The organism is Phaeobacter sp. JH20_26 (genome assembly GCF_048056275.1).
Classification (GTDB): domain Bacteria; phylum Pseudomonadota; class Alphaproteobacteria; order Rhodobacterales; family Rhodobacteraceae; genus Phaeobacter; species Phaeobacter bryozoorum.
Genome location: NZ_JAYMWL010000013.1, coordinates 567,678 through 679,782, shown reverse-complemented (window position 1 = coordinate 679,782; position 112,105 = coordinate 567,678). Strand labels below are relative to the sequence as shown.

The following is a 112,105-nucleotide window of genomic DNA, read 5'->3' as shown; positions in this document are numbered from 1 at the left end:
AGATCAGCAGCCACTGGCGGATCTCTTCGAGCTGGAAGCCGAACTTGCGTCCCCGCATAATCAGCTTCATCCGGGCCCGCTCGCGGGCACCGTAAAACCGCGACCGGCCTTCGCGATCGGGTTGCAACAATTCGATGTACTCATAGTAGCGAAGCGTGCGCGGGGTCACGTCGAATTCGCTGCACATCTCCTTGAATGACAATTTCTGTTCGGTCATTCCGTATCTCCCTTACCCGCAAACTAAGCACAACCGGCAAAGGGTTCAACCGCCGGGGTTGCTCTTCGGCCAAGGTCTGGCCGATAAAGAGGAAAACATAGGAACGGGGAAGCCCATGGTCGACAAGACGCAGCTCGCGCGACAGTTCATTGAAGCCATCCCGCATGCGCAGGAACTGGGGATGACCCTCACGGAACTGGGGGATGGCACGGCCGAGATCGTGATGCCCTATGATGAGAAACTGATCGGCGACCCGGAAACCGGGGTGATCCACGGTGGCGCGGTGTCGGCGCTGATGGATACCTGTTGCGGCGCGGCGGTGATGTGCCACCCGTCGGCGCCGGGCGGCACCGCCACGATCGACCTGCGTATCGACTACATGCGTGCGGCCACCCCCGGGCAGCGGATCGTGACCCGCGCGACCTGTCATCACATGACCCGCAACGTCGCCTTCGTCCGTGCGACGGCGATGGACGAGGATGAGGCACACCCCGTCGCTACGGCGGTTGGCGCCTTTACCGTGGAGGCAAAATTTTGAGCCGCCCCCGTCCCGAACCCGTTCAGGTGGTGAAGCAACGGCGCGACGCTGCCCTCGCCGCGCTTGTGGAATCCGTGCCCTATGCGCGTTTTCTCAACATCACGTTTGATCGTCGCGGCGATGAGCTGACGGCGCAGCTAAATTTCGATCACAAGCTGATCGGTAACCCGTTTCTACCCGCCATCCACGGTGGTGTCACAGCGGCCTTTCTGGAGGTGACAGCCGTGATGACCCTGACCTGGGCCAACCTGTGGGAGCGCATCGAAAGCGGCACGCTCGATGTTGAGGAACTGGCCGCAGGTAAATTGCCACGCCAGCCGAAGACCATTGATTTCACGGTGGATTACCTGCGTTCCGGGCTGCCGAGAGACGCCTATGCACGCGCCACCGTGTCCCGGTCCGGTCGGCGCTATGCCTCGGTCCATGTGGCGGCCTGGCAGGATCACAAGGACAAATTGTTCGCCCAGGCCACGGGCCATTTCCTGATGCCGCAGGAGGCGGCAAAACAGGGGTCTGCCGCGCCGGATTTCGTGGCCGACGCCGCGCCTCGGGACAAGGGCTAGAACGCATGTCCACGGCCAGCGCCGAGGTGCCGGAACCGATCAGCCATGCGCGGGTGCTGAAGATTGCGCTGCCGATTGTACTCTCGAATGCGACGGTGCCTATTCTGGGGGCCGTGGATACTGGAGTTGTCGGCCAGATGGGGCAGGCGGCTCCTATTGGGGCGGTAGGCATCGGTGCGGTCATTCTGGCGACGATCTATTGGATCTTCGGTTTTCTGCGGATGGGCACCACGGGTCTCGCCGCGCAGGCCCGCGGGGCTGGAGACTGGGCAGAAACGGGCGCGCTGCTCACCCGGGGGATCCTGCTGGCCTTTGCTGCGGGCCTTGTGTTCATTGTTGGACAGGTCGCGGTGTTCTGGGGGGCCTTTGCGCTGGCCCCTGCCAGTGCCGAGGTCGAAGGGCTGGCGCGGGATTACCTTCAGATTCGCATCTGGGGTGCCCCTGCGACCATCGCGCTATATGCGGTCACAGGCTGGCTGATCGCGGTTGAACGCACACGCGGTGTTTTTGCCCTGCAAATCTGGATGAACGGTCTCAATATTCTGCTGGATCTCTGGTTCGTGCTGGGGCTGGGCTGGGGAGTCGAAGGGGTCGCGGTCGCAACCCTGATCGCGGAATGGAGCGGTCTTGCGCTGGGGCTGTGGCTGTGCCGCGACGCCTTTGCGGGCAGCCAGTGGCGCAACTGGGCCCGTGTGTTCGATCCTGTGCGGCTGAAACGCATGATGCAGGTCAATGGCGATATCATGATCCGCTCGGTGCTGCTGACCGGATCCTTCACGACCTTTCTGTTCATCGGCGCCGATCTGGGCGATGTGACGCTCGCAGCCAATCAGGTGTTGCTGCAATTCGTTGAGATAACGGCCTTTGCGCTCGACGGTTTTGCCTTTTCTGCCGAGGCGCTGGTGGGCAGCGCGGTCGGTGCAAAGGCGCGGATGCAGCTGCGACGCGCAGCGGTGGTGACCAGCCAATGGGGCGTGGGCGGCGCAATCGCACTGGGGCTGCTGTTCTGGCTGGGCGGTGGTTGGCTCATCGATGTCATGTCCACTTCGCCTGAGGTGCGGGCAGCCGGGCGGGATTACCTGATCTGGGCTGCGATATTACCGCTGCTCAGTGTGGCCAGCTATATGTTCGACGGGATCTACATCGGGGCGACCTGGACGCGGGACATGCGGATCGCGATGCTGCAATCGGTGGCGATCTACGTTGTGGCCCTGTTGGTTCTGGTGCCGCTCCTCGGCAATCACGGGCTTTGGGCGGCTTTGATGGTATTGAACCTTGCGCGAGGTGCGACGCTTGGTCTGCGCTATCCACGGCTCGAAGCGCAGGTCGGCGCATAGGTCGGGGATGGGCTGAAAGAGAGCAGCTGTGTTTCAGATGGCGACTGTTTCAGGTGGCCACTGTTTCGGACAGCTCCTGTCAGAGCAGTTTTTTCAGCGCTTCGGTAGGACGGCCTATCACGGCTGCTGTTTCCGAAATGGCGATGGGGCGCTCAATCAGGATCGGATGCGCGGCCATCGCCGCGATCAGCGTTGCGTCATCATCCGATGGGCTGAGGTTCTGCTCCCTGAAGGTGGCATCGCCGCTGCGCATCATCTCAATTGCAGTGACACCCAGTTTGGCCTGAACCTCCGCCAGCTCTGCCTCCGAGGGCGCATCTTTCAGATAAAGGCGCAGGGTGACCGCTGTTCCGGCCTCCTCAAGCAGGGCAAGGCCCGCACGGGATTTTGAGCAGCGCGGATTGTGCCAGTAGGTGATCATAGCCAGTCCCCGCGTTTGCTGCCGACGGCATCTGCGACAGTGTCAAAACCGTCGCGGGCCAGCAGCTGGTCCAGCCCGCGCGCGATCTCTCCGGCCAATGACAGTCCGGCATAGACCATGGCGGTATAAAACTGGACCGCCGATGCGCCGGCGCAGATCTTGGCATAGGCCTGTTCGGCTGTGGAGATGCCGCCCACGCCAATCAGAGGCACCCGACCGTCCAGAAGCTCAGAAAGCTGCGCCAGAACGCGGGTGGATTTCTCAAACAGCGGCGCGCCAGACAGGCCGCCCGTTTCGCCACGATGTGCACTGTTCAGCCCGTCGCGATCAAGCGTTGTATTGGTGGCAATCACCGCATCAATACCGGTTTCAAGCGCCACCTCGGCAATATCCTCGATCCCAGCGCGGTCAAGGTCGGGGGCGATTTTCAGGAACACCGGCACCCGCTGGTCCAGCCCGTCCCGCGTCTCAATCACGCCGCTGAGCAGCGCTGACAGGGCGGCCTTGCCCTGCAGATCGCGCAGTTTCTCGGTGTTGGGCGAGGAGACATTCACCGTCGCAAAATCCAGATGCGCCCCACAATGGGCTAGCACCTTGGCAAAATCGGCAGCGCGGTCGCTGCTGTCCTTGTTGGCCCCAAGATTGAGGCCGATCACAGCATCGCGCGGGCGGGCCGCAAGACGCTGGCCGATCACGCTCATGCCGTCGTTGTTGAAGCCGAACCTGTTGATAGCCGCCTGATCTTCGGTCAGACGAAACAGGCGCGGCTTGGGGTTGCCGGGTTGCGGGCGCGGCGTCGCGGCCCCCACCTCGATAAAGCCGAACCCGGCCTGAGAGAGCGGGCGCAGTGCTTCGGCGTTCTTGTCAAATCCCGCCGCCAAGCCAACCGGATTTGGCAGGGACAGACCGGCGATCTCGGTCGCAAGACGCTGGGAGGTGACCGGGCCGGGGGCGGGCGTCAGCCCCAGTTTCAGCGCCTTGATCGACAAGCCATGGGCGGTCTCCGGGTCGCAGCGATGCAGCGCACCAAGGGCAAGACGTTCAACGAGGCTCACGCCATATCCTCCGGGAATTGATGGGTGCCGTCGACCAGCGGCAGCGGTCTCGCCCAGACCACATCAGTCATGGTCATCTTGCGGTAGAGATGGGGAAACTCGGCGCCGCCCCGCGACACTTCCCAGCGCAGGTCTAGCCCCAGCCGTTCGGCATCGACCGCAATCAGCCAAAGCCCGTCAACTCCGGCAAAATGCTTGGCTGCGGTCTCCTGGGACTGGTCGGCGGTGGAGAAATGAATGTAACCATCGCTCAGATCGATGGGGGCGCCGAGGGTCTCACCCTCTGCCTGAAGGGTGGTCCATTCGTCGGTGCGGAAGATTTTATAGATGAGCATGGCGCGGTGATGCCCTGCGCGCAGAGGTGAATCAAGGCTGAATATGATCGGTCTTGACGCAAAGACAGCACGGCGATGAATTTTTCCCCTTTGACTGCGCCCGCATTTCCCCTCACCATCCGGCAATAGAAAAATAATAAGGGAGTATGTTTCCATGATGACGCGTTTTCTGACGTCTGTTGCCGCGCTTGGCCTGACGGCGGGCGTAGCCGCAGCCGACTACAAGCTGACCATCCTGCACACCAATGACTTTCATTCGCGGTTTGAGCCGATCAGCAAGTATGACAGCGGCTGCCGCGAAGGGGACAATGCCGAGGGCAAGTGCTTTGGCGGATCGGCACGTCTGGTAACTGCGCTGGCGGATGCGCGCGCGCGCAGCAACAACAGCATTCTTGTTGATGGTGGCGACCAGTTTCAGGGCTCGCTCTACTACACCTACTACAAGGGCAAAGTTGCCGCCGAGATGATGAACAAGCTTGGCTATGACGGCATGACTGTCGGCAACCACGAGTTCGATGATGGCCCCGAGGTCCTGCGCGGGTTCATGGATTCGGTTCAGTTTCCGGTTCTGATGTCCAATGCCGATGTCAGCGCTGAGCCTGCCTTGGCCGATGTGCTGAAGAAATCCACCGTGATCGAACGCGGCGGTGAAAAGATCGGCCTGATCGGCCTCACTCCCGAAGATACGCCCGATCTGGCCAGCCCGGGCAAAAACATCACCTTCACCAACCCGGTTGATGCCGTGCAGGGGGAGGTCGACCGGCTGACCGCCGAGGGCGTCAACAAGATCATCGTGCTGAGCCATTCGGGCTATGCCGTGGATCAGCGCGTTGCGGCGGGCACCACGGGTGTGGACGTCATCGTGGGTGGGCACAGCAACACCTATCTTTCCAACACTTCGGAAGATGCTTCAGGGCCATACCCGACCATGGTCAATGATGTGGCCATCGTGCAGGCCTATGCCTATGGCAAGTTCCTGGGTGAGCTGAACGTGACCTTCGATGATGCAGGCAATGTCGTCGAAGCGGTTGGCGAACCTCTGATTATGGATGGCACCGTCACCGAGGATGCGGATACCGTCGCACGCATCGCCGAGCTGGCCAAACCGCTGGACGAGATCCGCAACAAGGTTGTCGCCGAGAGCGCAGAAGCTGTTGACGGCGACCGCGACAATTGCCGTGTTCAGGAATGCCAGATGGGCAACCTGGTGGCCGATGCGATGCTGGACCGAGTGAAGGATCAGGGTGTCAGCATTGCGATTGCCAACTCGGGCGGTATCCGTGCGAGCCTGGAGCCGGGCGAGGTCACGATGGGAGAGGTCCTGACGGTCCTGCCGTTCCAGAACACGCTCTCGACCTTTGAAATCACTGGCGAGGACGTCATCGCGGCCCTGGAAAACGGGGTGAGCCAGGTTGAAGAGGTCAAGGGCCGCTTCCCGCAGGTCGCTGGTCTGAAATTCACCTGGGATCCGTCGGTTGCACCCAATGAGGGCCGCATTCAGGAGGTCATGGTGAGCGAAGGCGACAGCTTCGTGCCGATTGATCCGACCAAGACCTATGTTGTCGTGACAAACAACTACGTCCGCAATGGCGGTGATGGCTACAAGGTCTTCGCAGGCGACGACAAGAACGCCTATGACTTTGGCCCGGATCTGGCGGATGTCATGGCAGAGTATCTGGTCGAGAACTCCCCCTATAAGCCCTACACCGACGGCCGCATCAGCCAGAAGTGACCGGGCGCAGCTATTGCGCTGCCTCAACAATCCAGACTGGACCGCGCCGTATCTTCGGCGCGGTCTTTGTTTTTCCTGTCAGCTGCGGCATAACACCGTTATGGATCACCCCCTGATTGACCTTATCAACGCGCGTATCCAGAAGGCGGAGGCCGATGGCGCTTTTGACAACCTGTCAGGAGCGGGCAAACCGTTGCCACCGGTTGACGACCCGGAGAATGCGCTGGTCAACCGATTGATCAAGGAGAGCGGCGGTGTGCCGGAGTTCGTCACGCTGTCGCGCACGCTTGCGGTTCTGCGCCAACAGCTTGCCGATACCGGCGACCGTTCAAAACGCCGTGATATCATGAAAGAAATGACAATTCTGGAAGCCCGCATCGACCTCGCGCGCAAGGCCTATGGTCGATAACCAGCGTTGCACGCGATCTGGCTAGGGCATTGACGGTGCTGTTCGGGTCCTGCGTCGGCAGCTTGTTATCCGCTACTCACCATATGGCTGCCGGGCCGTCTCCGCGCGATAGAGGGGTCAGAATTCCTTCTGCGAGCCTGTTTGCGCGCGGTGCGGAGCGCGGCGCAGCCGGTCGCCGATCTGGGTTGCCTTGGTCAACAATGTGGTGATCTGAACCTGCTCCGCCGGGCTGAGGCCGGTCAGGATTTCGGACTGTAGCGCCTCGACAATCGGCATGGCTTTGTTCAGGAGCGACTGGCCAGCCTCCGTCAGGGTGACAACGCGCGCACGTCTATCAGCTGGAGAAATATCACGCCGGATCAGTCCCTTGGCCTCTAGCCGGTCGATCACTTTTCCAAGCGTTGCGCGGTCATAGGCAATGCGGGCCGCGATTGTTGCCTGATCAACACCGGGTTCGTGGGCCAGGGCGTCAATCGCGGCAAACTGTACCGGTGTCAGGTCGATGTCATTGCGCGCCATATGATCCGCAAACAGGGCAACAGAGATCTGGTGCAACCGCCGGATCAGATGACCGGGGAACTGCAAGGTATCTATCTGTGGCTCTGCCATGTCCTGCCTCCCGCTGGAAAAAGCATCCAGTTCACATCCGGGAACCGGCTGTGATCGGTTTATAGATAGAATTTCAAACGAATCTTTGATCCATAATAAAATGTTTAAGGTATAAAGGGAATGCGACTTTTCCTTGCGCGCGCGGCGCGGTAGATCATCAGACATGGCCCTTCGTTTTACATCGCTATCCGAAATTCTCGATCAAGACTACGATTGTGTCATCGACGTGCGGAGTCCCGCCGAATTTGCTGAGGATCACTGGCCCGGGGCCATAAACCTGCCGGTTCTGGATAATGAAGAACGCGCCGAAGTCGGCACGATCTATGTCCAGCAAAGTCCGTTTCTGGCCCGCAAGGTCGGTGCGGCGAAGGTGTTTCGCAACGCTGCCGACCATATTGAGCAACGGCTGAGCCATCATCCGGGATCCTGGCGCCCGCTGGTCTACTGTTGGCGCGGCGGGCAACGGTCCGGCAGTTTTACCTGGCTGTTGCAGCAGATTGGATGGCGGGCGGATGTGGTCGAGGGCGGCTACCAAGGTTACCGCAGACTGGTCCATGACTATCTCTATAAAGCCGCGTTGCCGCATCGTTTCGTGGCGCTGGATGGCTACACGGGCACTGCAAAAACCGATATCCTCCAGCGTGTTGGACTGCTTGGCGCACAGGTTCTGGACCTCGAGGGGCTGGCACATCATCGTGGCTCGCTGCTTGGCGATCACCCAACCCCGCAGCCCAGCCAGAAGGCGTTTGAATCCGCATTGGCCGGTCAACTGGCACGGATGAACCCGGAACGCCCGGTGCTGGTGGAGGCGGAGTCGAGCAAGATCGGCGCACGGATCATCCCACCGCAGCTCTGGGCGGCCATGAAACGGGCTCCGCGGATCGAGATCCACGCACCTGTGGCGGCGCGTTGTCGATACTTGCTGGCGGGTTATGATGATATTCTGTCAAACACGGAGATGCTGCGCGTGCGTCTCGATGGGTTGCGGGCACATCGCTCCAATGCGGTGGTCGATGGCTGGTTGCAGAGGATTGCCGAAGGCGACAAACCGGCGCTGACGGAGGCGCTCATCACGCAGCATTACGACCCCGCCTATGAGACTGCGCGCCGGGCCATCGGTGCCGATGTGATAACCACGTTGGGGGCAACCGACCTGCGGGAGCCCGATCTTGACCGGCTGGCCGCGGATCTGCGTCTTGAGCTGGACCGGCTATAGCCGCGACTTCAGATCAGCGTGATCGCGCCCGCAGAGCCGGTGATATGGCCGATGATCGCGGCCTCAGCTGCGTATCTGCGGAGTTCGGGTAAGAGCGCCTGGGCCTGATCGCGCGGCAGTGCGGCCAGCAGGCCACCGGCAGTCTGCGGATCGAACAGCAGGTCCTGTGGCCCGCCGGTGGTTATCTGCGGCAAAAGCGCGGCATTCTCTTCAAAGAGCGAGGACCTGACCCCGCGTGCTGTCAGTGCGGCGGCACCGGGCAGCGCAGGAATTGCCCCGAGGTCCAGTTCAGCTCCAACAGCGGAGGCTTCGCAGATCCCCAGCAGATGGCCCAGCAGGCCAAATCCGGTCACATCGGTCATCGCATGTGCGGCGTGCAGCAGCTCGGCGGTCTTGTCCTGCGACTGGCTCATCGACGTCAATGCCGCGGCGACCCAGGCACCCTCGGCCTTTCCCACCATTTCCGCCGCCATGATCACCCCGGTGCCCAGCGGTTTTGTCAGGATCAGGGCGTCACCCGGCTGTGCCCCGGCCAGGGTGATGGGCGCCGCGTCGCATAGTCCGGTCACGGTAAACCCTATGGTCAGCTCGTCTCCCACGGAGGTGTGGCCACCAACGATCTCGGCGCCGGCTTTCCTCAGGATGTCACCGGCGGCAGACATGATTTCATCAAGGGTCCGGGCCTGAAGTTCCGCCGACAGTCGGGGCAGGATCAAGTTGGCGGTCGCGGCCTGCGGCTCGGCGCCCATCGCCCAGATATCGCCAAGCGCATGGACCGCCGCGATACGGGCCATCACCACCGGGTCGGCGGTAAAGGCCCGCAGGTGATCTGTACTGATCACCTGCGGGCCTTTACCGCCCGTTATCAGCAGCGCGGCGTCATCACCGGGAAGCGGGGTGATGTCCGCGCGCTGATTATGCGGCTGCGATCGGAGCGTCGCCTTGAGCGTGCGCGCGCCAACCTTGGCACCGCAACCTCCGCACATCGGTTTATGGCCAAGCGCCTCTGGCAGATCATGGGTGTGTTCGGGGGGCAGCGCCGGCTGATCCATCTGCGGCAGATCACGGAACTGCGCCATGAAGCCCTGATCGATGTGATCTTTCCAGCGCCAGATCCAACCGCCCGAAAAGGTCTGTCCAAAGCGTTCTCCAACAGCGGTTTTGCCGCCCATCGAGATCAGTTTCAGATAGTCTTTCTGCGGGCGGTAGCGGCGCAGCGGATCCCGCGTCAGGCTGGCGCGCAGATTATGATAGAGGATCGGCGCCTGACGCACCGCATAGACCCCGGCCTTCGGACGCGGGTCGGGGCTGAAATGAGCACAGTCGCCGGTAGCAAAGACGCCTTTGCGATTGGTCTGCAAATAGGCATCAACCGAGAGAAACCCGTCGTGCAGGTCCAGCCCGGTTCCGTTGAGCCAGGGGTAGGGACGTGCACCCGCAGCCCCGGTTGTGAAATCGGACCGGATTGCGCGGCCGTCCGCCAGCAACACATGAGTGGCCTCGATCTGGGCAATCTTCGCGTGTTCTATCACGGTGACGTCAAGACCGCGCAGCGCAGCGCGCAGCCGGGCGCTGGACTTGGTGCCGGTGTCGGTCAGGATTTCGCTACGATCAATCAACGTGGCTTGCACCGCGCGGCCCCGCGCCCGCAGCGCATGGGCCATGGCGAGGATCAGCTCCACTCCGGCCACACCGCCACCGATCACCGCAACATGGGCGGCGCTGTCGCCGTGCAGATACGCGGCCCAGCTTTCCGCAAAACGGCCGAGTGGTTTTGCCGGGATCGCATGGTCATCAAATCCCGGCATATCGGGCATGGCAGAGGTGATGCCCAGGTTGATTGCGGCAATGTCATAGGCAATTGGGGGGCGGCCCGAGACATGGACCTCGCGTCTATCGGTGTCGATGTGATCAGCCGCCCCGAGCACCAATCGCGCCCCGGCAAAGCGTGCCAGCTTCACCAGATCAATATCCAACGCCTCGCGCGCGTAATGCCCGGCGACAAAGCCCGGCAACATGCCGGAGTAGGGGGCGGTCGGACCGGGGTTGATCACGGTCAGCCGCGCTCCGGCGAGGGGCCGCATACCCCATTTGCGCAGCACCAGCGCATGGGTGTGGCCGCCGCCGATCAATACCACGTCTTTGGTCAGGGGGAGGGGGGCTGCGTGCATCATCTATGTGTCACCGGGCTGGGCTGGCTCACCCGGACAGGCTCCGCCCCGGATGAAAGACCCCCGCCGGACGGGCGGGGGCGCTGGGAGATCAGACCTCTGGGCCGATCACTTCGTTTTCGGGCAGTTTATGCGTCGCCCATATCTTATCTTTACCTGCGTCTGGCAGGCTGTCTGGCGTGTCGTGCCGGTGGATGTGAACCTTGGCAATGAAATTTGCCGTGATCGGCGCCGTCAGGAACAGAAATAGCGTAATCATCAGCTCATGCACCGACAGGTTGTATTCGTAGACGGCGGCATGGGTCATCGAGGCCAGCAGCACACCGCCAACGCCCAGCGTCGTCGCCTTGGTGGGCGCGTGCAGCCGGGACATGCGGTCGTTGAGCTTCAACAGGCCAAATGATCCCACGATACCGAAGATGCCGCCGATCACGAGAAATCCGGCGATCACGATGTCAAAGAACAGGTCCATGATATCTCCTCACTCGATGATATTGCCGCGCAGGATGAAGCGCGCATAGGCCACTGTGGACACGAAGCCCAGCATGGCGATGATCATTGCCGCCTCAAAGAAGATCTCGGTTCCCAGCGCCAGCCCATAGAGCACCATCAGCGCGATGGCGTTGATGAACATCGTATCCAGCGCCAGGATCCGGTCGGCAACATCTTCGGCGGAGACAACTTTCCACAGGTTCATCAGCAGCGACAGCGCAAAGCAGACAAACGCAAAGATTGCAGCTGTTTCGATCATTCGAAAATCTCCTTCAGGCGGCGTTCGTAGCGGTCCTTGATCTCGTCGCGCACCGCTTCGGGGTCCGGCGCGTCAAGGCAGTGGACCAGCAGCGCATGACCTTCGGCTGAGAGATCGGCAGAGACGGTCCCCGGGGTCATGGTGATGGTCGCTGCCAGCACCGTGATCGCTTCGGGTGTGCGCAGGTCCAGCGGGATCGTCACCCAATTGGGGTGGCGGCTGGCATTGGATTTGAACAGGACGATCTTGGCCACCACCAGATTGGCCACCACGATATCATAGAGTACGATGAGGATGTAGCCGACGATCTTCACCGGGCCTTTCATCTTCAGCTGTTGGGGCCAGTAGGGCTGTGTCAGGAAGGGGATCAAAACCCCGAGCATGAACCCGAAGACCAGCGAGTTGAGCGACCAGCCATTCACCAGCAACAGCCAGGTTGCGGTCAGCACCAGTGTCAGGATCGGGTGTGGCAGTACGCGGCGCATCAGCTTCATTTCAAAGCCCCCCAAGGACGGTTTCGATGTAGGCGGTTGGGGTGAACAGCTGGGCCGCCGTGGCGTCGGCATAGCGGGTCATCGGCCCGGCAAAGACGGTGAGCAGCACAATCGCCCCCATCAGCCCAAAGCAGACAACAAGCGGCAGGACCGGCGCCGCCGCTGGGGCTGGGGTGGCGTTGCCGTCGAGAAGATCCTCGTCACCTGCATCGGATGCGACCGTGCCGTCGGTTGCCTGCAGACCATGGCTTTTCCAGAAGATCAGCGTGCCTGCACGAGCCAGACCAACGATGGTCACAAGCGAGCCGAGCAGAATGACCGCCCAGATCCACCAGACCAGGTCATGATCGCGCGCGGCATCCATCACCAGCAGCTTACCGATGAAGCCGGAGACTGGTGGCATACCGGCCAGCGCGATAGCGGCGATAAAGAACATCACCGACAGCAAGCCGCTCTGCGGCATCAGACGAAGGGCGGCAATAGCACCGCCCTGGCGTTCCATGACCTGATCGGCAATCAGGAACATCAGCGCCGTCGCCAGCGTCGAATGGACGATGTAGTAGAGTGCGGCTCCGGTTGCGGCAGGGGTGAACAGGGCAATGGAAATCAGCAGTGTTCCCATCGAGGTGATCGCCCCAAAGGCGACCAGTCGCCCGATCTCGCGCGAGCCGAGGACACCGATGGCGCCGACGACCAGCGTGACCATGGCGGCAGGCAGCAGCCAATCGCCGACCAGCCCTTCGGTGATCGCAACATCCGGGCCAAAGATCAGCGTGTAGACTCGCAGGATTGCATAGGCGCCGACCTTTGTCATGATCGCAAACAGCGCGGCCAACGGCAGCGGGGCATGGCTGTAGGAGGCGGGCAGCCAGAAATGCAGCGGCAGCACCGCAGCCTTGATCGCGAAGACCAGCAGCAGCATGACCGCACCAACGCGCAGCAGGGCGGTTTCCTCGCCCGACATCTCGGCCACGCGCACCGCCAGATCGGCCATGTTCAGCGTGCCGGTGACGGCGTAAATCGTGCCGAGCGCAAACAGGAACAGGGTCGAGCCCAGGAGGTTATAGACCACATATTGCACGCCGGCCTGAAACCGCTTGGCGCCGCCTGCGTGGATCATCAACCCGTAGGAGGCAATCAGCAGCACTTCGAAGAACACGAACAGGTTGAAGGCATCGCCCGTCATGAAGGCGCCGAGAATGCCCATGATCTGGAACTGGAACAGCGCGTGGAAATTGGCGCCGCGAGAATCCCAGCCGGTGCCAATCGCGTAGAGCACGACAGCCAGCGCCAGAACCGATGTCAGGACGATCATCATTGCCGACAGGCGATCCAGCACCAGCACGATGCCAAAAGGCGCAGGCCAGTCGCCCAGCTCATAGACCTGCACGGTGCCGTCGGCGGCCTGCGCTGCCAGCGCCAGGGTCAGGCAGAGCACCAGCAGGCTGCTGGCGACCGAGAAGATCCGTTGCAGGTCCAGATGGTAGCGCAGGACCATGATAATAAAGGGCGCGACGATTGCCGGCAGGACAATCGGCGCAATCACGAGGTGGTTCATGCGTCATCTCCAACTTTGGCATCATCATCGCTGAGATTGATCCGGTCATCCTGCGACGACAGATAGGCCCCCAGCGCAATCATCACCACAACGGCCGTCATGCCAAAGGAGATCACGATCGCGGTCAGCACCAGAGCCTGCGGCAGCGGGTCGGTATAGGGGACCTCTTCGTATTTATTGAGGATCGCAGGGGCGTTGGTCATCAAGCGGCCAGTGGCAAACAGGAACACGTTCACCGCATAGGAGATCAGTGACAGCCCGAGGATGACGGGAAAGCTGCGTCGGCGCAGGATCAGGTAGATGCCGGCCGCGGTCAGGACGCCCACGGCCGAAGCGACTAGAATTTCCATAGTCAGCCCTCGTTCTCGGTCATGGCCACGTCATCGCGGGCCGGGTTGATATCCATCGCGTGGGTGCTGTCGGTGCCAGGCTGCCAGGCAAAGCGTGACAGGCTCTCCAGCGCCAGCAGCACAGCGCCAACAACTGCCAGAAACACGCCAAGGTCGAACAGCGCAGCAGTTGCCCATTCAAATTCTTCCAGCGGTTCCCAGTGGATGTACCCAAAGGCGCTGGTCAGGAAGGGCTTGCCGCTGAACCATGATCCCATGCCGGTTGCGGCGGCGATCAGCACACCGGATCCGATGATGCCATGATAGGGGTAGCGCTGCCGCTCGGTCGCCCAGGCAAAGCCCGACGCCATATATTGCATGATGACCGCAATCGCCGCGATCAGCCCGGCGATAAAGCCGCCACCGGGCAGGTTGTGCCCCCGGAAGAAGATATAGGCCGCCACCATCAGCGCCAGCGGCATCATCACGCGTGTCGCCACCACCATCATCATCGGATGCGAGTCACCGGCCTGCGGCAGATCGGGCTTGCGGTTCAGCAGATAGGCCCGCACTCGGGTGCCCAGCACCGCCTCGGTCAGCGCAAAGATCACCAGCGCGGCAATGCCAAGAACGATGATCTCGCCAAAGGTGTCGAAGCCTCGGAAATCCACCAGGATCACATTGACGACATTGGTGCCGCCGCCGCCCTTGTAGGAGTTTTCAAGGTGGAAGCCGGAAATCGTCTCACCGATGAAATCACGGGTCATCAGTGCATAGATCAGCCCCGCAACCCCAAGGCCTGAGATGCCGGCAATGGAGATGTCACGCAGGCGGGCGCCGCCAGAGCTTTCGACCGGGGTTTCCTTGGGCATGAAGTTCAGCGCCAGCAGCATCAGAATGATGGTGACCACTTCGACCGAAATCTGCGTCAGAGCGAGATCCGGCGCTGACATGTAGTTAAAGCCCATCGACACCACCAGTCCAACAACGCCGATCAGAACCAGCGCCAGCAGGCGGTTGCGGTGCATGGCAACCAGAAAACCGGTTGCGATCAGCAGGCTGGCCCAGCCAAGGATCGGGATCAGCCCGACATCCTGAAGGCTGCGGGTCGGCGCCGCCAATGTGCCGGATTGATAGGCATAGAAGGACAGTACCGCGGTAAAGGTGATCATGATCCCGGCATAGCGTGGCATCGAGCCATTGTGCATACCGTCGGTAATGGCACGCGAAAGCCGTGTGAGCGCGCCGATCAGCGCCTCGAAAATCACCTTCGCCTCCGGGCGCGGTGCGGCATCCCACATACGCATCAGCGGTTTGTGCAGCATCAGCAGGACGGCACCCCCGGCAACCGCCGCCATCGACATATAAAGCGCCGGAGTAAATCCGTGCCAGAGTTTCAGCGAATAATAGGGCAGTTTCTCGCCACCAATCACGGCAGAGGCCGCAGTGGCCACCAACGGCCCGACGATCTTGGCCGAGAACAGGCCGATCAGCACGACAAGACCAACCAGAAACGCAGGGGCCAGCCACATGCCGGTGCCGGGATCATGCGGGGTCGCAGGGTAGTCGTCACGCCTTGGCCCGAGGAAGACATGGGCGATGAAGCGGAACGAATAGGCGGCGGAGAACAAGGCCCCCAGTAGCGCTAGACCCGGCACCAGATAATGTGAACCCGCCCAGACCGTGTGAACGGTTTCCTCCAGCATCATCTCCTTCGACAGGAAACCGTTGAAGGGCGGAATGCCAGCCATCGACAGGGCCGCGACTGTGGCGATGGCAAAGGTGATCGGCATCAGGTGCCGCAGGCCGCCCAGCCGTTTGATGTCGCGGGTGTGGGCCTCGTGGTCGACAATGCCCGCGCTCATAAACAGAGCCGCCTTGAAGGTGGCATGGTTGATGATGTGGAAAACGGCGGCGACGGCAGCAAATTTGGTGCCGAACCCCAGCAGCATGGTGATCAGGCCCAGGTGGCTGACGGTGGAAAACGCCAGAAGCGCCTTCAGATCATCCTTGAACAGGGCAATGATCGCCCCCAGCACCATCGTGATCAGACCCGTCGTTGCGACGATGTAGAACCATTCCGGCGTACCGGCCAACACAGGCCACATCCGCGCCATCAGGAACAGGCCTGCCTTCACCATGGTTGCGGAGTGGAGATAGGCCGACACCGGCGTCGGTGCGGCCATGGCGTGCGGCAGCCAGAAATGAAACGGGAACTGCGCCGATTTGGTGAAGGCGCCAATCAGGATCAGGATCAGGGCCGGCAGATAGAGCGGCGAAGCCTGAATGACCTCCTTTGCGCCTAGGATCACGGTCAGATCATAAGACCCGACGATATTGCCGAGGATCAGCATGCCACCGATCATGGCAAGGCCACCGGCGCCGGTAACAGTCAGCGCCATTCGCGCGCCCTGACGTCCTTCGGGCAGATGCTTCCAGTAGCCGATCAGCAGGAAGGAACTGAGCGACGTCAGCTCCCAGAAGATCAGCAGCAGCAGAATGTTGTCCGAGGTGACAATCCCCACCATCGCGCCCTGAAACAGCAGCAGATAGGTGTAGAAATTACCCATCGGATCCTCGCGCGACAGGTAGAACCGGGCATAGAGGATGATCAGCAGGCCAATTCCAAGGATCAGCCCGGCAAAGAGAAAGCCCAGGCCGTCGAGGAAGAAATTGGCATTCAGCCCAAGCGCCGGCAGCCAGTCGAATTGCGCCTGAATAACTTCGCCGCGCATCACCGCCGGGGCGTGCAGCATCAGTCCGACAAACGCGAGCAATGTTGTCAGGCCTGCCGCCGATGCCGAGGCATTGCGCCCGGCACGGATCAATAGCGCGGGGAATACCGCGCCGAGAAAGGGCAGGGCTGCAATCAGGAACAGGGACACGTGCGGTTCTCCTCCATGCACAAGGCCAGATCGTTTGGTGCCTAAGCAATTTTTCGCAACTGTGCCAGCCCCGACCGCGCCTGCAAACCCTGCAATGGCAGCGATCCGGTGAGTTTTTTGCCCGCCGCAGCAATTTGGCGCGGCCCGGTGTCAGGTTGACAACAACTTGATCACCATGCGGGATGTCTCAGGCTGAACACTTTGCAGGAACCTGCTAGGTCTTGGGTCATGTAGGACGGCGCCGGCAGCGCGGGGAGAGGCCAGATGTCGCATTCTCAATCAAAACGGTCAGATAACTCCGGCCCTCAGACTGATGGCGCGGACAGTGACCCGGCAGCTGAGGCGGAGGCGCGTGATCCGTTGATCTCGCGGCGTCGATTGCTGCGGGCCGGTGTGGCCTTCGCCGGGATCGCCATTGCGGGGGGCGGTGGATATACATGGTGGCGCAGGCAACCCCCGGCCCATGACCGTCCCCGCCTGTCGGTTGAGGACGCATTTGCCAGGGCCAAGGCGGGGGAGCTGATCCTGGTAGATATCCGCACACCGCGTGAGTGGCGGGCCAGCGGTGTGCCAGTGGGCAGCCATCAGATCGACATGCGGCGTGAGGATTTTCTGGCCGCGCTTGATCACGTCACCGGTGGTGATCGCAGCGCGCCGCTGGCCCTGATCTGCGCGCGCGGTGTGCGCTCCGCCCGGGTGACGCTGGCGCTGGACGCGGCCGGTTATACAAATGTGATCGACGTGCCGGAGGGGATGCTCGGCTCCGCCGCCGGGCCGGGATGGCTGCGCAGCAATCTGCCGGTCGCGCGCTGGACGGGGCAGGGCTGATGAAACAGGTGATAGCAGGTATGTGGCGCCTCTGGCCGGGCGTAAGCGTTGCTCTGTCGGGCCTGCTTTTCGGCTCGGCGCTACAGGCTGGATGCGGGCCCCTTGCCGATGCCTGCCAGATTGACGGGGGCGACTATCACATCGTGCTGCCGGATACCGGCGATGAGAAAGCGCTGCCGGCGGTGATGTTCCTGCACGGCTACGGCGGGTCGGGTGAGGCTGCACTGCGCAATCGCGCGATGGTCGATGGGTTGAACGATCGGGGCTACGCGGTGATCGCCCCCACGGCGCTGCCGCGCAATCCCGGTGGCCCTCGCTCTTGGGCGTTCTTGCCGGATTTCGGTGGCCGCGACGAATCCGCGTTTTTTGAGGCGGTGCTGGCAGATGCTGAACATAGGTTTAATATCGACCGGAAATCCGTTGTTTTATCAGGATTTTCCGCAGGTGCCTTCATGGTCAGCTATCTGGCCTGTGCAACCCCCGATCAATTTGCCGCTTACGCAACGATTGCGGGCAGTTTCTGGCGGCCGCAGCCTGAGAGCTGCACCGGTCCGGTGCGTTTGATGCACACTCACGGATGGCGCGATGAGGTGGTGCCGCTGGAAGGCCGATACCTTGGCAATCGTCGTTTTCAGCAGGGAGATATCTTTGCCGGGCTTGAGCTGTGGCGCGATACCAACGGCTGCACGACACATGCGCCAAGCCACAGCGGATCTGAAGGAGGCACCCTGCGGCGCCGATGGGCCTGCGGTACAGGCGCGGATATCGACGTGGTGCTTTTCGACGGCGGGCACCGGGTGCCGGAGGGCTGGGCCGCATGGCTTGCCGATTGGTTCGAGGATCGCCCGCTGTCGCAGTAGTGCAACACATGGCGTCGATGAGGCGGCTGTGAATTCTCAATAAAAAATTCCGGAGAAACCTGATGGTTCCTGCCGGAATTTTCAATTTGATGCAAATTGTGGATATTTTCGCCTGAACTGTCTTTTTTACTCAGCGGCTGTGGGATGGGCGGGGGATCGCTCCAATGCCAGACGCAACCTGTCCCGTCTGGCACGGGCGATGCGGGTGATGCGGGGCTCGTTATGGACCTCACGGGTGGCCAGAAGGGCTTTGGCAAAGCGCTGCAACGGTACGCCCGACAGGGCCGAAAGGGGCACCGCAAGGATCAGCGATACGGCGATTGGCAATAGCCAGACGGATACCACGCCGGCGAGAATCCCCGTCCACAGCGCGATGCCGCTGACGGTTTCCAGCGCGTGGCAGGTGAACAGCGTGCGCCAGGAGTAGCTGCCACCGTCGCGTGCCTGCGGCGCCCATCCCTTTTGGAGGCCAAAGGCGGTGCGCAGTACCGCGATCATCTGCTGAACCATCAGGATCGGCGCATAAAGGATCGCGAGCAGGATTTCCGTCAACAGTGACAGGGCAAAGGCGCCCGCGCCGCCATAGTCGGAGAAGCGGCTCCCGGTCATCGGCAGCGCCGCCACGGCCAGAAGCTTTGGGGCGAGCAGCATGGCATAGATGAGCAGGATCACCAGCACATGGCGCGGCTCTGACATGTCCGGCCAGGAGGGCATCAGCGGATTGGTTTCACTGAAATAGGTCAGGACCGAGGCTTCCTCGCCACGTCCGATGAGCGCCCAGATCACCAGCAGGGCGAACCAGACTGGGGCCATCAGGTAGCCGATGGCCCCATGCAGCAGATGAAAGCGCGACAAGGCGCGAAACCCCTTGGCGTTGAGCAGGTTCAGGTGCTGTAGATTGCCCTGACACCAGCGCCGATCCCGCAGCACGTGATCAATCAGCGTCTGCGGAGTTTCTTCGTAAGACCCACGAATGCGGGGCAGGAACTGCACGCTCCAACCGGCGCGACGCAGCAGCCCGGCCTCCACGAAATCATGACTCATGATCAGCTTTTCACCACCAAAGACAGAGCGCAGCGGCGGCAGCCCCGCACAGGCGGCAAAGGCACGGGTGCGGATGATCGCATTATGCCCCCAGTAATTGCCTTCATGCCCTGCCCAGCGGGCCAGACCTTCGGCCAGAGCCAGGCCGTAGACGCCATTGGCAAACTGCTGCATCCGGCCAAAGACGGAATGCGCACCTATCAGCTGCGGATAGCTCTGGATCAGACCTGCGCCGGGATCGCGGGCCAGCGCGTCGGCCAGATGGGCAATGGCGCGCCCGGTCATCAGGCTGTCGGCATCGAGCACCAGCATGGCGTCCCAGCCGGCGCCCCACCGGCGCACCCAGTCGGCGATATTGCCGACCTTGCGTCCTGCATTGTCATTGCGGCGCCGATAATAGAGCTGGGCCCCTGCGGGGAGCATACTGCGCAGGGCCTCGACACTGGCACGTTCCTCTGCGGCGATGGCGTCGTCACGGGTGTCGGACAGGATGAACATTGCATAGTCATGGACACCGCCACGGGCGTGCAGCTCTTCCAGCATGGATTGGGCACTGCCAAGTACATACCAGGGGACCTCGTTGTAGATCGGCATCAGGAGCGCGACCTTCATCCGCTGCGGGCGGCCTCGTCCCAGCGCGCGGGGGCGCTGGGACAGGCCCCAGAGACCCAGAAGAACGGTAGAGACCGAAAAGCAGATCCAGAAGAAATTGAACGCGATCAACACCAGAAGTGCGACCTCCAGCATGGAAAACCCGTCTGCCGCGAACCAGTCCTTCATACCCCAGGTCAACAGCCCCGTAGCGGCCATCGCCGGAGAGAAGGCCAGAACACGCCATAGCGCCACCTGACGCTGGCTTGACTCGCTGGGCTGTCCGCCGGTTGCCGCGCTGTCACCGGGTAAGGGGCAGGCGTGATCCTGAAAATGGGCACCGAAATTCTGCTCTGGCATAGCCAGCGGTTGTTCCGGTGGGGTCAGGGAGAAATTGGTCATTTGGTCCACCGGTAAAGCCAGACTTCGGAGGCGGGCTGATCATCCTTGCGCAGTTCAGCGCGCAATTCGACGTGGTCGCGTTCGCCCGGGTCAAAGGCAAAGGCCAACCGCACCCCGCCAGTTTCCGGGTTTTGCTGCAAGACGCCTTCGGTTGGGGTGACATGAGGTGACGTGACATGCGCCTTTAGATCATCAACGCCACCGGCAAACAGCGGATGGGCGGCGAAATCGATGGTGATGATCCGACCCGGATCACCAAAGATGCGCGCGCCCGCGGCGGTGTTGATCACCTGTGGCACCGGCAGATCCGGGCCGTTGCCCCAGGTCAGCCGATAGTCAATGGCAATCTCTGAGCCAGGGGCGTAGCTGTCGCGGGGGCGCCAATAGGCCACGATATTGTCGTAGATTTCCTTGTCCGCCGGGATTTCGACCAGCGTGACGGCGCCTTTGCCCCAATCACCCTTCGGCTCAACCCAGAGCGCCGGGCGCTGGTGATAATGCGCTTCCAGATCCTCATAATCAGACAGCAGCCGCGGGCGCTGCATCAGGCCAAAGCCACGCGGGTTTTCATCGACAAAGGACGACAGCTGCAGCGTCTTGGGGTTGGCCAGTGGGCGCCACAGGGTCTCGCCGTTGCCGTTGACCACCAGCAGACCGTCGCTGTCGTGAACCGCAGGGCGGAAATCGTCAAACCGGTTGCGATTGGTCTGATCAAACAGGAACATCGAGGTGAGTGGTCCAAGCCCGATATTGTCCAGTTCCGCACGTGCAAACAGGCGCGCCTCGACATCCATCACCGTGTCTTGCCCCGGCAGTATGTCAAACCGGTAGGCCCCGGTGACAGACGGCGAATCCATCAGCGCATGGACGATCATGTTCTTTTGGCCAGGAACTGGAGCTTCGAGCCAGAAGGTAATGAATTCAGGGAATTCTTCGCCCTTGGAGGTAGCGGTATTCACCGCCAGGCCGCGCGCCGACAACCCATAGGTATGTGCAGCCCCGATGGCCCGGAAATAACTCGCGCCCTGGAATACGCAGAATTCCGTTTTCTTGCCGGGTTCCTTCAGATCGGTACGCAGTCGGAAACCGGAGTAGCCGAGGCTGTCGTCGACGCTGAGGTCGGGGGCTTTGTCGGTTTTGTCAAACAGCGACAGGTCAAAGGCCACCGGCTGGGCGAGGCCGTTATCCACGGTGTAGATCTCGACCGGGCGCGGGAAATAAAGGCCGGGCAGAAAGAAATCGACATTGTAGCTGCGCGGGGTCTTCGACCAGAGCGCATCGCGGCTGCGGAACCAGCGGGTCTGGTATTCCTCATAGGTCTGCTCCTGCCAGTCCTGCGGCACACTGGGGCGGGGCGCATAAGGGGCGGCCGCCAACTCGCGCGCCAGCGCCACAACCGTTTCGCGCGAGAATGCAGGGCCTCCGGTCGCACGCGCAGGCGAGGTCAGCGCGCCAAGCGCAAGCGGGGCCGTGCTGGCCAGGGCGGTTGCCAGAAAGGTGCGTCGCGAGAATTCTTTCATCTCTTGGTTTTCCATGGATGTGATTTGAACCAGGCAGCGATATAGGCGCAGCCGATGATCAGGCCAAACCCGTTGAGGTTAAAAAATGCAGTGGTCATGATCGACCTGTCGGTGAGATCCATGGCAAAGCCCAGCAACCGGGCCAGCGCCATGGAAAACACAAAGACCGCAAGTGATTGCTGACCGACTTTGGTGATCAGCGACAGCAGCACGGCCCAGATCCGGGCGGGTGTGGATTGCCCGGAGGCGATCAGACGGCGACCGCCTTCGCCCGCAACCACCCAGCCGAGGTAGGCCAGCGACAGGAAATGGCCATAGCGCAAAAGGCCAAAGTCGGTTTTTTCCCGCCATTCGGCTGTCAGCTGCCAGGTCGGTCGGATCAGCTCCGCCAGACCGGTGTTCCAGGCTTCGACCCAGAGGAAGACTTTCCAGGAGCCGAAGGGCGCCAGCAGGAGCAGATAGGCCGTGGCTATGATCATCAGTCCGCGTGAGACTGGCGGGGCGGGCAGCCAGCCTTTCATGAAGGCAAAGCCGGTGAAGAACAGCAGCTGCCAGCCAAAGGGGTTGAAAAACCATTCGCGGCTCGACCAGGGTTCGGCGGAGAGCGACAGCCCATTCGGCCCGAGGCCGATCATATACGGGTTGGCCAGCAGCCAGATCGCGATCGAGGTGGCCGCCACTGCCCAGACGCCGACGCGTTCCAGCCCCATCATCAGCGGCATCAGCCCCAACACGACGAGATACATCGGCAGAATGTCAAAGTAGTTTGGCACGTAGCTGAGCGTCATCAGCCCAACCAGCTGCGGCACCGGGTTTTCAAAGAACGGCAACAGGTTCAGCGAGGCAATATAGCTCTTGTCAAAAGCCCCGTAGAGATCCAGCGCCGCCATGGTGGTGGCGAGAAAGACAAACAGGCCGATATGGGCCCAGTAGACTTGCCAGCAGCGAAACACCACGCGCGCGCTGCCAATTAGCCATCCGCGGCGGGCAAAGGTGCCGCCAAAGGCGATGGCCGAGGCCATGCCCGAACAGAAGACAAAGATCTCCGTCGCGTCGGAGAAGCCAAACCGGGCCGGAATCCAGCCGGTCCAGCGGTTCCCGGGAATATGAGCGCACAGGATGATGAACATCGCAATGCCGCGGTAGAAATCCAGCCGGGGATCGCGAAGCGCTCGGGTCTGCGCGTCCGATTGCGGGGCAACCGGGCGATTGGCCACTGGAGTGGTCTCGGTGCCCTTGGCACCGGGAAAGGGCGAGATGGTCGCCATAAGCTGTTGTGTCCTTACTTTTGTTATTCTGCCGGGACGCTTTGCGCGCAGGGCGCGCCACGTCCGGCAGCGATCAGTGCACGGCGCGCCTGTGCATAGCTGTCCTCGGCGCCGCCCCGCTGGGCGCGCCGTTCGTTGAGGATGGCCTCCACCGCGTCCAGACGCCCCGCGCGGATGCCCGCATCAATGGTCACGCGTTCGAAAACGTCCCGCTGGGCATGGCTGCCCCCTGCCAGTTGCAGGGAACTGCGTCCGCTGGCGAGATAGCCGAAGGCTTCGCTGTAGTTACCTTCGCCAAAGGCCTCGAGCCCCAGCGCAAGGCCGCAGCCTGGCGTTGCCATGCGGCCATCGCTCTCGCTGGCGCCGCGACGCGCATCAGCGTGGATCCGCTGCACCAGCTGGCCAGCCTCAACCTTGCGATCATCGCCCACCAGTGCCAGAAGATAGTGAAGATCGGCAAAGATCAGGCAGCCGTCTTCGGTCCGGTTGGCACAGAGTTCTGCGAGTTCTTCCCAGCGGTCACCGATTGCAACGCCCTCTAGCTCCAGCCGCATCAGCAGTGAGGTGGCGTTGGAAATGTCACGGTAATCATCGGTTTTGTCTTTGCGGATCTCGTGATCGTATAGCGCCAGCACCTGTTCGGTCTGCCCCTGATCCAGATGCATCAGCGCCTTGTGCCACCAGACGTGGTAGCGAAAGTTGTTGCAATGCGCCCAGGCCTCTTCGCGACCGGTCAGCCAGTCAAGCCCGGCACGGGAGTTGCCCGTCATATCATGGACATGGGCCACCGCATGCAGGCCCCAGGCATCATCCGGTGCCATCCAGAGCGCCTGACGCCCGGTTGCTTCGGCCAGGTCATAAGCGCCGGTTTCCTCAAGCGAAAAGGCGTGGCATCCAAGCAGGTAACCGCGTCCGGCGTGATCCGGCGCATAGGCGGGCAGGACCCGCTCGATCGACCGGCGCATACCGGCGCTGTCGCCCAGGATGAAGCGGATCGCGTGGCTCAGCTTCATCGCCAGCGCGTCCTCGGGGTGGCTGCGCAGCACGGTCTCCATCTCTGCAATCGCCAGCGATGGACGGCCCTCCAGCCAGGCACCGAGCGCCGCGATATAGTGGCGTTCGCGTGGCAATGCACCATCCTCGGCGGCCTTGGCCGCAGCATAGGCGTCGCGTGCGGCCTGCATCAGTTCTGCCCGACCCAGCAGCAACACAAACATGCCCTTGGCCGCCTGGGCCATGGCAAACTCCGGTGCAGCCTCCAGCAGGGCGCCCAGATGTTGCGGCGCGGCAGCGCCGTGAGACAACACCCCCATCTGAACGCAGTTCCAGTTCTCGAGCGCCGCGGCGTTTGTCAGGCTGGTGTCCTGGCCAAAAATATCTTGCATCATCGTTTGTCCGATCCGTGTCAAAAACGAAAGCAGAGGTGCTTTGTCGTCGAGCCTAAAGCACGGCCGCGCGTCTCGCGATGCCCGCTCGCGGTTTGGTGAAGCGGCGTGTGCAATCTCGCCGGATTAATGGGCCAACCATATTGATTGACAGCGATTTCCCGCATTTTTTGTAATCTGGCAAGCCCGTGCAGCGCGACTTTGGCCGAACACCGCCAGTTTCTGTAACACTCGGCCAGATCCTGCCGGTTGCAAGCCCGAGAAACAGGCGTTTTCTGCGGTGTCTTAAGGGGATAGCAGAGATATTGAGCAGGCAGCCGCCCCAGGGTGATGGGGCGTCTGCCTGTTCTCGGTCGGCGCCGCGCCGCTATCTTAGTTGTCGTCTTCCGAAAACGGGTCCGCGGTCCTGGCAAGGAGGTCGCTGTCTGCGCCGCAGATTGGAGGCGCATGGCGGTAGGTCACCGGCGTCCGGGAGAATTTGAGCGGATTGCCAAGCAACCGTACTGGCCCCGCCGCCGAGGACATTTCAATTGTCATATCCCGCGCCGCCACCTGATCAGAGGCAAAAACCTGATCGAGCGTCTGCACCGGTCCTGCTGGCACCTTGCGGGCCTCCATCGCGGCGATCACCTCATCGGTGCGGTATTGGCGCAGCGCCGGTACTAGGATATCGGCGAGCGCGTCGCGGTGCTGCAAGCGGGCCGGGTTGGTTGCAAAGCGCGGGTCCCGCGCCAGCCCGTCCAGACCGAGAAAAGATAGGAAGCGGCCAAATTGCGCGTCATTGCCGACCGCGAGGATCACATGGCCATCTGAGGTCTCATATAACCCATATGGCACGATGCTGGGATGCTCATTACCGCGCCGTTTGGGGGCGCTGCCAGTGTTGAGTGTTGCCACACCTTCGTTGATCAGCCATGCGATCTGCGCATCCACCAGCGCGATATCGACCTGCTGGCCTTCGCCGGTCTGTTCCTTGTGGCGCAGCGCCGCGAGGATGCCGACACAGGCATACATGCCGCACATTACGTCGGCGATGCCGACGCCAACCTTCATCGGTCGGCCCTCAGGCTCACCGGTGAGCGACATGATCCCGCCATAGCCCTGTGCCATCAGGTCATAGCCGGGTTTATGGGCATTGGGTCCAGTCTGGCCGTAGCCGGAGATCGAACCATAGACCAGATGCGGGAACTCTGCGTGCAGGCTCTCGTAGTCGAGGCCGTAATTGGCAAGCCCGCCGGGTTTGAAGTTTTCCAGCAGAATATCGGCTTCGGCGGCGAGACGACGTATGACCTGCTGGCCCTCGGTCGTGGCGATGTCCACCTCAACCGAGCGCTTATTGCGGTTTGCAGCCATGAAATAGGCCGACAGATCCGACTGGTGACCGTCTCCATCCACCACATAGGGCGGCCCCCACTGCCGGGTGTCATCGCCCCCGGTTCGCGGGTTTTCGACCTTGAGAACACTGGCCCCCAGATCTCCCAGCATCTGGGTGCAGGTCGGCCCTGCCAGAATGCGGGACAGGTCCAGCACCTTGACGCCAGTCAGCGGGCCATGGGGCAGCTTGGCTTCGGATGTCCGGTCAGATGAGCCCATCATAGGCCTCCCGCTCGAATTCTGCGGCAATGACGGTGAAACGCTCGGCCTGCTGTGCCTCTTGCAAGGCAGCGCGCAGGCCTGCGCGGTCGCGGACCCTGACGCCATGGCCGCCAAAGGCCCGGCCCATCGCGGCAAAGTCGTGCTGGCCGAAGTCGACGCCAGCGTTATCCAGCCGTCGCTGTCGCTGCTTCAGATCGATCAATGCGAGGCTGGCATCGACGAACACGACAAAGATCGGCGCAACGCCAAGCTCGGCGGCGGTGGACAACTCGCCCGCCACCATCAGGAAACCCGCATCACCGGAGAAGCTGACAACCGTGCGCTGCGGCTCTGCCAGTTTGCGGCCAATGGCCATCGGCACCGCGCAGCCCATGGTGCAGAGGCCCGAGGATTGGATCAGGGCGCGAGGCTCATGGCAGCTCCACATCTGCGAGAGCAAGATCCGATGGGCGCCGCTGTCTGCCGTCGCCAGCGTATCGCCGGGCAGGGTGGCCTGACATTCGGCAACGATCGCAGCGGGTCCCCAGTCCGCCTGCGGGGTGAAGGCGGAGCGAAGGGCTGCCCGGGCCACCTCAGGCTGACCTTCGGGCCAGCGCCGAGGGGACGGCTGCGTGTCATCGGCGAGCTGCGCCCCAACCGTCAGGGCGCGCAGACTGGGCGCAAGACCGGCAACCAGCGTCAGAGTGGCCGAGTGCATGTAGTGGGTGTTGTCCTCGGCGCAGATATCAATCACCCGCTGGCGGGAACAATCCCAGGCGTTGCGCCAGCCCGGGCGCATCTCGATTGGATCGTACCCCAGCGCAAGAACCAGATCGGCCTCGCGCACCAGCGGCAGCAGGTGACAATCGGCGAGCGGCGACAGCCCGGCGCCGCCAAGGCAAAGCGGGTGCTTCTCAGGCAGGATGCCCTTGGCCTTGTAGCTGGTTACAAAAGGGATCTGGTAGTGTTCGAGAAAGGCCAGAAGCGGCGCGGATGCGGCCTCGGCAACAGCGTCAAGACCGATCACCGCCAGCGGGCGCTCGGCCTCGGTAAGCCACGCGCGCGCCTGCGCCAGGTCAGCGGGCTGCGGTTGCGTTGCTCTGGCAGGCGCGAGGCAAGGACGGTGGGGGCCGCCAGGGGAATCGGCGACGGAGATCGGCACATCGATATGCACCGGCCCATTGCGCGGCGCTGTTGCGATCCGCACCGCCTTGTCGGCGATCACACCGGCAGCCTCGGCGTCGAGGCGATAGCTGGCCTTGGTGATCGGGGCAAAAACCGCCTGATGGTCCAGTACCTGATGGGTATAGGTGGCCGCTTCCGCCGCATCCACACATCCTGTCAGCACCAGCATCGGCACCCGGTCCTGATGCGCATTGGCGACAACGTTCACCCCATTGAGCGCCCCCGGGCCCAGCGTGGCCACAAGGATAACCGGTGCGCCATCGCTGTGGTGCACGCCTTCGCCCATGAAACCGGCGCTGTTCTCGTGTTTGGCAAGGTGAAAGCGGATGCCCGCCTTGGTCAGCGCATCGACAAGCGTCAGCACTTCGCCACCGGGCATGCCGAAGGCATGGCGGCATCCGGCGGCATATAGTCGCCGGGCCAGCACATCCGCCGCGCGCAATGGTTCTGTGGCCGTCGCAGCCGCGGTGTCGGTCTGTGTCATGAGATCCACCCTTCGTGAACAAGTGCCGCCAAATTGCCGGAACCGGGCAAGGTTGCAAGCCTCCTCACGCGGGTGTGAGCGTCAAGGCGCCGAGCGCGCCGCATTTTGCGCAATGGCATCAAGATGTTGGTCCAGCTCTGCCGCGATATCGGCGAGATCAGCCCCGCCTTCATCGAGATAGGGGGCAAAGACATGGGTTGCGGTTTTATAAGAAAGCGTCGCCAAGCCATCTTCGCCTTCGGTCACATAAAGGCGGATCGGGGCTTCGATCATTGCGGCGGTGGAATGGCTGAGGACCCGCACCGCATAGTCATTGTTGAAAACACCGATCACCCGGTTGCCAGGTATGGTAATGCCACGGGCCGCAGCGGCCTTGGTCGGCCCGGCCTGCGTCACCACGACAAGACCCTGCGCCTTCGTCGCCGCAATCACATCTTCGACCAGCTGCGGGTAGGGCTTGCGGGTCTGATGAACAGCCCAGCCCTGGCGCTCGGCCAGCGGTGCGGCGGCCGCGACCATCGTATGTGACCCTGTTGCGGCGAACAGCACAAAGGCCAGGGCCGCAGCGAACATATGGCTGCGGCGGGGGGCCATCGGACCCATCACGTTTTGAAACATGGCGGTGATCTCCTGTCGTTGCTTGCGAGGTTAATGCCTCGGCGGCTGCACCGCAGTCACATTGTCGTGCAGCCGGGGCGAGCCGCGCGGCAGGGCAGTCAGGTGGTGCAGTCAGGCGGTACAGTCAGGCGGCGCGGCGAAAACCGGTGATCAGCTGGCGCAGCCCAACAGCGGCCCCGGCAAAGATCGACAGAAAGGTCACCGGGGCAGAAATCGACAACAGCGAAAAGGCGCTCAGACCCTGGCCGACCGTGCAGCCCATTGCAAGGACCGCGCCGCCCCCCATGATCGCGGCCCCGATGATCTGGCGGCGCAACTCGCGCGGGTCGTCGCAGGCCTCCCAGCGGAAATGCCCCTTGATCAGCGAACCGATAAAGGCACCGAGCCAGACGCCGCTGACCGAGCCGACGGCAAAGCTGATCGGCCGCAGGCTGCCGGTCATTGTCCACATGATGGTTTCGCCAAGCGGCGCGGAGAAGGAATGCGAGACCAGAGGTATCGCGTCAAACCCCGTCCGCGCGATATGGCTGCTGCCTGCCCAGCCGCTGATGATGGCAAACGCCACCAGCGCAGCCCAGCCAATAGCGGCCGGAGACTCGCGCACCTCGCGCCCGAGGATGGATATCAGCAGGATGGCACCGCCGACGGCAAGGCCGATAGCGCTGACCGACGCCCCAAGATGGTCGGCCAGATGATGGGCGATGCCGGCGGGCAAGTCATCGGTGATGCTCTGTTGCCGGAAAAACAGGTTGCGCAGCGGGGCGAGAGGGCCTGTCAGCACGACAAAGGTCGATACGCCCATCACCAGCACGATGACAAAGCTGCGCAGATCGCCGCCGCCGAGCCGGGCTATGGCACCATAGCCGCACATCCCGCTCAGGGCCATGCCATAGCCAAATAATAGGCCGCCGCCGATAGAGGCCAGCGGCATCCAGCGAATGGCAAGATATTGCGACTGCGCCGGATCCAGCCAGCCTAGAGTCATGAGGCCAAAACTTCCCAGGATTGCCATGCCGATTGCCATGCCCCACATCCGCAGACGCAGGGACGAGCCGCCATAGAGCAGATCCTCGATGGCGCCCAGCGTGCAGAACCGCCCCAGCCGCGCCGCCAATCCCAGCAGGACCCCGCCAAACACCCCCAGCAGGGCGGTCAGTTGCGTATCGCTCAGGAGGTCGGACAGGGGGGTGGGCATCTTGTGCGGGTTCCGCCGGTGAAAGAGCTGCGGGGCTGGCGGCTGAAGGGTCCGCTGCCAGTGTGGCCGGGCCGACCGGTCGTCGGTCAGTCCTCCTTGCAGAACAGCTCGTAGACCACTTCCAGGATCCGGCGCGGACGATCATCTGCCAGCCGGTAATAGATCGCCTTGCCCTCACGGCGTGGAATGACCAGACCTTCCAGACGCAGGCGCGACAGCTGTTGGGAAACCGCCGCCTGACGTGCGGAGAGCAGCTCTTCCAGCTCGGTCACCGATTTTTCACCCGACACCAGATGGCACAGGATCATCAGGCGTCCCTCGTGGCTGATCGCCTTCAGAAAATTCGAGGCGCGGGTGGCATTGTCCACCATCGTATCGAGATCTTCGGGGGCCATATCGGCGGAAAACTGTGGCAGGGCCATATCGGTGTTCTCTCCTGGTTCAACCATTGGTGGCCATCGGGGCGGGCTGCTGGTAGGGGGCGTGTCCCGCGTCTGGTTGCTCGGCAGCGGGCGGGACAAAGCCTGCGTGCGCATGCAGCAGACCGGAAATCAGCGGCCAGAAAAAATCCTCTCCCGGATAGCCTTCCAGTCTCGCCATCTCATGGCCGCCCTCAACGATCAAGAAGGTTGGCGTGAATGTGACCCGCCGTGACAGCGTCAGATCTTTCGGCATGTCGCGCAAATCTGCCCGGCGCAGCGGGGCAAAGGTGCCTTCGGCGGTCTTTGGATAGATCGGCGCAATTTCCGCGTCCCAGCGTTCGCACCAGGCGCAGCCCGGCTGCTCGACCATCACCAGCTCTGTGGCATCGCTGGCCGATGCGATCAGCGGCAATGCCGCCATGACAGCGACCTTTGCCAGCGCCGAGGCAGCGGCGCGGCAGCTGCGATAGGGCAGGGAGGTCAGCGAAGAAAAGGCCATGATGCGATTTGTCTCGATGATCTGTGTGGGGGCCGTGAAGTACGATGTCTGAGCCACGGCCGGTGATTGACGGGTCGGCATGAAGGGTGTCTATATGTACTACGTAATTTGAATATGTGAATAGTACAAGTTTCTACCGGGGTGACCGGCGGCCCGCGCATCTTGTTGGAGCTGTGCCTGATTTGGGCAATCGCGGCTTGCACACGGAGATCGACCGCCAGCAGCCGACAGAAGATACTTCTCGGCGCGATGTGGATCGGCAACTGTGGTCTTGTCTGGTTCGAACGCAGAAGATGGCAAGGGGCCTTGATACATGCTGGAAATCTCTTTGTTCGGAGCGCTTGTTGCGGGGCTATTGTCATTCTTCACGCCCTGCGTGCTGCCCATGGTGCCGTTTTACCTCTCCTATATGGGGGGGCTTTCCATCGCGGAGCTGCGCAGCGACGGCGAGATCGCTTTGGGCGCGCGGCGGCGCCTTGTGCTGGCGTCGATCTGCTTCGCCGCAGGGGTGACCACTGTCTTCGTGCTGATGGGAATGGGAGCCACCGCACTGGGGCAGGTGTTTGGCCAATATATGGATGTGCTGGCCTATGGCGCTGCGGTATTGCTGCTGGTCTTTGGGCTGCATTTTCTGGGGGTCCTGCGGATTCCACTGCTTTATCGCGAGGCTCGGATCGAAAGCACCGCGCCGCCCGCGACCTTGGCTGGCGCCTATTTGATGGGATTGGCCTTTGGCTTTGGCTGGACACCCTGCGTGGGGCCGGCCCTGGCCTCGATCCTGATGATTGCCTCTGGCCTTGGCGATATATGGCGCGGCGGGCTGCTGTTGCTGGTCTACGGCGCGGCGATGACCGCGCCCTTTGTGGTAGCGGCGCTGTTTGCCGGGCCTTTTCTTAGGTTTGTGGCCCGCCACCGGTCTGCCTTTGCCTGGGTGGAAAAGGGGATGGGCGTCATGCTCATCATCTTTGCGGTTCTGATCGCCACGGGCAGCGTGCGTTATATTGCCGAGGCTATGATCCGGTGGCTCCCGGGTTTTGCAAGTATCGGCTGAGCGGCCCAGAATGGCGGCCGTATTGGGAGGGTAAGAGATGAAACGACTAATGATCGGACTGTTGTGGCTGCTGTGTGTAGGCTCTGCGGGGGCGGTGGAGCTCGGCGATGATGGCCTGCACAAGACCCCCTGGATGCGCGAGACCTTCAAGGATCTGCGCGAGGATCTGGACGAGGCCAATGCCGAGGGCAAGCGGCTGGTGCTGTTCTTTGAACAAAGGGGCTGTGTCTATTGTACCAAGATGCACGAGGAGGTGTTCCCGACACCCGAGGTCGGGACCTACATCGGCGACAATTTCTTTGTGGTGCAGCTCAATCTATATGGCGATGTCGAAGTGACGGATTTTGACGGTGAAACCCTGTCGGAGAAGGACATGGCCCGAAAATGGGGCGTTCTGTTTACCCCGACAATGATGTTCCTGCCGCAGGAGGTGCCCGAGATTCCGGCGCCGCAGGCCGCGGTGGCGATCATGCCCGGTGCCTTTGGGGTCGGCACTACGCTCGATATGTTCACATGGGTGAACGAAGAGCGCTATTTGCTTGATAACGGAGAAGATTTTCAACGTTACCATGCCCGCCGCATCCAGGAACGGAACAACGGCTCCACCGATTGATACCGGTGGTTTGATCGTCTTTGCAGCAAAGATGGCCTTGCCTGCGTGCCGTCGGGCAGACGAGGCCGGATAGGTTGAACGGTCGAAACGACATAATGAAATTCAAATTACTGAATTTGATGTTGCGTTAGCCGGGTGAGGTCGCCTAGGGTAAACGCCAGCGAAGCACGCCAAAGCGCGTGGGAGCCAATGGGAGGAAACATGAAGCAAATATCTCTGACACTGGCAGCCTGTCTGGCCGGGACAGTTGCGTTTGCCGCTGAGATCGCGCCGAAAGAGGTCGCCTATGACGACGACGGCGCTGTTGCCGTATCGCTCAGCGGAGCTGCCGGGGATGCCGCCAGCGGCGCATTGCTGGTTGGCGATAAATCCAAGGGCAATTGCGTGGCCTGCCATCAGGTGTCCGCGCTGTCGGATGTGCCGTTTCACGGTGAAATCGGCCCTGCGCTGGATGGTGCCGGCAGCCGCTGGAGCGAGGCGGAGCTGCGCGGTCTGGTGGCCAATGCCAAGATGACATTCGACGGCACGATGATGCCCGCCTTTTACAAGGTCGATGGCTTCATCCGGCCGGGCGATGCCTACACGGGCGAGGCGGGGACCGAGCCATTGCCGCCGATCCTGACCGCCCAGGAAATCGAAGATGTGGTCGCATTCCTTGCGACCCTGAAAGAAGACTGACGCAAAGGACCGGGATCTTTTGCGCCATCAACGTCAAAGGAGACATACGATGGAGTTCTCACGTCGCGACACACTTGGCCTTGGCCTTGGGGCCGCTGCCCTGACCATGCTGCCCCTGCGTGTCGTTGCTGCAGCCGAGGATCGGATTGCAGAGTTCACGGGTGGCGCTGATATGGCTGACACCGGCCTGACACTGACCGCGCCCGAAATCGCCGAAAACGGCAATACCGTACCGATCGAGGTCGATGCGCCCGGTGCTTCCGCCATCATGATCCTGGCGACCGGCAACCCGACCCCGGGCGTCGCGACCTTTACCTTTGGTCCGTTGGCTGCCAGCCAGTCAGCCGCCACACGGATTCGCCTCGCAGGCACGCAAGACATTGTGGCGGTTGCCAAAATGGCCGACGGCAGCTTTGCCAAGGCAAGCGCGACCGTCAAGGTGACCATCGGCGGCTGCGGCGGCTAAGCGCGACCTGTCCGTCAGGTTCGCCCCATAGATATCAGGAGTTAACGACATGGCATCCGGTGTAAAACCCCGCGTCAAAGTCCCGAAGAAAGCAGCCGCAGGCGAAGCGGTGACCATCAAGACGCTGATCAGCCACAACATGGAAAGCGGTCAGCGCAAGGACAAGGAAGGCAACGTCATTCCGCGGTCGATCATCAATCGCTTTACCTGCGAGTTCAACGGTCAGTCCGTTGTTGATGTGGCCATGGAACCTGCCATTTCCACCAACCCTTACTTCCAGTTCGACGCCACCGTTCCCGAGGCGGGTGAATTCATCTTCACTTGGTACGACGATGACGGCTCTGTCTACACGGAACAAAAACCGATCGCGATCGGCTGATCCCTTCCGGATCCATAGGCAAACGCCCTGTCCGGAACGCCGGGCGGGACGACCACCCAAGGGAGGAAACAAGATGAATAATAAGGCAATCACCGCAATTGCCATGGCGCTGGCCTTGCCCGTTACCGCCTTTGCCGAGGCGGATGATGATACGCTGGTCGTCAATGACGAGATCGAAATGGTCACCAAGACCGCCGCACCCGCGCATGTTGCTGATGTGCTGGACGAGGTGATGTCAGGCTGGCATTTCCGCTCGGATGAGACGCAGGCGCTGCAGATGGATGATTTTGACAACCCTGCAATGGTCTTTGTCGATCAGGCAATGGATACATGGTCCAAGGTTGAAGGCACCGCGGAGAAATCCTGCGCCTCCTGCCACGACGATGTCGAAGAGAGCATGGTCGGCGTCCGCGCGGTTTACCCCAAGTGGAACGAGGATGCAGGCGAGATGCGTACGCTCGTCATGCAGATCAACGACTGCCGCGAGAACCAGATGGGCGCGGAGAAGTGGAAATACACCAGCGGCAAGATGGCGGCCATGGAAGCGCTGATTTCGGTGCAATCGCGCGGGATGCCGGTCAACGTGGCCATTGACGGCCCGGCCCAGTCCACCTGGGAACAGGGCAAGGAGCTTTACTACACCCGCACCGGTCAGCTGGAACTCTCCTGTGCCAATTGCCATGAAGACAACTATGGCAACATGATCCGCGCCGACCATCTGAGCCAGGGCCAGATCAATGGCTTCCCGGTCTACCGCTTGAAGAACACCAAGCTGAACACGGCCCATGCGCGGTTCAAAGGCTGCGTGCGTGACACCCGCGCCGAGACTTACAAACCGGGTTCGGCTGAGTTTGTGGCGTTGGAGCTCTATGTCGCATCGCGTGGCAACGGCCTCTCGGTCGAGGCTCCGTCTGTCCGCAACTGATCCGCGTGGCCCCGTGTCAGAGATGATGCGGGGCGCGTTTCCCTCAATTTCATTCAAACATGCGAATATGTCGTGTGTCTCAGTAGGAAGATGAACCCATGATCTCGCGGCGTGATTTCTTGCAGGTCTCCATGGCAGCGTCAGCGCTGTTTGGTGCCTCAGGTTTTGGCAGCTGGGCCAGACTGGCAGCGCAGCAGAAGCTGACACAGGATCAGCTCCTGCAGTTTGACACCTATGGCAACATCAGCCTGATCCATGTCACGGACATTCACGCTCAGCTGAAGCCGATCTATTTTCGTGAGCCCTCGGTCAATCTTGGGGTTGGTGAGAATAAGGGCCATGTTCCGCATATCACCGGCGCGGATTTCCGCAAGGCCTATGGGATCGCCGATGGCAGCCCCTCAGCTTATGCATTGACCTACAATGATTTTGCGTCGCTTGCGCAGGGCTATGGCCGGGTCGGGGGGCTGGATCGTGTTGCAACAATCATCAATGCCATCCGCGCCGACCGCCCCGATGCGCTGTTGCTGGATGGCGGCGACACCTGGCATGGCTCCTATACCTGTCATCACACCGAAGGCCAGGACATGGTCAATGTGATGAACGCGCTGAAGCCGGATGCGATGACCTTCCACTGGGAGTTCACGCTGGGATCGGACCGGGTGAATGAGATCGTCGAGGGGCTGCCCTTTGCCGCACTTGGCCAGAATATCTTTGATGCGGAATGGGATGAACCGGCTGAGCTGTTCAAACCTTATAAGTTCTTCGACCGTGGCGGCGCGAAGGTTGCGGTGATCGGTCAGGCCTTCCCCTATATGCCGATTGCAAACCCCGGCTGGATGTTCCCGGAATACTCCTTTGGGATCCGCGATGAACATATGCAGGAGATGGTCGACGAGGTACGCGCCGCTGGTGCGGATGTTGTTGTGGTGCTGTCGCACAACGGTTTTGACGTTGATAAGAAAATGGCCGGTATGGTCAGTGGCATCGACGTGATCCTGTCCGGCCACACCCATGATGCGCTACCGGAACCGGTTCTTGTTGGTCAGACCCACATTGTTGCGTCTGGGTCCAATGGCAAATTTGTCTCCCGCGTGGATCTGGACGTGCGTGACAGCCAGCTGATGGGGCTGCGGCACAAGCTGATCCCGGTGTTTTCCGACGTCATTGCGCCGGATCCGGTGATCAGCCAGCTGATCAACGACCAGCGCGCGCCCTATGAGGCAGAGCTGGCCGAGGTGATCGGCCAGACTGATGAGTTGCTCTATCGGCGCGGCAATTTCAACGGCACTTGGGACGATCTCATCTGTGACGCGCTGCTGACCGAGCGTGAGGCCGATATCGCCCTGTCGCCCGGCGTGCGTTGGGGGCCGTCCTTGCTGCCCGGCGATGACATCACCCGCGAGGATATCTGGAATGTCACGTCGATGAGCTACGGTGCAGCCTATCGCAATGAAATGACAGGCGAATTCCTGAAGGTGGTGATGGAGGACGTGGCCGACAACATTTTCAATCCCGACCCTTATTACCAGCAGGGCGGCGACATGGTGCGCGTCGGTGGCATGGGCTACCATATCGACATCACCAAGCCGCAGGGCGAACGGATCAGCAATATGACACTGCTGAAGACCGGCGAGGCGATTGACCCGGCCAAGACCTATATCGTTGCCGGCTGGGCCAGCGTGAATGAAGGGACCGAGGGGCCGCAGATCTGGGATGTGGTCGAAAGCCACATTCGCAAGATGGGCACCGTTACCCTTTCCCCGAACAATTCCGTGCAGGTGTCGGGCGCCTAAGCCCGGCATCCGCCAAAAATTTTTGCGCTGATGAATTCACGAAAGTGAATTTTTCGATGTAAGGAGGCAATCAGAGATGACTGATAAACCGAAGCAAACCAGCCGGTCGCGCCGCCAGTTTCTGGCCGGTGCTGCGGCGGTTGGGGCAGGGGCAGTGGCGAGCCGTTCTGCTGGCGCCGCGACACCCGACCCGCTGATCACAGAGGTGCAGGACTGGGCATCCGGTCTTGGCGACGGCGTGGATACCACCCCCTACGGCCTGCCGATCAAATACGAAAGCGACGTGGTCCGGCGCAATGTGGAGTGGCTGACGGCGGACACCATCAGCTCGATCAACTTCACGCCGATCCACGCGCTGGACGGAACCATCACCCCGCAAGGCTGCGCCTTTGAACGTCATCACTCCGGCGCGATTGAGCTGCGCAAGGATGACTACCGGCTGATGATCAACGGCCTGGTCGACACGCCTTTGGTGTTTACCTATGCGGATCTGGAACGCTTCCCGCGCGAAAACCGCGTCTATTTCTGCGAATGTGCTGCGAATTCCGGCATGGAGTGGGCCGGCGCGCAACTCAATGGCGCGCAGTTCACCCATGGCATGATCCACAACATGGAATATTCCGGTGTCCCGCTGCGCAACCTGCTTGAGGAAGCTGGCGTAAACCCCGCAGGCAAATGGGTTTATGTCGAGGGGGCGGATGCGTCCTCCAACGGGCGCTCAATCCCGCTGGAAAAGGCGATGGACGACGTGCTGGTCGCCTTCAAGGCCAACGGTGAGGCGCTGCGCAAGGAGCACGGCTATCCGGTGCGCCTCGTGGTGCCCGGCTGGGAAGGCAACATGTGGGTCAAATGGCTGCGCCGGATCGAGGTCATGGCGGGTCCGGTAGAGAGCCGCGAGGAAACCTCGAAATACACCGACACGCTGGCCAATGGCATCAGCCGCAAGTGGACCTGGGAGATGGACGCAAAATCCGTTGTGACCAGCCCAAGCCCTCAGGCACCGATTACACATGGCGCCGGGCCGCTGGTGGTCACTGGCCTGGCCTGGTCCGGGCGCGGCGCAATCACTGGCGTGGATGTGTCCCTGGATGGCGGCAAGACCTGGACCGAGGCGCGGCTGGCGGCACCGGGAACGGACAAGGCGCTGACCCGGTTCTATCTGGATATCAACTGGGACGGGTCCGAGATGCTGCTGCAAAGCCGGGCCCGCGACGCTTCGGGCTATGTGCAGCCAACCAAGGCGCAGCTGCGTGAGGTGCGGGGGCTGAATTCGATTTATCACAACAACGCCATCCAGACCTGGTGGGTCAAGGCAAACGGGGAGGCGGAAAATGTCGAGGTTTCTTGAAGTGGTGATGAAGCCCACCGAGGGGAGGCGGAGCTTGCTTGCAGCGGCTGTCGTTTCCACGATGGTCGTGACGCCAGCCGCGGCGGAAAAATTCGGCCTCGGTCGCCCGGCCTTGCCGGAGGAAATCGCGGCCTGGGATCTCGATGTCTCTCCCGATGGCACCGGGCTGCCCGAAGGCTCGGGCGATGTCTTCGCCGGCGAGGAGGTCTTTGCCGAAAAATGCGCGGTCTGCCACGGCGATTTCGCCGAGGGTGTGGGCAATTGGCCCAAGCTCGCGGGCGGGCAGGGCACGCTCGACCATGACGATCCGCTGAAAACTGTCGGCAGCTACTGGCCGTATCTCTCGACCACGTGGGATTACGTGAACCGTTCCATGCCCTTTGGCGACGCACAATCTCTGACCCCGGATGAGGTCTATGCGATTGTCGCCTATATCCTCTATTCCAACGATCTGGTCGATGATGAGTTTGTGCTGTCGGACGAAACCTTTGCCGGGGTGCAGCTGCCCAATGCGGACGGCTTTATCCTGGACGACCGTCAGGAGGCGGAAAAGCACTTCTGGAACCCGGAGCCCTGCATGGAGAGCTGCAAGGACAGCGTCGAGATTACCATGCGCGCCATGGTGCTGGATGTTACGCCGGACGAAACCGATGCCGCTGAGACACAAGCGGACACGGCAGCCGAACCGGCCGTGCCCGTCGCAGAGGCAGACAGCGCGTCCGTTAAAGAGGCCGTCGCCCCAGAGGCTACCCCAGACATCGGCCCAGACCCTGAGCTGGTCGCAAAGGGCGAGAAGACCTTTCGCAAATGCAAATCCTGCCACCAGATCGGCGCGGGCGCGAAATCGAAAACCGGTCCGATCCTGAACGGAATCATCGGCGCGCCAGCCGCCCATGTTGATGGGTTTCGCTATTCCAAGGCGCTGCTAGCGGCGGCAGAAAATGGGCTGGTCTGGGATGAGGCCGCGCTTGCGGCCTTTCTCGCAAATCCGAAGAAATACATGAAAGGGACCAAGATGTCCTTTGCCGGGCTGAAGAAAGACGCCGATATCGAAGCGGTGATCGCTTATCTGAAGGCCGCAACCGCCGACTGACCCCGCCAGCACTCCTCAGTGCGGGCGTCAGGCGATGCCTGCCTCCCACCACCTCCGCGATGGCTATCGCGGGGGTGGTTTGCGTTCCGCCAGAGTTGTGTCGTTCCGCCGCTGTCTGAACACTTGTTTTGCACAACGTCTTCAGATACTCACGCCGGTTCTTTCTCAGCGACAGGTGTCAGACATGACCACTCCCAACACCCTTGGAATCGACTTTGGCACCTCCAACTCGGCAGCCGGTGTTGCGGTCAACGGACGACCCTGGCTGGTGGAGATCGAGCCGGGGGAAACCACGCTGCCAACGGCCGTGTTCTTTGATCCTGATCGTCGCAAGATGATTATCGGGCGGCCAGCAACCCGCGCGTTGATCAATGGGGACGAAGGCCGCTTCATGCGTGCCTTGAAAAGCCTGCTCGGCACGCCGCTGATGTATGAAAAGCGTCGTCTGAATGGTGAACTGGTCGATTTTGTCACTATCGTGGCCCGTTTCCTGGCCGAGCTGAAGACCCGGGCAGAGGCGGCAACCGGCCAGTCGTTCAGCCATGCGCTGTCAGGCCGTCCGGTGCTGTTTCACAGCAAGGATGCAGCCCGCGATGCCCAGGCCGAAGTGGACCTGCGCGCCTGCTATCTGGCCGCAGGGTTTGAGGAGGTCCGTTTCATGCTGGAACCCGAAGCGGCCCTGCGCTCGGCACAGCCCAAGCCCGGCATCGGCCTGATCGTTGATATCGGCGGCGGCACCTCGGACTTCACAACCTTTGAGCAGTCACGGGATGGGACCGCGCGTATTCTGGCCTCGCATGGCGTGCGTCTTGGCGGGACCGATTTCGACCGGCAGCTGAGCATTGATTACGTGATGCCGCTGTTGGGGCGCGGCAGTGCCATTCGCAACAGTTTTGGCGGCGGCAGCCTGCCTGCACCCAACCGCCTGTTCAACGATCTGGCGACCTGGCAGATGATCCCGTTCCTCTATGCTGCCGACAGCCGCCGCGCCGCGCAGGATCTGGCGCGCAATGCCGAAGAACCTGAAAAACTGGCACGGCTTGTCTCCGTGTTGGAAGATGAGCTGGGGCACGATCTGGCCTTTGCCGTTGAGCGGGGCAAAATCGCGGTCAATCACCCAGATCGCCGCCGCGCGGTGATTGATCTGAAGGTTCTGGAACCGGGGCTGTCGGTGCCCCTGGACACGCAGACGCTTGAGCAGAGCCTGGCGAGCGATATCGAGGAGATCACCGCCTGCGCCCGCGAGACCCTTCATCGGGCGGATCTGCGCGGTGATCAGGTCACGCGAGTGGTTCTGGTCGGGGGTTCGGCCCTGCTTGCGGCGGTGCAGACGCAGATGCAGCAGCTCTGTCCGCGCGCTGAGCTATATTCAGAGAACGCGATGACAGCTGTCGCTGATGGTCTGGCGCTGGCTGCGGGCAGCGCGTTTGCCTGAGGCCGCGAACTGACGTCGGACATAGGCCTGCGCCGGGGTGATCTGATGGCTGGTCTCGACGCAGATTTCAGCTAGACTGAAGGTTCAGCCCATAAGCTTCGGATTCAGGTTTTTTAAGATGTTCCAGTTGTTTCGCCCCTTCTCCTCAGATGCCACCACCACTCATCGTCGAGCGCCGCTGCTGCTCAGCTGTCGACTGTCAGCCATCGCAGCCGCCGCGATACTGGCCTCTGGCCTTCCCCTTGCCGCGATGGCGGCATCCTGCGGCAATACCTCTGCCGGGTTTGAGACCTGGAAACGCGATTTCGCCCAGGAGGCGCAACGCGCCGGCGTCCGCCAGGCCGGGCTGAACGCGCTGGCCAATACCAGCTACGCCAGCCGCACCATCGCCGCAGATCGCAACCAGAAGAGCTTTCGCTATTCTCTTGAGAAATTCATGCAGATCCGCGGCGCCAATACGATCATCGCCCAAGGCCGCAAGCGCAAGGCACGCAATGCGGAGTTCTTTGCCGCCTTGGAACGCAAGTTCGGGGTTCCGGCCGGGATCCTGATTGCGATTCACGGTATGGAAACTGCGTTTGGCAATTACATGGGTGACAGTCAGGTGGTCTCGGCCATCGTGACGCTGACCTATGACTGCCGCCGCTCCGATTTCTTCAAACCCCATGCCATTGGTGCGCTGAAACTGGTGGATCAGGGCGCCATTACCAGCGCGACCAAAGGCGCCAAACACGGCGAACTGGGGCACACCCAGTTCCTGCCGGGGAATGCGCTCAACTACGGTGTGGACTGGGATGGCAACGGGCGGGTGGATTTCTACAACATGGGGGATGCGCTGGCCTCAACCGCCCATTTCCTGCGCAAGAAAGGCTGGAAACCCGGGCGTGGCTACCAACAGGGGGAGCCGAATTACCGTGTGCTGAAGGAATGGAATGCGGCAACCGTCTACCAGCAGTCGCTGGCCATCATGGGGCGCAAGATCGACGGCTGAGGACACCGCCTGCTCATCCGCAACGGGGGGCTGCTGCTGTCGGCGGCTGCTGCGGCTCAGTTCCACCCCTTGCGGAAAAAATGCGGGCTGGCGCCGAACTTGCGTTTGAACTGGCGCGAGAAATGCGTGGCGCTGTTGAAGCCAGACGCAAGCGCGATCTCGGTCACTGACATCGAGGTCTCGTTCATCAGCGCAAAGGCATGGCTGAGCCGCATGTCGAAATAGACATGCATCGGGCTCTGGTCGAGATAGCGCGCAAACAGCCGCTCCAGCTGACGGCGCGAGATATCCAGCCGATCACAGAGCTCGCCGATTGAGAGTGGCTCCTCAATTGATTCCTGCATCAGCTGAAGCGCGTTCAGCAGCCGTTGGTTGCGGCTGCCGATTGCGACCGCGTAATTGGACTTCTGCGGTGTGCTCTGCCCGCCGGTACGCACATGCAGGCACATGTCGGCAACAATGATCGCCAGCTGCTTGCCATGGCGTTCCTCGATCAGGTTCAGCATCATATCTGTGGCTGCATTGCCGCCGCCGCATGTCATCAGAGTATCGCTGATTTCAAAGATCCGGGGCGATGGGAGCAGGTCCGGATATCTCTCGACAAAACCGGGCTGGTTCTCCCAGTGCAGGGTGAACCGATGCTCGCCCAGCAGCCCAGCCTGCGCCAGAGCAAAGGCCCCGGTGCAGATGCCGCCGATCGAGCGGCCAAAGCGGCGTTCGCGCCGCAGCCAGTTCAACACCGCTTCACTGGCGGCATTCTGCGGTTCCACGCCCGAGCAGACAAAAGCCAGAGCATCCCCCGGGAGCGGACCCATTGGCAGGTCCGGCGTGATGGTCATCCCGTTTGAACAGCGGATCGGTTCGCCATCCGGTGTCATCACATACCAGCGATAGAGCTGCGTATTGGTGACCTGATTGGCAATGCGCAACGGCTCGACGGCGGCCGCGATGGGCAGCATCGTCGCCTTCGGCAGCAGCAGGAAATAGAAATCCTGCGGCTCACCGTCAAAGGGGATCGTCAGATTGGCCGACGCCCCTTTTTGCACAAAATAGTCATCGATCATTTCGGGAACCTGTAACACACCGGTTTCGGTTGGGTCTGTGATCTTTGCTAGTTAACCCCGATCTGCGGCCTGCATCCCACCTTTTGCGACGGCGGGGCGATGGTTTTCGACGCGGACCTGACTGTTTGCGCCACCGAGGCCGCATTCGGGTGCAGGGCACAGGCCAGCGCAAAAACAATCGCCGCCCCTTGCAGCCCAAATGTGGCGGCACTAAGACTCGGGTAATACTCAGTCGGCTATGATGCCGATACAATTCAAAGCAGGCAGGTCAATATGGTCGATCCAAGAGAAACATACATGAACACGCTGGTGCCGATGGTGGTGGAACAGACCAGCCGCGGTGAACGCGCCTATGATATCTTTTCGCGCCTGCTGAAGGAGCGGATCATTTTCCTTAACGGCCCGGTTCACGACGGCATGAGTTCCCTGATCGTGGCCCAGCTGCTGCACCTTGAGGCGGAGAACCCGTCGAAAGAGATCTCGATGTATATCAACAGCCCCGGCGGCGTTGTGACCTCGGGTCTGTCGATCTATGACACCATGCAATACATCAAGCCGAAGGTTTCGACACTGGTGATCGGCCAGGCGGCCTCCATGGGCTCGCTGCTGCTGACGGCGGGTGAGGCGGGGATGCGGTTCTCGCTGCCCAACAGCCGCGTCATGGTGCATCAGCCCTCCGGTGGCTTCCAAGGGCAGGCGACGGATATCATGATCCACGCCGAGGAGACCCTGAAGCTGAAGAAGCGTCTGAACGAAATCTACGTCAAGCACACCGGCCAGGAATACGACAAGATCGTGAACGCGCTGGAGCGGGATAATTTCATGTCTCCCGAAGAGGCGAAGGAATTCGGATTGATCGACGAAATCGTCGAAAACCGCAGCAAGCTGGACGACGAGGACAGCTGATCAGCGGTGTGAGCTGGCAGGTGTGCCCCGTCGTCATCGGGGCACACTTTGCGATTGTGGCTGCTGTGCCTGTGGCATAAGCTGCCAATATTACGGGTGGCGCAGGAGGCGCATGCACGCCCTGGACGGAAAGGTAGACCATGGCAACGAACTCAAGCGGCGACAGTAAGAACACGCTTTATTGCAGCTTCTGCGGCAAGAGCCAGCATGAGGTACGCAAGCTTATTGCGGGCCCAACCGTGTTCATCTGCGACGAATGCGTCGAACTGTGCATGGACATCATCCGCGAAGAGACGAAGGCCTCCGGGCTGAAGTCCACCGACGGCGTTCCGACGCCGAAGGACATCTGCGAGGTCCTTGACGATTATGTGATCGGTCAGGCAATGGCCAAGCGGGTGCTGTCTGTTGCGGTGCACAACCACTACAAGCGCCTGAATCACGCTCAGAAGGCGGGTTCGGACATCGAATTGTCAAAATCCAACATTTTGCTGATCGGCCCAACCGGCTGCGGCAAGACGCTGCTGGCGCAGACGCTGGCGCGTATTCTGGATGTGCCCTTCACCATGGCGGATGCGACCACGCTGACCGAAGCCGGTTATGTGGGCGAGGATGTCGAGAATATCATTCTCAAGCTGTTGCAGGCGTCGGAATACAACGTCGAACGTGCGCAGCGCGGCATCGTCTACATCGACGAGGTCGACAAGATCACCCGCAAGTCGGAAAACCCTTCGATCACCCGCGACGTGTCGGGCGAGGGGGTGCAGCAGGCGCTGCTGAAGCTGATGGAAGGTACCGTGGCCAGCGTGCCGCCGCAGGGCGGGCGCAAGCATCCGCAGCAGGAATTCCTGCAGGTGGACACCACCAATATCCTGTTCATCTGCGGTGGCGCCTTCGCCGGTCTCGACAAGATCATCAAACAGCGCGGCAAGGGCTCGGCCATGGGCTTTGGCGCGGATGTGCGTGATGACAGCGATGCGGGTGTCGGTGAAACCTTCAAGAAGCTTGAACCTGAAGACCTGCTGAAATTCGGCTTGATCCCGGAATTCGTCGGCCGTCTGCCGGTTCTGGCAACACTGGAAGATCTGGATGAGGACGCGCTGATCACCATTCTGACCAAGCCGAAGAATGCTCTGGTCAAACAGTATCAGCGCCTGTTCGAGCTGGAAGATACCGAGCTGGACTTTACCGAGGAAGCGCTGAGTGCGATTGCGAAGAAAGCGATCGAACGCAAAACCGGCGCCCGTGGTCTGCGCTCCATTCTGGAGGATATCCTGCTCGACACCATGTTTGAGCTGCCGGGAATGGACAGCGTCGAGAAAGTGGTCGTGAACGAAGAGGCTGTGAACTCGGACGCACAACCGCTGATGATCCACGCCGACGCCGAAAAAGAGTCGGCGACAGCTGGTTAAGCTTTGTAGCGATGCCAATGGCAGAACTGAGATGATTGAAAGGCGGCGTGAGGGTAACCTTGCGCCGCTTTTCCATGTGATTTTCGGTAAGAAAGAGACAGAGAACATGATCAAACGCATTTCCTCCGGAGGCGAATTTGAGGCCAAGATCGGCTATTGCCGCGCCGTGGTTGCGGGCGGCTTTGTGCATGTGGCAGGCACCGTGGGACAGGGGGACGACGTGGTCGCGCAGTGCCAGTCAGCGCTTAATATCATTGGCGCCGCGCTTGAGCAGGCGGGCAGCAGTTTTGCCGATGTGGTACGGGTGAACTACTACCTGCCCGATCGCGCTGAGTTCGAGCCCTGCTGGCCGCTGTTGGCGCAGACCTTTGGCGATAACCCGCCAGCTGCCACGATGATCGAATGCGGGCTGATTGATCCCAAGTTTCGGATCGAGATCGAGGTAACGGCCCTGGCGTCGGCCTAAGGGGAACTCTGGCCTGGGCCGACTGCGGGCTAGAACTCGAAACTACGCACAGGGGCGGTTTCCTTGCGGCGCCGCTCCATCAGCTTCTGCAACTCGCTTTTCTCTGGTTCTGCATTCAAGCCCAGCATGGATTTCGCCGCGTCCAGCGTTTTCATTGTCATCTGCTGCCAATCTCCTTCATCCGGTTCGGCCAGGCGGATCGTCTTTGGCCGCTGCTGGGCACGGTCGCCGTGGATCATCAGGCTGGTCACCTGCATCAGGTCCAGCACAGTAACGGCGACAATAAGGGTTGCGACCAGAGAAAGGATGAAGCGCACGGGCGGCCTCGCTATCGGATGTTAAGAATTCACGCGCATCTTAGGCGGCAATTATGGCCCGATTGTGCAAATGCCCGAGAAGTTTTGCGACAATCCCCATGGGCGGGTGCAGCGTGTCTGGACCTTGGCGGTAAATTGCGCCATATCAGAAGCGAAATTTTCGGAGGAACCGATGGGAATCCTGAACTCTCTCTTGCGAGCTGTGACCTGGTGGAACGGCTCGACCCTGAATACGCGTATCTTCACCGCCCGTAAGGGCACCAAGGTGGGTGAGGACGATCAGGGCAACGTGTATTATCGCAATGCCGACGACAGCAAGCGCTGGGTGATGTTCAACGGCGAGGTTGAGGCCTCGCGCATCGGGGCAGATTGGCATGGCTGGTTGCACCGCACGTTTGACGAAGTGCCGTCCGAAAAACCTCTGGCGCATAAACCCTGGGAAAAGCCGCATCAGGAAAACCTGACCGGCACCATGCTGGCCTATGCGCCGGCCGGGTCGATCCGCGCAGCCGGAGCTCCCAAGGAACGCAGCGACTATGAAGCATGGTCGCCGGAATAAGCATCGGTCACATCTGATCGAGACAACAGCGTCGCCAGCGGCGCTGGCAGGTCGGCGCAGGTGTCGACCCATCCAAAGGCAGGGGCTGAAACAGCATGTCGCATAACACTACCGAGGTTCTGGCAGGTGGGCTGGTTCTGGCCGCTGCCATCGGATTTGCCGTCTATGCCGGTCAGGCTGCCGGTCTGTCGCGCGCCGGCTCTGCTTATGAGCTGAACGCCTCGTTCCGGTCTCTGGAAGGGGTGAGCGTTGGCACCGATGTCCGTCTTGCCGGTGTCAAGATCGGCACGGTCACCGGTGTTGAACTGAACCCGCAGACCTTTCGTGCCGATACCCGGTTCTCCGTCAAGGAAGGGATCGAGATCCCCGACGACAGCGCGGTGGTGATTTCTTCCGAAGGCTTGCTTGGCGGCAACTTCGTTGAGGTGATGCCTGGCGGATCGCCCTTTGCCTTTGAGGCGGGGGACGCGGTGGAGGACACTCAGGGCGCGGTCAGCCTGATCTCGCTTCTGGTGAAATTTGTTGCAGGCAGCGGAGACGAAGGCTGATGCGTCTGATTGCGGCGCTTTTTGCACTTGTGACAGCCACGGGTGTCGCTTGCGCGCAGGGGGCTGCTGAAAATGGCACCTCCGCCGTTCTGCGCGGCCTCGACAAGGTCAATGGTCAGACGCAGGATCTGGAAATTCCGGTGGGCGGCAGCGCTGAGATATTTGGCGTGATCGTTAGCCTGCAGGAATGCCGCTTTCCTGCCGACAACCCAACCGGCGATGCCTATGCCTATGTGACGGTGCGCAATCCCAATGATGCTACGGTTTATTTTGACGGCTGGATGATCGCGTCAAGCCCGGCTTTGAACGCGCTGGATCACAGTCGCTATGATATCTGGGTGATGCGCTGCACCAACGCCTGAGGCGTGGGCAGGGGGGCGGCGGTAAAATCCGCGTCAATATCCAGCGCCTCCCGCAATTGGCGGCGATAGCGCGCCCGGCTGATCTCGACCGCGCCGAGAGAGGCGAGATGCGGCGTCAGGAACTGCGTGTCACAGAGGGTGAAACCCGTCTGTTGCAGCCGATCCATCAGATAGGCCAATGCGATCTTTGACGCGTCCCGGCGCCGGGAGAACATGCTCTCACCGAAGAACGCACCGCCCAGCACAACCCCATAGACGCCACCTGTCAGCTCACCTGCTTGATAAACCTCAAGCGAATGGGCGTTGCCCTGCTGGTGCAGGTCAATGTAGCGGGCGCGGATTTCTGGGTTGATCCATGTCTCGGCGCGATCGGCACAGCCGTCAAGCACTGCGGCAAAATCCCGGTTCACGGCAATTTCATGCCCCCCCTTTCGCAGGGTTTTGGCCAGCGAGCGCGACAGATGAAATCCACCGATCGGGAACACGCCGCGCCGCTTCGGATCTACCCAGAAAACGTCGGGGTCGTCCCGGCTCTCGGCCATGGGAAAAACGCCGACGGAATAGGCGTGAAGCAGCAGTTCTGGCGTGAGGGTCATAAGGCTAGTCTAAAACGGGATCGTGGGTCCGGGGAAATGGAAAACGCGATGATACAAGGCAAAGGGCGGGGTAAAAATCGGGCAGCGGGAAAGAAAAAAGGCGGCCCCGCAAGGCCGCCCCAAATGATCAGGCGTTACCGAGATTGGTTTCCAGCCATTTTTCCAGCCAATGAATATTGTACTGCCCGGTGTGGATATCCTTCTCTTCGAGCAGCGCGTGGAACAGCGGAACGGTGGTGTCGACACCATCCACGATTAGCTCTCCTAGGGCACGGCTGAGACGCGCCAAGGCCTCTGGCCGGTCGCGGCCATGCACGATCAGCTTGCCAATCAGGCTGTCGTAGTAGGGCGGGATCGAATAGCCGTCGTAAAGCGCCGAATCCATCCGCACACCCAGCCCGCCGGGGGCGTGATACTGGGTGATCTTGCCCGGACAGGGCGAGAAGTTCGGCAGTTTCTCGGCGTTGATCCGCACCTCGATCGAGTGACCGTTGATCTCCAGATCGTCCTGGGTGAACGACATCGGCAGGCCTTCGGCGACCCGGATCTGCTCGCGCACCAGATCGACACCGAAAATGCTCTCGGTGACCGGGTGTTCCACCTGCAGGCGGGTGTTCATCTCGATGAAGTAGAATTCACCGTTTTCATAGAGGAACTCGATGGTGCCAGCGCCAATGTAATTGATCTTTGCAACGGCATCCGCACAGGTCTTGCCGATCCGCGCACGTTCCTCTGGGGTAATGCAGGGGCCGGGAGCCTCTTCGAAAACCTTCTGGTGGCGCCGCTGCAGCGAACAGTCGCGCTCGCCCAGATGAACGGCATTGCCCTTGCCGTCGCCAAAGACCTGGATCTCGATGTGGCGCGGTGTGGTCAGGTATTTCTCGATATAGACCTCATCGTTGCCAAAGGCGGCTTTGCCTTCGGCGCGGGCAGTCATGAAGGCCTGTTCCATGTCGGCGGCGGTCTTGGCTACCTTCATGCCACGTCCGCCACCGCCGGCGGTGGCCTTGATGATCACCGGATAGCCGATGTCCTCGCCAATTTTCTTGGCAGTTTCCAGATCCGGTACACCACCATCGGAGCCGGGCACGCAGGGCACGCCCAGATCCTTCATGGTGTCCTTTGCGGTGATCTTGTCGCCCATGACGCGGATATGTTCCGCGGTGGGGCCGATAAAGGTCAGCCCGTGGTCCTCGACGATCTGAACGAAATTGGCATTCTCCGACAGGAAGCCATAGCCGGGATGGATCGCCTGAGCACCGGTGATCTCGCAGGCGGAGATGATGGCGGGGATCGACAGGTAGCTGTGGGTGCCGGACGGCGGTCCGATACAGACGGATTCGTCGGCCATGCGAACATGCATCGCATCCGCGTCAGCGGTGGAATGCACGGCAACCGACTTGATGCCCATTTCCCGGCAGGCGCGGATCACGCGCAGCGCGATCTCACCTCGGTTGGCAATCAGGATCTTATCAAACATGTTGGACCCTTACTCGATGATGACCAGCGGCGTTCCGAATTCGACCGCTGCGCCGTCTTCGACGAGGATACGCTTGATGGTGCCGGCCTTCGGGGCCGGGATGTGGTTCATGGTCTTCATGGCTTCGACGATCAAGAGGGTATCGCCCTCGGCCACCTGATCGCCAACTTTTACAAACGTCGGCGCGCCCGGTTCGGGCTGGGTGTAGACGGTCCCGACCATCGGCGAGGGAACGGCGCCGGGGTGGCTGGCGGGATCCTCTGCGGCGGCGGGTGCTGCGGCAGGGGCGGCGGCCGCCGGGGCAGCTGCCGCGGCCACCGGGGCCGGTGCGGCATAAGCCTGTACAGGGGCCGCGGCCATGGTCTGGCGCGATACGCGCACGTTCAGGCTGTCGTCTTCGCCGTAGTCACGTTTGACCTGCAATTCGGTCAGATCATTGTCGCGCAGCAGTTCCGCCAGCGCTTTGATGAAGGATACGTCTGCTTCGTGGGTCTTATTTGTCATTGTTGTCCTCAGCCGGTTCCGACAGGCCCGCAGATCCCTACGGGCATAAGAATTGAAGGCGCTTATAGGGTATGCTTTACCACAAGGAAAGCGCTGACAAGATAGCCGCTAACATGAGCGCCATTGGCAGGATTTGCAATCTCGTCGCGCAGATCAGAGCTCAGAGCGGCATTCCGGTCAGTTTTGCCACCAGTTCCGGCAGCTTGCGGGCGGAGAATTTGACCAGGAGATGGGCGCGATGGGTTTCTATCGTGCGATACGAAAGGTTCAGTTCCGCACCGATTTCCTTGGCCGACAGCCCGCGGCAGGTAAGGATCGCCACATCCCGCTCGCGCGGGGTGAGGCTGACCACCGGTCGGTCGTCTGAAATATCGGCAAAGCTCCAGACACCGCTGCGAAAATGCTGCTCCGGTGTCAGCGACCGCCCGCGCACCCGGCACCAGAACAGATCGCCGTTGCGACGGCGCATGATCCGTTCGTCGTTATAGTGGCCGGATTGCGCATCCGCCTGTTGCAGCCGATCTCCAATCCGCTGGAAGTCTTCCTGACTGGGGTAAAGCTCGGCGATGGGCAGGCCGACATAACTGGCGCTGTCGCCGCCAAAGGTTTCGGCAAACTGCCGGTTGCAGCGCTGGATCACCCGTTTGTCAAGCAAAGCCAGCCCCACCGGGGCAAATTCAAAGGCGAGATCGGTCATGCGGGCAGATAACCGCTGTTATTGTGCAAAGCAAAGCGAATTCCGTCGGATAGGCACCAGTGCCGATCTGTCTCGTGGTGGCAGGCCTTCATTGTCCGGGATTCCGCGCGGATGCGGCGCCAAAAAAAAGGGCTGATGCACTGGCATCAGCCCCAAGGTGCCAAGGTCGGCCATTCGTACCGACCCGACGGGGAGTGTTTGGATCAGATGGCCAGATATTCGGCGCGCAGTTCCTCGTTTTCCAGAACCTCGGCCGCTGAGCCATCAAAGACGATGCCGCCGGTGTCGAGGATCACCGCGCGGTCGGCCAGTTCCAGGGCGCGCACCGCGTTCTGTTCGACGATGACGGTGGTAATGCCCTGCTGTTTGATGTGGATGAGGGTCTTTTCGATCTCATCGACGATCACGGGGGCCAGACCTTCATAGGGTTCGTCGAGCAGCAGCACCTTGATGTCACGGGCCAGCGCGCGGGCGATGGCCAGCATCTGCTGCTCCCCACCGGAGAGGGTCACGCCCTCTTGCTTGCGCCGCTCGCCAAGACGCGGGAACAGTTCATATAGACGTTCGATCGACCAGCCGATGGGCGGGGCAATCTGGGCCAGCTGCAGGTTTTCCTCAACCGTCAGGCCAGGGATGATGCGGCGATCTTCCGGCACCAGACCCAGGCCCGCCGCCGAAGCCTCATGCGAGGACATCGTGTGCAGCGGCTGATGATCGAGCCAGATTTCGCCCTTGGTCACCATCGGTGAACCCGTGCGCGCGATGGACCGCAGGGTCGAAGTCTTGCCAGCGCCGTTGCGGCCCAGAAGCGCCAGGATCTCGCCTTCATGCACATTGAAGGAAATGCCCTGAACGATGTAGCTCTCGCCGTAATAGGCGTGCATGTCCCAGACCGAGAGAAAGGCCGGGGCCGTGGTGGCGTGGTTGGCGTGTTTGGAAAAGTCGGGTTTGACGTTCATCTGTGATCTCCTTACGCCGACTCGCCGAGGTAGGCTTCGCGCACCTTCGGGTTGCCTTTGATGTTTTGCGGATCATCCTCCACCAGCGGTTTGCCCTGCGCCAGCACGGTGATCCGGTCCGCCAGCGAGAATACGACGTGCATGTCGTGTTCGATGATCGCGATGGTGATGTCGCGCTCGGACTTGATCTGTTTCAGCAGATCAATGGTGTTGTTGGTATCGGCCCGCGCCATGCCTGCTGTGGGTTCGTCCAGCAACAGGAGGCGCGGTTCTTGTGACAGACACATGCCAATCTCAAGCCGTCGCTTATCCCCGCGTGACATGGAGGCCGCGTTCATGTGCCGTTTGTCGGCCATGTTCATCTCCTCCAGCATATGCTCTGCCTTTTCCAGAATGTCGCGCTGGCTGGAGACGGCGCTGATCGCATTCATCTCAAAGGCGCCGTCGCGTTTGGCAAAGCAGGGGATCATCATGTTCTCCAACACCGAGAGGTCGCCAAAGATCTCTGGCGTCTGGAAGACGCGGGAAATGCCCATCTGGTTGATCTCATAGGGCGCGCGGCCCAGAACGGATTTGCCGTCAAACATCACCGACCCTGTATCCGGGATCAGTTTGCCCACCAGGCAGTTCAGAAGGGTCGATTTGCCTGCACCGTTGGGGCCGATGATGGCATGGACCGTGTTTTCGCGCACGCTGAGGTTCACCTCTGACAGTGCCTGAAGGCCGCCGAACCGTTTGCCTACGTTTTTGACTTCAAGGATACCCATTGGTCTTGCTCCTTATTCCGCAGGTTCAGTTTTGCCCGAGGGGCTGTCTTTTTCGTGTTTGCGCCCCTGGATCCAGCCGCGCAGCTTCTGTCCGCCTTCGACCAGGCCACCGGGCAGGAAGATCACAACCAGCATGAACAGGATGCCCAGCGTCAGGTGCCAGCCCTTGCCGATGAAGGGGTGGACGATGAAGACCATCGCATCCTCGATCCCGTCGGGCATGAAGCTGAACCAGCTGTGCAGGACGTTGTCGTTGATCTTGGAGAAGATGTTCTCGAAGTATTTGATGAAACCTGCGCCCAGAACCGGCCCGATCAGGGTGCCTGCTCCGCCGAGGATTGTCATCAGAACCACTTCACCAGAGGCGGTCCACTGCATCCGTTCGGCGCCTGCCAGCGGGTCCATTGAGGCCATCAGGCCGCCAGCGAGACCGGCATACATGCCCGAGATCACAAAGGCAGCCAGCGTGTAGGGTCGGGTGTTCAGGCCGGTGTAGTTCATCCGCTGCTGGTTCGATTTCACCGCCTTCAGCATCAGACCAAAGGGCGAGCGGAAGATACGGATCGACAGGTAGAATGCGGCCAGCAGGATCAGCGCACAGAGGTAGTAGCCCGCGTTGAACTGGAAGGCCCACGGACCCACGACCATCTCGAAGGTCGAGCGCATCTCCAGGCCAAAGAGGCTGGTCACCGGGATCGAGCCATCAGCGGTCGCCGACACGCCCAGAATGCGCGGGTCATCCAGCGTCAGCTGCAGGCCGGTCTCGCCATTGGTGATTGGGGTCAGCACCGAATAGGCCAGATTGAAGGACATCTGCGCGAATGCCAGCGTAAGGATCGAGAAGTAGATGCCGGAGCGGCGCAGGCTGACATAGCCGATCACCAGTGCAAACAGACCCGCGACGATCACCGACAGCACGATGGCCGGAACCACGTTCATGCTGAGCAGCTTGAACATCCAGACCGCTGAATAGGATCCCACACCAAGGAAGGCGGCATGACCAAAGGACAGGTAGCCGGTGAGGCCAAAGAGAATGTTGAAGCCGATGGCAAAGATCCCGAAGATCACAAACCGCTGCATCAGGTCCGGGTAGCCCGCGTTGAACTGCGCCAGGGCGCTGCCCGTCGGGAAGGGGTTCAGGATGAACGGTGCAAACAGGGTCAGGATGGCAACGACCAGCAGCAGCGTCTTGTCTTTTTTGTTGAGTGCGAACATGTGCTTAGTCCTCCATCACACCTTTGCGGCCCATCAGGCCTCGCGGGCGGGTGAGCAGAATGATGATTGCGACCACATAGATGATGATCTGGTCGATACCGGGGATCAGGGATTTGATTTCATTCATCGAGGCGAAGCTTTCGAGCACGCCAAGAAGGAACCCTGCAAGCACGGCGCCGGGCAGCGATCCCATACCTCCGACAACCACCACCACAAAGCTCAGCACCAGGAAATCCATACCCATGTGGTAGTTGGGGGAGTTGATCGGTGTGTACATAACGCCGGCCAGTCCCGCGACGGCGGCCGCGATGCCGAACATGATGGTGAAGCGGCGGTCGATATTGATCCCCAGCAGCCCGACGGTTTCACGGTCGGCCATACCGGCGCGCACCACCATGCCGAATGTGGTAAACTGCAGGAAGGAGAAGATGCCGCCGATGATCACAAGGGCAAAGCCGAAATAGACCACGCGCCAGACCGGATAGATGATGTCGAGGCCGATGATCGCACCCAGATTGATCACGCCGTTCAGCGCATCGGGTGCAGGCGTCTGGATCGGGTTGGCGCCGTAGAAATATTTCACCACCTCTTGCAACACGATGGCGAGGCCAAAGGTCACCAGAATCTGATCCGCATGGGGGCGCTTGTAGAAATGCTTGATCAGCCCGCGTTCCATCACATAGCCAACCGTAATCATGATCGGGATGGCAAATAGGATCGCCAACGGCACGGCCCAGTCGACGATGGCACCGCCCACCTCGGGGCCGAACCAACTCTCCACATAGGGGGTTTTCACCTTGAGCGGATTGCCCAGAAAATCCTTCTGGGTTTCATCCACGGTTTCAAAGCTGAGGCTCAGGACGCGTTGCACGGTGACCGCACAGAACGCGCCGATCATGAACAGCGCCCCATGGGCAAAGTTCACCACGCCGAGCGTGCCAAAGATGAGTGTCAGACCCAGCGCGATCAGCGCATAGGCCGAGCCCTTGTCGAGCCCGTTCAAGATTTGCAATAGGATTGCGTCCATTGTCCCCACCTTCGGTTGGTCCGTCTGGAATTGGCATAAGTCGGCTGTTCAGCGCCGCTGGCGCTGGTCCTGTCGTCTAGACATGTCGGGCAGGGTCAAGCCGGGAGAGTGACGGGACGGGCAGCGTTGAGAGTGCCCGCCCCGGTTATCGCGATCAGGCGCCGCTGTTGCAGGTGCCCAGGGCACCGCCTGCAAACATCGGGTGATCCGGCGGGTAAGTCACCTGCGCTGCCGGGGTCACTTCGACCACTTCAAGCAGGTCGAACTCCGAGGTCGGGTTTTCCTTGCCGCGCACAACCAGAACGTCCTTGAAGCACTGGTGGTCTTCGGCGCGATAGAGCGTCTTGCCGTTGCCCAGACCGTCGAATTCGAACCCTTCGAGGGCTTCGACAACCGCACAGGGGTTGAACGAACCCGCGCGTTCCACCGCATCTGCATATAGCAGGGTCTGACAGTAGACGGTATGCGCGGCCTGGCTGGGCGGGAAGCCATACTTGGACCCGAAGGAACGTACGAATGCCTGCGAGCCTTCGTCCTGCAGCGACCAATGCCAGTTGGTGGAGCCGTGGATGCCCTTCACGTTCTCGCCCGCACCTTTCGCCATCAGACGCGAATAGAGCGGTACGACAATCTCGAAGTTCTTGCCGTTTACAACCTTTTCACGCAGGCCGAACTGAACCGCGTTGGTCAGCGAGTTCACCATGTTGCCGCCATAGTGGTTCAGCACCAGCACATCCGCGCCGGAGTTCAGAACCGGGGCGATGTAGGACGAGAAGTCGGTTGCAGCCAGCGGCGTGCGCACCTTGTTCACGGTGTTCCAGCCCAGGGCCTCGGTGGCGGCGGCGATGGATTCTTCCTGGGTCCAGCCCCAGGTGTAATCCGCCGTCAGGTGATAGGCGTTCCGGTCAGTGCCGTAGAGGTTCTTCAGCACCGGCGCCAGGGCAGCGCCGGACATGTAACCGTTGAAGAAGTGACGGAAGCCGTTGGCTTTCTTATCTTTACCAGTGGTGTCGTTGGAGTGGGTGAGACCCGCCATGAAGATCACGCCGGCCTCCTGGCAGAGACCCTGCACGGCAATCGCAACACCGGAGGACGAGCCACCGGTGATCATTACGGCACCGTCCTTTTCGATCATCGACTTGGCGGAGGCACGGGCGGCGTCAGATTTCGTCTGAGTGTCGCCGGTGACGTATTTGACTTCTTTGCCCAGGATACCGTTGCCCTGTAGCGACTTGGACGAGAAGGTGTTCATCATGCCGCCGTCGCCGCCGCCATTCAGATGTTCGACCGCCAGCTTGTAGGCGCGCAGCTCGTCCGCGCCTTCGTCGGCATAGGGGCCTGTTTGCGGAACGTTGAAGCCCAGCGTCACGCTGCTGCCGGTCGGTTCGTTGGTAAACGCCGCAGCAGACGATGCGGTAAAGATTGTCGGAAGCGCAACGCCGGCACCTGCCAGGGCGCCGGTCTTCAGGACTCCGCGACGTGATACGTCAGTCTTGGACATGTAATCCTCCCATTTGTGTAATGACGACAACAGCTCCTCACTTCCGCTGGCGCCCGCACGTTTTCGTGCAAAATCAGTATGGGCGCGGCTTGTAAAATTGCGCAATAAAACCCTTGAAATGCAGGTTTATTCTGTAAAGAAATGAACAGGTGTTAAGGGTTCTTTGTAAAGAAACTTATGTTGCGTTGCAGAAAACCCTTGATCCACCGTGTTTTTGAGAGGGGGCATTGCCATGGGCCGTGACACGCTGACAGGAAGCCGTATCCGGGAGAGGCGCTTGATGTTGGGACTGCGTCAGGCGGAGCTGGCCCGGCTGGTCGATATCTCGGCCTCCTATTTGAACCTGATTGAACACAATCGCCGCAGAATCGGCGGTAAGCTGCTGGTGGATCTTGCACGGGTGCTGGCGGTTGAACCCTCCATGCTGACCGAAGGGGCAGAGGTGGCGTTGCTGGCGACCCTGCGGGAGGCGGCGGCTGATCTCACCCGACCTGTGGCCGAACTGGACCGGGTAGACGAATTCGCGGGCCGCTTTCCCGGCTGGGCCGAGGTTCTGGCCCAGGGCCGACTGCGGATTGCCAGCTTGGAACGGACGGTCCAGACGTTGTCGGACCGGCTGACACATGATCCTCAGCTGGCGGCTTCGCTACATGAGGTGCTGTCTACCGCTGCCGCCATCCGGTCGACTGCCTCGATCCTCGCCGAAACCGGCGAGCTGGAGGCCGAATGGCGGGATCGGTTCCACAAGAACCTCAACGAGGATTCCCGGCGTCTGGCCGAGAGCAGCCGTGCGCTGGTGAATTTTCTTGATGAGAGCAACACGTCGGTCGAACGGCGGGGGATGCCGCAGGAAGAGGCGGAGCAGTTCTTTGCCGCTCATGAGCACCACTTCGTGGACCTGGAAGTTGCGGATGTGGCCGCCCGCCCCGGGCTGATCGAGGCGCTGCTGTCGCAGGCCGATGAGCTGGTCAGCGCCGCCGGAACCGCCATTGCCCGCGCCGGGCTGCTGCAATATTGCGCCGATGCCGAGGCGATGCCGCTGACAGATTTGGCCGAGCGGCTTGCCCGCGATGGCGTGGCCCCCGTCGCCCTGGCGCGTGCGTTCGACTGTGACCTGCCGACGGTGCTGCGGCGGCTTGGGGCCTTGCCGCCTGAAGTTCTGGGGCAGGAGGCAGGGCTGGTGATCTGCGATGCCTCGGGGTCGATCCTGTTCCGCAAGCCTGTGACCGGGTTCGCCCTGCCGCGTTTTGGAGCCTCCTGTCCGCTCTGGCCGCTTTACACGGCGCTGTCGCGGCCGCAGGAACCCGTGCGCCGCGATGTGGTGCAACAGGGGCGCAATGCAGTCGGGTTTGATTGTCTGGCGGTTTCCTGGCCGCATCAGCGACCGGATTTCGACAGCGATCCGTTGTATCATGCTGTGATGCTGATCCTGCCCAAGCGTGACGTGGCCGAGACCGCTCAGCCGGTCGGCGCGAGCTGCCGGATCTGTTCGCGCCGCGACTGTGTGGCGCGGCGCGAGCCGTCGATCCTGAAGGAAGAGTTTTGACAGCGGCGCAAGCGCAGCGCTACTGTTGCGCCAGGGACGGAGGCGCCTGGGGGCAATGACCCCGCGAAGGTTCGGGCGTAGGGGAGGACTATCCACACAATGGGCAGGCATGTTGTTCTGGTCGAAGACGAGCCGAATATCACCGAAGCAATCCGGTTTCTGCTGACCCGCGACGGCTGGCAGGTGGACAGCCATGCCGATGGCAGTGATGCGGTAGAGGTGATCTGTGCAGCCAAGCCGGATCTGGTGATCCTGGATCTGATGTTGCCGGGCAAAAGCGGCCTGGAGATCATCCGCGAGCTGCGCGAGAGCGCGCGATTGCCGGGGTTGCCGGTGCTGATGCTGACCGCAAGGGGGCAGCTGCGCGACCGGGAGATGGCCGAACAGGCCGGAGTTACGCGGTTCATGACCAAACCGTTTTCCAACAATGAGGTGCTGACCGCTGTGCGGGATCTGCACGCGCAGGCTGCCCAGAACCGGGCCAAACTGTCTGATGCGGCGGCTGCCGCCGCTGCCGATCTGGCCGAACAGGCCCGCCAGGGATGATCCGTGGCGACGGGGCTGAAGGCGAGGGTGAAACCGCGGCGCCGTTTGTCGAGCGCAAGACCTACCGCCGCCGTCGCCTGATGGATGTCGCACGATTCTTGCCGGTGCTCGGCGCGCTGCTGTTTGCGGTTCCGCTGATGTGGCCTGACCCTGATCCCTATCCGGCCCCCGACACGGTGTCGGGTATGCCCCTGTCGCGGGCAATGATCTATATCCTGGTCGTTTGGGCGGGGCTGATCCTGGCCAGCTTCGGCTTTGCGCTGGCGGTGCGCCGCTGGGCGGAACATTGGACAGAGGGTGGCGAGCCGCGCCGGGGCGGGGACGCAGACTGATGGCGTCACTCAATGTTCTGGCGCTGGTCTGTCTGGGATATGTCGCCCTTCTGTTCATCGTCGCCTTTGCGGCGGACCGCCATGCCAGCCACGGTCGCGCCGCCCGCTGGATGCGATCTCCACTGATCTATACGCTGTCGCTGTCGATCTACTGCACGGCCTGGACCTTCTATGGCGCCGTGGGCTACGCGGCGCGTTCGGGACTGGAGTTTATCACCATATACCTCGGTCCTACGCTGGTAATGGTCGGCTGGTGGTGGGGGCTGCGCAAGCTGGTACGGGTCGGCCGCAGCCAGCGGATCACCTCTATCGCTGACCTCTTGTCTGCGCGCTATGGCAAGTCGAACCTTCTGGCGATTGGCGTCACGATTCTGGCGGTGATTGGTACGACCCCCTATATTTCGCTGCAATTGCAGTCCATTACACTGTCTTTCTCGATCTTTGCCGAGGCTGATCCGCTGCGCAGTGTCAATGAAACGCAGACGGTGTTCTGGGTGGCGGCGGGGCTTGCGGCCTTTGCCATTCTGTTTGGTACGCGCAATCTCAACGCCAACGAACGCCATCATGGTGTTGTCACCGCCGTCGCGCTTGAGGCCGTGGTAAAACTGATCTCCCTGCTGGCGGTGGGCATTTTTGTGGTCTGGGGAGTGGCGGGTGGTGTGGGCGAGACGATGGCGCGGATTGACGCCTCCAGCATAGGTCAGTGGCAGGTCGATGGCGGTCGCTGGGCCACCATTACATTCCTGTCTGCCGCCGCCTTTGTCTGCCTGCCGCGTATGTTTCAGGTCATGGTGGTCGAGAATGAGGATGAACGCCACCTGCGGGTCGCGGCCTGGGCGTTTCCACTTTATCTGCTGTTGATCTCGATCTTCGTGGTGCCGATTGCGGCCATCGGGCTGGAGTTGCTCCCGGCCGGGTCGAATCCGGATCTGTTCGTGCTGACCCTGCCGCTGGCGCAGGGACAGCAAGGGTTGGCGATGCTGTCTTTCCTTGGCGGGTTTTCCTCGGCAACATCCATGGCCATTGTGGCTGCAATGGCGCTGTCGACGATGGTGTCGAACCATATCGTGATGCCGATCTGGCTGCGCTGGCAGGAGGTGGGCGCCTCGGTCTCGGGGGATGTGCGGCATGTGGTGCTGCTGTCGCGACGTCTGTCCATCGCAGGCATCATGGCGCTGGGGTATTTCTATTACACGCTGTCAGGCGGCGGTGCGGCGCTGGCCGCCATCGGTCTGATCTCCTTTACCGGTATCTCCCAGATGCTGCCGAGCCTTGTCGGGGGCCTGTTCTGGCGCGGCGCCACGCGCAGCGGTGCGCTGGCCGGCCTGTCGGTCGGCTTTGCGATCTGGCTTTATACAATGCTGCTGCCGGAGCTTGGCGGTGGGCTGTTGCCCGCGCGGGTGCTGGCCGAAGGGCTGCTGGGCCTATCCTGGTTGCGGCCACATGCGCTCTTTGGGATCGAGGGCCTTGATCCGACGGTCCATGCGGTGCTCTGGTCGATGGCCTTGAACACGGCGGCGTTTCTTATCGGATCATTGCTGACCTTTCCGAGCCCTTTGGAGCGGTTACAGGGCGCGCAGTTTGTTCATGTGTTTGATCATTCGTCGGGGCCGCGCGGCTGGACCGGCTCGGTTGCGCAAAGCGAGGATCTGATGATCATGTCGCAGCGTATTCTGGGCGCGGGCGAGGCCCAGCAGTTCTTTCAGAGCGAATTGGCGCGGCAGGGAGGGCGTGGTCCGTTGCCGGAGCCGACGCCTGCGTTTCTGGAGCGGCTGGAACGCGAACTCAGCGCCTCGATCGGGGCGGCGGCGGCCCATGCCATGGTGGGGCAGATTGTGGGGGGATCGTCGGTGTCGGTGCAGGATCTGCTGGCTGTGGCGGATGAGACCGCGCAGATCCTCGAGTATTCCAACCGGCTTGAGGCGCAATCTGAAGAGCTGTCAAGAACCGCGCGCAAGCTTCAGGAAACAAACGAAAAGCTGACCCAGCTATCGCAGCAGAAGGATGCGTTTCTTAGCCAGGTGAGCCATGAATTGCGCACGCCGATGACTTCTATTCGCGCCTTCTCCGAAATCCTGCGCGACACTGAGAACCTCGAACCCCGTGATCACAGCCGCTATGCTGGTATCATCCATGACGAGGCGCAGCGGCTGACCCGTCTGCTGAACGATCTGCTGGATCTGAGCGTGTTGGAAAACGGTCAGGTCAGCCTCAACATCAGCGCCGGGCGGCTCGGCGATGTGCTGGATCATGCGGAGGCAACCGCGCTGGCGGATGGTTCCGCGCGGCTGAAAGTTCAGCGTGATGCCGCGACGGATGAGATGCGGCTGTCATCGGATCTGGACCGGCTGGCACAGGTGTTTATCAATCTGATCGCCAATGCCGACAAATACTGCACCGCGGCAGAGCCGCAGCTGCGTATCATGGCGCGGCAGAGCGGTGACTGGTTGTTCATTGACTTCATCGACAATGGGCAGGGAATCCCGGCGGAGTTTCGGACCATGATTTTCGAGAAATTCTCGCGAGTTAGCCCAGAACGTGCAGGCGGCGCCGGTCTTGGTTTGGCGATCTGTCGCGAGATCATGCAGCGACTCGGCGGTGATGTGGCCTACCTATCGGATGAGGTCGGCGGCGCGTTTCAGGTTTCCTTACCTCTTCGTCGGGAAAACCCGGTTTAACTGTTTATCGTAAAGTTATTGGTAACCACTCTTGGGGTAGACCTATGGCAAAGCGGTGCGAGAGGGGCAGGTTTACAACCTATGTCTGAAACGAAATCGGAATCGGCAGCGACTGGTGGCAGCGGCGTATTGGCCCGCAAATTGGCCGCCACCAAAGAAGGCAAAGGCGGGCTTACCAGCTCCCTGACCCTCAAGGCGTTGCGCCGCTCGATTGCGCGGGCGGCGGCGGATCTGTGTGATCTGCCGGTCGCTGTGCTGGCCGCGCGCCAGTCCAACCGTGTTCCGGAAGATCTGCCACCGCATCTGTCGGACAAGCATCTTCTGGTGGTATTGGACGGGCCGAACGGGCGTATCGGTGCTGCGACACTGGACGCGCCAACCGTGACCGCCCTCATTCAGCAGCAGACCATGGGGCAGGTTCTAGGCAAGGCGCCGAGCGAACGTAATTACACCCCGACAGACGCGGCCATGGTTGCCGATTTTCTTGAGCGCACCTTTGCCAAGGTGGTCTCCATGCTGGCCCAGCAAAAGGATGAGGCGATCTTCTCCGGCTACCGTTTCGGCGCGCAGGTAGAGGATGTGCGCAGCCTCGTTCTGGGTCTTGAGGCTGAAGATTACCGGGTGATTGAGCTGACGCTGGATCTGGCCTGCGGTGCCATGCAGGGCGGGCTGACATTGATCCTGCCGGAACCCACGCCGGAGGATCTGGGGCAGGCCGGGCAATCAGCCCATGCTACGGGACCGTCACTGGGCAGCAACATGGGGTCAATGCGTGCAGAGCTGCGCGCGATCCTCTGCAAGATGAAGATCCCCGCAAATGAATTCTCCTCGCTCGAGGAGGGGGATCTTCTGCCGCTGGATCAGGCCTATCTCTATGAGACGGAAATGATCTCGATCAGCGGCCAAGCCGTTGCGCAGGGACGTCTGGGGCAGATGAATGGTGCCCGCGCCGTGCGGCTGACAGATCCCCGGACCAAACTTGTGAATGATAGTGCAGCCGATCAGGGCTCATTCTCAACTCATATGGGCGGCGATGCCGCTGCGCTAGACCATGAACCTCCGACGCTGGATCTCTCCATCGCGGCCGACGGGTTGCAAGACCCGATGGGCGGCATGGGTGGGCTAGGTGATGGGCTTGGCGATATGGGCGGCGACCTTGGGGATTTCGGCGGTGATCTTGGAGCCGACTTTGGCGGCGATCTGGGGGGCGACCTTGGCGGCGATTTCGGCGGAATGCCAATGGGCGATGGCCTCGGTGATGGGCTTGGCGACGGTCTTGGTGATGCGATGTCTGGTGATCTGCCGGATCTTGGCGAATTGCCGGACCTTGGCGCGATGCCCATGGGGGACGGTCTGGGTGATGGATTCGGAGATGGGCTGGGAGATGGGCTGGGCGAGTTCAACGCCGACGCCGCCGCGATGGAAATCTCCGATCTGGCAGGGCTGAACAGCGGTACCGGCTGACCCCGATAACGCAATCCCATCGCGCCTGATGCTGTCCTGCCAGTCTCCGCACGGTGCGCGGCAATGCGACCCTTTCGAAAGCTCAGTGGAACACCCGCTATCGACAGAAACAAAAAAGACGGTGCACGATCGGCACTGTCTTTATTTTTCATATGCTTATATGGCGAAGCTTATCTGGCGTTGCGGGCTTTGGCCACGACGTCAGCTGTCGCCTTCGGCAAGGGCGGATTGGGTTGCGACGGCGATCAGAGTCGGCCGGAGCCCGTCCAGCTGATAGCCCGCCTGCGCGGTTGCGGCGAGGATTTCATCCACCGGCATCACAGGCGCTTGCCCAAGGGCCCAGATGACCGAGCAGCGCGTGCCCGAGGCACAGTAGGCCAGAACCGGACCTTCGGAAGCCTCAATAAAGGCCTGTTGCTGTGCAACATTCTCAGGCGTCATGGTCTGGTGGGTCAGGGGAAGCACCTCAAACCGAAGCCCCTGCGCCTCAGCGGCGGCGCGGATAGCCTCGGCCTGATGGCTTGGCGGTACCTCGGCATCGGGCCGATTGCAGATCACCGTGGTGAAACCGGCCTCGGCCAGCTGTGGCAGGTCCTCAACCGAAATCTGCGGCGAGACGGAATAGCGGGGGGTCAATGTGCGTGCATCCATGGATCTGTCTTTTACGTGCTTGCTGCGGTTCGGTCCAGTCGCTGGACGACGGGCGGTGCCGCAATCATGCCGGCGCCCATCGAGACCAGGAAAATGACGCCTCCAAACCCACCATAGCTGAGCGAGGCCATTGCTGGTCCGGGGCAGAGACCGGCAAGCCCCCAGCCCATCCCGAAGAGGACCGAACCGATCACCAGGCGCCTGTCCAGTTCCTGGCGCGGCAGGCTGGGAAAGGAGCCACCGACCAGTGGGCGGCGTCCGTCTGTCAGTTGCCAGGCCACTGCCATTGGCAGGATCGCGCCGCCCATTACGAAGGCCAGCGTGGGGTCCCAGTTACCAAAGATATCCAGCCAGCCCTGGACCTTTTGCGTGTCGGTCATCCCTGACAGAAACAGTCCCAGACCAAAAAGCCCGCCGGCGACGAAGGACAGCAGTACCCGCATTAGATCAGCCCCCAGAGATGACGAAACAGGGCCAATGTCACGGCGCCTGCAAGAATGTAGATGAGAGTTGCCACGAGCCCGCGCAGCGACAGCCGCGATATGCCGCAGACGCCATGGCCGGATGTGCAGCCATTGGCGATACGGGTGCCAAGACCAACCAGCAGGCCCGCTGCGATGATCACCACGGTGTTGCTGGTCAGATGGGTGTCAGGGGCGTCGGCCACGGTCAGCCAGATCACTAGCGGCACCAGAATGACACCGGCGATGAACGCGATGCGCTCGCCCGACGTATTGCGCCCGCTGCCGTCGATCAGCCCGCCAAGGATGCCGCTGGCGCCCATGATACGGCCGTTGCCAAGCAGATAAACTGCCCCGCCTGAGCCGATCAGCGCACCGCCAATCAGTCCCCAGATCCAATCTGCATTCATCGTGATATCCCTTGTTTATGGCCGCTTGTGCCCAGTTCGGCGCCGTGTGTGTCAGGCCCGATCAAAGCTTGTCGATCGGCACCTTGAGGTAGACATGGCCGTCGTCCTCCGGTTCTGGCATCCGGCCGGCCCGCATATTGACCTGCAGTGATGGCAGGATCAGCCGGGGCATGGCCAGAGTGGCGTCACGGGCATCCCGCATGGCCACGAATTCCTCGATGGGACGGCCCTGACCGATATGGATGTTGAGCGCCTTCTGCTCTCCAACGGTGGTTTCCCAGGCATAGTCGTCGCGGCCGGGCGCCTTGTAATCGTGACCGACAAAGATTCGGGTCTCATCGGGCAGGGCGAGAATTTTCTGGATGGATTGAAACAGCGCCTCAGAGGATCCACCCGGAAAATCGCAGCGGGCGGTGCCGAAGTCCGGCATGAACAGCGTATCACCGACAAAGGCTGAGTCGCCAATCACATAGGTGAGGCAGGCCGGGGTATGGCCCGGTGTGTGCAGCACGTCGCCGCGCATCTGGCCGATGTGAAAACTATCGCCATGTTTGAACAATGCGTCGAATTGGCTGCCGTCGCGCTGAAACTCGGTGCCTTCGTTGAACACCTTGCCGAAAGTGTCCTGAACCAGCGTGATATTGGCACCAATGCCAATCTTCCCGCCCAGCTGTTCCTGAAGATAGGGCGCTGCCGACAGGTGGTCGGCATGAACGTGGCTTTCGAGGATCCATTCCACCCGCAGCCCTTCGGCCTTGACCCAGGCAATCATCTCATCAGCGGACCGGGTATCGGTGCGCCCTGCGGCATGATCAAAATCCAGCACGGAATCGATCAGCGCGCAGGCGCTGCCGTCCGGCTCCCGCACCACATAGGATACGGTATTTGTCTGTTCATCAAAAAAGGCTTTGACGATCGGCTTCATGGGGACCCTCCTGCTGTGGCACTTACATATATTAAATAATGAATATGTTCAAGTGGGCATTCACCCGGGGCTGCGAAAAATCGACCGTAAATCAGGGCGCGGGGTCGGTGCCCTGGCTTGTACCTGCTCATTTTCTCGTTATGGTTGATCTCGCTCAAAGTCATGCTGCGGATACTATGCTACTGTGGCGATTGTGGTGAGGTGAACCGCGATGACTTGTGCAGAACACAAGGGGTGTCGGGAGCGGACAGAAGGGCGTTGTTTAGCCCCCCGGTCCCGGTTCATACCCCCGTGTTGCGGCGCGGGTGATGCCCGCCGCGCAGGCTCTAGGGAGGAGTGTGGAATGACCAACGACAATAGCAGGATCGACAGTCTGATACAGCGGGCCGAAGGGCTCGAACGCAAGATATTGGCCGCACATCGCCAGGATCGGCTTGCGCTGCATCCTGATTTTAACCGGACATTGGCACGTCTGCGTGTGGCGGGTGGGGGTGTGCCGACCCGCATGGTGCGACTGGAGCAGATCCTTAGCGAGGAATCCGCCGAGGATATGTTCGACAATATGCCGGTTTGAAAGATGGCGCTGTGTCCGGCGGTCAGCCGCTGGACTGTCATGGTCACGGTCGGCCTGCCCGGGGTGGCAGTGCGTCACCGACACGGTGGAAAAAACGGCGCCACCGCAAGGCGGGGCTTAGCCCAGGCTGAGCCCCAGCATGACCAGCATCAGGCCGATAACCGACAGGAATAGCGCGCCCAGATTATAGGGCAGGACCTTTTGGATGACGGCCCGCAGGGCGTCGTCGTCCAGCTTCTGACGTTTGGCCTGCATCACGCGCAGAACGCTCCACATCAGCCCCAAAAGACCGGCCACAGATACAGCCGCACCAGCCCAAACCAGAATCTCGTACATCGCACTCTCCGATGGCGGCGCGCCAATGCGCCGGTCGTTTTCAGGGGCAGCGCCTATCGGATTGCTGCGCCCGCGGCAACCCGTCCGGGCCTGGTGGGTTATGGTGTGTGGCAGATTTTGCCTATTGGGGCGGGCGCTGCGCGGGATTGTCCTATCACTGCTTGCGGACTGAGGTGCGCACTTGTATCTGGAGGGCTGATCCGAATGTCTACCCTTTGCCGACGGAGCCCACGATGGATATGACCGAAGACGAAAAAAGCGACAGCTACCGTGTGACCGCTGGTGAATTGCGCCAGTTTATCGAACGGTTCGAGCGTCTGGATGCCGAGAAAAAAGATCTCGCAGAGCAGCAGAAAGAGATCATGGCCGAAGCCAAAGCGCGCGGCTATGACACCAAGGTGATCCGCAAGGTGATCGCCCTGCGCAAGCGGGACAAGGACGATATCGCCGAGGAAGAAGCGGTTCTTGAAATGTATAAAGAAGCGCTTGGCATGTAACGGCGGCCTCAGACCGCGCGTGACTGCAAGGTGACGACATCGGCCCTCCGCCAATGCGGGGGGCTTTGTTGTTTCTGGGCCTTTGATCCCGGTTATGCTTTAGGTCTGTAAATTTTAAGCTTGAAGTATTTTCTCAGGTGACCGATATTGGCGGATAATTGTCCCCCGTCCGCCGATGCAGGAGTCCCCAATGCCCACAATCAACGTGCACCCCGATGGCTGGAAACCTGCAAAAGGCTATGCGAATGGCATGATCGGCGAGGGGCGGATGTTGTTCGTCGGTGGCCAGATTGGCTGGACTGCGGATCAGGTGTTTGAAACCGATGACTTCATCGGCCAAATGAGCCAGGCGCTTCAGAATATCCTGACCGTGGTGCAGCAGGCAGGCGGGCAGGCCAGCGATATCACCCGGCTGACCTGGTATGTCACCGACAAGGCGGAGTATCTGGCCCATCAGGCGGAGGTTGGCGCCGCCTATCGTGCGGTGATGGGTTATCATTTTCCAGCCATGACAATGGTCGTTGTTGCAGACCTGGTGGAAGACCGTGCCAAAATCGAGATCGAAGCGACGGCCATGCTTGCCTGAGGTGGCTGGCGCTTAGCCGCGCGCTGAATCTCTCCATGCGAATGGTCCTGTCGGCAGCGCTGCGGGCGCTGTTTTAGATCAGTTGTCCTGACCTTTTTTGACACCGATACTGCCCCGAGCGCGCGGGTGGATTGAGGGATGCCGCGCCTGCCCATATTCTGGGCGGCGCGGTTTTCGTTTTTGTTTTTAACACCTTGAGTAGAGGATCGGCAGGGCAGGCTAAGAAAAACGTCATTTCAAAAATTTTACCAGTTGATAAAAAATCAAACTGTGGCACTCTGGTTTGCATAATAAACAAATCCAGGGAGACACCCAATGGCGACCAGCCATCAGGCATCCGGCGTTCAGGCAGGGCGTTTGTCCGCCTCAGAAATTGCCGACAACTTTGGAGATCTGCATCCGCAATATGAGGCGCATGAGGCGGCGGTGGCAGCGGATCGCTGCTATTTCTGCTATGATGCGCCCTGTATTACGGCTTGCCCAACCTCCATCGACATTCCGCAGTTTATCCGCGAGATCCAGACCGGCCACCCGGAAACGGCGGCGAAGACTATTCTCGAACAGAACATCCTTGGCGGGATGTGCGCGCGGGTCTGCCCGACCGAAACCCTCTGCGAGCAAGCCTGCGTTCGTGAAGCGGCCGAAGGCAAGCCGGTCGAGATTGGCCGTCTGCAACGCTATGCAACCGACACGCTGATGGAAAAGGGCGTGCACCCTTTCAGCCGCGCCGAAACAACCGGCAAGAAAGTGGCCGTGGTTGGTGCCGGTCCGGCGGGTCTCTCTGCGGCGCACCGTCTTGCGATGTTGGGCCATGACGTTGTCGTTTATGACGCCAGGTCCAAGGCGGGCGGCCTGAATGAATTCGGGATCGCCGCGTATAAATCCACCAATGATTTTGCGGCGAAAGAAGTCGATTGGCTTCTGCAGATCGGTGGAATTGCCATGGAATACGGCAAGAAGCTTGGTGGCGATCTGAGCCTCGATGCCCTGAAGGCCGAATATGACGCAGTGTTTCTGTCCATCGGTCTTGCCGGTGTGAACGCCCTGCGGGCGGCGGGCGAGGACAAGGACGGTGTGCGTGATGCAGTCGATTTCATCGCCGAGCTGCGTCAGGCCGATGATCTGGCAAACCTGCCGGTCGGTCGCAATGTCGTCGTGATCGGCGGCGGCATGACTGCGGTTGACGCGGCTGTGCAGTCGAAGCTTCTTGGTTCCGAGAATGTCACCATCGCCTACCGCCGCGGCCGTGACGCCATGGGGGCGAGCCGGTTCGAGCAGGACCTTGCGGCCACCAAGGGTGTAAAGCTGATGTTCAACGTTCAGCCGGTGGCTGTGCACGGGAATGGCGCCTGTGCGGAAATCGAGCTGGAGTATACCACCAGCGAAGGCGGTCAGCTGACCGGCACCGGCGAGACGGTGCGGATCGCAGCCGACCAGATCTACAAGGCGATCGGGCAGACGCTTGAGGGCCAGCCGGACGCGCTGGCGCTTGATGGGCGCAAGATCAAGGTGGACGCGCAGGGCCGGACATCGGTCGCGGGGATCTGGGCCGGGGGTGATTGTGCCTCTGGCGGCGAGGATCTGACAGTGACGGCCGTCGCCGAAGGTCGCGATGCGGCCATGGATATTCACGCCAGCCTGATGGGCTAAGCCAGCAGCAGGGCCGGACCCGGCCCTGTGTTGCCAGTGTAAGGAACAGACAAATGGCTGATCTAACAGCAGATTTTCTGGGGATCAAATCTCCGAACCCGTTCTGGCTCGCCTCTGCGCCGCCGACGGATAAAGAATACAACGTGCGCCGCGCCTTTGAGGCCGGCTGGGGTGGGGTGGTCTGGAAGACCCTCGGCTCCGAAGGCCCGCCGGTGGTCAATGTGAACGGTCCGCGCTATGGCGCGATCTGGGGGGCGGACCGCCGCCTTCTGGGGCTCAACAATATCGAGCTGATCACCGACCGCCCGCTTGAGGTGAATCTGGAAGAAATCACCCGCGTGAAAAAGGACTATCCAGATCGCGCCATCATCGTTTCGTTGATGGTGCCCTGCGAGGAGCAGGCCTGGAAGGATATCCTGCCGCGTGTCGAAGCCACCGGTGCTGACGGGATCGAGCTGAACTTTGGCTGCCCGCATGGGATGGCCGAACGTGGTATGGGCTCTGCCGTGGGGCAGGTGCCGGAATACATCCAGATGGTCACGGAGTGGTGTAAGAAATACTACTCCAAGCCGGTGATTGTGAAGCTGACGCCGAATATTACCGACATTCGCCACCCAGCGCGGGCGGCCAAAGCGGGCGGTGCCGACGCGGTCAGCCTGATCAATACGATCAACTCGATCGTATCGGTGGATCTTGATGCCATGGCGCCTGAGCCAACCATCGGCGACAAGGGCACACATGGCGGCTATTGCGGCCCGGCAGTGAAGCCGATTGCGCTGAATATGGTGGCCGAAATCGCCCGATGCCCGCAGACTCATGGCCTGCCGATCTCGGCCATTGGCGGCGTCACCACCTGGCGCGATGCGGCTGAGTTCATGACCATGGGTGCAGGCAACGTGCAGGTCTGCACCGCTGCCATGACCTATGGTTTCAACGTGGTGAAGGAGATGATCTCGGGCCTGAACCAGTGGATGGATGACAAAGGCTACAACCGTCTAGATGATTTTGTTGGTAAAGCCGTGCCCAATGTCACCGACTGGCAGTATCTGGATCTGAACTACGTCGCCAAGGCCAAGATCAATCAGGATGATTGCATCAAATGTGGTCGCTGCTTTGCCGCCTGCGAAGACACCTCGCATCAGGCTATCGCGATGAGCGAGGACCGCGTCTTTACCGTCAAGGATGACGAATGCGTCGCCTGTAATCTTTGCGTGAATGTCTGCCCGGTCGAAGGCTGCATCACCATGGAGGAGGTGCCCGCCGGTCAGATCGACGAACGCACGGGCAAAGTGGTGTCCGATGAATATGCAAATTGGACCACCCATCCCAACAACCCGTCGGTGACGGCGGCCGAATAGGGGGGCTGGCGGCCTAACACGCTGCCCGGCTGACATAATTGGAAACGGCGCGTCCTGATCGGCGCGCCGTTTGCTATTGATCGCATCACACTGTTGAACGGGGGTTTGGCTAGGATCAGGACCTGCCGGAACCGGGAGGTGTCAGCATCCGGCGGAACATCCGGTCGAGATGCTCTGGTGCCGCATCAAACGGATCCTCATCCCCCATCAATGTGCGGACCTGCACATCGAAATCCGCATAATGCTGGGTCAGCGACCAGATCGAAAACAGAAGATGCTTCGGATGGGTCGGGTTCAGCTTGCCGTTTGTCATCCAGCCTTCGATCAGATCCGCTTTTTCTTCCAGCAGCGGTTTTAGATCCTTGGACAGGGTTTCCAGCATTCGTGGGGCGCCCTGGACAATTTCATTTGCAAACAGGCGGCTTTCGCGCGGGTAATCCCGACTCATCTGCAACTTGCGCTGTACATAGGACAGCAGTTCCTCCAGCGGGTCACCCTCGGCGTCGATGGCGCGCAGCGGATCCAGCCAGGTGTCAAGCAGCCCCGACAGCAGTTCCGTGAAAATCGCCTCCTTCGAGGGGAAATAGTAGAGAAGATTGGGCTTGCTTAACCCGGCGGCACGGGCAATCTGGTCGACAGTGGCGCCGCGGAATCCGCTGTTGGAGAATACTTCCAATGCGGCCTCCAGAATGGTGGCGCGATTCTTTTTCTGAATGCGGGTGGGGTTGCGATCCTTGGGCATGGGGCTGTTTGGGCTCTCGCTGGTGGCCGCAACACCGCTGCGCGCCTGAATTTCGCTCAACCGGCTCTGCGCGCCGGAGTTTTCTTGTCTTGTTAGACGCAATTTCTTGACTGAATGTCCACCCGTGATAGCCTGAGTTTGACCAGTTGGTCAAATCATGACCAGCGTTTCAAAGCCACCGACAAGGCGCAAAGCCGCGGGACCCTGCAAAAAAGCAGGGCAACAGGGAAGGAAGCTGAGATGACGTCGCTTGGACAGAATCTGAAGATCAATGGTGACAGGCTGTGGGACAGTCTGATGGAGATGGCAAAAATCGGACCCGGCGTCGCGGGCGGCAACAACCGCCAGACGCTCACCGATGAAGATGCCGAGGGGCGCGCACTGTTTCAGACATGGTGCGAAGCGGCAGGTTGCACTATGGGGCTGGACACGATGGGCAATATGTTCGCCCGTCGCGAAGGAACCGACCCCGATGCGCTGCCGGTCTATATGGGATCACATCTGGATACGCAGCCCACTGGCGGTAAATATGACGGCGTCCTTGGGGTGCTGGGCGGGCTGGAAGTCATCCGCACACTCAATGATCTAGGCATCAAGACCAAACATCCGATCGTGGTTACCAATTGGACCAATGAGGAAGGCACGAGGTTCGCTCCGGCGATGCTGGCCTCCGGTGTTTTTGCAGGCAAGCATACGCAGGACTGGGCCTATGCGCGGGAAGATTCCGAGGGAAAGACCTTTGGTGACGAGCTGAAACGTATTGGCTGGGTGGGCGATGAAGAGGTTGGCGCGCGCAAGATGCACGCGATGTTCGAATTGCACATCGAACAGGGGCCGATCCTTGAGGCGGAAAACAAGGATATCGGCGTGGTGACCCATGGCCAGGGCCTGTGGTGGCTGCAATGTACGGTCACGGGCAAGGACGCCCATACCGGATCGACCCCGATGAACATGCGTGTCAATGCAGGCCTTGGCATGGCGCGCATGACGGAGGCGGCGCATCAGATTGCCATGGCGCATCAGCCCCATGCGGTCGGGGCAGTCGGACATTGTGACGTCTACCCGAACTCGCGCAATGTGATCCCCGGAAAGGTGGTCTTCACCGTCGATTTCCGGTCGCCCGATCTTGAAAAGCTGACGTCGATGCGGTCGAAATACGAGGTAAAGGCGAAGGAGATCGCCGACGAGCTGGGCGTTGGGCTGGAGATTGAACCGGTCGGTCATTTTGATCCTGTCACCTTCGATGAGGGCTGCGTCAGCGCGGTGCGCTCGGCGGCCGAGCGGCTCGGTTATAGCCATATGGATATCGTGTCAGGTGCAGGACATGATGCCTGTTGGATCAATGATCTGGCGCCGACGGCGATGATCATGTGCCCCTGTGTGGACGGTCTGAGCCACAATGAAGCCGAGGATATTTCCAAGGACTGGGCGGCCGCCGGAACCGATGTCATGCTACATGCGGTGCTGGAAACTGCAGAGATCGTCGTGTGAGATGCGCCCCGGAAAGGTTTGGGGTGTGGGTTGCAGCAATCTGCGGCTTGCAGTGAAGGGGGCGCTGCCCCCGCGGCCCGCCGGGCCGCTCCCCCGGGATATTTCCGGCCAGAAGAACAACCAGAGGAACAGGGCACCTGTTCTGAAAGAACACGCGGAGGCGTAGAAACACGCCCCAATCCAGGGAGTTGTTACCATGAGTAGAGTCATCAAGAACGGCACCGTCGTGACGGCCGATCTGACCTATAAAGCGGATGTGCTGATCGAGAACGGGGTAATCACCGAGATTGGCCCGAACCTGAAAGGCGACGAGGAGCTGGACGCCACCGGCTGTTATGTGATGCCGGGGGGGATTGACCCGCATACGCATCTCGAAATGCCCTTTATGGGGACCTATTCCTCGGATGATTTTGAAAGCGGTACCCGGGCCGGGCTGGCGGGGGGCACCACCATGGTGGTGGATTTTGCGCTGCCGAATCCAGGCGAGAGCCTGCTGGACGCGCTGAAACGCTGGGACAATAAATCGACCCGCGCCAACTGCGACTACTCTTTCCACATGGCGGTGACCTGGTGGGGCGAGCAGGTTTTTGACGACATCAAGACCGTGATCCAGGAGCGCGGCATCAACACGTTCAAGCACTTCATGGCCTATAAGGGCGCGCTGATGGTGAATGATGACGAGCTCTATGCCTCCTTCCAGCGGCTGGCTGAGCTTGGCGGCATAGCCATGGTGCATGCTGAAAACGGCGATGTGGTGGCGGAGCTGTCGGCCAAGCTGTTGGCAGAAGGCAACACCGGCCCAGAGGCGCACGCCTATTCCCGCCCGCCGCAGGTAGAGGGCGAGGCCACCAACCGCGCCATCATGATTGCCGACATGGCTGGCGTGCCGCTCTATGTGGTCCATACCTCCTGCGAGGACAGCCACGAGGCCATTCGCCGGGCCCGCATGCAGGGCAAGCGCGTCTGGGGCGAGCCGCTGATCCAGCATCTGACGCTGGATGAGAGCGAGTATTTCAACACGGACTGGGATCACGCCGCCCGCCGGGTGATGTCGCCGCCGTTCCGCAATAAGCAGCATCAGGACTCGCTCTGGAACGGCTTGCAGTCGGGCTCCTTGTCAGTGGTGGCGACGGACCACTGTGCCTTTACCACCGAGCAGAAACGCTATGGCGTTGGCGATTTCACCAAGATTCCGAACGGCACCGGCGGTCTGGAAGACCGGATGCCGATGCTGTGGACCCATGGCGTGGAAACCGGACGTTTGACCCCGAATGAGTTTGTCGCCGTGACTTCCACGAACATTGCCAAGATCCTGAATTGCTATCCGAAAAAGGGTGCTGTTCTGGTTGGCGCCGATGCCGATCTGGTGGTTTGGGATCCGGAGAAGCGCAAGACGATTTCCGCGGCCAGCCAGCAGTCGGCGATCGACTATAACGTGTTCGAGGGGCATGAGGTGAAGGGATTGCCGCGCTTTACCCTGACCCGCGGCCATGTGGCAGTGCATGACGGAGAGATCCGCTGTCAGGAGGGCCATGGCAAGTTCGTCGCCCGCGAGGCCAATGCCACTGTGAACAAGGCGCTGTCGACCTGGAAGGAGCTGACGGCGCCGCGCCCGGTGGAGCGGTCGGGAATTCCGGCAACAGGTGTGTAATCCAGGGACGGGCTGCCAGCTATGGCGGCCCGTTTTCCTGTGTGTAATCAAGGCGAAGAAATGAACATGGAAACGACCACCCAGGCGCTCAACTCCCAGGCCGCCGCTTCCGACATCAACCCGCTTGGCCCTGTCATAGAGGCGAAGGCGCTCGATCTGACGTTTCAGACCAATGACGGGCCCGTGCACGCGCTGAAGAATGTCAGCCTGGAGATCAATCGCGGCGACTTTGTCTCTTTTATCGGGCCGTCCGGCTGCGGCAAGACAACTTTCCTGCGCTGCATCGCGGCGCTGGAACAGCCCACCGGTGGCAGTCTCAGCGTCAATGGCATGACCCCCGATGAAGCGCGGCGCAAGCGAGCCTATGGCTATGTGTTCCAGGCGGCCGGGCTCTATCCGTGGCGAACCATCGCCAAGAACATCAAGCTGCCGCTGGAGATCATGGGCTACTCAAGGGCGGAGCAGGACAAGCGGGTCGAACGGGTTCTGGACCTGGTGGAACTCACCGGGTTTGGCGGCAAATACCCCTGGCAGCTGTCGGGCGGTATGCAGCAACGTGCCTCGATCGCGCGGGCGCTCGCCTTTGATGCGGATATCCTCCTGATGGATGAACCCTTTGGGGCGCTGGACGAGATTGTGCGCGACCATCTGAATGAGCAGCTCTTGAAACTCTGGGCGCGGACCAACAAGACCATCGGCTTTGTCACCCACTCGATCCCGGAGGCGGTCTATCTGTCGACCAAGATTGTGGTCATGTCGCCGCGACCCGGGCGGATCCATGACGTGATTGACAGCCCGCTGCCAAAGGACCGACCGCTGGATATTCGCGACAGCCCGGAGTTCATCGAGATTGCGCATCGTGTTCGTGACGGTCTGCGAGCGGGGCATGCCGATGACTGATGTGGTCTGTTTGCGGGGCGGGGCACCGGAAGATTCCAATCTTCCGGGACATTTTCGTGGAAGAAACAGGGGGTCGCGGAGCGCTGGGTCCGGAGGGGCAGGATCATGAAAACCGCACTTGCGATATTGAGTGTTCTCGCCGCGATAACCGCGATCTGGTACGCGGCCTGTGTGCCGATGAACATCAAGGGAGTTCTGGACGCTGCTGAACGCGCGGGTGCCGAGGTGACACCGGCCACCGCGCGTGAGCGGCGAGATATGGCGGCGTTTGGGCTGGTTTTTGGCAACCCCGCTGTGGTGACACAGGTCTGGTCGCAGGACCGGCCCCGACTGCCGGCTCCTCATCAGGTGGCGGTGGAGCTTTGGGAGACCACGGTTGAGAAGAGGATCACCTCAAAGCGCAGTCTGATTTATCACGGTCAGGTGACGCTGTCGGCGACGCTTCTCGGCTTTGTGATCGGCACCGGGTTGGGCATTCTTCTGGCGGTTGGAATCGTACACAGCCGGGTGATGGATATGTCGGTGATGCCATGGGCCATCGTCAGCCAAACCATCCCGATTATTGCACTGGCACCGATGATCATCGTGGTTCTTTATTCCATCGGGGTACAGGGAATCCTGCCAAAGGCGGTGATCTCGGCCTATCTGAGTTTTTTCCCGGTTGTTGTGGGGATGGTGAAAGGCTTGCGTAGCCCGGACCAGATGCAGCTTGACCTGCTGAAGACCTACAATGCGAGTGTCGGGCAGGGGTTCTGGAAGCTGCGGTTGCCTGCCTCGATTCCCTATCTTTTTGCCTCCCTCAAGATCGGCATTGCCGCATCGCTGGTCGGGGCCATCGTCGGGGAGTTGCCAACGGGCGCCGTTGCGGGCCTAGGCGCGCGGCTTCTGGCGGGGAGCTACTATGGGCAGACCGTACAGATCTGGTCGGCGCTCTTTGCGGCTGCGATCTTGGCCGCCGCGTTGGTTGCATTCTTGGGACTGATCGAACGGCTGGTGCTGAAACGGATGGGGGTGACCGTATGATTGATGTTTGGGCCAAGGGCTCTGCCCTCGCCGCTGCGCCGCTCACCCGGGATATTTTCGGCCAGAAGAACAAGGGGATCAGATCATGACGATGGTTGCGATTGCGCTGCTGGTCTGGTGTGGAGGCTGGTGGCTGAACAGCCGTCTGGCCAATGGTCCACGCGCCCATACCCGTGGTGTGAAGCTGCTTGTCCCGGCAATTTTTGGAGTGACGCTTCTTGTCGTTTGGGAGCTTCTGGTGCGGGGGCTTGCGGTTTCGCTGGTGATCCTGCCTGCGCCTTCGGTCATTGCGGAGCGGTTTGCGACCAGCCTGCCCATTCTCTGGCAGGATTTTCAGCAGACCATTCTCAAAGGGGCGCTGTCTGGGTATATCATCGGCTGCGTCGCGGCGCTTTTGATGGCCATTGCGGTGGACCGCAGTGACTTCCTCCGGCGAGGATTGCTCCCGGTTGGCAATTTTGTGGCCGCGCTGCCGATTGTCGGCACCGCACCGATTCTGGTGATGTGGTTCGGCTTTGACTGGCAGTCAAAAGCGGCCGTTGTGGTGGTGATGGTGTTTTTCCCGGTTCTGGTGAACACCGTGGCCGGGCTGCGGGAAACCTCGGCCATGCAACGCGATCTCATGCAGACTTATGCGGCGAGCTACTGGCAGGGGTTCTTCAAACTGCGCCTGCCTGCGGCGCTGCCCTTCATCTTCAATGGTCTGAAGATTTCAACCACGCTGGCCCTGGTGGGGGCCATTGTGGCGGAGTTCTTTGGCTCGCCGACGGTGGGGATGGGGTTTCGGATCTCGACCTCGGTCGGACAGCTGGCGCTGGACATGGTCTGGGCCGAAATCCTGGTGGCTGCATTGGCGGGGTCGGCATTCTACGGCATGATGGCTTTGGTTGAGAAAACGCTTACTTTCTGGCACCCGTCGCAACGGGGATAGGCGGGGGCGGGCCGTCGTTGCCCGGCCCCGTAAAAACTGGAAAAAACCTTTGGAGACACAGGGAAATTCGCGCAGAATTCGCAAAGAATAACAGACATAACAACAGGGAGAAGACAGATGAAAACACTGCTGACCGCCGCCGCATTGGCGCTGGGAACGGCATCGGTTGCGCAGGCTGCCGATGAGGTGAAGCTGCAACTGAAATGGGTCACGCAGGCCCAGTTCGCGGGCTATTATGTCGCGCTGGATCAGGGGTTCTACGAGGCCGAGAATCTCGATGTGACCATTCTGCCCGGCGGTCCCGATATTGCGCCGACGCAGGTGATTGCAGGCGGCGGTGCGGATGTCACGGTCGAGTGGATGCCGGCCGCGCTTGCGGCGCGTGAAAAGGGCTTGCCACTGGTCAATATCGCGCAACCCTACAAAAGCTCGGGCATGATGCTGACCTGTTGGAAGGACACTGGCATCGCAGCGCCTGAAGATCTGGCAAATCGTACGCTGGGGGTCTGGTTCTTTGGCAATGAATTCCCCTTCATGAGCTGGATGAGCCAGCTCGGGATTTCCACCGAGGGCAAGGGTGAGAAGGGCGTCGAGGTTCTGAAACAGGGCTTCAATGTCGATCCGCTGCTGCAGCGTCAGGCCGACTGCATTTCGACCATGACGTACAATGAGTATTGGCAGGTGATTGATGCCGGCGTGTCGCCGGATGAGTTGATTACCTTCAAATATGAGGATCAGGGCGTGGCAACGCTTGAGGATGGTCTTTACGTTCTCGAAGACAAGCTTTCTGATCCGGCCTTTGTCGACAAGATGCAGCGTTTTGTCCGGGCCTCCATGAAGGGCTGGAAATGGGCTGAGGAGAACCCGGATGCCGCAGCAGAAATCGTCCTGGACAATGATGCCTCGGGCGCGCAGACCGAAGAGCATCAGAAGCGGATGATGTCGGAAGTCGCCAAGCTGACAGCAGGCAGCAACGGCGCATTGAGCGAGGCTGATTACCAGCGCACGGTGAAGACGCTGCTGGATGGCGGCTCAAGCCCGGTGATCACCAAGGAGCCGGAAGGCGCCTGGACCCATGTCATCACCGATGCCGCGCTGAACTGAGCTTTAGTGCAGTGATCTGGCCCCTGTCCGCTGTTCTGCGGGCGGGGGCTTTTCTATTGTATTGCGCACAGGCGCGCTATGGGGCGCTGTGATCCTCGCCTGTCTCGGCAGGCCAGCGGTGGGGGCGGAAGCATCTTATGAGAGACAGTTTGAGGGCAAAGATCATCGCCGTCTGCAACGACAAGATCGCGAAAAAGGGGGATGGCGTTGGCCTTTCCTTCTATGCGTTTTTTGCCAATCGGAATGACGATCCCGAGGCGCTGATGGAGGCGGCAGAATGGTGGATCAAGCATCATCAGCTGGACCATTTTGAAAAGGCTGTAAAGATTCGCCAGATGGTGGAGACAGGTCTGTGACCCTGCCGTCGTTGTTGCGCCGCAGCCGGTGCGGCGGCTGGTTCTGCACCAGTTGCGCCCGGTCTGTGGGCAGGTGGCCCATTTCCCTGTTCCTTCAGCAGCTGTTGACGCCGACAGAAACGGCGTGACCGCCGATCGGATAGGGCGGATCTTTCAGAATAAATGACAGTTAAAAGTTGAGTCTTATTTTCGATTACACGTTACAGGTCGAAATTCCATGTTAGCCTCATCTTATCAAACGATGGGGATTTTCGGCTGTGGTTTGGTTCTCAATCTGAAGGGAGAGGCCATGACTGTCTGGGAAAATGTGCAACTCTGCCTGCGCTCTCAACCCAATGTGCGCGAAATGGCTGATCTGCGGACTGCGGTCCGGGTGTCGCATCCCGGTGCCTCCTATCGACGGTATAACCCCGAAAGCCATGTGCGCTGGCCGCTGGCAGATCTCTGTGAGGCGGCGGTGCGGCGGCGTCAGCAGCATTCGCGGTTGGGAGCGTCGGCGCCGCGCTCCGATCAGGTGCTGGTGATGTATGATGCCCGCGCAGTGGAGCAGCTATCCTGGTTGAAGAACCATCCCCCGGTGGCGGGTATGGATGTCACAGCTGCGGCCACCAGCGGTCTGGAACGCGCTGGTCACGCGGATCTCTTACACGCGATTTCCGACGGGTTTGACTGGGTGCTGCTGGAATCCGCAATTGAAGAGAACGCGCGTCTGGCGCAACTGCGGGAGATGGAGCTGGCCGCTTGTCTGGGGCTTGAGGGGCGGGTGGGCCTGTTCCATTCGGCGGCGCATCTGGAGCAGCTGCTGGCGGAAGGTATTGCGCAGCTGCCGGTGATGGAGCACCGTCGTGTCGACACCGAGAGCAACGCCAAGCCGCGCCGTCGGCGCGAGGCGCTGCAGCTCTTTGCCAGTGTGACCCTGTCGCAAGACACTGATGTCATCGCGTTGCCGCAGGACGCCCCTTATGGCGGGATCGAGCTGACTGGGGATTGCACCCTCTGTCAGGCCTGCACCTGGATGTGCCCCACCAATGCGCTGATCGGAGCGGAGAACGGAGGCGGGCTGGACTTTATAGAGGCGGACTGCATGCAATGCGGGCTATGCGTATCGGTGTGCCGCCAGAATGCGATCAGATTGGTGCCACGGCTGGAGCTGAAGCGGGACCGGCTGCCGGTATCGCTGACCCAGCCGGATTTCTTCTGGTCGGATGGGCTGTCCGGCGGGGCCGAAACCGCAACGGGGGAGACGGCGCCGCAGACGGCCAGTTGCGGTTCCGGGCCGACCATCGATACGCCGGGCGCTGCTCGGGCGACTGAGGCAGCGGCATCGGGCAAGACCGAGATCGATGATGATCATGACGATCCCGATGATTGGATGGGCGGTGGCGGCGCTGACTGGTCCGGGCATACTGTCCGGGAGAGGACAGACCGGGGGGCTGGCACGGGTTCGTCGCTGCTGCGGCTGAATGATCTGGGCGCGCATTGGCCTGACTGGGCGCGTTTGACGGGACTTATGGCAAAACGGCGCGAAGATCCGCTGTCCTAGGACCTTGGCGTGGCTGTGCAGAGGGGCGACAGATCTGGAGATCCGAAGCTAGCTCTGCTCCATAAACCCGCCGTATTGGCCGCGTTTGAAAATCAGACCCTTGCCCGGGCGGCTTGTGGTACGCAGCACCGCGCCGACAAGAATACTATGATCGCCGCCGTCGTGGCAGGCATGGGTGCGGCAATCAAATCGGGCAATGACATCAGGCAGAACGGGTATTCCCTCGTCATTGTCTCGCGCTGGAATACAGGAAAAATCTTCGCCGTTGCGGGCAAAATGCATCGCCATGTCCAATTGATCCTCGGCCATGACATGAATCGAAAAATGGGTGGCAGAGACAAAGGGATCGTGGCGTTTGGACGCGCGGGCGGGACACCAGAGCAGCAGTGGCGGATCCATCGAGACCGAGGTGAAGCTGTTGGCTGTGATTGCCAGCGGCCCACGGTCCGTGCGTGTGGTCACCACGGTCACGCCAGTGCCGAAACACCCTAGGGCGTCTCGGTAGGCCCGCAGGCTGTCGGGACCGGGGATAAAGCTGGTTTCGGACATCTCGCGCGCCTTTGGTTCAGTTCTGTGCTGGGTGCCATGGGAACAAGCCCATGTCCACCAGCTACCAATGTGGCACGCATCCCCTCAAAAGCCAGAGAGGATTGAAAACAGGCCCACATTTCTGCGGACCTGTCTGGTAATTAATGTTTTTCGACAACACGCTTTGATTGAACGTCGTGGTGCTGACCTTCGTCAAGCGGTTGCAGCACGTACAACTTTGCTCAGCGAGTTCGCGATCTGGTTGATCTCGCCCATTGCATCGATTCGGTTCAACACATCTTTGTCGTCGTAATAGCTGATGAGCGGCGCGGTCTGAGCATGATAGGCGGCCAGACGGCTGCCCACGGTTTCGGCATTGTCGTCCGCCCGACGCGTCATCTCTGTGCCACCACAGGCGTCACAGGTGCCCTCGACGCGTGGCTGTTTATACTGGTCGTGATAACCTTCACCACAGCCTGCGCAGGTATACCGTCCGGCTACCCGCGCCACCATTGCGGCATCGTCCACCTCCAGGCTGACAGCGGCGTTGATCCGCTGACCGGTTTCCGCCAGCAGCTTGTCCAGTGCCTCCGCCTGCACCGTCGTGCGAGGGAAGCCATCCAGGATGACGCCCTTTGCACAATCCGGTTCCGCCAGCCGGTCACGCAGGATGTTGATCACGATCTCGTCGCTGACCAGCTCGCCTGCCTCCATTACGGCTTTTGCCGCGAGGCCCGCCGGGGTGCCCGCAGCGACGGCAGCCCGCAGCAGATCGCCGGTGGATAGCTGGACAAGGCCAAAACTCTGTTCCAGTTTGCGCGCCTGGGTGCCTTTGCCGGCGCCGGGCGGTCCAAGCAGGATCAGAACCGCAGGGCGGGTTAGAACATCAGTCTCCATGTCAGCAATCATCCTTTGTCGGCCCGGTTTGCAATGAGGTCGTCGACCACGGAGGGGTCGGCGAGGGTCGAAGTGTCACCAAGCGAGCCGAAATCGTTCTCGGCGATCTTGCGCAGGATACGCCGCATGATCTTGCCTGACCGTGTCTTTGGCAGACCCGGCGCCCATTGGATCACATCCGGGCTGGCAATCGGCCCGATCTCGGTCCGCACCCAGGTGCGCAGCTCCTTCATCAACTCATCCGAGGGCTCGCGGTCGTTCATCAGGGTGACATAGCAATAGATGCCCTGGCCCTTGATCTCATGCGGGTAGCCAACCACGGCGGCCTCGGCCACGGCGGCGTGGGCCACCAGCGCGCTTTCGACCTCAGCGGTGCCCATGCGGTGGCCGGAGACATTGATCACGTCATCGACGCGACCGGTGATCCAGTAATCGCCGTCGGCATCGCGGCGGCAGCCGTCGCCGGTGAAGTAGTAGCCTTTGTAGTCGGAGAAATAGGTTTTCTCGAACCGCTCATGATCACCCCAGACGGTGCGCATCTGGCCGGGCCAGCTGTCCTTGATGCAAAGCACGCCCTCGACGCCGTTGCCGTTGATTTCCTCGCCGGACTGCGGGTCCAGAACAACGGGGGCCACACCAAAGAAGGGTTTCATCGCAGCACCCGGTTTGGTCGCATGGGCGCCGGGCAGGGGGGTCATCAGATGGCCACCGGTTTCAGTCTGCCACCAAGTGTCGACAATGGGGCATTTCCCCTTGCCGACCACATCATTGTACCAGGTCCAGGCTTCCGGATTGATCGGCTCGCCGACGGTGCCGAGGGTGCGCAGCGAGGAAAGATCGCATTTCTGGACCCATTCATTGCCCTGACCCATCAAGGCGCGCAGGGCGGTGGGTGCGGTGTAGAACTGCGTCACCTTGTGCTTGTCGCAGACCTGCCAGAAGCGCGAGGCATCCGGGTAAGTCGGCACGCCCTCAAACATCAGCGTGGTGGCGCCATTGGCCAGCGGGCCATAGACGATATAGCTGTGGCCGGTGACCCAGCCCACGTCCGCGGTGCACCAGTAGATGTCGCCGTCGTGGTAATCGAAGGTGATTTCGTGGGTCATCGCGGCATAGGTCAGATAGCCGCCGGTGGTATGCACCACGCCCTTCGGCTGGCCGGTTGAGCCGGATGTGTAGAGGATGAACAGCGGATCCTCGGCATTCATCTCGGCCGGTTTGCAGTAATCATCCGCTTCCAGCGCCATTTCGTTGTAGTCGTAGTCGCGCCCGTCGACCCAGGTGGTCTGACCGCCGGTGCGCTTCACCACGAGACATTTCACCGTGTCTTTTGTGTGCAAGAGGGCTGCGTCGGCGTTTGATTTCAGCGGGGTCTTGCGGCCGCCGCGCGGCGCCTCGTCGGCGGTGATGATCACCTTGGCGTCGCAGCCGTTGATCCGGGCTGCCAGCGCATCGGGGGAGAAGCCGGCAAAGACGATGGAATGAATGGCGCCAATGCGGGCGCAGGCCAGCATGGCATAGGCCGCTTCGGGGATCATCGGCAGGTAGATCACCACCCGGTCGCCCTTGCGCACGCCCATGGTCTCCAGGATGTTTGCCATCCGGCAGGTACGGGTATGCAGCTGTTTGTAAGAGATATGCTGGGCAGGCTCTTCCGGATCATCCGGTTCCCAGATGATCGCGGTCTGATCGCCTCGGGTGTCCAGGTGGCGATCAATACAGTTGGCGGAGACGTTCAACGTACCGTCCGCGTACCAGTTGATCGAGACATTGCCGAGTGTGAAATCCACATCCTTCACCTGGCTGAAGGGCTTAATCCAGTCGATCCGCTTGCCCTGTTCGCCCCAGAACCCCTCGGGATCCCGCATCGAAGCGGCGTACATCTCGTCGTATTGTGCAGCGTTGACATGGGCGCGTGCAACCGTCTCCTCCGACGGCGCATAGGCTTTGCTGTCGCTCTCCTGGGTCATCTTGTGTCCCTCCCTCCAGTCTGTTCTCGGAATGGCACACCACAGCGCACAGCGAGATGTGTCAAACCTTTTCCGTCCTCCACAGCGATAATACCCAAGCTTGAAAATAAGGAAATAAGTGTCCGAGGAATAAGGATTTACCTGTAAATCTATTTCCGAGGTTGGTCTGAGGTAGTAAACTTATTCTGGCGTTGGCAAATTAATATTTTGTTTATCATGATGTTAGGTGTAAATATCGACCGGAGCGCCCGTGCTGGCAAATCAGCGGCCTGCGCAATGCTGGCGCTATCAACGGGCACCGACTGGCACCATCGCCTGCGGCAAACTGTGCCAGGGTGCGACGCCCTCGGGTGCCTGTCGGTCCATGGGGCCGGGCGCGTCTGCGGACCGCTGCCAGGTTGTCAGGCAGGTTTTGTGCCCATGGCGCACCAGCGCCTTGTGGGGTTGGCAGCGCCCTGGCTTAGCGCTAGCGTGGTGCCAGATGCTCGCAACTCTGCGGACCTGAGGGCTGTGATCGCAAGATCACAGCAAGCCCGGCACCCGGCGACGCCAAGGTGCAGGGGGGGCGCAAGAGGAACAAGGGCACAAACTGGGAGGTACTCATGAAGACCAATTTGACCGCCGCAACTGCGGCGCTTGTCGGCCTGTCCATTGCAGGCAGCGCTGCGGCCACCGAATGGAACGTTTCTGTCTGGGGCAAACGCCGCGCCTTTACCGAACATGTCGAAAAGCTGGCTGAGCTGGTGTCCGAGAAAACCGGCGGCGAATTCACAATGAACATCAGCTATGGTGGCCTGTCGAAGAACAAGGAAAACCTTGACGGGATTTCCATCGGTGCCTTCGAGATGGCGCAGTTCTGCGCGGGCTACCACCGCGACAAGAACCCGTCGATCACCGTGCTGGAACTGCCGTTCCTTGGCGTGAATACGCTGGAAGAGGAAGTCGCTGTCAGCCATGCGGTCTATGCACATCCGGCCGTACAAAAGGATCTGGCGCGCTGGAATGCCAAGCTGCTGATGACTTCACCCATGCCGCAGTACAATATCGTCGGCACCGGCGAGGCGCGCGATGAGCTGGGTGAGTTCAAGGATATGCGGGTGCGCGCTACCGGCGGTATCGGTCAGGCATTTTCTGCCGTGGGCGCGGTGCCGACATCCGTGACTGCAACAGAAGCCTATAACGCGATGGAATCCGGCGTTGTCGATACCGTTGCCTTTGCCCAGCACGCGCATCTCAGCTTTGGCACCATCAACAAGGCCGACTGGTGGACCGAAAACCTCAACCCCGGCACCGTGAACTGCCCGGTGGTCGTGAACACCGATGCCTATGACGCGCTGAGCGATGCCGAGCGTGAAGCCCTGGACAGCTCGGTGGATGAGGCAATTGCCCATTACCTTGCGAACTATGGCGTGCTGCTTGAGAAATGGGACAGTGTTCTGGCCGAAAAAGGCGTCGAGAAGGTCACTATCTCCGAGGATCAGCTGGCTGAATTCCGCAAGGTTGCCGCCGATCCGATCCGCGAGCAGTGGATCGCCGACATGAGCGCGCAGGGACTGCCTGCACAGGAGCTTTATGACCTGGTGCAGAAAACCCTGAGCGACCTGCGTTCGGGAAGCTGATTTTCATCCAAATGATGAAAGGGCCGGGCAGAGCTGCGCCGGCCCTTTCTTACGTGATTGCAAAGTAGATATGACGGGGGCAGACGATGGCAGGCAGTGCGGCGGTGCTGGTAGATGACAGCCTGATCAGCAGTTTGGACAGGCGTCTGCTGCGGCTGGAACGCGGATTGGCCCTGGTCAGTGGTCTTGCGGTGTTTTCGCTGATGGTACTTGCGGTGGTCTCGGTTGGCGGGCGCAATGGTTTCAACGCGCCGCTACCTGGCTATGTGGACTGGATCGAACAGGTGATGCCGCTGATCGCCTTTATGGGCATTTCCTTTGTTCAGCGCGACGGCAGCCATATTCGCATGGATCTGGTGATCTCGTCGCTGCGGGGGCGTGCACTCTGGCTGTTTGAGCTGTTCTCGGTGTTATTGATCCTGGCCCTGATGTTGGCGCTGCTCTGGGGCAGCTGGTCGCATTTCCAGCGCTCCTTCGATTTTGCCGCCCCCCTGTGGAGCCGCGACAGCTCCATCGACATCGGTCTGCCGATCTGGCCGGCCAAGCTGCTGGCGCCGGTCGCATTTGGCGTGCTGTGCCTGCGCCTGTTGCTGCAGGTCTGGGGCTATGGCCGCGCGCTGGTTCTGGGGCTGGACAGCCCGGCTGCGGTTCCGCTGGTGCAGAGCGCCGCAGAGCAGGCAGCGGCCGAGGCTGAACATCTGGGCGGGGTGTCGACCACCGCCAGTGACCGCGACTAAAGGGGCAGACTATGGAACCTATCGAAATTGGCCTCTGGGTCAGCGGCTTTCTTCTGGTAACTGTGTTCTTGGGGATGCGGGTGGCCTTTGCCGCCGGTCTCGCTGGGCTGGTCGGCCTTGTCTGGATCTTCTGGGCCAAGTTTGGCTATGATCCGGCGCGGTTCACGAAGGCGCTGACCATCGCGGTGAAGACCGCAGGGCAGGTGCCCCATTCCAAGGTCTCAAGCCAGGCGCTGAGCCTCATTCCGACCTTCATCCTGATCGGCTATCTCGCTTATTACGCAGGCCTCACCAAAGCGCTGTTTGAGGCCGCAAAACGCTGGTTGGCCTGGGTGCCGGGCGGGCTGGCGGTGTCGACCGTCTTTGCCACGGCGGGCTTTGCCGCCGTCTCTGGCGCCTCTGTTGCGACATCCGCCGTCTTTGCCCGGATCGCGATCCCCGAGATGCTGGCAATCGGTTACGACAAACGCTTTGCCGCAGGTGTGGTGGCGGCCGGCGGCACGCTGGCCTCGCTGATCCCGCCCTCTGCGATCCTTGTAATCTACGCGATTATCGTCGAACAGGACGTGGGCAAGCTCCTGCTGGCAGGCTTTATCCCCGGTGCCTTCTCGGCACTGATTTACGGTTTGCTGATCATCGGCATGGCGATGACGATCAAGGGCTTTGGCCCTGCTGTCACCGGCTTTACCTGGCGCGAGCGCTTTGTCTCGCTGCCGCCTGCGCTGCCGATCCTGTTTGTGGTCGCGACGATCATTTTGTTTGTCTACAACCCCTTTGGGGGCGATGCTTGGGGGACCCCGACAGAGGGTGGCGCAATCGGGGCCTTCGTGGTGTTTCTGATGGCGCTGTATCGCGGGATGCGATGGGCGGAGTTCAAGGACGCGCTGCTGGAAACCGCAAAACTGTCGGTGATGATCTTTACCATCATCTGGGGCGTCCTGATCTACGTCCGCTTCCTTGGCTTTGCCGAACTGCCGGCGGCGTTTTCCGACTGGATCACCTCGCTCACCCTGTCGCCGATGCTGATCCTGATCTGCATCCTGCTGGCCTATGCGGTGCTCGGCATGTTCATGGACGCCATCGGTATGCTGCTGCTCACGCTTCCGGTGGTCTATCCGGCGGTGATGGCGCTTAACGGTGGTGAATACGTTTCAGCGGCGGAAAGCACATTTGGCATGTCCGGGCCGATGTGTGCAATCTGGTTTGGTATTCTGGTGGTGAAAATGGCCGAGTTCTGCCTGATCACACCCCCGATCGGTCTCAACTGCTTTGTCGTTGCGGGTGTGCGGGACGATCTGACGGTGCAGGATGTGTTCAAGGGCGTGACGCCGTTCTTCATTGCCGATGGTATTACCATCGCTTTGCTGGTTGCTTTCCCCTCTATCGTGCTCTGGCTGCCAAGCCTCGCCTAAGGTTCTGCCAGATATAAAGAATACAGCTTCGGGCCACGACAGATCCTCTGCCGAGGCCCAAAAAATCCCAAGCTTACAGAATTGTAAGCTCCGCGCAGAGACCGTGTAAGACTGGACCTGCATATTCGTCTCATCAGCCAGACACGGCGTCCACCGCCCTGGCGCAATAGATGAGAGGAATGGAAGATGATCACCAAGACAACGACACGTATCGTGATGACCGCAACCCTGATTGCAGGTGGCTTTGCCGCACAGAGCCTGCGCGCGCAGCAGGCGCCGGAGGTGGCCCCGCTCGAGGTGGCAGAGGCCGAGCTGACCTATGCGGATATGCTCGCCGTGCCTGTCACCTTTGATCAGGTCATGCGCACAGCATTGGAAAACGCCGAAGGCCGACTGGTGGAAATCAGCCTTGATGACCTTCACGACACGCCTGTGTTTGTTGCGGTTGTCGCCAGTCCGACCAGCCTGACAGAGATCGTGGTGTCAGCTACCGATGGCTCGATCCTGAACACCGCGACCCAAACCGCGGCCTCACCCGAAATGATGCAGCAGCTGTTAGACGATGAGTTCGAGGACGGGCTGGACTTCGTAAGCCTGATTGATGAACTCGAAGATGATGAGTGCGATTGCGACGATGACGACGATGAGGATGACGATCACAAAGGCTGATTACCTCGTCCGGATCTGATGACGGGCCGGAGCGTGGGCTCCGGCCTTATCGAAGTATTCCCTAGACCATCCTTGCCGCCGCGAGAAAGACAGATCAGGCGGCTGGCCGGAGACCATTCATGAAAAAGCTATATCTTGGCTGCCTCGCGGCAGTCGCCCTTGGAGCCTGTGGCGACAGCTATGAAGAACCGCTCCTGTTAGATGGGCCGCAGCAAGTCGGGTTTCACTCCGATTTGGGCGCCTGCCGTGCGTTGGCCGAACAACACGTAGACAAAACGTTGAAATCCAGCGCTGTTCAAGGTGCGGTGATCGGTGGCATCATCGGAGCGGTAGACAGTGAGGATGGAGACCGCGCCGATGACGCATGGATCGGAGCTGCACTCGGCGGTGGTATCGGGGCGCTTGACGGGCAGAATGAACGCGACAAACAGCGCCGCACCATTCTTATCCGCTGCATGCAGGGGCGCGGGCATCGTGTGTTGGCGTGAAACCCTGCCCAGATCCCGTCGCCGACTTGCCGGTCGACAGATACGGCCGATCGTCCGGTGCGCCGGGTTCAACCTTGGGGAGCTTAATTGTGATCCGTTGAACTCCGGTCATCCGAAACGAGCTTGCACCCAATTGCAGCGCCAGGGGGCCGGCTTGGTCACTTGGGCGCGATGCTGAAACCGGCGGAGTCCTGATGCGAATTCTCCTGCTCGAAGATGATCCTGAAATTGGCACCTGGACGGTCAAGGGCCTCATGGCAGCGGGCCATGTGGTCGACTGGATCGAGAATGGTCGCGAGGCGCTGCTGGCTGCAACAACCCGCGATTATGATGTCCTGATCTTTGACAGGATGACGCCGGATCTTGACGGGCTTTCGGCGCTGAAAACCCTGCGCTCTGCACGGATTGCCACCCCCTTGATCCTGCTCACCGCGCTCGGCGCGGTTGAGGACCGTGTCGAGGGGCTGGAAGCCGGTGCTGACGACTATCTCAGCAAACCCTTCGCCATGTCTGAGCTGCTGGCCCGTATCACCGCCCTGGGCCGTCGCGGACGGGCTGAGGCCGCAGAAATGACAACCCGGCTCTCTCATCGCGGGCTTGAGCTGGATCTCTTGAGCCAGACCTGTACCTGCAATGGCCAGACCGTCTTGCTGAACCCCAAGGAGTTTCGCCTGCTGGAGGTTCTGATGCGTTCCAAGGGGCGGATCCAGACCCGCGCCATGCTGCTTGAACGGGTCTGGGACATTAATTTCGATCCCGCCACCAGCGTTGTCGAAACCCATATGAGCCGCTTGCGGAACAAGATTGAAAAACCCTTCGGAACGGAGTTCATCAAAACCGTGCGCGGATCCGGGTATATGTTCCTTGATTAGATCCTTCATAAAGAGCCTGTTGCGGATGAGCGCCCTGCGTCAGGCGATTGCCCTGTCGCTGGCGTTTCTGGTTCTGCTGACCATTGGCGGGCTGCTGCTTGACGATGTCATCACCGAAGAATTCCGCGCCGAGACGGAAGCGGCGCTGCGGGAGGAATATCAGCGCATCAGCGATCGGCTGACACGCACCGGTCGCTTCCCCGATCAGATCGTGACTGCCGAAGTGTTTTCCGACAGCGGTGTCGGCTATGCCGTTCTGCGCGCAGATGGCAAGGTTCTCGGCCCCGTGCTGCGGGGAGCTTTTGACAGGCCGGGGTTTGATATCCTGGAGGGCGAACAGCTGTTTCAACCTGAGGCACTGGAAACTCTGGACCGGATCTTTGAGCTGATCGAGGATGAAGATGAAGAGGATGATATATCCTCTGACCAGCCGGGGCGGAACCCTGGCACCGCTCGCCAGCTGGGCTTCGATGTGGAGTTTGACAGCGACGCCGATCTCGGCTGGCGCATCTATAGCGGTGCGGTGCTGGATGGCCGCCTTCTGGTCTATGCGCCCGGTGTCAGTGCCTTTGGCGCGGATCTTACCGGCGTCATCCTTATCTTCGTCATCATCCTGTCGCTGCCTGCGCTGGTCATCGGATTGATCTTCGGGATCCGGGCACAGCGACGTCTGAACCGGATCGGCGCGGGGTTTGACCGTATTGCCGATGGCAATCTTGATCTTCGGCTGGCGCCCCGGGTGATCCGCGATGATATTGATGAACTGGCTGCGCGGATTGACGGTGCCACCGAACGTTTGCAGGCCTCGATGCGGCAGATGTCTGATTTTTCCGCCAATATTGCGCATGATCTGCGCACGCCACTGACACGTCTGCGGCTGCATCTCGATCAGGCCGAAGACGCCGAGGATCAGGCCGCCCATAGAGAGGCCGCGATTGCGCAGATGGATGATATCATTGCCATCTTTGGCGCCATCCAGCGGATTGCGCGGATGCAGAGCCAGCGGCGGCGGGACGGTTTTGCACCCGTCGAACTGGCGACAGTCGTGGAGCAGGTGCACGAAATATACGAGGCGGTGGCGCAGGACGCCGGGCAAGAGCTGTCCTGCCGCGTCAGCGATGCCGTCACTATCAATGCGGACCGCAGCCTGATCATGCAGCTTCTGGCAAATCTGATCGAGAACGCAATCCGCCACGCCGGCGAGGGGGCCAGCATTGCAATCGACTTGAGCGGTCGCAGGCTGTCAGTCACCGACACTGGCCCGGGAATACCCGAGGCTGAACGCAGCCGCGTGCTGGATCCGCTCTACCGGCTCGATCGCAGCCGCAACACCGCCGGGGCAGGGCTTGGGCTGGCCATGGTAAAAGCGATTGCAGACCTTCACGAAGCTGACCTGGCGTTGATGTCGGGACCAGATCAGCGCGGACTGCGGGTCGAGGTGAGATTTCCCGAAGGCTGACGTCGCCCGCCTGCCGTCGAGGATGCCATTTTGTACCGCTGCGCCAAAAAGCCGCGAAGCTGCGGAAATAGGGTTACCCATTGCGCGCGCGCCTCAGCTACTAAGTGCTGTGCCGCGTGTTGGCGCTGTTTCAGATCAAAAAAGACAAGCACCATGAAGTTGACCGGCCCCTTTCTGTTCATTCTTGCGACATTGATGATTGATGCGATTGGCATTGGCATCGTGTTTCCGATCATGCCCGATCTGATGCTGAGAGTGGGGGCCGAAAGTACCGCCGAAGGCGCGTTGTGGAGCGGCATCATGATGTCGGCCTATGCCGCCGCCATGTTTCTGTTCGGCCCGATTGTCGGCAGCCTCTCCGATGCCTATGGGCGTCGGCCGATCCTGATCCTCGCGCTTGTCACCCTGACGATCGACTATGTCATCATGGCGCTGGCCCAGACCTATTGGATGCTGCTGGTTGGTCGGGTCATCGCCGGGATGGCGGGGGCGACTTATATCACGGCGACCGCCTATATATCGGATATCGCCAAACCGGCAGAGCGCGGCGCTGCCTTTGGGATGATCGGTGCCGCCTTTGGTATCGGCTTTGTGCTGGGGCCTGCAATTGGCGGCATGGCGTCGGGGCTGCACATCAGCGCGCCCTTCTGGATCGCTGCGGGCCTTTCGGCGGTCAACGTGCTGTTCGGGCTGATCATTCTGCCGGAATCCCTGAAGCCGGAGAACCGTCGCCCGTTTGGCCGCCGTGATATCAACCCCTTCGCGACCCTCCTCCGCGCCTTTGCCATCCCCGGTCTGGCGATCCCCTTGATCTGTATCTTTGTCTTTGAGTTTGCCAATCTGGTCTACCCGACACTCTGGTCCTTCTGGGGCCGCGAGGTGTTTGGCTGGGACGGGTTCACCATCGGGCTGACCCTTTCAGCCTATGGTGTTCTGATCGCCGTGGTACAGGCGGGCATCCTGCCGCAGCTCACCAAACGCCTGGGGGATTTCAGAACACTGATCATCGCGATGGTGGCGGCGGTGATTTCCATGATCGGGTTTGGCGTTGCCAGTGCCATCTGGGTCGTCATTGTGTTTCTGCCGATCGCCGCCCTGTCAGATATGGCTCCGCCGCTGATCACCGCATTTGCCGCCAACCGGGTTGGCGAGGATCAGCAGGGTGTGGTTCAGGGCGTCATCGCTTCGCTGTCGTCGGTTGCTGCTGTCGCGGCTCCGCTGGTGCTTACCGGGGTGTTTGAACGGTTTGTCGGCGAGACCGGCTGGTATCTGCCCGGTGCCCCGTTTCTGGTCGCCGCTGTGCTTGTGGTGGCGATGGTGCCGCTGGTACTGCGTCTCAGGGCTCATGACACCGGCTGACGGCCTTCACAAAAGAAAAGGGCTTGGAGATGTAATCTCCAAGCCCTTGAAATCTTTGGCTCCGGCGGTAGGGATCGAACCTACGACCAATTGATTAACAGTCAACTGCTCTACCGCTGAGCTACGCCGGAACGGTTTGTGCCGTATAGCGGTCGGATCTGATGAGGTCCAGAGTCGTTTTGCGATTTTTTGAAAAAATCTGCGGTCATCCGGTTGTCTATGGGAGCTGAGCGAACAGCGCGCCGAATGACAGAGGATCTGCGCATGTGACGCGGGATTGCCCTGCAAGATCAACGAGGTGGGCAAAAACATTGCGCTCGGCGGCGATGCGCAGCGCTGCCGGAGTTTCGGTGTAGATGCGCGCGGTCAACTCTGCCACGGTGGCCGGTCCTTTCGCAAGCTCCGCCATGATCGCAGCCTCACGCCCTTTGCGGTGGGTGATCAGCCAGGCGAGCCGGGCCGCAGGGTCGCAAACCGGTGCGCCGTGCCCGGGGTAGAAGACGCGCCAGTTGCGCGCGGCCAATCGCTGGCAGGAAGCCATGAAATCTGTCAGATCGCCATCGGGAGGCGACACCAGCGAACTGGCCCAGCCCATCACGTGATCGGCGGTAAAACAGGTGTCTTTCCAGGCAAAAGCGATATGATTGCCAAGATGTCCGGGCGTGTGGATCACTTCCAGCTGCCAGTCCGGGCCGGCCACGATATCACCGTCGCGCAGCCTGATGTCTGGCGTGAAATCCACATCGATGCCCTCACCGCCACCGGCGAGGCCGGCGGCGGCCAGCTCCGTCATCACAGCGCTTCGCCCTGTTGTTGCATCGCCGAAGGCGTAGACCGGCGCGCCGGTGGCCTTGGCAAGCGGCCGGGCGAGGGGGGAATGGTCCAGATGGCTGTGGCTGACCAGAATGTGGCTGATGCGCTGATCCGGTTCCACGGCGTCAAGGATCGCCCGTAGATGGGCGTCACTCATTGGGCCGGGGTCGATGATGGCAATATCGCTGTGGCCCAGCAGATAGGTATTGGTCCCGCGATATGTCATCGCAGAGGGGTTCGGTGCGAGGATACGGCGCAGACCCGGTTCGACATTCTCCGCGATGCCTGCGGGGGGATTGAAATCGTCGGGTGCCTGCATCTGCTCTGATCCTTGGTGATAAACGGGGCGCGGAAGATGCGCGTTTTGCTTTTCAGCGGCGGGGTCGCGCGGTAGGTGTAGCGCATGTTCTTTCAATGGCTCAAACACTATATGCCGCGCAGCCTTTACGGGCGGGCGGCGCTTATCCTGCTGGTGCCGATTGTAACGCTGCAACTGGTGATTTCGGTTGTGTTCATCAAGCGTGACCTTGAGGATCTGACGGTCCAGATGACGCTCACAATGCTGCGCGAGCTGCGCCTGCTGGAGCAGGTGATGGCACCGGCTGGCAGTCGCGAGGAGGCCCTGCAACTGGCCGATCCGCTGCTGCGACCGCTCCAGATGCAGCTGCGCTTTCTCGAGCCGGAGGAGCCGGTACCGCTGGATCAGATGGGGCTACTGGAGTTTTCGGGCCGGGTGGTGCGGGACACCTTGCAGGCGACGGCGCCACAGTTCATTTCTGCCCAGTTCCCCAACACGCGCCGGGTGCAGTTGGTGCTGGATAGCGAACACGGGCCACTGGCGCTGGTGTTTGACAGACGGCGACTGACGGCAGCGGCGCCGCATCAGCTGATTGTCACCATGATCGTCTTTGGTTTCCTGATGACGGTCATCGCATTCGTCTACATGCGTAACCAGCTGCGCCCGATCAAGCAGCTCGCGGAAGCGGCACAGGCCTTTGGGCGGGGACGAACGGAGCCTTATTCGCCGCGCGGGGCCAATGAGGTGCGTGCCGCCGGCAGCGCCTTTCTGGACATGCGGGCGCGGATCGAACGTCAGATGGAGCAGCGCACGCTGATGCTCTCCGGTGTCAGCCACGATCTGCGCACGCCGCTGACGCGCATGAAACTGGGCCTGTCGATGCTGGATGACGAGGAGGCCGAGCCGCTGCGTCAGGATGTCGACGAGATGCAGGCGCTTCTGGATGCCTTTCTCGACTTCTCGCGCGGTGTTTCCACCAGCGAGCCGGAAGAAGTGGATCCGCATGTGATGATCACGCTGCTGGTCGATGGCTGGCGGCGGCAGGGCAAGGATGTGATGCTCGGCGAGATGAGCGGCGAAGGCAAGGTGATGCTGCGCGGCGCAGCAATGCGTCGGGCCGTGCAGAATCTGATCTCAAACGCAGTGCGTTATGGCACCCGCGCACGCGTGTCCGTTGCCATGACCGAGAAATTCCTGCGCATAAGGGTCGAGGATGACGGTCCCGGCATTGCAGAGGCGGACCGGACCGAGGCGACCCGGCCCTTTACCCGGCTTGATCCTGCCCGCAATCAGGATCTTGGCAGCGGGGTTGGTCTGGGGCTGGCGATTGTTACCGATATTGCGCGCGCGCATGGTGGGACGCTCCGGCTGGGCACCAGCGCCGAGCTGGGTGGGCTACAGGCCGATATCGTGATCGGCTTGTAATATCCCGTCACCGGGGCGCGCTCAGATCAGCTCTGAGATCTCTACGCTGCGCCGCTCGGCAATGGAGATCTGCGCCGCCATCCCCATGAGCACTGCCATCCGCCCATCATGAAGGGTCACCTCAGGTGTTGCGCGTTCGCCGCGGACCAGTTCGAGGAACTTCTGGTGCTGATAAAAGGTGGATCCGTTGTGATCACCCGCCTCAAGAAGTTCGGGATCAACAGGAATCTCTTGTTTTACAGGGCCTTTGGGGGAGCATGGCGAGGTCACCAGCTTCGGCAGCGGCGGCGCGCCCAGATGGGTGGGCCAGAACCGCCCCGGTCCGGGCACAAAGGCTTCGATCTTGCCTGTGGGTCCGACCGCGGCGACCTCTTCCTGATATTCAGCGCCTTCTGCGAACATGCACAGGTCCAGCATCGCCCGGGCGCCGCAGCTGAAGTCGACGATAACATAACCATTGTCGAGGATGTCCGGGGTTCCCTCGGCATAGCGTTCGTCCAGATGGTTCACATCCTGACCGCCGCTGGCCATAACCCGTAGCGGTTCAGAACCGAGCGTCAGCCGCATCAGATCGAAAAAGTGACAGCATTTCTCAACAAAGGTGCCTCCGGATTTGGCGTCAAACCGGTTCCAGTCATCGACTTTTGCGAGAAATGGAAACCGATGCTCGCGGATGCTCAGCATCTTGATGCCGCCGGTCGCTGTCTGGGCCTGCTTCAGGAAAGCCGCAATGGGGGGCATATAGCGATATTCCATCGCCACCCAAACGGGGGCTGGATAATCTGCTGCAAAACCGTCCAGTCGTGCCAGATCGGCAAGACTGGTGAACAGCGGTTTTTCGACCAGCACCGGCAACGGGCGCAGGCGGGCCAGGGTCTCCAGCTGCTCCAGATGGCGGAAATTGGGACTGGCGATCAACAGGCAGTCAAGCTCAGCTACAGCCAGCAGGGCCTCGATACTGTCCACAAACGCTGCATCAGGCGTCAGCGTGGCGGCAATCTCGCGCATGGCCGCATTGGGTTCATAGATCGCACCGACCCGCGTGTTGTCCAGCCGGGCGATATTGCGCAGATGTTCCTGGCCCATCATGCCGCAGCCGATGATTCCATAGGTGGTGGGGTGTGACATGTTTCCTCCTACGTCAGGCGCTGCACATAAAGCGCCCTGTCCGGGTCAAACCAAGTGCGTGAGAACTCCACGGCGGCCTCATCCTGTGCCCAGCTTAGCCGTTCGATATACCCAACCGTCGCGCCCGGGGGCTTGCCAAACCGTGTCGGCGCCCAGTCGGGCACCCGACCAAGCGATACCCGATCCTCGGCTCGGCTGATCCAGAAGCCCAGATGCAGCCGATAATATCTATAGAGGGAATCGGACAGCTGTCCGGCATCGACCTGTCCCGCGCCACCATCCAGCCAGATCTCTTCAACGGCGATCACCACATCATCGAGATACCGCAGACGCCTGATCCGGGTGCCACTGCCTGACCTGCCAAATTCGGGCAGTGTTTCGGGCTTGGCGAGCGCGGTCACCGACAGAACATCTGCCGTGGGCAAGCCACCACCGCCGGGCAGCTCCAGCCGAAACATCGAATAGACGCTTTGCACTGACTGGGTGGTGCGGATGTAGTTTCCCGATCCCTGAATCCGTTCGAGCATCCCCTGTTTTTCTAGCTCCGACAGGGATTTGCGCAGGGTTCTTACGGTGGTTCCATACTGCTGCGCCAGCTGACGCTCGGGCGGCAGTCGCTCCCCGTCGGCCAACCTCCCGGCCGCGATCTCACGGGTCAGGGACTCGCTGATCTGAAGGTAAAGCGGCAGCGCGCTGGCAGTGGAGCGGGCAGTGGGCATGGGGCCAATCGTCACCATGTGAGAAAAATTGATACACCATTGATCTACATCAAGGCGCAGGCTATGCAAGAGTTAAGTTGCCAACTGCGAGGGAGAGACCGATGAGCGTTGTTCCGGTAACATCCGCGGATCTTGATGCGGTCGAAGTGTCTTGGTTTGCGGCGCTCTGCTCGGACGATTACCAGTTTCTTGGTGTACCGGATGGTGACCTGCGGTCCTCTTGGGCGCATTGCTCTGACATCGTGAAAGAGGCAGAGGCGCAGGGGTTTCGCAATATCCTTTGCCCGTCGTCCTATCAGGTGGGTCAGGATACGCTCAGCTTTGTGGCGGGCTGTGCGCCGATCACTGACAGGATCAACATGCTGGCAGCGGTGCGCTGCGGCGAGATGCAGCCGATCATGCTGGCGCGTACCCTGGCCACCTTGGATCACATGCTGAAGGGGCGGCTGACGGTCAATATTATCTCCTCCGATTTTCCGGGGGAGACCGCCGACAGCGGCTTTCGCTATCAGCGCTCGCGCGAAGTGGTCGAGATCCTCAAACAGGCCTGGACCCGGGATGAGATCAACCACAAGGGCGAGGTTTACCAATTCGAAGGGCTGACCACCGATCCGGCGAAACCCTATCAAACCGGCGGGCCGCTGCTGTACTTTGGGGGCTATTCCCCGGCGGCGCTGGAGCTCTGCGGTGAACATTGCGACGTCTATCTGATGTGGCCGGAAAAGATGGAAGATCTGGCCGGTCGGATGCAGGCCGTTCATAGCGTCGCGGTAACTTATGGGCGTACGCTTGATTATGGTTTGCGGGTGCATGTCATTGTCCGCGACACCGAGGCAGAAGCCTATGAATACGCCGATCACCTTGTATCGAAACTGGATGATGCGCAGGGCAAGGCCATTCGGGAGCGGGCGCTGGATGCCACCTCGCTGGGCGTGGCGCATCAGGCCAAGAACCGCGATATTGCTGATGAATTCGGGTTTATCGAACCGAACCTCTGGACAGGGATAGGGCGGGCACGCTCTGGTTGCGGGGCGGCGCTGGTCGGATCCACCGATCAGGTCATGTCAAAGCTGGAAGCCTACCAGAAGATGGGCATCCGCGCCTTTGTGCTGTCGGGCTACCCGCATCTGGAGGAAGCGCGGCATTTCGGGGCGCGGGTGATGCCACATCTGAAAACCTGCTCACTGCCGCATAAATATGGCCGGGTGCCGCAATCGACCCCGGCGACACCCCTAGGGAACGGAGAACGTCGTTGATGGAACGGATCAAGATCGCAGAAGGGCTGGAGTTCAGCCGTCTGGTCTATGGCATGTGGCGTCTTGGCGATGACAGCGATACCTCGACCGCCCATGTCGAGGCCAAGATCGAGGCCTGTCTGGCACAGGGGATCACCACCTTTGATCAGGCCGATATCTATGGCGGCTATACAGCCGAAGGGATCCTGGGGCGGGCGCTGAAGGCGAATCCAGCCCTGCGTGAGCAGATGGAGATCGTCACCAAATGCGATATCGTGGCTCCGGTCGGGCGCTATGCGGACGCGACGGTCAAACATTACGATACCTCCGCCGCCCATATCACCCGTTCGGTTGAGACGTCGCTGATGGAAATGGGCATCGACCATATCGACCTCTTGCTGATCCATCGGCCGGATCCGCTGATGGATCATGTCGAGACAGGGGCTGCGCTGGACGCGCTGGTCGCCGCAGGCAAATTGCGCGCCGTCGGCGTGTCGAACTTCCGTCCCTGGGATTGGGAGCTGCTGCAATCGGCGATGAAGACGCCGCTGGCCACCAATCAGATCGAACTCTCTTTGTCCGAGATCAGCCCTTTCACCAACGGCGATCTGGCCTTTCATCAGCGGCAGGAGCATCCGCTGATGGCGTGGTCACCGCTTGGCGGTGGGGGGCTGATGACCGGGAGCGGCCAATTGGCCGATCGGCTGGATGTGATTGCTGCCGCGCAAGGCGTTGACCGCGCCGCCGTCGCCATAGCCTTCCTGTTGCGACACCCGGCTCAGATCCTGCCGGTGCTGGGCACCAATAATCTGGAGCGGATCAAACAGGCCTCTGACGCGCTGAAGGTCGAGCTGGACCGCCCGACCTGGTTCACCCTGTACGAGGCGGCATTGGGCCGGGAGGTCGCATGATGTCGGCACATGCAGGGCAGGGCAAACACAGCTTTGTTCCGGCACCGGACAACACGCGGCTGCTGCGTGACGCCTTTGGCCGGTTCGCAACTGGGGTCACCATCGTGACCGCAGCCTCCGATCAGGGGGTTGTTGCGATCACCGCCAACAGTTTTTCCTCGGTCTCGCTGACGCCGCCGCTGGTGCTGTGGTCGCCCGACCGCAACTCGCGCCGCTTTCCCTATTTCGAGAGAGCCCGCCACTACGCCATCCACGTTCTGGCGGCGGATCAGGATGATCTGTGTTGGCAGGTCGCAAAAGATGCTTTTGGGCTGAACCATTTGCAGCTGGAGCGCAACGAAAACGGGGTGCCGCTCTTGGAAAACTGTCTGGCGCGGTTTGAATGCACCCGTTCAGCCATCCATGACGGGGGAGACCACGCCATCGTGCTGGGTCACGTTGACCGCGCCACCATGCGCGAAGAAGGGGACGCATTGACATTCTACAAGGGCCAGATGGGCCAGATCGCCGTGTCACGCTAGCGACCGGCTGCCTGCACCAAGGGAGGTTGGTGCGGGCACATTGGGGGGAGGAGAGAGACGCGATGACGGCAGTTCTGTCGGTCCTGAACATACTGCGCCCGCTCAACACCGGCCTGCTTGCGCTCGGCCGATGGGTGGGCGTTTTTGCCATTGGCCTGATGGTTCTGGCGATCCTGATTCAGGTCTTCTTTCGCTACGTGCTGGGCAGTGCCTTGCCTTGGCCGGATGAGGCCGCGCGGTTCTGCATGTTGTGGATGACCGGCCTGATGGCGCCGACCGCACTGCGCAACGGTGGTTTTGTGGCCATTGATGTTATCGACTCCCTGCTGCGTGGGCGGCTGTTCCACCTGCTGCAGCTGCTGCTATTGGCGATTGGCCTGACCGTGCTGATCGTTGGTATTCAGATCGGATATAGGGAGGTCACCGGTCTTGGCGGGCGGTTTGCCACCGCCTCGCTCTATGTTCCGACCTCTCTCGGTTTTGACAGCTGGCACCGGGTGCCCCGCAGCTGGATGATGCTGTCGCTTGTGGTGGGCCTGGGCCTGCTGATCCTGGTCAATATCGAGCTGATCCTGGAACGCATCGTGCGACTGTTCGGTCAGGGTGATCGCCTGCCGGACCGTCCGGGCATGACCATCGGAGGGGCCGAGTGATGCTGATCTGGTTCCTGCCGCTGTTCCTGTTTCTTCTGCTGGTCGGTCTGCCGGTCTTTTTCTGTCTTCTGGCAGCCCCGGGTGCCCTGCTGTGGCTGAATGGCCAAGAACGCGATCTCACCCTGTTGTATCGCAACCTCTATAACGGGATGGACAGCTTTCCGCTGATGGCGATCCCGTTTTTCATGCTGGCGGGCGAGTTGATGAATCGCGGTGGTATCACCGTTCGGCTGGTCGAATTCTCGCAGGCGCTGATGGGTCATCTGCGCGGCGGTCTGGCGCAGGTGAACATCCTGTCGTCGATCCTGTTTGCCGGCCTCTCGGGCTCTGCCGTGGCCGATACCTCTGCCCTTGGGTCCATGTTGATCCCTGCGATGGAGCGCGAAGGCTACAGTCGCAAATTCGCCGCGGCCGTCACTGCCGCCAGTTCGGTGATCGGGCCAATCATTCCGCCATCCGGCATCATGATCATCTATGCCTATGTCATGGGCGAAAGCGTTGCCGCGCTGTTCCTCGCAGGCATCGTTCCGGGTGTTCTGGTCGGCGTCGGCCTGATGATCATGGTCCGCGCCATGGCCGACCGGTATGAGCTGCCGGCCGCACGGCGGGTGGTGTTCGACAGCGTTGAGATCGGCGCGATGGAGCGCTGGTTCTCCTTTGGGCTGGTGCGGCTCAACCTTGGCCTGTTGCTGGCACAGTTTGTCCCGCTGGGCGAGGGGGCCGGAGCGCAGATCAAATGGCTGGTGTTCCTTGGCGCGGTTCTGTTTGCCCATGGGCTGATGCTGGGGCTGCGCCGGATGGTCAGCCCGGCGTTTCGCACCATTTGCAAACGAGCGGTGGTGCCGTTGCAGACGCCTGTCCTGATCCTTGGTGGCATTCTTGCCGGCGTATTCACCCCGACCGAGGCCGCTGCCGTGGCGGTGGCCTATGCGCTGCTGATCAGCTTTCTGGTGCTGGGGTCGATGCGGCTGGCGGACCTGCCGCAGGTGTTCACGAGGGCGGGGATCACCTCCGCCGTGGTGCTGCTGCTGGTGGGCGCCGCGATGTCGTTCAAGACCGTCGTCAGCCTCAGTCACGCGCCGGAACAGCTGGCGGATTTCATCCTCACCCTCTCGGAAAATCCGCTGATCCTGCTGTTCCTGATCAATCTCTTGCTGTTTGTCGTGGGCATGTTCCTGGATGCGGGCCCTGCGATCATCATCCTTGGCCCGATCCTCGGACCGGTGTTCACCGATCTTGGCGTCGACTCGGTCCATTTTGCCATCATCATGTGTGTGAACCTGACGGTTGGTCTGGCGACACCGCCGATGGGGCTGGTGCTGTTTGTGGCAGCCGCCGTTTCGCAAGAGCGGGTGACAACAATTGCCCGGGCGATCCTGCCCTTTCTTGCGATTGAAATTGCGGTGATCTTTCTGATCACCTTTGTGCCGGCCATTTCGCTGACCATTCCGCGGTTGACCGGATTTCTGAACTAAGGACGACCCGATACCCAGAATAAAAGAGCAACAGGAGGAGACACGAATGCTCAGCAAAATGGTGAAGACACTGGCCCTGTCGGCCCTGATGGCAGGCACCGCACTGTCGGCCTACGCCGCAGACTACAAGATCCGCGCGACCGCCAATTCCAACGAGAATGACGAGGATTACGACGGTCTGGTCGTGTTCAAGAACTACGTCGAAGCGGCCTCCAATGGCGCAATCGAGGTTGAATTGTTCATCGGCACCCAGCTTTGCTCCAACGGGGCAGAATGCCTGCAAGGCGTCGCGGATGGTTCAATCGACATCTATATTTCCACCTCCGGCGGCGCGTCGGGGTTGTTCCCTTACGTCCAGGTGCTGGATCTGCCCTATCTGATGGCGGATGACCGGATTGCCGAACATGTGCTGTCGGGCGATTTCACCCGCACCATGCGCCGGATGGCACTGGAGGATTCCGGCGATGCGATCCGCCTGATGACCATTGGCAACACCGGCGGCTGGCGTAACTTCGCCAATACCAAACGCCGGGTCGCGGAACCTGCCGACATGGAAGGTCTGAAAATCCGAACGGTCGTCGCCGACCTGCCGCAGGAGCTGGTGAAGGCGCTCGGGGCCTCTCCGACACCGATCCCCTGGCCGGAGCTGTTTACCTCGTTCCAGACCGGCGTGGTCGAAGGCTCCAAGAACGGCATCACCGATATCATGGGCATGAAATTCCCCGACGCTGGCCTGCAATATGTGACGCTGGACGGACACGCCTATATGGGGGCGCTGTGGTGGATGTCGAACCAAACCTTCACGAATATGCCGGAAGACATGCGGCAGGTCGTGGTCGATGGCTTCTACGCGCTGCAACAGGCCACATTTGCCTCGCCCAAGCGCAAGTCGATCCAGGCCTATGAGGATTTTGTTGCCGGTGGCGGCGATCTCTATGTTCCGACGCCCGAACAGAAGGCGGCGTTCAAATCCGCAGCCGAGCCGGTCTATGACTGGTTCAAATCCAACGTGACGCGCGGCGATGAGATCTTTACCGCGCTGACCGATGCAGTCGCCAAGGCCGAAGCCGACGTCAACGCGGCCCGTGCCGCCGATCTGAACTGATCAGTAGGCTGCAACACCAACCGGCGGTGCGGGATCTAGCCGCGCCGCTGCCCCGTTGGCTAGCGAAACGGATACATCCAGACCTTATAGTCCGCGACCAGAACATGCGCTTTCTCGATCTCCGCAGGGGTCATTTTCTTGACCACTTCTTCAAGGCTGATCGCCGCATCGGGGTCACCGCCAATGGCCGACAGCGTGTACCACATATAGGCGCGCACCAAGTCGGGGGCGGGCAGCCCACGGCCGATTTCATAGTACCAACCGATACCCGATTGCGCGCCGGGGTGCCCTTTCATGGCGCTGCGCAGATACCATTCAAAGGCCCGCTGGTCGTCACGGTCAACACCCAGCCCCATGGCATACATCACCCCGATCAGCTCTTCAGCGTCTGCGTTGCCGGAGCGCGCCGCTGGCCAGAGCGCCTCGCGCGCAGCCGCAAATTCGCCGGCCTCCATCAGGTCGCGCGCCTGCTCGATTTCGGCCCGCGCGGGCAGCGGGACCAGCAGCGTCAGGCTGCTCGTGGACAGCGCCATCGCGGCCAGAACCGGTTTCCATCTCTTGCGCATGTGCTCTCCTGTGTTGTGCTGGCGTTTGGCCTTTTTGCGGGGTCGGCGGCTGCGACTGATCCGCGGTTTCCGCCGCCGCTGGGGGCAAGCGATTTTCTACCCGTAGACCCCGCAAAGGCCGAGTTGGGTCGGCTGCTATTTTACGACAAGATCCTGTCCGGGAACAGAAATATCAGCTGCGGAACCTGCCATCATCCGCGCCATGGCACCTCTGACGGGCTATCCTTAGGCCTTGGAGAAGGCGGCGAGGGGCTGGGCCGGGCGCGGGTTTCCACCAGGAGCAGCAACCGGGTGCAAAAACGCATCCCCCGCAATGCGCCCGCGCTCTGGAACCTCGGGGCAAAATCCATCCGGGTTCTGATGCACGACGGGCGGATCAGCGCGGATCCGGTCTATGGCAATGGCTTCAACACCCCGGCAGAGGAATGGCTGCCTGACGGGCTGCAATCCCTGCTGGCGGCGCAGGCGCTGTTTCCGATGACGTCCAGCGTGGAAATGGCCGGGAATGTCGGCGAGAATGAAATCATCGGTGCCAGCCGCGACCGGATTGATCTGGCCTGGCCGATCATTGCCAAACGCGTCCGCGGCCTGCCGACATATGCGGCGGGGTTTGTCGCCGCCTTTGATCACATCATGGCGCCTGAGGATGTGCAGATAACCGATATCGCGGAGGCTCTGGCCCAGTTCATGGTGCAGGATTTCACCTCGTTCGACAGCCCGTTTGATGCCTATCTGGCCGGGGATGCGACGGCGCTGACCGCGCAGCAAAAAGCCGGTGCCGATCTGTTTTTTGGCAGCGCCGGATGCAGCGGCTGCCATGCTGGGCCGCTGTTTTCGGATCAGAACTTCTACGCCCTTGGTCTGCCGGCCTTTGGCCCCGGTCGCGCGCGCCGCTTTGACCCCTACGTCCGGGATGTCGGTCGAATGGGAGAAAGCGACGATCTGTCAGATGCCTACCGCTTTCGCACGCCGATGCTGCGCAATGTGGAGCTGACCGCGCCTTATGGCCATAATGGCGCTTTTCCGACGCTTGACCGGATGATCCGGCATCACCTCGATCCAGTCGCAAGCCGTTCGGCGTGGACGCCTGACGATCTGCAATTGCCAGATGTGCCCTGGCTGGCCGCCACGGATTTTGTGGTACAGCAGGACCGGTTCGAGATGGCGCGACAGGCGCGCGCGCGGGATATCTATCTACGCCGGGACCTCAGCGATCAGGACATCGCAGCGCTGATCGCTTTCCTCACAGCACTCACCGGGGCAGAGGCCCGCGCCGAAACGTCATCAGTACCCGCATCCGTTCCAAGCGGCCTGCCCGTTGATGGGACCAACCGCTGACCGGTCCAGCATTCCGCAATAGGACATGTTCATGCCGGGCCGAGATAGGTGCGAAGTGCCGAACGACAGCCCTGCGCCGTTATGACCTGCATCCAGTGGGAAAACCGCTGAACGAAAGGCACCTCAACCGACAGATCCGCGTAGATCGCGCTCTGCTGTAGCCAGGCTTCCGGGGTGTGCTGTGCCCGTTCGGCGTGGGTATTACGGACCTCCCAGTCCGGATCGTTTGGCGGGATGAGACTGCCATCTTCACGAATGCCGGTACACATCCGCGCCCATAGCGCCTCGACAAGACATAAGCCATCAATCGCTCCGGCCTGCTGCACCGCATCGCGCAGGATGGGCAGCACAAAACCGGGATGGCGAGACGAGCCATCATAGGCCACCCGCCGCGTCGTGTCGCGGATCTCCGGGTTGGAAAACCGCGCCTCAATCAGGCTGAGGTAATCGCTCGGCGCCATGTCCGGGACGGCCGCGACATAGGGCAGGATTTCCTCCTGCTGGACCTTGCGAAAGAAGGCCGCCACCAAAGGGTCACCCATACAATCGGCGATGGTCGGGATCGACAATAGCTCGCCGACATTCGCCAGCACCTGATGCCCTGCGTTCAGCACGCGGATCTTCATGCTTTCATAACCGTGCACGTCATCGGTCATAATCGCACCAACTTGATCCCAATCGGGGCGGCCTGCGCAGAAATCATCCTCGATCACCCATTGGCGATAATTCTCATGGGTCACCGGGGCGCTGTCCTCAAGCCCGTATCCGCGCGCCAGTGCCACCTCTGCCGGGCCGGTGGCCGGAACGATGCAATCGACCATGGAGTTCGGAAAGGCTGCGTTCTGATCAATCCATGCCGCAAGCTCGGGATCGGTTTGTCGTGCCAGGGTGACAACGGCGGTGCGGGTGATCTGACCATTGCCCTGCAGATTGTCGCAGCTCTGCACGGTAAAGGCGGGCAGGCTGCGGCTTCTGCGCCGCCTCAGCGCTTCGACGATGGCGCCGAACACGCTGCGAGGATGGCCCGGATGGGCGATGTCGTGACGGATATCCTCATGTTTGAGGTCAAGCCCACCCTGCTGCGGGTCCAGATAATAGCCGCCTTCTGTCACCGTAAGCGATACGATCCTGATCGCGGGGCTCGCCATCGTCGTGATCAGGCTTGTGTTGCCCGCCTCCACGGGGAGAAAGTCGATCATCGGGCCGATCACTTCGGCCGAGCGCCCGGTGGGGTCGAGTTCGATCAAAGTTGTCAGGCAGTCCTGCGCAAGCAGCCGGTCGCGCATTCTGGCGTCGGCGGCGCGCACACCTGCTCCGATAATGCCCCAGTCCATCGCAAGACCGCGCTGCATCAGCGCGTGGAGATACCAGGCCTGATGTGCCCGGTGAAAATTCCCAAGCCCGATATGGACGATGCCGGGCGTGATCTGTGCCCGGTCGTAGCCGGGGCGCGCGATTGTTTGCGGCAATTGTGTCAGGGTGTCATTCGATAGTTTCATGGCCGCTGCCTCCCGCTTGTGTTCCCGCATCAGCTCATCCATTGACCGCCGTCGACATTGTAGGTCTGGGCGACGATATAATTGGCTTCGTCGCTTGCAAGAAAGACTGCCATTCCGGTCAAATCCGTTGCGGTGCCCATGCGGCCATAGGGAACGGATTGTGCCACTTCGGCCTTTTTCTGGCCGGGTGCCTTGTCTTCGTATCTGGCGAAGAAAGCATCGACACCATCCCAATGCTCGCCCTCGACCACGCCGGGCGCGATGGCGTTCACATTGATGCCATGCGAAATCAGGTTCAGTCCGGCAGATTGAGTGAGGCTGATCACCGCGGCCTTGGTTGCGCAGTAGACCGACACCAGCGGTTCTCCCCGGCGGCCGGCCTGGCTGGCCATGTTGATGATCTTGCCGCCATTGCCCTGCGCGATCATCTGCCTCGCGGCGGCCTGCATCATGAACAACGTGCCGGAGACATTGATATCAAAGGTGCGCTGATAGGCCTCCCGCGTGACCTCGACCAGCGGCGCCGCGGTGAACACGGCGGCATTGTTGATCAGGATATCCAGGCCTCCCAGCGCCTCCACCGTGCGGGCAAGCGCATGGTCAATGCTGGTCTGATCGGTGACATCAAGGTCGATGGCAATGGCGGCGTCGCCGAGACGCGCAGCGGTAGCCTCGGCGCGCGCATGATCGATATCGGCGATCACCACCCGTGCACCTTCGCGCAGATATGCTTCGGCAAAGGCTGCGCCGATGCCACGCGCGGCCCCGGTGATCAGGGCGCGTTTTCCAAGCAGCCGCATCATCCGATCCGCAGCCCGTCAGAGCCGAACCGATGCAGATGCGCCATATCGGGCGTCAGAAAAACGCGCGCTCCATAGCGAAGATCGAGTTCGCCCCCGGCACGAACAGTGAGCGGATCGTCAAAGGCCTCACATTGAACATGAAAAAACGTATCGGAGCCCAGATGCTCGGAAACGCCGATGGTTCCCTCCCACGATCCTTCGGTCTCGGAAATCGCGATGTGCTCGGGTCGAATGCCGATCGTTGCGGCATCCTGCGCCGCTGCCGCCGGTCCGGTCAGCAGGTTCATTCTGGGCGAGCCGATGAAGCCTGCCACAAATACATTGCGCGGTGCGCGATAGAGCTCCAGCGGGCTGCCGACCTGTTCGATGACCCCGGCATTCAGGACCACGATCTTGTCGGCCATGGTCATCGCCTCAACCTGATCATGGGTCACATAGACCATGGTTGTGGCAAGGCGCTTATGCAGTTCGGAGATTTCAAGACGCATCCCGACGCGCAGGGCGGCATCCAGATTGGACAGCGGTTCGTCGAACAGAAAGGCTGCGGGCTCACGCACGATGGCGCGACCGATGGCGACCCGCTGGCGCTGACCGCCGGACAGCTGCCCCGGTCGGCGATCCAGATAATCGGTGAGGTTCAGCGCCGCCGCGGCATTTTCAATGCGTCGCTTCTGCTCATCTGCGGGGATGCCCGCCATCTTCATCGGAAAGGCGATGTTCTTGCGCACTGTCATATGCGGGTAGAGCGCATAGGACTGAAATACCATCGCCAGCCCGCGTTTGGCCGGTGGAATGTCGGTGGCATCCTGCCCGTCGATGCGGATGGTGCCGGTGGTAATATCCTCAAGCCCAGCAATCAGCCGCAGCAGCGTGGACTTGCCGCAACCGGAGGGGCCGACAAAGACGGTGAATTCGCCATCTTCAATGGTCAGGTCCAGCGGCGGGATAACCTCAACGGAGCCAAAGCGCTTGGTCACGCGTTCAAGTTTGATCTGTCCCATGGGGTATCTTCCTTATTTCACGGCGCCGAAGGTCAGGCCGCTGACAAGTTGTTTCTGGCTGAACCAGCCAAGGATGAGGATCGGCGCGATGGCCATGGTCGAGGCGGCTGACAGTTTCGCGTAGAACAGGCCTTCCGGGCTGGAATAGCTGGCGATAAAGGCGGTCAGGGGGGCAGCCTGCGCCGCCGTCAGGTTCAGCGTCCAGAAGGCTTCGTTCCAGGCCAGGATAATATTCAGCAGCAGCGTGGACGCGATGCCGGGAATGCCCATGGGCGTTAGCACATAGAGGATCTCCTCCTTCAGGGTGGCGCCATCCATGCGCGCCGCCTCAAGGATTTCGCCGGGGATTTCCTTGAAGTAGGTGTAAAGCATCCAGACGATGATCGGCAGGTTGATCAGCATCAGCACCACAACCAGGCCAAAGCGGTTGTCCAGAAGACCCATTTTGATGAACAGGATATAGATCGGGTACAGCACGCCGACCGCTGGCAGCATCTTGGTCGAGAGCATCCACAGCAGGATATCCTTGGTCCGTTTCGAGGGTACGAAGGCCATCGACCAGGCGGCGGGAACGGCGATGACTATCCCCAATATGGTGGAGCCGCCGGCAATGATCACCGAGTTCCACAGAAAGCGCATATAGTCGGAGCGCTCCTGGACGATGCTGTAGTTCTCAAGCGTCCAGTCAAAGAACAGGAAGACGGGCGGATCGCTGATGGCCTGTGCCTCGGTCTTGAAGCTGGTCAGAATGGTCCAGAGGATTGGAAAGAAGATCAGCAACCCAACAGCCCAGGCCAGCGCAGTATTGATGGCTTTGCGTCTAGGTGTAACGGCTCGTGCCATGGTGGCCTCCTATGCGTCGAGGTTCTTGCCAACGATGCGCATCAGGAAGATGGCAACGATATTGGCGAGGATGATGGCGTAGACACCACCGGCGGACCCCAATCCGACGTTCTGGCTTTCCAGCACGCGTTGATAGATCAGATAGGTCAGCGTCTTGGTCCCGAACGAGCCTTGGGTGGTGACGAAGATCTCCGCGAAAATCGACAGGAGGAAAATGGTCTGGATCAGCACCACGACGGTAATCGCACGGCTGAGATGGGGCAGGGTGATATAACCGAAGCGTGCAACCGGCGGGGCGCCATCCATTTCAGCAGCCTCCAGCTGTTCGCTGTCCAGCGACTGGATCGCGGTCAGCAGGATCAGCGTGGCAAAGGGCAGCCACTGCCAGCTGACGATCAGGATTATGGATTGCAGCGAGGCCTCGGACAGCCATGACACCGGCTCGGCTCCGAAGGCCTTCCACAGGTGAGCAAAGAGACCGTTCACAGGATCCATGAACATGTTCTTCCAGACCAGCGCAGAGACCGTGGGCATCACGAAAAACGGCGCGATCACCAGAATGCGGACAATGCCCTGTCCCCACATCGGCTGATTGAGCAGCAGCGCGAGGCACACGCCGAGGATCACGGTGATGAGGAGCACTCCACCAACGATGATCAGCGTCGCCTGAACGCTTGGCCAGAACGAGCTGGAGGACAGGAACCGGACGTAGTTGTCAAATCCCACCCAGCCCAGATCGCCGCCACGCAGGGGCAGATATTTCTTGAAGGAAAAGTAGAGCGTCATCGTCAGCGGGACCAGCATCCAGCCCAGAAGCAGGATCACTGCGGGGGCCATCATGATGCGTGCTGCCGACCGGGAATGCTGGGTCGCCATGGCAAATCTCCATTCTCGCCGGGGGCTGAGGCCGTCGTGAGCAATATTGGCTTGTTAGTTCCGGGGGGGCAGAGGGCGGCCAGATCGTGGCGCCGCCCTCTGGGAGGGAGGAGGCGTCAGTACCCTGCCGCTTCCATTTCGTCTGCGGCCAGCGCCTGCGCCTTGGCCAGCGCCTCGTCAGCGGTCTGTTGCCCGGCGAGGGCCGCCGAGAACTCCTGGCCGACCTCGGTCGCAATGCCTGCGAACTCGGGGATTGCCGCAAACTGGATCCCAACATAGGGCACCGGATCAACCGTCGGATTGTTCGGATCCGCCGACAGGATGCTGTCCAGTGTCATCTTGGCAAAGGGGATATCCTTGTAGTTCGGGTTGTCATAGAGCGAGGTCCGCGCACCCGGCGGGACATTGGCCCAGCCTTCTTTCTCGGCGACCAGCTCTATATAGTCCTTCGAAGTGGCCCATTGGATGAATTCCTTTGCGGCGGCCTCCTTCTGTGTTCCTGCCGGAATGGCCAGCGCCCAGGCCCAGAGCCAGTTGCTGCGTTTGCCGAGCCCGGTATCCGGCGCGAGGGCAAAGCCGACTTTGTCCGCGACGGTGGAGTCATTCGGATTGGTCACGAAAGACGCCGCAACGGTGGCGTCGATCCACATGCCGCATTTGCCCTGCTGGAACAGCGAAAGGTTTTCGTTGAACCCGTTGCCCGATGCCCCGGGAGGGCCTGCGTCATTCATCAGGTCGATGTAGAAATTGAGCGTGTTCGACCAGGCATCACTGTCGAACTGAGGCACCCAGTTTTCATCGAACCAGCGCGCACCAAAGGAGTTGGACATCGCTGTAAGGAAGGCCGCATTCTCCCCCCAGCCGGCTTTGCCGCGCAGACAGATGCCATAGATTTCATTGTCCCTGTCGGTCATCTGACGTGCCGCATCGGCGACAAAGTCCCAGGTCGGTGCACTGGGCATTTCAAGACCGGCCTTTTCCATCAGGTCGGTGCGATACATGATCATGGAGCTTTCGCCGTAGAACGGCGCCGCATAAAGCGTGCCGTCATGGGACAGGCCACCCCGCATGGCGGGCAGGATATCGTCCACGTCATACTCGGCAGGCAGATCATCCAGAGGGACCAGCCAGCCGTTCTTGCCCCAGATCGGGGTTTCATACATGCCGATGGTCATGATGTCGAACTGACCGCCCTTTGCCGAGATGTCGGTGGTGACACGCTGCCGCAGCACGTTTTCCTCAAGCGTGACCCATTCCACCTCATGGCCGGTCTTGGCGGTAAAATCCTCTGTCAGCCCCTGCATTCGGATCATGTCGCCATTGTTCACGGTGGCGATTGTGATCGTATCGGAAAAGGCGGCGGTGCTGGCAAAAACGGTCAAGGCCGTTGCCGCATGCAATGCGCTCTTAAGGTACATCCTTATCCTCCCATGATTGGATGTTGCCACGTGAGGATACCGGAGAAGGTCATCGCGCGTCAATTTAAATTTAACGCGCGTAAAGTTTTGAAAGAGCTGGATGAATGGGAGTGCCTATGCGGATCCGCGCATGACCAGCTGTCCGTCAAACAGAATTTCCCGGCGGGGCGCCGCCGCCGCGCTGCCTTCGATTCGGGCCACCAGTGTTTCGGCACTGGTGCGGGCGATTGCGGTGTAATCCTGCGAAACGGTTGTCAGCGTCGGGCAGGTGTAGCGGGAAAACGGGTGGTCATCATGCCCTGCGATCCGCAGGGCGCAGCCATCCCCAAGGCCGACGCGCAACCCCTGCTGATAGGCAGCGGACAACAGCCCGATGGCAAGCCGGTCATTGCTGCACAAGATGGTATCGGTTTGCGGTCGCTGACCAGACAGCACCCGGGTGCCCTCGCGAAAGCCGATCTCTTCAAAATCCCAGCCGTCACCTTCGACCTGGATCAGCTCGGGCTCGTGACCCAGCTGTTGCATCGCGGAAATATAGGCGTTGCGCCGTTTCACCGCATTGGGGTTCGTCGGCGTCTTCATCTCGAAAAAGGCTGGCGCATCACCAGTACGGCACAGATACTCCACGATCGTGCCGATACTCTGTTGATTGTTCGAGCCGATGAAGGCGGCACCGGTCTCTTCCAGATTGGCATCAAACAGGACGGTCGGCACCTCTTCGCAGAACTGCCGGATCTGCGGGACCTCGGACCCGCGCCCAAGGGGCGCCAGCAGCGCACCGGCGGGTTTGAGCATACGCAGATTGGTCAGGTTCTCCAATTCCTGTGACGGCGTGCCGTTTGATCCCAGCAGTACCGGCCGATAGCCTGCGGCGATGACATGATCTTCGATATGGCCGGCGATCTTGGCAAAGAACGGATCGGTGAGATTTGGAACCACGATGCCGATGGTCTTGGTCAGCCGCCGGTTCTGGTTCATCGCATAGAGATTGGGCCGGTAGTCGAATTTCTCCAGCGCATCTTCAATCCGCTTGCGCGTCGAGGTGCGAACGCTGGCCGGATCGTTGAAGAACTTCGACAGCGTCGGGCGGGAGATGCCGCTAACGGCCGCGAATTCATCCATGTTCTTGATCTTGGGATCACTCATCAGTCGCGGTCCTTGTTGTCGTCCTTGGGCGTACGGAGAGGGGGCGTCCGGGGGCATTCTTGCGGTCTGAATGCCAGCGCCCGTCGCCGCGGTGCGCCGCGTAGGATGTGGACTGTGTCACGCAAGTTGACGCGCGTCAAATTCCTTGCGGGTGCTCCGGCAGTGGTATCACCCTGGTCTGTAGCGGAGGAATGGTAGGCCCGGCAGGATTCGAACCTGCAACCAAAGCGTTATGAGCGCTCTGCTCTAACCGTTGAGCTACAGGCCCGCCACAGGTTGGTTAGGAAATGGGGCAGCCAAGGTCAAGCGGTGATTGCAGAGAGCGCCGGTGTTTCCGCCGCTTGGGGCCGCAGCAGGGCGTCCAGCCGTGCCACGGTGTGTTCGATGGTCAGGTCCCGGCGGCGGTCTGGCGTGCGGCGCGACGGGTAGACGGCAAACACGTCCTTCAAAGGGGCTTCAAAGCCGGGAAGAACCTGTTCGTATTCCCCGCTGGCCAGCTGATCCTCCACCATGAAACGGGGCGCGCGGGTATAGCCAGAGCCGCCGCTGACGGCGCGCATGATCAGGTCGGGGTCATCGGCGGTGAACCCCACCTGCACCGGCGCCGGGAACTCCTGCCCGCCGCGGCGCAGCGGAAAGAAGCCGCGGGTCTGATCCTCGTGGTGCTGAATGAACTTGAGCCGTTTCAGCTCCTCTGGCGTTTGCGGGCGACCTTCGCGGTCCAGATAGTCCGGGGTGGCAAACAGCACTGTTTCCAGAGTGGAGATCTTGCGTCCAAAACCGTCTGTGTCGCCCAGCCTCCCGGTGCGGATCGCAAGGTCGTAGCCTTCGCGCACCACATGGACCAGCCGGTCCTCCAGCCGCATCACGATATTCAGGTCCGGGTGTTCGCGGTTCAGATCCAAAAGCATCGGCCCGA

General features: G+C 60.9%; 113 protein-coding genes and 2 tRNA genes (2 of these 115 only partly in view). 59 read left to right on the top strand and 56 right to left on the bottom strand.

The features are described 5' to 3' along the window. Positions 1-217: the 5' portion of a MerR family transcriptional regulator gene (locus VWY60_RS09035; RefSeq protein ID WP_340545275.1), read on the bottom strand. It extends 161 nt beyond the left edge of the window; the window shows 217 of its 378 coding nt (coding positions 1-217); the start codon lies at positions 215-217; its stop codon lies beyond the left edge, outside the window. Between the two features lie 115 nt (positions 218-332). Between VWY60_RS09035 and VWY60_RS09030 the strand changes: the two genes are divergently transcribed. From VWY60_RS09030 to VWY60_RS09020, 3 genes are read left to right on the top strand one after another with little or no spacing between them, the layout of a single operon-like run. Then, complete coding sequence (locus tag VWY60_RS09030; protein WP_340545276.1) at positions 333-755, top strand: PaaI family thioesterase; 423 nt, start codon at positions 333-335, stop codon at positions 753-755. After that, the gene (locus VWY60_RS09025) at positions 752-1,318 is read left to right on the top strand and encodes a PaaI family thioesterase (RefSeq protein ID WP_416540323.1); all 567 of its coding nucleotides are present in this window, start codon (positions 752-754) and stop codon (positions 1,316-1,318) included. The genes VWY60_RS09030 and VWY60_RS09025 overlap by 4 nt, the downstream gene beginning before the upstream one ends. A 5-nt stretch (positions 1,319-1,323) precedes the next feature. Then, the gene (locus VWY60_RS09020; protein WP_416540322.1) at positions 1,324-2,655 is read left to right on the top strand and encodes an MATE family efflux transporter; all 1,332 of its coding nucleotides are present in this window, start codon (positions 1,324-1,326) and stop codon (positions 2,653-2,655) included. Between the two features lie 79 nt (positions 2,656-2,734). Here VWY60_RS09020 and arsC read toward each other — a convergent pair whose 3' ends face one another. Genes arsC through VWY60_RS09005 form a run of 3 tightly spaced genes read right to left on the bottom strand, consistent with a single transcriptional unit; the run spans position 2,735 to position 4,466 of the window. Continuing rightward, complete coding sequence (gene arsC, locus VWY60_RS09015; RefSeq protein WP_340545279.1) at positions 2,735-3,076, bottom strand: arsenate reductase (glutaredoxin); 342 nt, start codon at positions 3,074-3,076, stop codon at positions 2,735-2,737. Continuing rightward, a complete protein-coding gene (locus VWY60_RS09010; protein WP_416540321.1) occupies positions 3,073-4,131 on the bottom strand; it encodes a quinone-dependent dihydroorotate dehydrogenase in 1,059 nt (352 codons plus the stop codon). The genes arsC and VWY60_RS09010 overlap by 4 nt, the downstream gene beginning before the upstream one ends. Further along, positions 4,128-4,466, bottom strand: a complete 339-nt coding sequence (locus VWY60_RS09005) for a DUF952 domain-containing protein (RefSeq protein WP_416538616.1) — start codon at positions 4,464-4,466, stop codon at positions 4,128-4,130. The genes VWY60_RS09010 and VWY60_RS09005 overlap by 4 nt, the downstream gene beginning before the upstream one ends. 154 nt (positions 4,467-4,620) lie before the next feature. Between VWY60_RS09005 and VWY60_RS09000 the strand changes: the two genes are divergently transcribed. Beyond that, positions 4,621-6,198 carry a bifunctional metallophosphatase/5'-nucleotidase gene (locus VWY60_RS09000; protein WP_416540320.1) on the top strand — a complete coding sequence of 526 codons (1,578 nt, stop codon included), beginning with the start codon at positions 4,621-4,623 and terminating at the stop codon, positions 6,196-6,198. A 100-nt stretch (positions 6,199-6,298) separates the two neighbouring features. Then, entirely contained in the window at positions 6,299-6,607 is a 309-nt protein-coding gene (locus tag VWY60_RS08995) for a DUF1992 domain-containing protein (protein WP_416536219.1), read from the top strand. Positions 6,608-6,724: 117 nt separating this feature from the next. On the opposite strand, the gene VWY60_RS08990 is transcribed toward VWY60_RS08995, so the two are convergent. Beyond that, entirely contained in the window at positions 6,725-7,216 is a 492-nt protein-coding gene (locus VWY60_RS08990) for a MarR family winged helix-turn-helix transcriptional regulator (RefSeq protein WP_416536217.1), read from the bottom strand. Positions 7,217-7,379: 163 nt separating this feature from the next. On the opposite strand from VWY60_RS08990, the gene mnmH reads away from it, so the two are divergent. Beyond that, positions 7,380-8,432 carry a tRNA 2-selenouridine(34) synthase MnmH gene (gene mnmH / locus VWY60_RS08985; RefSeq protein WP_416540319.1) on the top strand — a complete coding sequence of 351 codons (1,053 nt, stop codon included), beginning with the start codon at positions 7,380-7,382 and terminating at the stop codon, positions 8,430-8,432. A gap of 8 nt (positions 8,433-8,440) precedes the next feature. Here mnmH and selD read toward each other — a convergent pair whose 3' ends face one another. The 7 genes from selD to VWY60_RS08950 form a co-directional block, all read right to left on the bottom strand. Further along, positions 8,441-10,603, bottom strand: coding sequence for a selenide, water dikinase SelD (selD, locus tag VWY60_RS08980; RefSeq protein ID WP_416540791.1), 2,163 nt, complete (start codon positions 10,601-10,603; stop codon positions 8,441-8,443). 91 nt (positions 10,604-10,694) lie between these two features. Further along, positions 10,695-11,075: a Na+/H+ antiporter subunit G gene (locus VWY60_RS08975; RefSeq protein ID WP_416540318.1), complete on the bottom strand. Its 381-nt coding sequence runs from the start codon at positions 11,073-11,075 to the stop codon at positions 10,695-10,697. Between the two features lie 9 nt (positions 11,076-11,084). Beyond that, entirely contained in the window at positions 11,085-11,354 is a 270-nt protein-coding gene (locus VWY60_RS08970; protein WP_014874349.1) for a K+/H+ antiporter subunit F, read from the bottom strand. Continuing rightward, on the bottom strand, positions 11,351-11,848 hold the full coding sequence (locus VWY60_RS08965; protein WP_340545287.1) for a Na+/H+ antiporter subunit E: 498 nt from the start codon (positions 11,846-11,848) through the stop codon (positions 11,351-11,353). Before VWY60_RS08965 ends, VWY60_RS08970 begins: the two co-directional genes overlap by 4 nt. 1 nt (position 11,849) lies before the next feature. After that, positions 11,850-13,406, bottom strand: a complete 1,557-nt coding sequence (locus tag VWY60_RS08960) for a monovalent cation/H+ antiporter subunit D (protein WP_416540317.1) — start codon at positions 13,404-13,406, stop codon at positions 11,850-11,852. Beyond that, positions 13,403-13,756, bottom strand: coding sequence for a Na+/H+ antiporter subunit C (locus tag VWY60_RS08955; RefSeq protein WP_340545289.1), 354 nt, complete (start codon positions 13,754-13,756; stop codon positions 13,403-13,405). The genes VWY60_RS08960 and VWY60_RS08955 overlap by 4 nt, the downstream gene beginning before the upstream one ends. A gap of 2 nt (positions 13,757-13,758) precedes the next feature. After that, the gene (locus VWY60_RS08950) at positions 13,759-16,620 is read right to left on the bottom strand and encodes a monovalent cation/H+ antiporter subunit A (RefSeq protein WP_416538620.1); all 2,862 of its coding nucleotides are present in this window, start codon (positions 16,618-16,620) and stop codon (positions 13,759-13,761) included. A 264-nt stretch (positions 16,621-16,884) separates the two neighbouring features. Between VWY60_RS08950 and VWY60_RS08945 the strand changes: the two genes are divergently transcribed. After that, on the top strand, positions 16,885-17,448 hold the full coding sequence (locus VWY60_RS08945) for a rhodanese-like domain-containing protein (protein ID WP_416540316.1): 564 nt from the start codon (positions 16,885-16,887) through the stop codon (positions 17,446-17,448). Then, entirely contained in the window at positions 17,448-18,308 is an 861-nt protein-coding gene (locus VWY60_RS08940) for an alpha/beta hydrolase family esterase (RefSeq protein WP_416540315.1), read from the top strand. The genes VWY60_RS08945 and VWY60_RS08940 overlap by 1 nt, the downstream gene beginning before the upstream one ends. A gap of 126 nt (positions 18,309-18,434) precedes the next feature. Here the strand turns inward: VWY60_RS08940 and mdoH are convergent, their stop codons facing one another. The 10 genes from mdoH to VWY60_RS08890 all read right to left on the bottom strand — a co-directional run bounded on the left by mdoH (position 18,435) and on the right by VWY60_RS08890 (position 30,496). Next, a complete protein-coding gene (mdoH, locus tag VWY60_RS08935; protein ID WP_416540314.1) occupies positions 18,435-20,345 on the bottom strand; it encodes a glucans biosynthesis glucosyltransferase MdoH in 1,911 nt (636 codons plus the stop codon). Then, positions 20,342-21,865 carry a glucan biosynthesis protein gene (locus VWY60_RS08930; RefSeq protein WP_416540313.1) on the bottom strand — a complete coding sequence of 508 codons (1,524 nt, stop codon included), beginning with the start codon at positions 21,863-21,865 and terminating at the stop codon, positions 20,342-20,344. Before VWY60_RS08930 ends, mdoH begins: the two co-directional genes overlap by 4 nt. Further along, positions 21,862-23,133 carry an OpgC family protein gene (locus tag VWY60_RS08925; protein ID WP_416540312.1) on the bottom strand — a complete coding sequence of 424 codons (1,272 nt, stop codon included), beginning with the start codon at positions 23,131-23,133 and terminating at the stop codon, positions 21,862-21,864. Before VWY60_RS08925 ends, VWY60_RS08930 begins: the two co-directional genes overlap by 4 nt. 23 nt (positions 23,134-23,156) lie before the next feature. Next, positions 23,157-24,521 carry a tetratricopeptide repeat protein gene (locus VWY60_RS08920; protein ID WP_340545296.1) on the bottom strand — a complete coding sequence of 455 codons (1,365 nt, stop codon included), beginning with the start codon at positions 24,519-24,521 and terminating at the stop codon, positions 23,157-23,159. A 369-nt stretch (positions 24,522-24,890) separates the two neighbouring features. Then, positions 24,891-26,111 (bottom strand): CaiB/BaiF CoA transferase family protein, encoded by a 1,221-nt coding sequence (locus tag VWY60_RS08915; protein ID WP_416540311.1) that lies wholly within the window; start codon positions 26,109-26,111, stop codon positions 24,891-24,893. Continuing rightward, positions 26,098-27,762: a thiamine pyrophosphate-binding protein gene (locus tag VWY60_RS08910; RefSeq protein WP_416540310.1), complete on the bottom strand. Its 1,665-nt coding sequence runs from the start codon at positions 27,760-27,762 to the stop codon at positions 26,098-26,100. The genes VWY60_RS08915 and VWY60_RS08910 overlap by 14 nt, the downstream gene beginning before the upstream one ends. 81 nt (positions 27,763-27,843) lie before the next feature. Continuing rightward, positions 27,844-28,380: a DUF302 domain-containing protein gene (locus VWY60_RS08905; RefSeq protein ID WP_416540309.1), complete on the bottom strand. Its 537-nt coding sequence runs from the start codon at positions 28,378-28,380 to the stop codon at positions 27,844-27,846. 124 nt (positions 28,381-28,504) lie between these two features. Further along, the gene (locus VWY60_RS08900; protein ID WP_416540308.1) at positions 28,505-29,575 is read right to left on the bottom strand and encodes a YeeE/YedE family protein; all 1,071 of its coding nucleotides are present in this window, start codon (positions 29,573-29,575) and stop codon (positions 28,505-28,507) included. Between the two features lie 86 nt (positions 29,576-29,661). Further along, positions 29,662-29,997 (bottom strand): ArsR/SmtB family transcription factor, encoded by a 336-nt coding sequence (locus tag VWY60_RS08895; protein WP_340546305.1) that lies wholly within the window; start codon positions 29,995-29,997, stop codon positions 29,662-29,664. Positions 29,998-30,016: 19 nt separating this feature from the next. Beyond that, complete coding sequence (locus VWY60_RS08890; protein WP_416540790.1) at positions 30,017-30,496, bottom strand: hypothetical protein; 480 nt, start codon at positions 30,494-30,496, stop codon at positions 30,017-30,019. Between the two features lie 313 nt (positions 30,497-30,809). Between VWY60_RS08890 and VWY60_RS08885 the strand changes: the two genes are divergently transcribed. The 11 genes from VWY60_RS08885 to VWY60_RS08835 all read left to right on the top strand — a co-directional run bounded on the left by VWY60_RS08885 (position 30,810) and on the right by VWY60_RS08835 (position 41,271). Beyond that, a complete protein-coding gene (locus VWY60_RS08885) occupies positions 30,810-31,547 on the top strand; it encodes a cytochrome c biogenesis CcdA family protein (RefSeq protein WP_416540307.1) in 738 nt (245 codons plus the stop codon). 37 nt (positions 31,548-31,584) lie between these two features. Then, positions 31,585-32,160, top strand: coding sequence for a thioredoxin family protein (locus VWY60_RS08880; protein ID WP_416540306.1), 576 nt, complete (start codon positions 31,585-31,587; stop codon positions 32,158-32,160). 201 nt (positions 32,161-32,361) lie between these two features. Continuing rightward, positions 32,362-32,838, top strand: coding sequence for a sulfur oxidation c-type cytochrome SoxX (soxX, locus tag VWY60_RS08875; protein WP_340545302.1), 477 nt, complete (start codon positions 32,362-32,364; stop codon positions 32,836-32,838). Positions 32,839-32,887: 49 nt separating this feature from the next. Beyond that, positions 32,888-33,304: a thiosulfate oxidation carrier protein SoxY gene (gene soxY, locus VWY60_RS08870; protein ID WP_340545303.1), complete on the top strand. Its 417-nt coding sequence runs from the start codon at positions 32,888-32,890 to the stop codon at positions 33,302-33,304. 49 nt (positions 33,305-33,353) lie between these two features. Continuing rightward, positions 33,354-33,683 (top strand): thiosulfate oxidation carrier complex protein SoxZ, encoded by a 330-nt coding sequence (soxZ, locus tag VWY60_RS08865; RefSeq protein WP_416540305.1) that lies wholly within the window; start codon positions 33,354-33,356, stop codon positions 33,681-33,683. 73 nt (positions 33,684-33,756) lie between these two features. Continuing rightward, positions 33,757-34,608 carry a sulfur oxidation c-type cytochrome SoxA gene (gene soxA, locus VWY60_RS08860; protein WP_416536194.1) on the top strand — a complete coding sequence of 284 codons (852 nt, stop codon included), beginning with the start codon at positions 33,757-33,759 and terminating at the stop codon, positions 34,606-34,608. A gap of 98 nt (positions 34,609-34,706) precedes the next feature. Further along, on the top strand, positions 34,707-36,404 hold the full coding sequence (gene soxB / locus VWY60_RS08855) for a thiosulfohydrolase SoxB (protein ID WP_416540304.1): 1,698 nt from the start codon (positions 34,707-34,709) through the stop codon (positions 36,402-36,404). A 76-nt stretch (positions 36,405-36,480) separates the two neighbouring features. Beyond that, positions 36,481-37,752, top strand: a complete 1,272-nt coding sequence (gene soxC, locus VWY60_RS08850; protein ID WP_416540303.1) for a sulfite dehydrogenase — start codon at positions 36,481-36,483, stop codon at positions 37,750-37,752. Between the two features lie 61 nt (positions 37,753-37,813). Continuing rightward, complete coding sequence (locus VWY60_RS08845; protein WP_416540789.1) at positions 37,814-38,845, top strand: c-type cytochrome; 1,032 nt, start codon at positions 37,814-37,816, stop codon at positions 38,843-38,845. Positions 38,846-39,029: 184 nt separating this feature from the next. Continuing rightward, complete coding sequence (locus VWY60_RS08840) at positions 39,030-40,280, top strand: Hsp70 family protein (protein WP_416540302.1); 1,251 nt, start codon at positions 39,030-39,032, stop codon at positions 40,278-40,280. A 181-nt stretch (positions 40,281-40,461) separates the two neighbouring features. Then, positions 40,462-41,271, top strand: a complete 810-nt coding sequence (locus tag VWY60_RS08835) for a lytic murein transglycosylase (RefSeq protein ID WP_416540788.1) — start codon at positions 40,462-40,464, stop codon at positions 41,269-41,271. Between the two features lie 56 nt (positions 41,272-41,327). Here VWY60_RS08835 and VWY60_RS08830 read toward each other — a convergent pair whose 3' ends face one another. Next, positions 41,328-42,335 (bottom strand): GlxA family transcriptional regulator, encoded by a 1,008-nt coding sequence (locus tag VWY60_RS08830; protein ID WP_416538633.1) that lies wholly within the window; start codon positions 42,333-42,335, stop codon positions 41,328-41,330. Positions 42,336-42,608: 273 nt separating this feature from the next. On the opposite strand from VWY60_RS08830, the gene VWY60_RS08825 reads away from it, so the two are divergent. The 3 genes from VWY60_RS08825 to VWY60_RS08815 all read left to right on the top strand — a co-directional run bounded on the left by VWY60_RS08825 (position 42,609) and on the right by VWY60_RS08815 (position 45,116). Beyond that, positions 42,609-43,241 carry an ATP-dependent Clp protease proteolytic subunit gene (locus tag VWY60_RS08825; RefSeq protein WP_340545310.1) on the top strand — a complete coding sequence of 211 codons (633 nt, stop codon included), beginning with the start codon at positions 42,609-42,611 and terminating at the stop codon, positions 43,239-43,241. Positions 43,242-43,381: 140 nt separating this feature from the next. Then, positions 43,382-44,650, top strand: a complete 1,269-nt coding sequence (gene clpX, locus VWY60_RS08820; protein ID WP_340545311.1) for an ATP-dependent Clp protease ATP-binding subunit ClpX — start codon at positions 43,382-43,384, stop codon at positions 44,648-44,650. A gap of 106 nt (positions 44,651-44,756) precedes the next feature. Next, entirely contained in the window at positions 44,757-45,116 is a 360-nt protein-coding gene (locus tag VWY60_RS08815; RefSeq protein WP_340545312.1) for a RidA family protein, read from the top strand. A gap of 29 nt (positions 45,117-45,145) precedes the next feature. On the opposite strand, the gene VWY60_RS08810 is transcribed toward VWY60_RS08815, so the two are convergent. Next, a complete protein-coding gene (locus tag VWY60_RS08810; RefSeq protein ID WP_416540301.1) occupies positions 45,146-45,433 on the bottom strand; it encodes a hypothetical protein in 288 nt (95 codons plus the stop codon). 172 nt (positions 45,434-45,605) lie between these two features. Between VWY60_RS08810 and VWY60_RS08805 the strand changes: the two genes are divergently transcribed. The 3 genes from VWY60_RS08805 (at position 45,606) to VWY60_RS08795 (ending at position 46,902) form a co-directional block, all read left to right on the top strand. Beyond that, the gene (locus VWY60_RS08805) at positions 45,606-45,992 is read left to right on the top strand and encodes an NADH:ubiquinone oxidoreductase subunit NDUFA12 (protein WP_340545314.1); all 387 of its coding nucleotides are present in this window, start codon (positions 45,606-45,608) and stop codon (positions 45,990-45,992) included. Between the two features lie 95 nt (positions 45,993-46,087). After that, positions 46,088-46,540, top strand: coding sequence for an outer membrane lipid asymmetry maintenance protein MlaD (gene mlaD, locus VWY60_RS08800; protein WP_340545315.1), 453 nt, complete (start codon positions 46,088-46,090; stop codon positions 46,538-46,540). After that, positions 46,540-46,902, top strand: coding sequence for a DUF2155 domain-containing protein (locus tag VWY60_RS08795; protein WP_416538634.1), 363 nt, complete (start codon positions 46,540-46,542; stop codon positions 46,900-46,902). Before mlaD ends, VWY60_RS08795 begins: the two co-directional genes overlap by 1 nt. On the opposite strand, the gene aat is transcribed toward VWY60_RS08795, so the two are convergent. From aat to VWY60_RS08750, 9 genes are all read right to left on the bottom strand, one after another. Continuing rightward, a complete protein-coding gene (gene aat, locus VWY60_RS08790; RefSeq protein ID WP_340545317.1) occupies positions 46,866-47,498 on the bottom strand; it encodes a leucyl/phenylalanyl-tRNA--protein transferase in 633 nt (210 codons plus the stop codon). The two genes, VWY60_RS08795 and aat, sit on opposite strands and share 37 nt — an antisense overlap. Positions 47,499-47,625: 127 nt before the next feature. Further along, a complete protein-coding gene (accC, locus tag VWY60_RS08785) occupies positions 47,626-48,978 on the bottom strand; it encodes an acetyl-CoA carboxylase biotin carboxylase subunit (protein WP_340545318.1) in 1,353 nt (450 codons plus the stop codon). A gap of 9 nt (positions 48,979-48,987) precedes the next feature. Next, positions 48,988-49,482, bottom strand: a complete 495-nt coding sequence (gene accB, locus VWY60_RS08780; protein ID WP_340545319.1) for an acetyl-CoA carboxylase biotin carboxyl carrier protein — start codon at positions 49,480-49,482, stop codon at positions 48,988-48,990. Between the two features lie 160 nt (positions 49,483-49,642). Next, the gene (locus VWY60_RS08775) at positions 49,643-50,179 is read right to left on the bottom strand and encodes a LuxR C-terminal-related transcriptional regulator (protein ID WP_416536176.1); all 537 of its coding nucleotides are present in this window, start codon (positions 50,177-50,179) and stop codon (positions 49,643-49,645) included. Positions 50,180-50,382: 203 nt separating this feature from the next. Continuing rightward, complete coding sequence (locus tag VWY60_RS08770) at positions 50,383-51,138, bottom strand: ABC transporter ATP-binding protein (protein WP_340545321.1); 756 nt, start codon at positions 51,136-51,138, stop codon at positions 50,383-50,385. Positions 51,139-51,149: 11 nt separating this feature from the next. Next, positions 51,150-51,905, bottom strand: a complete 756-nt coding sequence (locus tag VWY60_RS08765; protein ID WP_340545322.1) for an ABC transporter ATP-binding protein — start codon at positions 51,903-51,905, stop codon at positions 51,150-51,152. Positions 51,906-51,917: 12 nt separating this feature from the next. Continuing rightward, positions 51,918-53,120, bottom strand: coding sequence for a branched-chain amino acid ABC transporter permease (locus VWY60_RS08760; protein ID WP_416536174.1), 1,203 nt, complete (start codon positions 53,118-53,120; stop codon positions 51,918-51,920). 4 nt (positions 53,121-53,124) lie between these two features. Next, positions 53,125-54,147 (bottom strand): branched-chain amino acid ABC transporter permease, encoded by a 1,023-nt coding sequence (locus tag VWY60_RS08755; RefSeq protein ID WP_340545324.1) that lies wholly within the window; start codon positions 54,145-54,147, stop codon positions 53,125-53,127. A gap of 154 nt (positions 54,148-54,301) precedes the next feature. Continuing rightward, positions 54,302-55,648 (bottom strand): substrate-binding protein, encoded by a 1,347-nt coding sequence (locus tag VWY60_RS08750; RefSeq protein ID WP_340545325.1) that lies wholly within the window; start codon positions 55,646-55,648, stop codon positions 54,302-54,304. A 232-nt stretch (positions 55,649-55,880) separates the two neighbouring features. Here VWY60_RS08750 and VWY60_RS08745 point away from each other — a divergent pair, with 232 nt between their 5' ends. The 5 genes from VWY60_RS08745 (at position 55,881) to VWY60_RS08725 (ending at position 62,214) form a co-directional block, all read left to right on the top strand. Beyond that, entirely contained in the window at positions 55,881-57,194 is a 1,314-nt protein-coding gene (locus VWY60_RS08745) for a short-chain fatty acyl-CoA regulator family protein (protein ID WP_416538636.1), read from the top strand. A 99-nt stretch (positions 57,195-57,293) separates the two neighbouring features. Further along, positions 57,294-57,740, top strand: a complete 447-nt coding sequence (locus VWY60_RS08740; RefSeq protein ID WP_340545327.1) for a response regulator transcription factor — start codon at positions 57,294-57,296, stop codon at positions 57,738-57,740. Beyond that, positions 57,737-58,072 carry a hypothetical protein gene (locus tag VWY60_RS08735; protein WP_416536172.1) on the top strand — a complete coding sequence of 112 codons (336 nt, stop codon included), beginning with the start codon at positions 57,737-57,739 and terminating at the stop codon, positions 58,070-58,072. Before VWY60_RS08740 ends, VWY60_RS08735 begins: the two co-directional genes overlap by 4 nt. After that, entirely contained in the window at positions 58,072-60,750 is a 2,679-nt protein-coding gene (locus VWY60_RS08730; protein ID WP_340545329.1) for an ATP-binding protein, read from the top strand. Before VWY60_RS08735 ends, VWY60_RS08730 begins: the two co-directional genes overlap by 1 nt. 81 nt (positions 60,751-60,831) lie before the next feature. Next, positions 60,832-62,214 carry a FliM/FliN family flagellar motor C-terminal domain-containing protein gene (locus tag VWY60_RS08725; RefSeq protein ID WP_416540300.1) on the top strand — a complete coding sequence of 461 codons (1,383 nt, stop codon included), beginning with the start codon at positions 60,832-60,834 and terminating at the stop codon, positions 62,212-62,214. A 201-nt stretch (positions 62,215-62,415) separates the two neighbouring features. On the opposite strand, the gene VWY60_RS08720 is transcribed toward VWY60_RS08725, so the two are convergent. The 4 genes from VWY60_RS08720 to VWY60_RS08705 all read right to left on the bottom strand — a co-directional run bounded on the left by VWY60_RS08720 (position 62,416) and on the right by VWY60_RS08705 (position 64,661). Further along, entirely contained in the window at positions 62,416-62,865 is a 450-nt protein-coding gene (locus VWY60_RS08720) for a TIGR01244 family sulfur transferase (protein ID WP_416536168.1), read from the bottom strand. Between the two features lie 11 nt (positions 62,866-62,876). After that, complete coding sequence (locus VWY60_RS08715) at positions 62,877-63,308, bottom strand: DUF6691 family protein (protein ID WP_416536166.1); 432 nt, start codon at positions 63,306-63,308, stop codon at positions 62,877-62,879. Then, positions 63,308-63,736 carry a YeeE/YedE family protein gene (locus tag VWY60_RS08710; protein WP_416540299.1) on the bottom strand — a complete coding sequence of 143 codons (429 nt, stop codon included), beginning with the start codon at positions 63,734-63,736 and terminating at the stop codon, positions 63,308-63,310. Before VWY60_RS08710 ends, VWY60_RS08715 begins: the two co-directional genes overlap by 1 nt. Positions 63,737-63,797: 61 nt before the next feature. Beyond that, a complete protein-coding gene (locus VWY60_RS08705; RefSeq protein WP_416540298.1) occupies positions 63,798-64,661 on the bottom strand; it encodes an MBL fold metallo-hydrolase in 864 nt (287 codons plus the stop codon). Positions 64,662-65,004: 343 nt separating this feature from the next. On the opposite strand from VWY60_RS08705, the gene VWY60_RS08700 reads away from it, so the two are divergent. Next, entirely contained in the window at positions 65,005-65,235 is a 231-nt protein-coding gene (locus VWY60_RS08700; RefSeq protein WP_416540297.1) for a hypothetical protein, read from the top strand. 117 nt (positions 65,236-65,352) lie between these two features. Here VWY60_RS08700 and VWY60_RS08695 read toward each other — a convergent pair whose 3' ends face one another. Further along, the gene (locus tag VWY60_RS08695) at positions 65,353-65,571 is read right to left on the bottom strand and encodes a hypothetical protein (protein ID WP_340545336.1); all 219 of its coding nucleotides are present in this window, start codon (positions 65,569-65,571) and stop codon (positions 65,353-65,355) included. 233 nt (positions 65,572-65,804) lie between these two features. On the opposite strand from VWY60_RS08695, the gene VWY60_RS08690 reads away from it, so the two are divergent. From VWY60_RS08690 to preA, 4 genes are all read left to right on the top strand, one after another. Further along, on the top strand, positions 65,805-66,068 hold the full coding sequence (locus VWY60_RS08690) for a DUF2312 domain-containing protein (RefSeq protein ID WP_014874404.1): 264 nt from the start codon (positions 65,805-65,807) through the stop codon (positions 66,066-66,068). 190 nt (positions 66,069-66,258) lie between these two features. Next, on the top strand, positions 66,259-66,654 hold the full coding sequence (locus VWY60_RS08685; protein ID WP_340545337.1) for a RidA family protein: 396 nt from the start codon (positions 66,259-66,261) through the stop codon (positions 66,652-66,654). A gap of 315 nt (positions 66,655-66,969) precedes the next feature. After that, the gene (locus VWY60_RS08680; RefSeq protein ID WP_416540296.1) at positions 66,970-68,304 is read left to right on the top strand and encodes an NAD(P)-dependent oxidoreductase; all 1,335 of its coding nucleotides are present in this window, start codon (positions 66,970-66,972) and stop codon (positions 68,302-68,304) included. Between the two features lie 53 nt (positions 68,305-68,357). Continuing rightward, positions 68,358-69,662 (top strand): NAD-dependent dihydropyrimidine dehydrogenase subunit PreA, encoded by a 1,305-nt coding sequence (gene preA / locus VWY60_RS08675; RefSeq protein ID WP_340545339.1) that lies wholly within the window; start codon positions 68,358-68,360, stop codon positions 69,660-69,662. Between the two features lie 115 nt (positions 69,663-69,777). Here the strand turns inward: preA and VWY60_RS08670 are convergent, their stop codons facing one another. After that, positions 69,778-70,404, bottom strand: coding sequence for a TetR family transcriptional regulator C-terminal domain-containing protein (locus VWY60_RS08670; RefSeq protein WP_416540787.1), 627 nt, complete (start codon positions 70,402-70,404; stop codon positions 69,778-69,780). Positions 70,405-70,644: 240 nt separating this feature from the next. Here VWY60_RS08670 and VWY60_RS08665 point away from each other — a divergent pair, with 240 nt between their 5' ends. The 8 genes from VWY60_RS08665 (at position 70,645) to VWY60_RS08630 (ending at position 79,403) form a co-directional block, all read left to right on the top strand. Continuing rightward, positions 70,645-71,895 carry a Zn-dependent hydrolase gene (locus VWY60_RS08665; RefSeq protein ID WP_416540295.1) on the top strand — a complete coding sequence of 417 codons (1,251 nt, stop codon included), beginning with the start codon at positions 70,645-70,647 and terminating at the stop codon, positions 71,893-71,895. A 196-nt stretch (positions 71,896-72,091) separates the two neighbouring features. Beyond that, positions 72,092-73,546, top strand: a complete 1,455-nt coding sequence (hydA, locus tag VWY60_RS08660) for a dihydropyrimidinase (RefSeq protein ID WP_416540294.1) — start codon at positions 72,092-72,094, stop codon at positions 73,544-73,546. 60 nt (positions 73,547-73,606) lie between these two features. Further along, positions 73,607-74,446 (top strand): ABC transporter ATP-binding protein, encoded by an 840-nt coding sequence (locus tag VWY60_RS08655; RefSeq protein WP_340545342.1) that lies wholly within the window; start codon positions 73,607-73,609, stop codon positions 74,444-74,446. A gap of 105 nt (positions 74,447-74,551) precedes the next feature. After that, positions 74,552-75,469 carry an ABC transporter permease gene (locus VWY60_RS08650; protein ID WP_340545343.1) on the top strand — a complete coding sequence of 306 codons (918 nt, stop codon included), beginning with the start codon at positions 74,552-74,554 and terminating at the stop codon, positions 75,467-75,469. Between the two features lie 85 nt (positions 75,470-75,554). Next, positions 75,555-76,400, top strand: coding sequence for an ABC transporter permease (locus VWY60_RS08645; RefSeq protein ID WP_340545344.1), 846 nt, complete (start codon positions 75,555-75,557; stop codon positions 76,398-76,400). A 117-nt stretch (positions 76,401-76,517) separates the two neighbouring features. Next, positions 76,518-77,504, top strand: coding sequence for an ABC transporter substrate-binding protein (locus VWY60_RS08640; protein ID WP_416536154.1), 987 nt, complete (start codon positions 76,518-76,520; stop codon positions 77,502-77,504). Positions 77,505-77,641: 137 nt separating this feature from the next. Beyond that, the gene (locus tag VWY60_RS08635; protein ID WP_340545346.1) at positions 77,642-77,860 is read left to right on the top strand and encodes a DUF6500 family protein; all 219 of its coding nucleotides are present in this window, start codon (positions 77,642-77,644) and stop codon (positions 77,858-77,860) included. A 289-nt stretch (positions 77,861-78,149) separates the two neighbouring features. Beyond that, entirely contained in the window at positions 78,150-79,403 is a 1,254-nt protein-coding gene (locus VWY60_RS08630) for a 4Fe-4S dicluster domain-containing protein (protein WP_416540293.1), read from the top strand. Positions 79,404-79,451: 48 nt separating this feature from the next. On the opposite strand, the gene VWY60_RS08625 is transcribed toward VWY60_RS08630, so the two are convergent. The 3 genes from VWY60_RS08625 to acs form a co-directional block, all read right to left on the bottom strand. Then, positions 79,452-79,952 carry a flavin reductase family protein gene (locus VWY60_RS08625; protein WP_416536150.1) on the bottom strand — a complete coding sequence of 167 codons (501 nt, stop codon included), beginning with the start codon at positions 79,950-79,952 and terminating at the stop codon, positions 79,452-79,454. Positions 79,953-80,144: 192 nt separating this feature from the next. Next, complete coding sequence (locus VWY60_RS08620) at positions 80,145-80,828, bottom strand: adenylate kinase (RefSeq protein ID WP_416536148.1); 684 nt, start codon at positions 80,826-80,828, stop codon at positions 80,145-80,147. A gap of 8 nt (positions 80,829-80,836) precedes the next feature. Continuing rightward, positions 80,837-82,798, bottom strand: a complete 1,962-nt coding sequence (gene acs / locus VWY60_RS08615) for an acetate--CoA ligase (protein WP_416540292.1) — start codon at positions 82,796-82,798, stop codon at positions 80,837-80,839. Positions 82,799-83,400: 602 nt separating this feature from the next. Here acs and VWY60_RS08610 point away from each other — a divergent pair. The 8 genes from VWY60_RS08610 (at position 83,401) to VWY60_RS08575 (ending at position 91,413) form a co-directional block, all read left to right on the top strand. Further along, complete coding sequence (locus tag VWY60_RS08610) at positions 83,401-84,417, top strand: C4-dicarboxylate TRAP transporter substrate-binding protein (protein ID WP_340545351.1); 1,017 nt, start codon at positions 83,401-83,403, stop codon at positions 84,415-84,417. Between the two features lie 86 nt (positions 84,418-84,503). After that, positions 84,504-85,154, top strand: a complete 651-nt coding sequence (locus VWY60_RS08605; protein ID WP_340545352.1) for a TRAP transporter small permease subunit — start codon at positions 84,504-84,506, stop codon at positions 85,152-85,154. An 11-nt stretch (positions 85,155-85,165) separates the two neighbouring features. Further along, a complete protein-coding gene (locus VWY60_RS08600; RefSeq protein WP_340545353.1) occupies positions 85,166-86,566 on the top strand; it encodes a TRAP transporter large permease in 1,401 nt (466 codons plus the stop codon). Positions 86,567-86,752: 186 nt separating this feature from the next. Then, complete coding sequence (locus VWY60_RS08595) at positions 86,753-87,235, top strand: hypothetical protein (RefSeq protein WP_416540291.1); 483 nt, start codon at positions 86,753-86,755, stop codon at positions 87,233-87,235. Between the two features lie 119 nt (positions 87,236-87,354). Beyond that, positions 87,355-87,723 (top strand): glycine zipper family protein, encoded by a 369-nt coding sequence (locus tag VWY60_RS08590; RefSeq protein WP_416540290.1) that lies wholly within the window; start codon positions 87,355-87,357, stop codon positions 87,721-87,723. Positions 87,724-87,917: 194 nt separating this feature from the next. Then, positions 87,918-88,595 (top strand): response regulator transcription factor, encoded by a 678-nt coding sequence (locus VWY60_RS08585; protein WP_416536140.1) that lies wholly within the window; start codon positions 87,918-87,920, stop codon positions 88,593-88,595. Positions 88,596-88,620: 25 nt separating this feature from the next. Beyond that, positions 88,621-90,054, top strand: a complete 1,434-nt coding sequence (locus VWY60_RS08580) for a sensor histidine kinase (RefSeq protein WP_416540289.1) — start codon at positions 88,621-88,623, stop codon at positions 90,052-90,054. A gap of 153 nt (positions 90,055-90,207) precedes the next feature. Then, the gene (locus VWY60_RS08575; protein ID WP_340545358.1) at positions 90,208-91,413 is read left to right on the top strand and encodes an MFS transporter; all 1,206 of its coding nucleotides are present in this window, start codon (positions 90,208-90,210) and stop codon (positions 91,411-91,413) included. 56 nt (positions 91,414-91,469) lie between these two features. On the opposite strand, the gene VWY60_RS08570 is transcribed toward VWY60_RS08575, so the two are convergent. Both VWY60_RS08570 and VWY60_RS08565 read right to left on the bottom strand, forming a co-directional pair. Next, a tRNA-Asn gene (locus tag VWY60_RS08570) sits at positions 91,470-91,544 on the bottom strand. An 86-nt stretch (positions 91,545-91,630) separates the two neighbouring features. Next, on the bottom strand, positions 91,631-92,545 hold the full coding sequence (locus VWY60_RS08565) for an MBL fold metallo-hydrolase (RefSeq protein WP_416538651.1): 915 nt from the start codon (positions 92,543-92,545) through the stop codon (positions 91,631-91,633). Between the two features lie 84 nt (positions 92,546-92,629). Here VWY60_RS08565 and VWY60_RS08560 point away from each other — a divergent pair, with 84 nt between their 5' ends. Next, complete coding sequence (locus VWY60_RS08560; protein WP_416540288.1) at positions 92,630-93,949, top strand: ATP-binding protein; 1,320 nt, start codon at positions 92,630-92,632, stop codon at positions 93,947-93,949. Positions 93,950-93,970: 21 nt separating this feature from the next. Here VWY60_RS08560 and VWY60_RS08555 read toward each other — a convergent pair whose 3' ends face one another. Further along, positions 93,971-95,077, bottom strand: coding sequence for a Gfo/Idh/MocA family protein (locus VWY60_RS08555; RefSeq protein ID WP_416540287.1), 1,107 nt, complete (start codon positions 95,075-95,077; stop codon positions 93,971-93,973). A gap of 8 nt (positions 95,078-95,085) precedes the next feature. Further along, positions 95,086-95,796, bottom strand: coding sequence for a GntR family transcriptional regulator (locus VWY60_RS08550; RefSeq protein ID WP_340545362.1), 711 nt, complete (start codon positions 95,794-95,796; stop codon positions 95,086-95,088). A 101-nt stretch (positions 95,797-95,897) separates the two neighbouring features. Between VWY60_RS08550 and VWY60_RS08545 the strand changes: the two genes are divergently transcribed. The 6 genes from VWY60_RS08545 to dctP all read left to right on the top strand — a co-directional run bounded on the left by VWY60_RS08545 (position 95,898) and on the right by dctP (position 101,696). Then, entirely contained in the window at positions 95,898-97,052 is a 1,155-nt protein-coding gene (locus tag VWY60_RS08545; RefSeq protein WP_416540286.1) for an LLM class flavin-dependent oxidoreductase, read from the top strand. Next, entirely contained in the window at positions 97,052-97,942 is an 891-nt protein-coding gene (locus tag VWY60_RS08540; RefSeq protein ID WP_416540285.1) for an aldo/keto reductase, read from the top strand. Before VWY60_RS08545 ends, VWY60_RS08540 begins: the two co-directional genes overlap by 1 nt. After that, the gene (locus tag VWY60_RS08535) at positions 97,942-98,463 is read left to right on the top strand and encodes a flavin reductase family protein (protein WP_416540284.1); all 522 of its coding nucleotides are present in this window, start codon (positions 97,942-97,944) and stop codon (positions 98,461-98,463) included. Before VWY60_RS08540 ends, VWY60_RS08535 begins: the two co-directional genes overlap by 1 nt. 62 nt (positions 98,464-98,525) lie before the next feature. Next, positions 98,526-99,116 carry a TRAP transporter small permease gene (locus tag VWY60_RS08530; RefSeq protein ID WP_416536124.1) on the top strand — a complete coding sequence of 197 codons (591 nt, stop codon included), beginning with the start codon at positions 98,526-98,528 and terminating at the stop codon, positions 99,114-99,116. Beyond that, entirely contained in the window at positions 99,116-100,591 is a 1,476-nt protein-coding gene (locus tag VWY60_RS08525) for a TRAP transporter large permease (RefSeq protein WP_416540283.1), read from the top strand. The genes VWY60_RS08530 and VWY60_RS08525 overlap by 1 nt, the downstream gene beginning before the upstream one ends. 46 nt (positions 100,592-100,637) lie before the next feature. Continuing rightward, positions 100,638-101,696, top strand: a complete 1,059-nt coding sequence (gene dctP, locus VWY60_RS08520; protein ID WP_416540282.1) for a TRAP transporter substrate-binding protein DctP — start codon at positions 100,638-100,640, stop codon at positions 101,694-101,696. Positions 101,697-101,755: 59 nt separating this feature from the next. Here the strand turns inward: dctP and VWY60_RS08515 are convergent, their stop codons facing one another. Then, positions 101,756-102,229 carry a tetratricopeptide repeat protein gene (locus VWY60_RS08515; RefSeq protein ID WP_340546311.1) on the bottom strand — a complete coding sequence of 158 codons (474 nt, stop codon included), beginning with the start codon at positions 102,227-102,229 and terminating at the stop codon, positions 101,756-101,758. Positions 102,230-102,277: 48 nt separating this feature from the next. On the opposite strand from VWY60_RS08515, the gene VWY60_RS08510 reads away from it, so the two are divergent. Next, positions 102,278-103,600: a cytochrome-c peroxidase gene (locus VWY60_RS08510; RefSeq protein ID WP_416540786.1), complete on the top strand. Its 1,323-nt coding sequence runs from the start codon at positions 102,278-102,280 to the stop codon at positions 103,598-103,600. A gap of 29 nt (positions 103,601-103,629) precedes the next feature. On the opposite strand, the gene VWY60_RS08505 is transcribed toward VWY60_RS08510, so the two are convergent. The 9 genes from VWY60_RS08505 to VWY60_RS08465 all read right to left on the bottom strand — a co-directional run. Then, positions 103,630-105,099, bottom strand: a complete 1,470-nt coding sequence (locus VWY60_RS08505; protein ID WP_416540281.1) for a mannitol dehydrogenase family protein — start codon at positions 105,097-105,099, stop codon at positions 103,630-103,632. A gap of 29 nt (positions 105,100-105,128) precedes the next feature. Beyond that, a complete protein-coding gene (locus VWY60_RS08500) occupies positions 105,129-105,902 on the bottom strand; it encodes an L-iditol 2-dehydrogenase (RefSeq protein ID WP_416538657.1) in 774 nt (257 codons plus the stop codon). Further along, positions 105,899-106,903, bottom strand: coding sequence for an ABC transporter ATP-binding protein (locus tag VWY60_RS08495; RefSeq protein ID WP_416536116.1), 1,005 nt, complete (start codon positions 106,901-106,903; stop codon positions 105,899-105,901). Before VWY60_RS08495 ends, VWY60_RS08500 begins: the two co-directional genes overlap by 4 nt. A gap of 12 nt (positions 106,904-106,915) precedes the next feature. Further along, complete coding sequence (locus VWY60_RS08490) at positions 106,916-107,746, bottom strand: carbohydrate ABC transporter permease (protein WP_416540280.1); 831 nt, start codon at positions 107,744-107,746, stop codon at positions 106,916-106,918. A gap of 9 nt (positions 107,747-107,755) precedes the next feature. Further along, a complete protein-coding gene (locus VWY60_RS08485; protein ID WP_340545372.1) occupies positions 107,756-108,622 on the bottom strand; it encodes a carbohydrate ABC transporter permease in 867 nt (288 codons plus the stop codon). A 116-nt stretch (positions 108,623-108,738) separates the two neighbouring features. Then, on the bottom strand, positions 108,739-110,040 hold the full coding sequence (locus VWY60_RS08480; RefSeq protein ID WP_416540279.1) for an ABC transporter substrate-binding protein: 1,302 nt from the start codon (positions 110,038-110,040) through the stop codon (positions 108,739-108,741). Between the two features lie 114 nt (positions 110,041-110,154). After that, on the bottom strand, positions 110,155-111,186 hold the full coding sequence (locus tag VWY60_RS08475) for a LacI family DNA-binding transcriptional regulator (protein WP_340545374.1): 1,032 nt from the start codon (positions 111,184-111,186) through the stop codon (positions 110,155-110,157). A 192-nt stretch (positions 111,187-111,378) separates the two neighbouring features. Further along, positions 111,379-111,454, bottom strand: a tRNA-Ile gene (locus VWY60_RS08470). 34 nt (positions 111,455-111,488) lie between these two features. Beyond that, positions 111,489-112,105: the 3' portion of a LysR family transcriptional regulator gene (locus tag VWY60_RS08465; RefSeq protein ID WP_416540278.1), read on the bottom strand. Its footprint extends 319 nt past the window's final position; 617 of the gene's 936 nt are visible here — the last part of the coding sequence; the start codon falls outside the window, past its right edge; it ends in the stop codon at positions 111,489-111,491.

Bases quoted from the DNA above. Each gene is read 5' to 3' on its own strand.
- VWY60_RS09030 (WP_340545276.1), top strand. From the start codon at position 333: ATGGTCGACAAGACGCAGCTCGCGCGACAGTTCATTGAAGCCATCCCG.
- VWY60_RS09020 (WP_416540322.1), top strand. From the start codon at position 1,324: ATGTCCACGGCCAGCGCCGAGGTGCCGGAACCGATCAGCCATGCGCGG.
- arsC (WP_340545279.1), bottom strand. From the start codon at position 3,076: ATGATCACCTACTGGCACAATCCGCGCTGCTCAAAATCCCGTGCGGGC.
- VWY60_RS09005 (WP_416538616.1), bottom strand. From the start codon at position 4,466: ATGCTCATCTATAAAATCTTCCGCACCGACGAATGGACCACCCTTCAG.
- VWY60_RS09000 (WP_416540320.1), top strand. From the start codon at position 4,621: ATGATGACGCGTTTTCTGACGTCTGTTGCCGCGCTTGGCCTGACGGCG.
- VWY60_RS08995 (WP_416536219.1), top strand. From the start codon at position 6,299: ATGGATCACCCCCTGATTGACCTTATCAACGCGCGTATCCAGAAGGCG.
- VWY60_RS08990 (WP_416536217.1), bottom strand. From the start codon at position 7,216: ATGGCAGAGCCACAGATAGATACCTTGCAGTTCCCCGGTCATCTGATC.
- mnmH (WP_416540319.1), top strand. From the start codon at position 7,380: ATGGCCCTTCGTTTTACATCGCTATCCGAAATTCTCGATCAAGACTAC.
- selD (WP_416540791.1), bottom strand. From the start codon at position 10,603: ATGCACGCAGCCCCCCTCCCCCTGACCAAAGACGTGGTATTGATCGGC.
- VWY60_RS08975 (WP_416540318.1), bottom strand. From the start codon at position 11,075: ATGGACCTGTTCTTTGACATCGTGATCGCCGGATTTCTCGTGATCGGC.
- VWY60_RS08970 (WP_014874349.1), bottom strand. From the start codon at position 11,354: ATGATCGAAACAGCTGCAATCTTTGCGTTTGTCTGCTTTGCGCTGTCG.
- VWY60_RS08965 (WP_340545287.1), bottom strand. From the start codon at position 11,848: ATGAAGCTGATGCGCCGCGTACTGCCACACCCGATCCTGACACTGGTG.
- VWY60_RS08960 (WP_416540317.1), bottom strand. From the start codon at position 13,406: ATGAACCACCTCGTGATTGCGCCGATTGTCCTGCCGGCAATCGTCGCG.
- VWY60_RS08955 (WP_340545289.1), bottom strand. From the start codon at position 13,756: ATGGAAATTCTAGTCGCTTCGGCCGTGGGCGTCCTGACCGCGGCCGGC.
- VWY60_RS08945 (WP_416540316.1), top strand. From the start codon at position 16,885: ATGTCGCATTCTCAATCAAAACGGTCAGATAACTCCGGCCCTCAGACT.
- VWY60_RS08940 (WP_416540315.1), top strand. From the start codon at position 17,448: ATGAAACAGGTGATAGCAGGTATGTGGCGCCTCTGGCCGGGCGTAAGC.
- mdoH (WP_416540314.1), bottom strand. From the start codon at position 20,345: ATGACCAATTTCTCCCTGACCCCACCGGAACAACCGCTGGCTATGCCA.
- VWY60_RS08930 (WP_416540313.1), bottom strand. From the start codon at position 21,865: ATGAAAGAATTCTCGCGACGCACCTTTCTGGCAACCGCCCTGGCCAGC.
- VWY60_RS08925 (WP_416540312.1), bottom strand. From the start codon at position 23,133: ATGGCGACCATCTCGCCCTTTCCCGGTGCCAAGGGCACCGAGACCACT.
- VWY60_RS08920 (WP_340545296.1), bottom strand. From the start codon at position 24,521: ATGATGCAAGATATTTTTGGCCAGGACACCAGCCTGACAAACGCCGCG.
- VWY60_RS08915 (WP_416540311.1), bottom strand. From the start codon at position 26,111: ATGGGCTCATCTGACCGGACATCCGAAGCCAAGCTGCCCCATGGCCCG.
- VWY60_RS08910 (WP_416540310.1), bottom strand. From the start codon at position 27,762: ATGACACAGACCGACACCGCGGCTGCGACGGCCACAGAACCATTGCGC.
- VWY60_RS08905 (WP_416540309.1), bottom strand. From the start codon at position 28,380: ATGTTTCAAAACGTGATGGGTCCGATGGCCCCCCGCCGCAGCCATATG.
- VWY60_RS08900 (WP_416540308.1), bottom strand. From the start codon at position 29,575: ATGCCCACCCCCCTGTCCGACCTCCTGAGCGATACGCAACTGACCGCC.
- VWY60_RS08895 (WP_340546305.1), bottom strand. From the start codon at position 29,997: ATGGCCCTGCCACAGTTTTCCGCCGATATGGCCCCCGAAGATCTCGAT.
- VWY60_RS08890 (WP_416540790.1), bottom strand. From the start codon at position 30,496: ATGGCCTTTTCTTCGCTGACCTCCCTGCCCTATCGCAGCTGCCGCGCC.
- VWY60_RS08885 (WP_416540307.1), top strand. From the start codon at position 30,810: ATGCTGGAAATCTCTTTGTTCGGAGCGCTTGTTGCGGGGCTATTGTCA.
- VWY60_RS08880 (WP_416540306.1), top strand. From the start codon at position 31,585: ATGAAACGACTAATGATCGGACTGTTGTGGCTGCTGTGTGTAGGCTCT.
- soxX (WP_340545302.1), top strand. From the start codon at position 32,362: ATGAAGCAAATATCTCTGACACTGGCAGCCTGTCTGGCCGGGACAGTT.
- soxY (WP_340545303.1), top strand. From the start codon at position 32,888: ATGGAGTTCTCACGTCGCGACACACTTGGCCTTGGCCTTGGGGCCGCT.
- soxZ (WP_416540305.1), top strand. From the start codon at position 33,354: ATGGCATCCGGTGTAAAACCCCGCGTCAAAGTCCCGAAGAAAGCAGCC.
- soxA (WP_416536194.1), top strand. From the start codon at position 33,757: ATGAATAATAAGGCAATCACCGCAATTGCCATGGCGCTGGCCTTGCCC.
- soxB (WP_416540304.1), top strand. From the start codon at position 34,707: ATGATCTCGCGGCGTGATTTCTTGCAGGTCTCCATGGCAGCGTCAGCG.
- soxC (WP_416540303.1), top strand. From the start codon at position 36,481: ATGACTGATAAACCGAAGCAAACCAGCCGGTCGCGCCGCCAGTTTCTG.
- VWY60_RS08845 (WP_416540789.1), top strand. From the start codon at position 37,814: ATGGTCGTGACGCCAGCCGCGGCGGAAAAATTCGGCCTCGGTCGCCCG.
- VWY60_RS08840 (WP_416540302.1), top strand. From the start codon at position 39,030: ATGACCACTCCCAACACCCTTGGAATCGACTTTGGCACCTCCAACTCG.
- VWY60_RS08830 (WP_416538633.1), bottom strand. From the start codon at position 42,335: ATGATCGATGACTATTTTGTGCAAAAAGGGGCGTCGGCCAATCTGACG.
- VWY60_RS08825 (WP_340545310.1), top strand. From the start codon at position 42,609: ATGGTCGATCCAAGAGAAACATACATGAACACGCTGGTGCCGATGGTG.
- clpX (WP_340545311.1), top strand. From the start codon at position 43,382: ATGGCAACGAACTCAAGCGGCGACAGTAAGAACACGCTTTATTGCAGC.
- VWY60_RS08815 (WP_340545312.1), top strand. From the start codon at position 44,757: ATGATCAAACGCATTTCCTCCGGAGGCGAATTTGAGGCCAAGATCGGC.
- VWY60_RS08805 (WP_340545314.1), top strand. From the start codon at position 45,606: ATGGGAATCCTGAACTCTCTCTTGCGAGCTGTGACCTGGTGGAACGGC.
- mlaD (WP_340545315.1), top strand. From the start codon at position 46,088: ATGTCGCATAACACTACCGAGGTTCTGGCAGGTGGGCTGGTTCTGGCC.
- VWY60_RS08795 (WP_416538634.1), top strand. From the start codon at position 46,540: ATGCGTCTGATTGCGGCGCTTTTTGCACTTGTGACAGCCACGGGTGTC.
- aat (WP_340545317.1), bottom strand. From the start codon at position 47,498: ATGACCCTCACGCCAGAACTGCTGCTTCACGCCTATTCCGTCGGCGTT.
- accC (WP_340545318.1), bottom strand. From the start codon at position 48,978: ATGTTTGATAAGATCCTGATTGCCAACCGAGGTGAGATCGCGCTGCGC.
- accB (WP_340545319.1), bottom strand. From the start codon at position 49,482: ATGACAAATAAGACCCACGAAGCAGACGTATCCTTCATCAAAGCGCTG.
- VWY60_RS08775 (WP_416536176.1), bottom strand. From the start codon at position 50,179: ATGACCGATCTCGCCTTTGAATTTGCCCCGGTGGGGCTGGCTTTGCTT.
- VWY60_RS08770 (WP_340545321.1), bottom strand. From the start codon at position 51,138: ATGAACGTCAAACCCGACTTTTCCAAACACGCCAACCACGCCACCACG.
- VWY60_RS08765 (WP_340545322.1), bottom strand. From the start codon at position 51,905: ATGGGTATCCTTGAAGTCAAAAACGTAGGCAAACGGTTCGGCGGCCTT.
- VWY60_RS08760 (WP_416536174.1), bottom strand. From the start codon at position 53,120: ATGTTCGCACTCAACAAAAAAGACAAGACGCTGCTGCTGGTCGTTGCC.
- VWY60_RS08755 (WP_340545324.1), bottom strand. From the start codon at position 54,147: ATGGACGCAATCCTATTGCAAATCTTGAACGGGCTCGACAAGGGCTCG.
- VWY60_RS08750 (WP_340545325.1), bottom strand. From the start codon at position 55,648: ATGTCCAAGACTGACGTATCACGTCGCGGAGTCCTGAAGACCGGCGCC.
- VWY60_RS08745 (WP_416538636.1), top strand. From the start codon at position 55,881: ATGGGCCGTGACACGCTGACAGGAAGCCGTATCCGGGAGAGGCGCTTG.
- VWY60_RS08740 (WP_340545327.1), top strand. From the start codon at position 57,294: ATGGGCAGGCATGTTGTTCTGGTCGAAGACGAGCCGAATATCACCGAA.
- VWY60_RS08735 (WP_416536172.1), top strand. From the start codon at position 57,737: ATGATCCGTGGCGACGGGGCTGAAGGCGAGGGTGAAACCGCGGCGCCG.
- VWY60_RS08730 (WP_340545329.1), top strand. From the start codon at position 58,072: ATGGCGTCACTCAATGTTCTGGCGCTGGTCTGTCTGGGATATGTCGCC.
- VWY60_RS08725 (WP_416540300.1), top strand. From the start codon at position 60,832: ATGTCTGAAACGAAATCGGAATCGGCAGCGACTGGTGGCAGCGGCGTA.
- VWY60_RS08720 (WP_416536168.1), bottom strand. From the start codon at position 62,865: ATGGATGCACGCACATTGACCCCCCGCTATTCCGTCTCGCCGCAGATT.
- VWY60_RS08715 (WP_416536166.1), bottom strand. From the start codon at position 63,308: ATGCGGGTACTGCTGTCCTTCGTCGCCGGCGGGCTTTTTGGTCTGGGA.
- VWY60_RS08710 (WP_416540299.1), bottom strand. From the start codon at position 63,736: ATGAATGCAGATTGGATCTGGGGACTGATTGGCGGTGCGCTGATCGGC.
- VWY60_RS08705 (WP_416540298.1), bottom strand. From the start codon at position 64,661: ATGAAGCCGATCGTCAAAGCCTTTTTTGATGAACAGACAAATACCGTA.
- VWY60_RS08700 (WP_416540297.1), top strand. From the start codon at position 65,005: ATGACCAACGACAATAGCAGGATCGACAGTCTGATACAGCGGGCCGAA.
- VWY60_RS08695 (WP_340545336.1), bottom strand. From the start codon at position 65,571: ATGTACGAGATTCTGGTTTGGGCTGGTGCGGCTGTATCTGTGGCCGGT.
- VWY60_RS08690 (WP_014874404.1), top strand. From the start codon at position 65,805: ATGGATATGACCGAAGACGAAAAAAGCGACAGCTACCGTGTGACCGCT.
- VWY60_RS08685 (WP_340545337.1), top strand. From the start codon at position 66,259: ATGCCCACAATCAACGTGCACCCCGATGGCTGGAAACCTGCAAAAGGC.
- VWY60_RS08680 (WP_416540296.1), top strand. From the start codon at position 66,970: ATGGCGACCAGCCATCAGGCATCCGGCGTTCAGGCAGGGCGTTTGTCC.
- preA (WP_340545339.1), top strand. From the start codon at position 68,358: ATGGCTGATCTAACAGCAGATTTTCTGGGGATCAAATCTCCGAACCCG.
- VWY60_RS08670 (WP_416540787.1), bottom strand. From the start codon at position 70,404: ATGCCCAAGGATCGCAACCCCACCCGCATTCAGAAAAAGAATCGCGCC.
- VWY60_RS08665 (WP_416540295.1), top strand. From the start codon at position 70,645: ATGACGTCGCTTGGACAGAATCTGAAGATCAATGGTGACAGGCTGTGG.
- hydA (WP_416540294.1), top strand. From the start codon at position 72,092: ATGAGTAGAGTCATCAAGAACGGCACCGTCGTGACGGCCGATCTGACC.
- VWY60_RS08655 (WP_340545342.1), top strand. From the start codon at position 73,607: ATGAACATGGAAACGACCACCCAGGCGCTCAACTCCCAGGCCGCCGCT.
- VWY60_RS08650 (WP_340545343.1), top strand. From the start codon at position 74,552: ATGAAAACCGCACTTGCGATATTGAGTGTTCTCGCCGCGATAACCGCG.
- VWY60_RS08645 (WP_340545344.1), top strand. From the start codon at position 75,555: ATGACGATGGTTGCGATTGCGCTGCTGGTCTGGTGTGGAGGCTGGTGG.
- VWY60_RS08640 (WP_416536154.1), top strand. From the start codon at position 76,518: ATGAAAACACTGCTGACCGCCGCCGCATTGGCGCTGGGAACGGCATCG.
- VWY60_RS08635 (WP_340545346.1), top strand. From the start codon at position 77,642: ATGAGAGACAGTTTGAGGGCAAAGATCATCGCCGTCTGCAACGACAAG.
- VWY60_RS08630 (WP_416540293.1), top strand. From the start codon at position 78,150: ATGACTGTCTGGGAAAATGTGCAACTCTGCCTGCGCTCTCAACCCAAT.
- VWY60_RS08625 (WP_416536150.1), bottom strand. From the start codon at position 79,952: ATGTCCGAAACCAGCTTTATCCCCGGTCCCGACAGCCTGCGGGCCTAC.
- VWY60_RS08620 (WP_416536148.1), bottom strand. From the start codon at position 80,828: ATGGAGACTGATGTTCTAACCCGCCCTGCGGTTCTGATCCTGCTTGGA.
- acs (WP_416540292.1), bottom strand. From the start codon at position 82,798: ATGACCCAGGAGAGCGACAGCAAAGCCTATGCGCCGTCGGAGGAGACG.
- VWY60_RS08610 (WP_340545351.1), top strand. From the start codon at position 83,401: ATGAAGACCAATTTGACCGCCGCAACTGCGGCGCTTGTCGGCCTGTCC.
- VWY60_RS08605 (WP_340545352.1), top strand. From the start codon at position 84,504: ATGGCAGGCAGTGCGGCGGTGCTGGTAGATGACAGCCTGATCAGCAGT.
- VWY60_RS08600 (WP_340545353.1), top strand. From the start codon at position 85,166: ATGGAACCTATCGAAATTGGCCTCTGGGTCAGCGGCTTTCTTCTGGTA.
- VWY60_RS08595 (WP_416540291.1), top strand. From the start codon at position 86,753: ATGATCACCAAGACAACGACACGTATCGTGATGACCGCAACCCTGATT.
- VWY60_RS08590 (WP_416540290.1), top strand. From the start codon at position 87,355: ATGAAAAAGCTATATCTTGGCTGCCTCGCGGCAGTCGCCCTTGGAGCC.
- VWY60_RS08585 (WP_416536140.1), top strand. From the start codon at position 87,918: ATGCGAATTCTCCTGCTCGAAGATGATCCTGAAATTGGCACCTGGACG.
- VWY60_RS08580 (WP_416540289.1), top strand. From the start codon at position 88,621: ATGAGCGCCCTGCGTCAGGCGATTGCCCTGTCGCTGGCGTTTCTGGTT.
- VWY60_RS08575 (WP_340545358.1), top strand. From the start codon at position 90,208: ATGAAGTTGACCGGCCCCTTTCTGTTCATTCTTGCGACATTGATGATT.
- VWY60_RS08565 (WP_416538651.1), bottom strand. From the start codon at position 92,545: ATGCAGGCACCCGACGATTTCAATCCCCCCGCAGGCATCGCGGAGAAT.
- VWY60_RS08560 (WP_416540288.1), top strand. From the start codon at position 92,630: ATGTTCTTTCAATGGCTCAAACACTATATGCCGCGCAGCCTTTACGGG.
- VWY60_RS08555 (WP_416540287.1), bottom strand. From the start codon at position 95,077: ATGTCACACCCCACCACCTATGGAATCATCGGCTGCGGCATGATGGGC.
- VWY60_RS08550 (WP_340545362.1), bottom strand. From the start codon at position 95,796: ATGCCCACTGCCCGCTCCACTGCCAGCGCGCTGCCGCTTTACCTTCAG.
- VWY60_RS08545 (WP_416540286.1), top strand. From the start codon at position 95,898: ATGAGCGTTGTTCCGGTAACATCCGCGGATCTTGATGCGGTCGAAGTG.
- VWY60_RS08540 (WP_416540285.1), top strand. From the start codon at position 97,052: ATGGAACGGATCAAGATCGCAGAAGGGCTGGAGTTCAGCCGTCTGGTC.
- VWY60_RS08535 (WP_416540284.1), top strand. From the start codon at position 97,942: ATGTCGGCACATGCAGGGCAGGGCAAACACAGCTTTGTTCCGGCACCG.
- VWY60_RS08530 (WP_416536124.1), top strand. From the start codon at position 98,526: ATGACGGCAGTTCTGTCGGTCCTGAACATACTGCGCCCGCTCAACACC.
- VWY60_RS08525 (WP_416540283.1), top strand. From the start codon at position 99,116: ATGCTGATCTGGTTCCTGCCGCTGTTCCTGTTTCTTCTGCTGGTCGGT.
- dctP (WP_416540282.1), top strand. From the start codon at position 100,638: ATGCTCAGCAAAATGGTGAAGACACTGGCCCTGTCGGCCCTGATGGCA.
- VWY60_RS08515 (WP_340546311.1), bottom strand. From the start codon at position 102,229: ATGGCGCTGTCCACGAGCAGCCTGACGCTGCTGGTCCCGCTGCCCGCG.
- VWY60_RS08505 (WP_416540281.1), bottom strand. From the start codon at position 105,099: ATGAAACTATCGAATGACACCCTGACACAATTGCCGCAAACAATCGCG.
- VWY60_RS08500 (WP_416538657.1), bottom strand. From the start codon at position 105,902: ATGATGCGGCTGCTTGGAAAACGCGCCCTGATCACCGGGGCCGCGCGT.
- VWY60_RS08495 (WP_416536116.1), bottom strand. From the start codon at position 106,903: ATGGGACAGATCAAACTTGAACGCGTGACCAAGCGCTTTGGCTCCGTT.
- VWY60_RS08490 (WP_416540280.1), bottom strand. From the start codon at position 107,746: ATGGCACGAGCCGTTACACCTAGACGCAAAGCCATCAATACTGCGCTG.
- VWY60_RS08485 (WP_340545372.1), bottom strand. From the start codon at position 108,622: ATGGCGACCCAGCATTCCCGGTCGGCAGCACGCATCATGATGGCCCCC.
- VWY60_RS08480 (WP_416540279.1), bottom strand. From the start codon at position 110,040: ATGTACCTTAAGAGCGCATTGCATGCGGCAACGGCCTTGACCGTTTTT.
- VWY60_RS08475 (WP_340545374.1), bottom strand. From the start codon at position 111,186: ATGAGTGATCCCAAGATCAAGAACATGGATGAATTCGCGGCCGTTAGC.